Origin of the sequence: Bittarella massiliensis (ex Durand et al. 2017) (assembly GCF_017566145.1) — a bacterium.
GTDB lineage: Bacteria > Bacillota > Clostridia > Oscillospirales > Ruminococcaceae > Bittarella > Bittarella massiliensis_A.
Genome location: NZ_JABFCL010000002.1, coordinates 1 through 112253, shown reverse-complemented (window position 1 = coordinate 112253; position 112253 = coordinate 1). Strand labels below are relative to the sequence as shown.

General features: G+C 62.4%; 107 protein-coding genes, 1 rRNA gene, 2 riboswitches and 1 other annotated feature (1 of these 111 running past the window's edge). Of the genes, 37 read left to right on the top strand and 71 right to left on the bottom strand.

All coding sequences use genetic code 11. From position 1 onward, the window contains the following. From HJY11_RS02805 to HJY11_RS02790, 4 genes are all read left to right on the top strand, one after another. Positions 1 to 7, top strand: partial view of a GNAT family N-acetyltransferase gene (locus tag HJY11_RS02805; protein ID WP_208074568.1) — the final stretch only. The gene continues 485 nt to the left of window position 1, outside the view; only the last 7 of its 492 coding nucleotides appear in the window; the start codon falls outside the window, past its left edge; the stop codon is at positions 5 to 7. A 22-nt stretch (positions 8 to 29) separates the two neighbouring features. Next, entirely contained in the window at positions 30 to 608 is a 579-nt protein-coding gene (locus HJY11_RS02800) for a hypothetical protein (protein WP_208074567.1), read from the top strand. 77 nt (positions 609 to 685) lie between these two features. Further along, a complete protein-coding gene (locus HJY11_RS02795) occupies positions 686 to 1405 on the top strand; it encodes a DUF4004 family protein (protein WP_208074566.1) in 720 nt (239 codons plus the stop codon). 1 nt (position 1406) lies between these two features. After that, entirely contained in the window at positions 1407 to 2018 is a 612-nt protein-coding gene (locus HJY11_RS02790; protein WP_208074565.1) for a polymer-forming cytoskeletal protein, read from the top strand. A 113-nt stretch (positions 2019 to 2131) separates the two neighbouring features. Here HJY11_RS02790 and rpsO read toward each other — a convergent pair whose 3' ends face one another. After that, positions 2132 to 2389, bottom strand: a complete 258-nt coding sequence (gene rpsO, locus HJY11_RS02785) for a 30S ribosomal protein S15 (protein ID WP_044992442.1) — start codon at positions 2387 to 2389, stop codon at positions 2132 to 2134. 389 nt (positions 2390 to 2778) lie between these two features. Between rpsO and HJY11_RS02780 the strand changes: the two genes are divergently transcribed. Together HJY11_RS02780 and HJY11_RS02775 are read left to right on the top strand one after the other, a co-directional pair. Next, a complete protein-coding gene (locus HJY11_RS02780; protein WP_208074564.1) occupies positions 2779 to 3618 on the top strand; it encodes a 5'-3' exonuclease in 840 nt (279 codons plus the stop codon). A 103-nt stretch (positions 3619 to 3721) separates the two neighbouring features. Beyond that, the gene (locus HJY11_RS02775; protein ID WP_208074563.1) at positions 3722 to 4297 is read left to right on the top strand and encodes a cyclase family protein; all 576 of its coding nucleotides are present in this window, start codon (positions 3722 to 3724) and stop codon (positions 4295 to 4297) included. 79 nt (positions 4298 to 4376) lie between these two features. On the opposite strand, the gene ribF is transcribed toward HJY11_RS02775, so the two are convergent. The 15 genes from ribF to HJY11_RS02700 all read right to left on the bottom strand — a co-directional run bounded on the left by ribF (position 4377) and on the right by HJY11_RS02700 (position 18670). Continuing rightward, positions 4377 to 5297 (bottom strand): riboflavin biosynthesis protein RibF, encoded by a 921-nt coding sequence (ribF, locus tag HJY11_RS02770; protein ID WP_208074562.1) that lies wholly within the window; start codon positions 5295 to 5297, stop codon positions 4377 to 4379. Positions 5298 to 5300: 3 nt separating this feature from the next. Then, positions 5301 to 6176, bottom strand: coding sequence for a tRNA pseudouridine(55) synthase TruB (gene truB / locus HJY11_RS02765; protein ID WP_208074561.1), 876 nt, complete (start codon positions 6174 to 6176; stop codon positions 5301 to 5303). After that, on the bottom strand, positions 6177 to 7127 hold the full coding sequence (locus HJY11_RS02760) for a DHH family phosphoesterase (protein ID WP_208074560.1): 951 nt from the start codon (positions 7125 to 7127) through the stop codon (positions 6177 to 6179). A 113-nt stretch (positions 7128 to 7240) separates the two neighbouring features. Continuing rightward, a complete protein-coding gene (rbfA, locus tag HJY11_RS02755) occupies positions 7241 to 7627 on the bottom strand; it encodes a 30S ribosome-binding factor RbfA (RefSeq protein ID WP_208074559.1) in 387 nt (128 codons plus the stop codon). A gap of 72 nt (positions 7628 to 7699) precedes the next feature. Next, the gene (gene infB, locus HJY11_RS02750; RefSeq protein WP_208074558.1) at positions 7700 to 10018 is read right to left on the bottom strand and encodes a translation initiation factor IF-2; all 2319 of its coding nucleotides are present in this window, start codon (positions 10016 to 10018) and stop codon (positions 7700 to 7702) included. Beyond that, positions 10011 to 10346, bottom strand: a complete 336-nt coding sequence (locus HJY11_RS02745) for a L7Ae/L30e/S12e/Gadd45 family ribosomal protein (protein ID WP_208074557.1) — start codon at positions 10344 to 10346, stop codon at positions 10011 to 10013. Before HJY11_RS02745 ends, infB begins: the two co-directional genes overlap by 8 nt. Further along, positions 10336 to 10608 carry an RNase P modulator RnpM gene (gene rnpM, locus HJY11_RS02740; RefSeq protein ID WP_208074556.1) on the bottom strand — a complete coding sequence of 91 codons (273 nt, stop codon included), beginning with the start codon at positions 10606 to 10608 and terminating at the stop codon, positions 10336 to 10338. The genes HJY11_RS02745 and rnpM overlap by 11 nt, the downstream gene beginning before the upstream one ends. A 75-nt stretch (positions 10609 to 10683) precedes the next feature. Next, on the bottom strand, positions 10684 to 11781 hold the full coding sequence (gene nusA, locus HJY11_RS02735) for a transcription termination factor NusA (protein ID WP_208074555.1): 1098 nt from the start codon (positions 11779 to 11781) through the stop codon (positions 10684 to 10686). Then, the gene (gene rimP, locus HJY11_RS02730; RefSeq protein ID WP_208074554.1) at positions 11778 to 12302 is read right to left on the bottom strand and encodes a ribosome maturation factor RimP; all 525 of its coding nucleotides are present in this window, start codon (positions 12300 to 12302) and stop codon (positions 11778 to 11780) included. The genes nusA and rimP overlap by 4 nt, the downstream gene beginning before the upstream one ends. A 225-nt stretch (positions 12303 to 12527) precedes the next feature. Beyond that, complete coding sequence (locus tag HJY11_RS02725; protein ID WP_208074553.1) at positions 12528 to 13067, bottom strand: stage V sporulation T C-terminal domain-containing protein; 540 nt, start codon at positions 13065 to 13067, stop codon at positions 12528 to 12530. 180 nt (positions 13068 to 13247) lie between these two features. Further along, positions 13248 to 14432, bottom strand: a complete 1185-nt coding sequence (locus HJY11_RS02720) for a hypothetical protein (RefSeq protein WP_208074552.1) — start codon at positions 14430 to 14432, stop codon at positions 13248 to 13250. Between the two features lie 216 nt (positions 14433 to 14648). Further along, positions 14649 to 14894, bottom strand: a binding site (T-box leader). A 224-nt stretch (positions 14895 to 15118) separates the two neighbouring features. Beyond that, positions 15119 to 16243, bottom strand: coding sequence for a putative glycoside hydrolase (locus tag HJY11_RS02715; RefSeq protein WP_208074551.1), 1125 nt, complete (start codon positions 16241 to 16243; stop codon positions 15119 to 15121). 152 nt (positions 16244 to 16395) lie between these two features. Further along, positions 16396 to 17004, bottom strand: coding sequence for an Rnf-Nqr domain containing protein (locus HJY11_RS02710; RefSeq protein WP_208074550.1), 609 nt, complete (start codon positions 17002 to 17004; stop codon positions 16396 to 16398). A gap of 3 nt (positions 17005 to 17007) precedes the next feature. Next, complete coding sequence (locus tag HJY11_RS02705; RefSeq protein WP_208074549.1) at positions 17008 to 17688, bottom strand: Rnf-Nqr domain containing protein; 681 nt, start codon at positions 17686 to 17688, stop codon at positions 17008 to 17010. Positions 17689 to 17713: 25 nt separating this feature from the next. Further along, positions 17714 to 18670: an RnfABCDGE type electron transport complex subunit D gene (locus HJY11_RS02700; protein ID WP_208074548.1), complete on the bottom strand. Its 957-nt coding sequence runs from the start codon at positions 18668 to 18670 to the stop codon at positions 17714 to 17716. A gap of 45 nt (positions 18671 to 18715) precedes the next feature. Between HJY11_RS02700 and HJY11_RS02695 the strand changes: the two genes are divergently transcribed. Beyond that, positions 18716 to 19252, top strand: a complete 537-nt coding sequence (locus tag HJY11_RS02695; protein WP_208074547.1) for a hypothetical protein — start codon at positions 18716 to 18718, stop codon at positions 19250 to 19252. A gap of 64 nt (positions 19253 to 19316) precedes the next feature. Here the strand turns inward: HJY11_RS02695 and rpe are convergent, their stop codons facing one another. Then, positions 19317 to 19979 carry a ribulose-phosphate 3-epimerase gene (gene rpe / locus HJY11_RS02690; protein ID WP_208074546.1) on the bottom strand — a complete coding sequence of 221 codons (663 nt, stop codon included), beginning with the start codon at positions 19977 to 19979 and terminating at the stop codon, positions 19317 to 19319. 174 nt (positions 19980 to 20153) lie between these two features. Between rpe and HJY11_RS02685 the strand changes: the two genes are divergently transcribed. After that, on the top strand, positions 20154 to 21284 hold the full coding sequence (locus tag HJY11_RS02685; protein WP_208074545.1) for an aldo/keto reductase: 1131 nt from the start codon (positions 20154 to 20156) through the stop codon (positions 21282 to 21284). 229 nt (positions 21285 to 21513) lie between these two features. On the opposite strand, the gene HJY11_RS02680 is transcribed toward HJY11_RS02685, so the two are convergent. The 3 genes from HJY11_RS02680 to HJY11_RS02670 all read right to left on the bottom strand — a co-directional run bounded on the left by HJY11_RS02680 (position 21514) and on the right by HJY11_RS02670 (position 25377). Then, on the bottom strand, positions 21514 to 22983 hold the full coding sequence (locus HJY11_RS02680; protein WP_208074544.1) for a S1C family serine protease: 1470 nt from the start codon (positions 22981 to 22983) through the stop codon (positions 21514 to 21516). A gap of 73 nt (positions 22984 to 23056) precedes the next feature. Continuing rightward, positions 23057 to 24619, bottom strand: a complete 1563-nt coding sequence (locus tag HJY11_RS15065; RefSeq protein ID WP_208074543.1) for a HAMP domain-containing sensor histidine kinase — start codon at positions 24617 to 24619, stop codon at positions 23057 to 23059. Positions 24620 to 24690: 71 nt separating this feature from the next. After that, the gene (locus tag HJY11_RS02670) at positions 24691 to 25377 is read right to left on the bottom strand and encodes a response regulator transcription factor (RefSeq protein ID WP_021659545.1); all 687 of its coding nucleotides are present in this window, start codon (positions 25375 to 25377) and stop codon (positions 24691 to 24693) included. A 598-nt stretch (positions 25378 to 25975) separates the two neighbouring features. Here HJY11_RS02670 and ychF point away from each other — a divergent pair. Both ychF and HJY11_RS02660 read left to right on the top strand, forming a co-directional pair. Further along, the gene (ychF, locus tag HJY11_RS02665; RefSeq protein ID WP_208074541.1) at positions 25976 to 27070 is read left to right on the top strand and encodes a redox-regulated ATPase YchF; all 1095 of its coding nucleotides are present in this window, start codon (positions 25976 to 25978) and stop codon (positions 27068 to 27070) included. 413 nt (positions 27071 to 27483) lie between these two features. Further along, positions 27484 to 28830, top strand: coding sequence for a sodium-dependent transporter (locus tag HJY11_RS02660; RefSeq protein WP_208074540.1), 1347 nt, complete (start codon positions 27484 to 27486; stop codon positions 28828 to 28830). Between the two features lie 364 nt (positions 28831 to 29194). On the opposite strand, the gene HJY11_RS02655 is transcribed toward HJY11_RS02660, so the two are convergent. Further along, positions 29195 to 29782, bottom strand: coding sequence for a hypothetical protein (locus HJY11_RS02655; RefSeq protein WP_243764144.1), 588 nt, complete (start codon positions 29780 to 29782; stop codon positions 29195 to 29197). After that, positions 29779 to 30387: a TetR/AcrR family transcriptional regulator gene (locus HJY11_RS02650; protein ID WP_208074539.1), complete on the bottom strand. Its 609-nt coding sequence runs from the start codon at positions 30385 to 30387 to the stop codon at positions 29779 to 29781. Before HJY11_RS02650 ends, HJY11_RS02655 begins: the two co-directional genes overlap by 4 nt. A gap of 329 nt (positions 30388 to 30716) precedes the next feature. Between HJY11_RS02650 and HJY11_RS02645 the strand changes: the two genes are divergently transcribed. Continuing rightward, a complete protein-coding gene (locus HJY11_RS02645; protein WP_208074538.1) occupies positions 30717 to 30884 on the top strand; it encodes a hypothetical protein in 168 nt (55 codons plus the stop codon). 14 nt (positions 30885 to 30898) lie between these two features. Beyond that, positions 30899 to 32293, top strand: a complete 1395-nt coding sequence (locus tag HJY11_RS02640) for an MATE family efflux transporter (RefSeq protein WP_208074537.1) — start codon at positions 30899 to 30901, stop codon at positions 32291 to 32293. Between the two features lie 34 nt (positions 32294 to 32327). Here HJY11_RS02640 and HJY11_RS02635 read toward each other — a convergent pair whose 3' ends face one another. From HJY11_RS02635 to HJY11_RS02625, 3 genes are all read right to left on the bottom strand, one after another. After that, entirely contained in the window at positions 32328 to 33092 is a 765-nt protein-coding gene (locus HJY11_RS02635) for a hypothetical protein (protein ID WP_208074536.1), read from the bottom strand. A 45-nt stretch (positions 33093 to 33137) separates the two neighbouring features. Further along, positions 33138 to 33629, bottom strand: a complete 492-nt coding sequence (gene ybaK, locus HJY11_RS02630) for a Cys-tRNA(Pro) deacylase (protein WP_208074535.1) — start codon at positions 33627 to 33629, stop codon at positions 33138 to 33140. A 124-nt stretch (positions 33630 to 33753) separates the two neighbouring features. After that, positions 33754 to 34293, bottom strand: a complete 540-nt coding sequence (locus HJY11_RS02625) for a rubrerythrin family protein (protein WP_208074534.1) — start codon at positions 34291 to 34293, stop codon at positions 33754 to 33756. A 161-nt stretch (positions 34294 to 34454) separates the two neighbouring features. On the opposite strand from HJY11_RS02625, the gene HJY11_RS02620 reads away from it, so the two are divergent. Next, on the top strand, positions 34455 to 35138 hold the full coding sequence (locus tag HJY11_RS02620; protein WP_208074533.1) for a 5'-methylthioadenosine/adenosylhomocysteine nucleosidase: 684 nt from the start codon (positions 34455 to 34457) through the stop codon (positions 35136 to 35138). Positions 35139 to 35289: 151 nt separating this feature from the next. Here HJY11_RS02620 and HJY11_RS02615 read toward each other — a convergent pair whose 3' ends face one another. The 7 genes from HJY11_RS02615 to HJY11_RS02585 form a co-directional block, all read right to left on the bottom strand. Beyond that, positions 35290 to 37068: an adenine deaminase gene (locus HJY11_RS02615; RefSeq protein WP_208074532.1), complete on the bottom strand. Its 1779-nt coding sequence runs from the start codon at positions 37066 to 37068 to the stop codon at positions 35290 to 35292. A 110-nt stretch (positions 37069 to 37178) separates the two neighbouring features. Continuing rightward, the gene (locus HJY11_RS02610; RefSeq protein WP_208074531.1) at positions 37179 to 38519 is read right to left on the bottom strand and encodes an NCS2 family permease; all 1341 of its coding nucleotides are present in this window, start codon (positions 38517 to 38519) and stop codon (positions 37179 to 37181) included. 124 nt (positions 38520 to 38643) lie between these two features. Next, positions 38644 to 38741: riboswitch (purine riboswitch) on the bottom strand. A gap of 564 nt (positions 38742 to 39305) precedes the next feature. Further along, positions 39306 to 40466 carry a molecular chaperone DnaJ gene (dnaJ, locus tag HJY11_RS02605; RefSeq protein WP_208074530.1) on the bottom strand — a complete coding sequence of 387 codons (1161 nt, stop codon included), beginning with the start codon at positions 40464 to 40466 and terminating at the stop codon, positions 39306 to 39308. A gap of 162 nt (positions 40467 to 40628) precedes the next feature. Beyond that, positions 40629 to 42488: a molecular chaperone DnaK gene (dnaK, locus tag HJY11_RS02600; RefSeq protein ID WP_208074529.1), complete on the bottom strand. Its 1860-nt coding sequence runs from the start codon at positions 42486 to 42488 to the stop codon at positions 40629 to 40631. A gap of 78 nt (positions 42489 to 42566) precedes the next feature. Then, a complete protein-coding gene (grpE, locus tag HJY11_RS02595) occupies positions 42567 to 43208 on the bottom strand; it encodes a nucleotide exchange factor GrpE (protein WP_243764143.1) in 642 nt (213 codons plus the stop codon). Further along, the gene (hrcA, locus tag HJY11_RS02590; protein WP_208074527.1) at positions 43201 to 44223 is read right to left on the bottom strand and encodes a heat-inducible transcriptional repressor HrcA; all 1023 of its coding nucleotides are present in this window, start codon (positions 44221 to 44223) and stop codon (positions 43201 to 43203) included. Before hrcA ends, grpE begins: the two co-directional genes overlap by 8 nt. 274 nt (positions 44224 to 44497) lie before the next feature. Continuing rightward, a complete protein-coding gene (locus tag HJY11_RS02585) occupies positions 44498 to 44821 on the bottom strand; it encodes a hypothetical protein (protein ID WP_208074526.1) in 324 nt (107 codons plus the stop codon). 118 nt (positions 44822 to 44939) lie between these two features. Here HJY11_RS02585 and HJY11_RS02580 point away from each other — a divergent pair, with 118 nt between their 5' ends. The 3 genes from HJY11_RS02580 to HJY11_RS02570 all read left to right on the top strand — a co-directional run bounded on the left by HJY11_RS02580 (position 44940) and on the right by HJY11_RS02570 (position 46345). Next, positions 44940 to 45152 (top strand): helix-turn-helix domain-containing protein, encoded by a 213-nt coding sequence (locus HJY11_RS02580; RefSeq protein ID WP_208074525.1) that lies wholly within the window; start codon positions 44940 to 44942, stop codon positions 45150 to 45152. A gap of 278 nt (positions 45153 to 45430) precedes the next feature. Further along, on the top strand, positions 45431 to 45784 hold the full coding sequence (locus HJY11_RS02575; protein ID WP_208074524.1) for an arsenate reductase family protein: 354 nt from the start codon (positions 45431 to 45433) through the stop codon (positions 45782 to 45784). Positions 45785 to 45799: 15 nt separating this feature from the next. Beyond that, on the top strand, positions 45800 to 46345 hold the full coding sequence (locus HJY11_RS02570; protein WP_208074523.1) for a hypothetical protein: 546 nt from the start codon (positions 45800 to 45802) through the stop codon (positions 46343 to 46345). Between the two features lie 57 nt (positions 46346 to 46402). On the opposite strand, the gene hemW is transcribed toward HJY11_RS02570, so the two are convergent. The 6 genes from hemW to gpr all read right to left on the bottom strand — a co-directional run bounded on the left by hemW (position 46403) and on the right by gpr (position 52419). Next, a complete protein-coding gene (hemW, locus tag HJY11_RS02565; RefSeq protein ID WP_208074522.1) occupies positions 46403 to 47500 on the bottom strand; it encodes a radical SAM family heme chaperone HemW in 1098 nt (365 codons plus the stop codon). Between the two features lie 16 nt (positions 47501 to 47516). Then, the gene (locus tag HJY11_RS02560; RefSeq protein ID WP_208074521.1) at positions 47517 to 47927 is read right to left on the bottom strand and encodes a DUF3795 domain-containing protein; all 411 of its coding nucleotides are present in this window, start codon (positions 47925 to 47927) and stop codon (positions 47517 to 47519) included. 73 nt (positions 47928 to 48000) lie between these two features. After that, entirely contained in the window at positions 48001 to 49812 is a 1812-nt protein-coding gene (gene lepA, locus HJY11_RS02555) for a translation elongation factor 4 (RefSeq protein ID WP_208074520.1), read from the bottom strand. Positions 49813 to 50111: 299 nt separating this feature from the next. Further along, positions 50112 to 50339: a hypothetical protein gene (locus HJY11_RS02550; protein ID WP_208074519.1), complete on the bottom strand. Its 228-nt coding sequence runs from the start codon at positions 50337 to 50339 to the stop codon at positions 50112 to 50114. A 38-nt stretch (positions 50340 to 50377) separates the two neighbouring features. Further along, positions 50378 to 51481: a stage II sporulation protein P gene (spoIIP, locus tag HJY11_RS02545; RefSeq protein WP_208074518.1), complete on the bottom strand. Its 1104-nt coding sequence runs from the start codon at positions 51479 to 51481 to the stop codon at positions 50378 to 50380. Positions 51482 to 51564: 83 nt separating this feature from the next. Beyond that, positions 51565 to 52419, bottom strand: coding sequence for a GPR endopeptidase (gene gpr, locus HJY11_RS02540; protein ID WP_208074517.1), 855 nt, complete (start codon positions 52417 to 52419; stop codon positions 51565 to 51567). 134 nt (positions 52420 to 52553) lie between these two features. On the opposite strand from gpr, the gene rpsT reads away from it, so the two are divergent. Then, on the top strand, positions 52554 to 52814 hold the full coding sequence (gene rpsT / locus HJY11_RS02535) for a 30S ribosomal protein S20 (RefSeq protein ID WP_021659505.1): 261 nt from the start codon (positions 52554 to 52556) through the stop codon (positions 52812 to 52814). Positions 52815 to 52980: 166 nt separating this feature from the next. Here rpsT and spoVAE read toward each other — a convergent pair whose 3' ends face one another. Genes spoVAE through spoVAC form a run of 3 tightly spaced genes read right to left on the bottom strand, consistent with a single transcriptional unit; the run spans position 52981 to position 54866 of the window. Then, positions 52981 to 53337 carry a stage V sporulation protein AE gene (gene spoVAE / locus HJY11_RS02530; RefSeq protein ID WP_208074516.1) on the bottom strand — a complete coding sequence of 119 codons (357 nt, stop codon included), beginning with the start codon at positions 53335 to 53337 and terminating at the stop codon, positions 52981 to 52983. Position 53338: 1 nt separating this feature from the next. Next, a complete protein-coding gene (spoVAD, locus tag HJY11_RS02525; protein ID WP_208074515.1) occupies positions 53339 to 54400 on the bottom strand; it encodes a stage V sporulation protein AD in 1062 nt (353 codons plus the stop codon). A gap of 19 nt (positions 54401 to 54419) precedes the next feature. Next, the gene (gene spoVAC, locus HJY11_RS02520; RefSeq protein WP_208074514.1) at positions 54420 to 54866 is read right to left on the bottom strand and encodes a stage V sporulation protein AC; all 447 of its coding nucleotides are present in this window, start codon (positions 54864 to 54866) and stop codon (positions 54420 to 54422) included. A gap of 165 nt (positions 54867 to 55031) precedes the next feature. Between spoVAC and HJY11_RS02515 the strand changes: the two genes are divergently transcribed. Both HJY11_RS02515 and HJY11_RS02510 read left to right on the top strand, forming a co-directional pair. After that, positions 55032 to 55622, top strand: a complete 591-nt coding sequence (locus HJY11_RS02515; RefSeq protein WP_208074513.1) for a hypothetical protein — start codon at positions 55032 to 55034, stop codon at positions 55620 to 55622. A gap of 146 nt (positions 55623 to 55768) precedes the next feature. Continuing rightward, positions 55769 to 56524, top strand: coding sequence for a M23 family metallopeptidase (locus HJY11_RS02510; protein WP_208074512.1), 756 nt, complete (start codon positions 55769 to 55771; stop codon positions 56522 to 56524). 120 nt (positions 56525 to 56644) lie between these two features. Here the strand turns inward: HJY11_RS02510 and spoIIID are convergent, their stop codons facing one another. Next, positions 56645 to 56905 carry a sporulation transcriptional regulator SpoIIID gene (spoIIID, locus tag HJY11_RS02505; protein ID WP_208074511.1) on the bottom strand — a complete coding sequence of 87 codons (261 nt, stop codon included), beginning with the start codon at positions 56903 to 56905 and terminating at the stop codon, positions 56645 to 56647. A 370-nt stretch (positions 56906 to 57275) separates the two neighbouring features. On the opposite strand from spoIIID, the gene HJY11_RS02500 reads away from it, so the two are divergent. The 5 genes from HJY11_RS02500 to HJY11_RS02480 all read left to right on the top strand — a co-directional run bounded on the left by HJY11_RS02500 (position 57276) and on the right by HJY11_RS02480 (position 62441). Next, positions 57276 to 57962, top strand: coding sequence for a sugar transferase (locus HJY11_RS02500; RefSeq protein WP_368041529.1), 687 nt, complete (start codon positions 57276 to 57278; stop codon positions 57960 to 57962). Between the two features lie 159 nt (positions 57963 to 58121). Further along, entirely contained in the window at positions 58122 to 59129 is a 1008-nt protein-coding gene (locus tag HJY11_RS02495) for an extracellular solute-binding protein (protein ID WP_208074510.1), read from the top strand. A 27-nt stretch (positions 59130 to 59156) separates the two neighbouring features. Then, positions 59157 to 59915 (top strand): ABC transporter ATP-binding protein, encoded by a 759-nt coding sequence (locus HJY11_RS02490; RefSeq protein WP_208074509.1) that lies wholly within the window; start codon positions 59157 to 59159, stop codon positions 59913 to 59915. Between the two features lie 4 nt (positions 59916 to 59919). Beyond that, on the top strand, positions 59920 to 61512 hold the full coding sequence (locus tag HJY11_RS02485; protein WP_208074508.1) for an ABC transporter permease subunit: 1593 nt from the start codon (positions 59920 to 59922) through the stop codon (positions 61510 to 61512). 20 nt (positions 61513 to 61532) lie between these two features. After that, positions 61533 to 62441 (top strand): NTP transferase domain-containing protein, encoded by a 909-nt coding sequence (locus tag HJY11_RS02480; RefSeq protein WP_208074507.1) that lies wholly within the window; start codon positions 61533 to 61535, stop codon positions 62439 to 62441. A 56-nt stretch (positions 62442 to 62497) separates the two neighbouring features. Here HJY11_RS02480 and HJY11_RS02475 read toward each other — a convergent pair whose 3' ends face one another. The 6 genes from HJY11_RS02475 to HJY11_RS02450 form a co-directional block, all read right to left on the bottom strand. Continuing rightward, a complete protein-coding gene (locus tag HJY11_RS02475; RefSeq protein WP_208074506.1) occupies positions 62498 to 64000 on the bottom strand; it encodes a DUF1846 domain-containing protein in 1503 nt (500 codons plus the stop codon). Positions 64001 to 64102: 102 nt separating this feature from the next. Beyond that, complete coding sequence (locus tag HJY11_RS02470; protein ID WP_208074505.1) at positions 64103 to 65059, bottom strand: ROK family protein; 957 nt, start codon at positions 65057 to 65059, stop codon at positions 64103 to 64105. An 89-nt stretch (positions 65060 to 65148) separates the two neighbouring features. Next, on the bottom strand, positions 65149 to 65784 hold the full coding sequence (locus HJY11_RS02465; RefSeq protein WP_208074504.1) for a hypothetical protein: 636 nt from the start codon (positions 65782 to 65784) through the stop codon (positions 65149 to 65151). A 15-nt stretch (positions 65785 to 65799) separates the two neighbouring features. Next, entirely contained in the window at positions 65800 to 66642 is an 843-nt protein-coding gene (locus HJY11_RS02460) for an ATP-binding cassette domain-containing protein (RefSeq protein WP_208074503.1), read from the bottom strand. Between the two features lie 36 nt (positions 66643 to 66678). Further along, complete coding sequence (locus HJY11_RS02455) at positions 66679 to 68673, bottom strand: hypothetical protein (protein ID WP_208074502.1); 1995 nt, start codon at positions 68671 to 68673, stop codon at positions 66679 to 66681. 76 nt (positions 68674 to 68749) lie between these two features. Then, the gene (locus tag HJY11_RS02450) at positions 68750 to 69106 is read right to left on the bottom strand and encodes a hypothetical protein (protein ID WP_208074501.1); all 357 of its coding nucleotides are present in this window, start codon (positions 69104 to 69106) and stop codon (positions 68750 to 68752) included. Between the two features lie 358 nt (positions 69107 to 69464). Here HJY11_RS02450 and HJY11_RS02445 point away from each other — a divergent pair, with 358 nt between their 5' ends. Beyond that, positions 69465 to 70076 carry a hypothetical protein gene (locus HJY11_RS02445; RefSeq protein WP_208074500.1) on the top strand — a complete coding sequence of 204 codons (612 nt, stop codon included), beginning with the start codon at positions 69465 to 69467 and terminating at the stop codon, positions 70074 to 70076. A 400-nt stretch (positions 70077 to 70476) separates the two neighbouring features. Here the strand turns inward: HJY11_RS02445 and HJY11_RS02440 are convergent, their stop codons facing one another. Beyond that, the gene (locus HJY11_RS02440) at positions 70477 to 70941 is read right to left on the bottom strand and encodes a MarR family winged helix-turn-helix transcriptional regulator (RefSeq protein WP_208074499.1); all 465 of its coding nucleotides are present in this window, start codon (positions 70939 to 70941) and stop codon (positions 70477 to 70479) included. A 35-nt stretch (positions 70942 to 70976) separates the two neighbouring features. Continuing rightward, entirely contained in the window at positions 70977 to 71903 is a 927-nt protein-coding gene (gene fabD / locus HJY11_RS02435) for an ACP S-malonyltransferase (protein WP_208074498.1), read from the bottom strand. Positions 71904 to 72277: 374 nt separating this feature from the next. On the opposite strand from fabD, the gene fabG reads away from it, so the two are divergent. From fabG to HJY11_RS02395, 8 genes are all read left to right on the top strand, one after another. Beyond that, positions 72278 to 73039, top strand: coding sequence for a 3-oxoacyl-[acyl-carrier-protein] reductase (gene fabG / locus HJY11_RS02430; RefSeq protein ID WP_208074497.1), 762 nt, complete (start codon positions 72278 to 72280; stop codon positions 73037 to 73039). A gap of 33 nt (positions 73040 to 73072) precedes the next feature. Next, complete coding sequence (fabF, locus tag HJY11_RS02425; protein ID WP_208074496.1) at positions 73073 to 74305, top strand: beta-ketoacyl-ACP synthase II; 1233 nt, start codon at positions 73073 to 73075, stop codon at positions 74303 to 74305. Positions 74306 to 74407: 102 nt separating this feature from the next. After that, positions 74408 to 74860: an acetyl-CoA carboxylase biotin carboxyl carrier protein gene (gene accB, locus HJY11_RS02420; RefSeq protein ID WP_208074495.1), complete on the top strand. Its 453-nt coding sequence runs from the start codon at positions 74408 to 74410 to the stop codon at positions 74858 to 74860. A 62-nt stretch (positions 74861 to 74922) separates the two neighbouring features. Further along, complete coding sequence (gene fabZ / locus HJY11_RS02415) at positions 74923 to 75357, top strand: 3-hydroxyacyl-ACP dehydratase FabZ (RefSeq protein WP_021658226.1); 435 nt, start codon at positions 74923 to 74925, stop codon at positions 75355 to 75357. Between the two features lie 56 nt (positions 75358 to 75413). After that, on the top strand, positions 75414 to 76787 hold the full coding sequence (gene accC, locus HJY11_RS02410) for an acetyl-CoA carboxylase biotin carboxylase subunit (protein ID WP_208074494.1): 1374 nt from the start codon (positions 75414 to 75416) through the stop codon (positions 76785 to 76787). 3 nt (positions 76788 to 76790) lie between these two features. Beyond that, entirely contained in the window at positions 76791 to 77633 is an 843-nt protein-coding gene (accD, locus tag HJY11_RS02405; RefSeq protein WP_368041528.1) for an acetyl-CoA carboxylase, carboxyltransferase subunit beta, read from the top strand. A 12-nt stretch (positions 77634 to 77645) separates the two neighbouring features. After that, positions 77646 to 78449: an acetyl-CoA carboxylase carboxyltransferase subunit alpha gene (locus tag HJY11_RS02400; protein WP_208074493.1), complete on the top strand. Its 804-nt coding sequence runs from the start codon at positions 77646 to 77648 to the stop codon at positions 78447 to 78449. A 148-nt stretch (positions 78450 to 78597) separates the two neighbouring features. Beyond that, positions 78598 to 78687, top strand: a riboswitch (cyclic di-GMP riboswitch). A gap of 62 nt (positions 78688 to 78749) precedes the next feature. Continuing rightward, complete coding sequence (locus HJY11_RS02395; protein ID WP_208074492.1) at positions 78750 to 81239, top strand: GGDEF domain-containing protein; 2490 nt, start codon at positions 78750 to 78752, stop codon at positions 81237 to 81239. Between the two features lie 73 nt (positions 81240 to 81312). Here HJY11_RS02395 and HJY11_RS15590 read toward each other — a convergent pair whose 3' ends face one another. The 6 genes from HJY11_RS15590 to HJY11_RS02365 all read right to left on the bottom strand — a co-directional run bounded on the left by HJY11_RS15590 (position 81313) and on the right by HJY11_RS02365 (position 86156). Further along, positions 81313 to 82044 carry a GntR family transcriptional regulator gene (locus tag HJY11_RS15590; RefSeq protein ID WP_208074491.1) on the bottom strand — a complete coding sequence of 244 codons (732 nt, stop codon included), beginning with the start codon at positions 82042 to 82044 and terminating at the stop codon, positions 81313 to 81315. Between the two features lie 212 nt (positions 82045 to 82256). Next, positions 82257 to 82667 (bottom strand): CD225/dispanin family protein, encoded by a 411-nt coding sequence (locus HJY11_RS02385; RefSeq protein ID WP_208074490.1) that lies wholly within the window; start codon positions 82665 to 82667, stop codon positions 82257 to 82259. A 170-nt stretch (positions 82668 to 82837) separates the two neighbouring features. After that, the gene (locus HJY11_RS02380) at positions 82838 to 83572 is read right to left on the bottom strand and encodes an amino acid ABC transporter ATP-binding protein (RefSeq protein ID WP_208074489.1); all 735 of its coding nucleotides are present in this window, start codon (positions 83570 to 83572) and stop codon (positions 82838 to 82840) included. Continuing rightward, entirely contained in the window at positions 83565 to 84236 is a 672-nt protein-coding gene (locus HJY11_RS02375) for an amino acid ABC transporter permease (RefSeq protein WP_208074488.1), read from the bottom strand. The genes HJY11_RS02380 and HJY11_RS02375 overlap by 8 nt, the downstream gene beginning before the upstream one ends. A 149-nt stretch (positions 84237 to 84385) precedes the next feature. Then, on the bottom strand, positions 84386 to 85186 hold the full coding sequence (locus tag HJY11_RS02370; RefSeq protein ID WP_208074487.1) for a transporter substrate-binding domain-containing protein: 801 nt from the start codon (positions 85184 to 85186) through the stop codon (positions 84386 to 84388). Positions 85187 to 85262: 76 nt separating this feature from the next. After that, positions 85263 to 86156 (bottom strand): MBL fold metallo-hydrolase, encoded by an 894-nt coding sequence (locus HJY11_RS02365; protein ID WP_208074486.1) that lies wholly within the window; start codon positions 86154 to 86156, stop codon positions 85263 to 85265. Positions 86157 to 86467: 311 nt separating this feature from the next. Between HJY11_RS02365 and HJY11_RS02360 the strand changes: the two genes are divergently transcribed. Continuing rightward, a complete protein-coding gene (locus HJY11_RS02360; RefSeq protein ID WP_208074485.1) occupies positions 86468 to 87682 on the top strand; it encodes a patatin-like phospholipase family protein in 1215 nt (404 codons plus the stop codon). A 58-nt stretch (positions 87683 to 87740) separates the two neighbouring features. Here the strand turns inward: HJY11_RS02360 and HJY11_RS02355 are convergent, their stop codons facing one another. The 5 genes from HJY11_RS02355 to rrf form a co-directional block, all read right to left on the bottom strand. Next, the gene (locus HJY11_RS02355) at positions 87741 to 88631 is read right to left on the bottom strand and encodes a hypothetical protein (RefSeq protein ID WP_208074484.1); all 891 of its coding nucleotides are present in this window, start codon (positions 88629 to 88631) and stop codon (positions 87741 to 87743) included. After that, positions 88618 to 89184 (bottom strand): hypothetical protein, encoded by a 567-nt coding sequence (locus tag HJY11_RS02350; RefSeq protein WP_208074483.1) that lies wholly within the window; start codon positions 89182 to 89184, stop codon positions 88618 to 88620. Before HJY11_RS02350 ends, HJY11_RS02355 begins: the two co-directional genes overlap by 14 nt. Beyond that, the gene (locus HJY11_RS02345) at positions 89171 to 89620 is read right to left on the bottom strand and encodes a zf-HC2 domain-containing protein (RefSeq protein WP_208074482.1); all 450 of its coding nucleotides are present in this window, start codon (positions 89618 to 89620) and stop codon (positions 89171 to 89173) included. Before HJY11_RS02345 ends, HJY11_RS02350 begins: the two co-directional genes overlap by 14 nt. After that, positions 89607 to 90128 (bottom strand): RNA polymerase sigma factor, encoded by a 522-nt coding sequence (locus HJY11_RS02340; protein WP_208074481.1) that lies wholly within the window; start codon positions 90126 to 90128, stop codon positions 89607 to 89609. Before HJY11_RS02340 ends, HJY11_RS02345 begins: the two co-directional genes overlap by 14 nt. A 524-nt stretch (positions 90129 to 90652) precedes the next feature. Then, positions 90653 to 90769, bottom strand: a 5S ribosomal RNA gene (gene rrf / locus HJY11_RS02335). Between the two features lie 284 nt (positions 90770 to 91053). Between rrf and malQ the strand changes: the two genes are divergently transcribed. From malQ to HJY11_RS15400, 3 genes are all read left to right on the top strand, one after another. Beyond that, complete coding sequence (gene malQ, locus HJY11_RS02330) at positions 91054 to 92550, top strand: 4-alpha-glucanotransferase (RefSeq protein ID WP_208074480.1); 1497 nt, start codon at positions 91054 to 91056, stop codon at positions 92548 to 92550. A 48-nt stretch (positions 92551 to 92598) separates the two neighbouring features. Next, positions 92599 to 94320 (top strand): phospho-sugar mutase, encoded by a 1722-nt coding sequence (locus HJY11_RS02325; RefSeq protein ID WP_208074479.1) that lies wholly within the window; start codon positions 92599 to 92601, stop codon positions 94318 to 94320. A 246-nt stretch (positions 94321 to 94566) separates the two neighbouring features. Beyond that, positions 94567 to 97788, top strand: coding sequence for a hypothetical protein (locus HJY11_RS15400; protein WP_208074478.1), 3222 nt, complete (start codon positions 94567 to 94569; stop codon positions 97786 to 97788). Positions 97789 to 97978: 190 nt separating this feature from the next. Here HJY11_RS15400 and HJY11_RS02315 read toward each other — a convergent pair whose 3' ends face one another. From HJY11_RS02315 to HJY11_RS02270, 10 genes are all read right to left on the bottom strand, one after another. Continuing rightward, positions 97979 to 99997: a glycoside hydrolase family 13 protein gene (locus HJY11_RS02315; protein ID WP_208074477.1), complete on the bottom strand. Its 2019-nt coding sequence runs from the start codon at positions 99995 to 99997 to the stop codon at positions 97979 to 97981. A 13-nt stretch (positions 99998 to 100010) separates the two neighbouring features. After that, entirely contained in the window at positions 100011 to 102452 is a 2442-nt protein-coding gene (locus HJY11_RS02310) for a glycogen/starch/alpha-glucan phosphorylase (RefSeq protein ID WP_208074476.1), read from the bottom strand. Between the two features lie 156 nt (positions 102453 to 102608). Beyond that, complete coding sequence (gene glgA, locus HJY11_RS02305) at positions 102609 to 104054, bottom strand: glycogen synthase GlgA (protein ID WP_208074475.1); 1446 nt, start codon at positions 104052 to 104054, stop codon at positions 102609 to 102611. Continuing rightward, positions 104055 to 105182 carry a glucose-1-phosphate adenylyltransferase subunit GlgD gene (gene glgD, locus HJY11_RS02300; RefSeq protein ID WP_208074474.1) on the bottom strand — a complete coding sequence of 376 codons (1128 nt, stop codon included), beginning with the start codon at positions 105180 to 105182 and terminating at the stop codon, positions 104055 to 104057. A 14-nt stretch (positions 105183 to 105196) separates the two neighbouring features. Then, positions 105197 to 106387: a glucose-1-phosphate adenylyltransferase gene (locus tag HJY11_RS02295; protein ID WP_208074473.1), complete on the bottom strand. Its 1191-nt coding sequence runs from the start codon at positions 106385 to 106387 to the stop codon at positions 105197 to 105199. A gap of 13 nt (positions 106388 to 106400) precedes the next feature. Continuing rightward, a complete protein-coding gene (gene glgB / locus HJY11_RS02290; RefSeq protein WP_208074472.1) occupies positions 106401 to 108320 on the bottom strand; it encodes a 1,4-alpha-glucan branching protein GlgB in 1920 nt (639 codons plus the stop codon). 664 nt (positions 108321 to 108984) lie between these two features. Beyond that, entirely contained in the window at positions 108985 to 109905 is a 921-nt protein-coding gene (locus tag HJY11_RS02285; protein ID WP_208074471.1) for a polysaccharide deacetylase family protein, read from the bottom strand. Between the two features lie 21 nt (positions 109906 to 109926). Continuing rightward, positions 109927 to 110547: a bactofilin family protein gene (locus HJY11_RS02280; protein WP_208074470.1), complete on the bottom strand. Its 621-nt coding sequence runs from the start codon at positions 110545 to 110547 to the stop codon at positions 109927 to 109929. 39 nt (positions 110548 to 110586) lie between these two features. Continuing rightward, entirely contained in the window at positions 110587 to 111165 is a 579-nt protein-coding gene (locus tag HJY11_RS02275; RefSeq protein ID WP_208074469.1) for a bactofilin family protein, read from the bottom strand. An 875-nt stretch (positions 111166 to 112040) separates the two neighbouring features. Then, positions 112041 to 112253 (bottom strand): hypothetical protein (locus tag HJY11_RS02270; RefSeq protein WP_208074468.1); only part of this gene is annotated, 213 nt, incomplete at its 5' end.

Sequence of the window (112253 nt, the reverse complement as noted above, 5' to 3'; positions counted from 1 at the left end):
CCTATAACCGCCAGAAAGGAGCCGTTTTTTTGAACTGCCGACCCCTCACTGCCAAAGAGGTGCGCGCCCTCTACGCCCGCCACCTCGCCCGCGACTTTCCCCCCGCCGAGCGCAAGCCGCTGGCGGCCATCCTCTCCCTGCTGCGGCGGGGGCGCTATCTCTGCCTGGGCGGTTTTGCGGAGGGGGAACTGGGCGCCTATGCCTTTTTCACCCGGGTGCCGGAGAGCCCCTGCTGGCTGCTGGACTACTACGCCGTCTGCCAGGGGGGCAGGGGGCAGGGGGTGGGCAGCGCCTTTTGGCGACAGCTGCCCGGCCAGCTCGACGGCTGCCAGGGGCTGCTCATCGAGGTGGAGGACCCCGACACCGCCCCCACCGCCCAGGAGCGGGTGACCCGCTGCCGGCGCATCCGCTTCTACCTGAAAAACGGGGCCCGGGAGACCGGTTGCCGCTGCCGCCTTTTCGGGGTGGAGTACTGCATCCTCTTCTTCCCGGTGGGGCGGGACTTCCCCGACCGAGAGATCTCTGCCCTGCTGGACACCGTCTACCGCGCCACCATTCCCGGCCCCGTCTACCGGCGGCAGGTGGCCTTTCTACCCGCGGAAAAATAGCGCCTTTCTACCCACCCATCGAGAGGGGGCCCTGCGGCCCTCTCTTTTTTATGTCCATTTCAGTTGACAACAAAACAATGTTATGTTACGATGACTTTATCGACAAAACATTGTTACGAAAGGGGGCGATTTCCCTGGAACTCATCTCCAAAAAGCAGCTCTTGGCCGAGACCGGCATCTCCTACGGCCAGCTCTACCGCTGGAAGCGGGAACGGCTGATCCCGGAGGGGTGGTTTATCAAGCAGTCCTCCCACACCGGGCAGGAGACCTTTTTCCCCAAAGAGCAGATGCTCGCCCGGGTGCGGGCCATTCTGGAGGCAAAAGACCGCTACTCCCTGGAGGAGCTGGCCAAAATCCTCTCCCCCGAGGCGGTGGACGTCCCCCTTGCCCCGCGGGAACTCTGGGAGTGGGGCGAGATCGGGCCCGACCTGCTGGCCGCGGCCGAAGCCGCCGCCCCGCCCACCGGCCTCTCCTTTGACCAGGCGGTGCTGTTGGCCGCCCTGTGGGAGGGGGCGCAGCGGCTCTCCCTTCCCCCCGAGAGCGCCAAGGACCTGGTCTATCAAGCCCTTGCCCTTGCCAGCCCCCTGCCGCTGCGCTGTGCCGAGGGGAGCTGCACCCTCTTTCGCTGCGGGGGGGAACTGACCCTGGCGGTCACCGGAGGGGAGCGGCCACCCCTGTTCGGCCCGGCCGTCTCGGTGCTGGACAGCCGCCCCATGAGCGAGCTGGCCAGCCGCATTAAGATGAAGTACACCGCCCGCTTTGAGAGCGGCCCGACAGCTGAAAACAGGAGGAAATGAGATGCAGGATACGCGAATTGACGGGGTGGGCACCATTGCCGAAGGGGCGTACGGCAGTGTCAAGGTCTCGGGGATGGGCAAGTGCACCGGCGACCTGACGGCCCAGAGCCTCTCGGTCTCGGGCAAGTTCACCTGCCAGGGGAAGCTGCAGGTGGGCAAATTCACCTGCAGCGGCACCGCCGACTTTGGGGGCGACATCAGCGCCGACACCCTCTCCGCCTCGGGACGGCTGGTTTTGGGGGACGGCTACAACCTGGAGGCGCAGGAGATCCGCTGTTCCGGCTACATCCGGGTGGGGGGGCAGATCTCCGCCGATTTTCTCAAGGCCGAGGGCGCCATCAACGCCCAGGAGGTGGTGGGCGACCGGATTCAAATCATCTCCCACAGCCGGGGGCTGGGGGCTTTTCTCTTTCCCACCCTCTCCAGCGTGGGGATGGTGGAGGCCACCACCGTCTCCCTCTCGGGGGTCCGGGCTGACACGGTGAGCGGGCAGAACGTGACCATCGGCCCCCGCTGCGAGATCGGGCAGGTGGACTGCAGCGGCACCCTCTCGGTCCACCGCTCGGCCAAGATCGGCCGGGTCACCGGCGACTGCGTCCGACAGGGGATGTAAGCGGTTTTACGCGCCAAAGGATCGCCGCCCCCAACTGACAGTGGGGGCGGCGATCCTGCAAAAAAGGGCCCTGGCCGCATTGGCCAGGGCCCTTTTGGGTATCTCGTTGCCGCTTACTTGCGGATGCCCAGCTCTTTGATGATGGCGCGGTACCGCTCCACGTCGACCTTGGTCAGGTACTTGAGCAGGTTGCGGCGCTTGCCGACCATTTTCAGCAGACCCCGGCGGGAGTGGTGGTCGTGGGGATGCTCTTTCAGGTGCTCGCTCAAGTGGTTGATGCGGGCGGTCAGAAGGGCGATCTGCACCTCCGGCGAGCCGGTGTCCTTCTCGTTGACGCGGTATTTGGCGATGAGTTCCTGTTTGTTTTCCATGTCTTTCACCTCATTGTAAGATTTGCGCCGCAAAACTTCGCAGTGGGCAGGTGAACTCCCCGTTTCGGGGCATGCCCCCAGAGCCAAGTGATGGGTCACACAGTTGTTAGGATACCATAAACCGAAGCTGTTGTAAAGCAAAAAGCCAATCTTTTCCCGGCGGGAAGCAGCCCTTCCCCCTCCCCCAAACGCGGGATGTGCGGGGGCGTTGCCAAGGGCCCGCCCCTCTGCTATAATGGGGGCAGAGAGAGTTTCTTCCGGCCGGTTGGCCGGACCCTAGAGATAGGTATGATCGCGGTCATACCTGTCTTTTTTTATTCCCCCGGCAGGCGGGGGCAACGACAGGGCCGGCTGGCCGGCCCACACCTTTGATCGAGGAGGTCGAAAAGATGGAGAAGATCGTCGTCGTGGACGGACACAACCTGCTATTTCGGATGTACTATGGGATTCCCGCCTCTATTTTAAACGGGAAGGGGCGGGAGATCAAGGGGCTGGTGGGCTTTTTGGGGAGCCTGAAGAAGCTGGCTGGGCAGTTTGACCCCTGCGCCCTGGCCGTCGTTTTTGACAGCGAGACCAGCTGGGCGGGCAACCTGGCCATCGACAGCCGCTACAAGGCCAACCGGCGGGACTACGCCGAGGTGCCGGAGGGGGAGAATCCCTTTGCCCAGCTGCCCCTCATCAAAAAGGCGCTGGACTACCTGGGCATCCCCCACCGGGAGGCGGAAGGGGTGGAGGCGGACGACTTCATCGCCTCCCTTGTGGCGCGAGAGGGGGCTGCCGGGCGGGGGTGCACCGTCGTCTCCACCGATTCCGACTTCATTCAACTGGTGGACGAGCGCACCGCCCTCTACCTTCCCCGGGGGAAAAACAGCATCCTCTTCGACCGCCGGCGGGTGCGGGAGCGGTTTCAGATCGAACCCGAGGAGTACGTCCTCTACAAGGCCCTGGTGGGGGACAGGAGCGACAACATCGAGGGGGTGCGGGGGATCGGCCCCAAGACCGCGGCGGCCATCCTGCACAGCGGGGGGATCGCCCCCTACATCGCCGCCCACCCCGCCTCCAAAACGGCGGGCACCCTGCGGGAAAACCGGGCCAGGATCGACCAAAATCAGCGGCTGATCGCCCTTGACCGGACACTGGACACCGGGGCGCTGGCGCCGCGGCGGCCCAGCGCCGCCCTACACGAGTGCAAGACCTACGAGATCATTGCCGCCATCGGCGAGCGGTAAACCCTGTTTGGGCACTTTTTCCCCAAAACGCGCCGCCGCCCCTGTACAGAGGGGGAACTCTCTGCTATGCTGGAGAAAAGAAAACGGAAAGGCGGCGCTTGCCATGCGACTCATTGACATCTCTCACGAACTGCTCTCGGCCCCCCTCTACCCGGGCGACCCGCCAGCCGAGACCCGCCAGACCCTCAGCCGGGCGCGGGGGGACGACTGCAACTGCACCCAGATCACCACTTCGGTGCACAAGGGCACCCACACCGACGCCCCCTGCCACTTCACCGACTCGCCGGTCTCCATTGCCGACATGCCCCTGGAGCACTACATCGGCGAGTGCCTGGTGGTCAGTTACCCCGGCCGGACCGTCGGCGACGCCTGGCTGCGGGAGCTGGACACCCAGGGCTGCTCCATCCTCCTGGTCAAGGGGTTTGCCTTCTTCAGCGAAAACGCCGGCCCCATCCTCCGGGAGAAGGGGATCGTCACCCTGGGCACCGACGCCCTTTCGGTGGGCCCGGTGGGCGGGGAGAAACCGCCCCACCAGAGCATCCTCGGCGAGGGGATCGCCATCATTGAGACCCTCAAGCTGGAGGGGGTCGAGCCGGGGCGCTATTTCCTATCAGCCGCCCCCGTCAAGATCGCCGGCAGCGACGGCGCACCGGTGCGGGCCGTCCTGATCGCCCCCTGACCCAGCAAGAAATACAATCTGTTGTTTTTGTAAAAATAATACAGGCAGGCATTTTATTGCCTGCCTGTATCTCTGTTTTTCAGTGGGTTTGGGCAAAGTAGTCCCGGGCACACTGCACGTCCCGGGCAATCTGTTCCCGCAGGGCCTCCACCGAGGCGAACTTTTGCTCCCCCCGCAGAAAGTGGAGCAGCTCCACCCGTATCTCGGCCCCGTAGAGGTCGCCGGAAAAGCCCAGCAGGTTGGTCTCGGCCACCGGCCACTCGCTCCCCACTGTGGGTTTGACCCCCACATTGGTCACCGAGGGCCACCAGCGCCCGGCCGCCCAGGTGCGGGAGACGTAGACCCCGAAGCGGGGCTGCACCATCCCCTCCTGCAGCCGCTGGTTGACAGTGGGGAACTGGAGGGTGCGCCCCAAGCGGTTGCCCTGGCCCACGCTCCCCTCCACGGCAAAGGGGTAGCCCAGAAGCCGCCCCGCCTCCTCCACCTCGCCCTGGGCGATGAGGGTGCGGATGCGGGTGGAGGAGACTTCCCGCCCCGCCAGCCGGAACTCGGGCACCACCTCCACGGCGATGCCCAGGGGGGCGCAGAGGCGCTTGAGGGCATTGGCGTCCCCTGCCCCTGCCCGGCCAAAGCGGAAGTCGTAGCCGCAGGTCACCACCTGGGCCCGCAGCCGCAGGTGGAGCACCTCGGCCACAAACTGCTCCGGCTCCATCTGGCGAAAGCTCGCGAAGCGGGGGGTGAGCACCAGTTCCACCCCGGCGCTTTCCAGCAGCCGCTCCTTGGCCGCCTCGGTGAGCAGTAGCCCTCCCAGGGCCCGCTCCCCCTTGTGACCCCCTTGGGCCACAAAGGTGAAGACCGCCGGGCGCAGCCCCTTCTCCCGGGCGGCGGCCACCGCCCGGGAGATCACCTCCATGTGACCCCGGTGCACCCCGTCAAAGTACCCCAGCGCCACCGAGGTCTGCTGCAAGCTGCAAAAGTCCAGTGTTGCCGCCACTTCCATCGGCTATCTCCCCCCCAAAAACAGGCGTTTGATCCGCAGCTGGCCCCCATCTAGCAGGGCGACCCCCAAAAACCCCTCCGGCCCCAAAACCCGGTACTCGCCGGGCTGCGGACTGCCCACCTGTTCGGCCCGCAGCCGCACCCCGTTGGCGAAAAGGCGGGCAAAATGGGCCGAGAGGGAGAGGGGCGGCAGGTGGGCAAAGGCCGTCTCCACCGGCAGCAAAAGGGAGGCCAGTTCCTCCCTCTTGGCCTGGGCCTCCTCCAGGGTGATGCAGTCTTTTAGGGTGTAGGGGCCGGAGCGGGTGCGCACCAAGTCGGTGAGCACCGCGCCGCAGCCCAGGGCCTCGCCCAGATCGCTCACCAGCGAGCGCACATAGGTTCCCTTGCTGCAGAGGATGCGCAGGGTGTAGCTGTCCCCCTCGCCATCCAACAGTTCCAACTCCTCTACGGTGATCCGGCGGGGTTTGCGCTCCACCTCGATGCCCTGGCGGGCCAGGTCGTAGAGACGCCGCCCCCCCACCGACACCGCCGAGTACATGGGGGGCAGCTGCTCCTGCTCTCCCGTAAAGCGGGGCAACAGGGCCAGCACCTCTGCCCGCCCCACCTGTACCGGCCGGGTCTTCAGCAGGGCGCCGGTGCGGTCCAGGGTATCGGTGGTTTGGCCCAGCAAAAAGGTGGCCCGGTACTCCTTTTTCTGGCCGGGCACCATGTCCACTGCCCGGGTGGCCGCGCCGAAGTAGAGGGGCAGCACCCCGGTGGCCATGGGGTCCAGCGTTCCCCCGTGGCCGATCTTCTTGCAGCGGGCGATCCCCCGCATCTTGGCGATCACGTCAAAGGAGGTGAACCCCTCCGGCTTGTCGACGCACAAAATCCCGTCCATCTAGTGCAAAAACTCCTTTGCCAGTTGGTGGATGACCTCCACCGCCTCGTCCGCCGTACCGCGGACGGTGCAGCCCGCGGCGCGGATGTGGCCGCCCCCTCCCAGACGGGCCGCCAGGGCCGAGGCGTCCACATAGCTGGAGGTGCGCACGCTCACCTTGAAAAAGCCGGGCTCCCGCTCCCGCAGGGTGATCCCGATCTCCACCCCTTCCACCTGGCGGGGCAGGGCGGTGAGCCCGTCGAAGTCGGCCGGCCCGGCCCCTGTCTCGGCGATGGTCGCCAGGTCCATCACCGCCACGGCCAGGCGGCCGCCGCAGAAATAGCGGATCGAGCGGATCAGGGCGCTCTCGGCCGCCAGCCGGCCCTGGGATTTGGTGTCGAAGATCGCCCGGTTGATCTCGGCCGCGGCGGCCCCCCACTCCATCAGCTCGGCGGCGATGCGGTGGGTGCGGGGGGTGGTGTTTTGGTATTTAAAACAGCCGCTGTCGGTGGCGATGCCGGTGTAGAGGCAGTCGGCCAGGTGGGGGTCGGGGGTCAGGCCCCACTCCTTTGCCAGGGCGAAGATCACCTCGGCGGTGCCGGCGGCCTCCCGGTCCAAAAGCAGCCGGCGGGCGTACCCGGTGTTGGAGATGTGGTGGTCGATGCAGAGGTCCACCGAATCGCCGTACTGTTGGCAGAGGCGGCCCATCAACTTGGCGTCGGCAATGTCCACCGCCACCACCAGGGCGGGGTCAAACGTCTCCTCCCTGTATCCCCGCAGGAGAAATTTGAACAGCTCCGGTATCTCGTCGGGGCAGAGCACCCGGGCCCGCACCCCCAGCTTTTTCAGGCAGAAATACAGCCCGTACCCACTGCCCAGGGTGTCCCCATCCGGGCTTTGGTGGCAGAGGATCAACACGTCCTTTGCCCCTTTGAGCAGGTCTGCCACCCCTTTTACCGTCATCTCCATCATCCGCGTCTCCCCTTTTTACAGGCCCCGCCCCGGGGCCGTCTTCCGGCGCGCCGACGAGAGAGGGCCGCCCCGCCTGCGCGGGGCGGCCCCTAGGTCTCGCCGGAACACCTCTGTCAATCGGACTCGGCCGGGTCCTTCTGCCGGTTTTGCCGGTCCTTTTCCCGAATGTCGTCCAGCTTTTTGAAAATCTCGCTGCTGTAAGCGATGGAATCGTCGGCCACGAACCGAAACTCCGGGGTCCGGCGCAGCCGCAGGCGGTTGCCGATCTCCCGGCGGATATAGCCGGCCGCGCTCTCAAAGCCCTTGACGGCCTCTTTGGCGTCCTCGAGCCCGTCGAGGGACGAGACGTACACCGTGGCGTAGGACAGATCGCTGGTCACCTCTGCCTTGACGATGGAGATGACCCCGTGCTTGATGCGCGGGTCTTTGAGAACCCGAATGATGTCCACCAGCTCCTTCTTCACATCTTCAGAGATGCGGTTTACCCGAAAGGATGACATGGTTTCCCCTCCCTATCCCCAGCTGCCCGATCGGGACGGCCGAGGCAGATTGCGGCGCGGGTCGCGCCTCTATTAGTCTTCTCTGTACTCCTCCATCATATAAGCCTCAAAGAAGTCGCCTTCCTTGATGTCGTTGAACTTCTGCAGGCTCATGCCGCACTCGTAGCCCTGGGCCACCTCTTTCACGTCGTCTTTAAAGCGCTTGAGGCTGGCCAGTTCGTCGTCGGCGATGATGATGCCGTCCCGGACCACCCGGATTTTGGCGCCCCGGAGAATTTTGCCCTCGGTCACATAGCAGCCGGCCACCGCGCCCACGTTGGAGATGCGGTAGACCTGGCGGATCTCGGCCCGGCCCAGATCCACCTCGCGGATCTTGGGGGCCAACATCCCCTTCATGGCCGACTCCACGTCCTCGATGGCGTCGTAGATGACCCGGTAGAGCCGCAGGTCGACCCCGGCCTCTTCTGCCCGGCTCTTGGCCAGGGGGTCGGGACGGACGTTGAAGCCGACGATGATGGCAGAGGAGGCCTCGGCCAACATCACGTCCGACTCGGTGATGGCGCCCACTGCGCCGTGGATGACCCGCACCTTGACCTCTTCATTGGAGAGTTTCTCCAGCGACTGGCGCACGGCCTCCACCGAGCCCTGCACGTCGGCCTTGACGATGATGGAGAGCTCTTTGGACTCGCCCTGCTCGATCTGGCTGAAGAGATTTTCCAGGGTGACCTTCTGGTAGGAGTTAAACTGCTCCTGCTTCTGCTGGTAGCGGCGCTTCTCCACCAGTTCGCGGGCCAGCTTCTCGTTCTCGACGGCGTTGAAGTCGTCGCCCGCGGCGGGCACCTCGGCCAGGCCGGTGATCTCCACCGGGGTGGCGGGACCGGCCTCTTCCAGGCGGCGGCCATTCTCGTCGGTCATGGCCCGCACACGGCCCACGGCGGTGCCGGCAATCACCACGTCGCCCCGGTGCAGGGTGCCGTTTTGCACCAGCACGGTGGCCACCGGGCCGCGGCCCTTGTCCAGCTTGGCCTCGATGACGGCGCCCTTGGCCATCCGGTTGGGGTTGGCCTTGAGCTCCTTGACGTCGGCGGTCAGCTGCACCATCTCCAGCAGGGTGTCGATGCCCTGCTGGGTGGTGGCCGAGACCGGCACGCAGATCACGTCGCCGCCCCACTCCTCGGGCACCAGCTCGTACTCGGTGAGTTCCTGCATCACCCGGTCGGGGTTGGCCTCGGGTTTATCCATCTTGTTGATGGCGACGATGATCGAGACCCCGGCGGCCTTGGCGTGGTTGATAGCCTCCACCGTCTGGGGCATGATGCCGTCGTCGGCGGCCACCACCAGGATGGCGATGTCGGTCATCAGGGCGCCGCGGGCGCGCATGGCGGTAAACGCCTCGTGCCCGGGGGTGTCGAGGAAGGTGATCTCCCCGTCGCCCACCTTCACCTTGTAGGCGCCGATGTGCTGGGTGATGCCGCCGGCCTCGGTGGAGGTGACGCTGGCGTGGCGGATGGCGTCGAGGAGGCTGGTCTTGCCGTGGTCGACGTGGCCCATGACCACCACGATGGGGCTGCGGGTGACCAGGTCTTCGTCCTTGTCCTCCTCCTCTTCAAAGAGGCGCTCCTCGATGGTGACCACCACTTCCTTCTCAGGGGCGCAGCCCAGCTCGCTGGCCACCAGGAAGGCGGTGTCGTAGTCGATGGTGTCGCTGATGGAGGCCATGACCCCCAGCCCCATCAGTTTTTTGATGATGTTGGCGGCGGTCATCTTCATCCGCGCGGCCAACTCACCCACGGTGATCTCGTCGGGGATGAGCACCTTCAGCGGGGTCTTTTTGATGTTCTCCATCCGCAGCCGCTGCAGCCGCTGGGCCTCGGTCTCCACCTTTTTGCCGCCGCGGAAGCCGCCCCGCCGTCCCCGGCTGGTGAACTTCTGCTTGGTGACGGCGTTCTTGGTCTTGGGGGTCTGGGGGGCGATCCGGTCGTATTTCTCGTTGAATTTGTCCAGGTTGACGTCCACCGTCCGGGTGTCTACGTGGCGCAGGGTCTTGGCCTGTTTGGCGATCTCCTCGGCGGCCTTCTCGGCCTCGGGGTCCTGCACCACCGGCAGCTTGACCGTCTGCAGTTTCTCCTTGGGCTTTTTGGGTTTGGCCGCCTTCTGGGGCCGGGCCTTGGCCGCCTCTTTCACGACGGGCTTTTTCTCCAGATAACTGTCCAGGTTGGGCAGCTGGTTGCGCTCGGTCAGCTTTTCAAAGAGGTAGCTGAGCTGCTCGTCATCCAGGGCGCTCATGTGCTTTTTGGTCAGGTCGGCCTTTCCCTCCATAATCTCCATCAAGTCCTTGCTGGGCAGGCCCATATCCTTGGCCAATTCGTGGATGCGATGCTGTTTAATCATATACACAGTCCTCCTCGTTCGTACAGGTCAACAGGTTTTGTATGCTGGCGGCAAAGGAGTCGTCGTTCACACTGAAGACGGTGTACTCCTTGCCCATTCTCTTCGAAAGGTCCCCGCGGCGAAAGGGCAGGTCTTTGCAGGAGACCTCTTCCCTGCCGCAAAAAAACCGAACTTCCTTGGCGGTTTTGGGGGAGCAGTCGGCAGCCAGCAGACAAAGCCGGCTCGCTTTGCGCACCAGCGCCTCCTTGGCGCTGTCAAAACCCATGGACAGTTTTCCCGCCTTTCGGCAGAGGGACAACATATTCAGCAGCTTCTCTCTACTCTCCATGGGCTTCTATCTCCGAGAGCAGGGTCTCATAGACGTCCTCCGGGATGGGGGCGCTCAGGGCCCGCTCCAGCCGCTTGGCCTTCTGGGCCTTTTTTAGACAGCCGGCGCTGGGACAGAGGTAGACCCCCCGCCCGGGCTTTTTGCCCGTGGTGTCCAGGGAGACTTCCCCCTCTTTATTGCGCACCACCCGGATCAGTTCCCGCTTGGGCTTCTGTTCGCCGCAACCGGCGCACATCCGCATGGGGATCTTTTTTTGAACCATCTCTCTTCACCCTATCTCTTTGCTCAAAACACGCGTTTGCCCGCCTGCGCGGGCCCTTGCCGGCAAACGGGGGGATCAGCCCTCTTCGCCGCTGTCCTTAGCGGGGGCCGGGGATTCGTCCTCGTCCTCGCCGTAAAATCCGCTCTCGGGGCGGATGTCGATCTTCCAGCCGGTCAGCTTGGCCGACAGGCGGGCGTTCTGCCCCTTGTTGCCGATGGCCAGGGAGAGCTGTCCGTCGGGCACCGAGACCCGGCAGGTCCGCTGCTCCTCGTCCAAAATCTCCACCCCGACCACCTGGGCTGGGCTCAGGGCCTCGCTGATGAAGGCCACCGGGTCCTCGCTCCAGCGGACGATGTCGATCTTCTCGCCCCCCAGCTCGGCGACGATGGCCGCCACCCGGGAGCCTTTGGGGCCGATGCAGGCGCCCACCGGGTCCACGTCGGGGTTCTTGCTCCAGACGGCCATCTTGGTGCGGTTGCCCGCCTCGCGGGAGACCGCCTTGATCTCCACCGTGCCGTCGTAAATCTCGGGCACCTCCATCTCAAACAGGCGCTTGACCAGGCCGGGATGGGTGCGGGAGATCATGATCTTGGGCCCGCGGTCGGTGGCCAACACGTCCACCACGTAGACCTTGACCCGCTCGCCCTCGCGGAGGACCTCCCCCTCCACCTGCTCGGAGCGCACCAGCACCGCCTCGTTCTTGCCCAGGTCGACGGTGACAAAGCCCTTGAGGGGGTCCACCCGCAGCACGGTGGCGGTGATGACCTCGTGCTCCTTCTCCTGCATGTCGCGGACCATCAGCCCCCGCTCCGCCTCGCGGATGCCCTGGCGGATGACGTGCTTGGCCGTCTGGGCGGCGATGCGGCCGAACTCCTTGGTCTTGAGTTTGATCTGGATGGTGTCGCCGATCTTGGCGCTCTTTTTATAGGACTGGGCCTGTTCCAGGGTGAGTTCAGCGGTCTCGTCCTCCACCTCTTCCACCACGGTCTTGACCAGGTAAACGTCGAATTTGCACTTTTCGGCGTCGATGTCCACCAGCACGTTGTCACCGCAGTTGTAGTCCTTCTTCACGGCGATCACCACGGCGGCCTCGATCTTCTCCAGCAGGTAGTCGGCGGGAATGCCCCGCTCCTTCTCCAGCAGGGTCAGCGCTTCAAAAAATTCGGTGTTCATCTTTTCTCCATTCCTCCATCCTCGTCTTCACTGTCGGCAAACGCCTCCTCGGTGTCCACGGCGTTGACCTTGGCCGTCTGGGTCAGGTCGATCTCCACCGTGCCGCCGCCTTCCAGCGCCAGGGTCAGCAGGGCCCCTTCCTTCTTCACCAGTTCCCCCGTCAGCTCCTTGCAGCCGTCCAGCGGGCGGATCATGGTCACCCGGACGGGCTCGCCCAGGTAGCGGGCAAAGTGCTCATCCCGGGTGAGGGCGCGCTCGATGCCCGGGGAGGAGACCTCCAAAAAGTAGCTCTCGGGGATGGGGTCGGCCTCGTCCAGCAGGTCGCTGACCCGGCGGCTCACCGCCTCACAGGTGTTGAGGTCGATTCCCCCGGGTCGGTCGATGACCACCCGCAAAAACCAGTCGGACCCCTCTTTGAGATAGAGGACGTCCCAGAGTTCTACCCCCAGCTCCTGGCAGATGGGGCTGACTAGCTCCCGCACCAGGTTGGCGGTCTTGCCGCCGGAAGTTCGTTTTGCCACAGCAGTGCCTCCCTTATTTTCTGTGGAGGGGGGCCCGGCTGGGCCCCATAAAAATGAAAGAGCGGGAAACCCCACTCTTTCAACCTCACTTATAAAACCTTACTGTGTTTTCACTATAGCACATCCCCCGCCCCATTGCAAGGGGATTTGGGGCAAAAAGTGGGGCAAACATCCCTTTCTCGGGGCGTTTTTTCCCCGCCGCCGCCCTTTTTTCTCCCGCCGGGGTCAACCCTCGATCTGCCGGCCCAAAAAGGCGGCTCCGGCCACCGTCAGCTTGCACTCGGCCTCGGTGGCCGAGGCGGTGCCGTCGCCCTGGAGCAGTACCGCATAGCCCACCACATCCCCGTTGCTGAGGATGGGGGAGGCCGTCTGGGCCTGGCGCTCCAGCCCCTCTACCGGGCGCAGCGTCTCGCCGCCCTTCTCCCAGAGGTAGTTTTTGCGGCCCTCTCCCAGCTGTTCCAGGGCTGGGGCCACCCGGCGGTCAAGCACCTCTTTCTTGGAGATACCGCCGGCGGCGATCACCCCGTCGGTGTCGCAGATCAGGGCTGGCAGTCCGGTGGTTTTGGCCAACACCTCGGCGCAGACGGCGGAGAAGGTGGACATCTCCCCCATGGGGGAATACTTTTTAAAGATGACCTCCCCCCCGTTGTCGGTGTATATTTCCAGGGGGTCGCCCTCCCGGATGCGCAGGGTCCGGCGGATCTCCTTCGGGATCACCACCCGCCCCAAATCGTCAATTCTCCTCACAATTCCCGTTGCCTTCATCTGGCCTTTCCTCCCATGTCAAAACTGGCGTTATCCGCGGCGACTCTTGGCGCCCGCGGGAAATTTCACATTGCTAGTATTTGCACGGCAGGTTATTTTATGCCAAAATCCCTTCCTCGCACAGAGGAGAGCAGGCTGTTTTTTCCGGCGAAAAAACGACCTGCTCTCCCGGTGGAACGGTTAGGCGAAGATCATGGGCGCCACCACCCCGGCCAGCACCACCGAGGCCACGCTCACGGTGGTCACCCCGGCGATGAGCATTTTGGGCAGCACGTAGTCGGTGAGGCGCTGCACCTCCTGTTCGGTGTAGTCGCCGCCGTCGGTGACCCCCTGCACCACCTCCATGGCCACTGTGTAGGTGATGGGGTAGCCGAACATGCAGGAGAAGCCCGCCGCAATGGAGAGGGCGGGGCTCCATTTGAAGATTTTTCCCACCACCACCGAAAAGACGGCGATGCCCAGCGCCGAGATCAGCAGCATTCCAAAGACCGGCACCAGGATGGTGGCGAACTGGGAGAAGGACATGGTCAAAAAGCTGACCGAGCAGTAGGCGTAGGTGGCCAGCAGGATCACCCCGTCGCCCCCGGCTTTGGCAAGGGCGTTTTTGTCCACCACGCCGGTGGCCGAGGCCAGCACCCCGAAGAGGAGGTAGACGATGGTGGCGTTGAGGCCGGTGGCAGAGGCGGCCAGCTCGGCCAGCCCCGCCACCAGGGCCAGACGGGCAAAGTGGGCAAAGGGGCTATCCAGGCCCTTGGGGGTCTTGGGGAGGAAGTGGAGGTTGATGCGGCGGCCGCCCTCCTCGGCATCCCGCTTCAGATTCCCTTCAGAGACGTACTTGGTGGCCGCCTTCTTCAGGCAGAAGGAGGCGATGGGCAGGCCGATGATCACCTGCAGGGCGTTGACCGCCGCCACATAGGAGGCCACGTCGGGCCGGCCGGCGGCGTTGGCCGCGTCGCTGGTGATGATGGTGGCCACCACCCCGCCGGAGACCGGGGGCAGCGCCGAGAGGGCCAGTTCCCGCCCGAAGATCAGCTGGCCCAGGGTGAAGCCCAGCACCAGAATGCCGATCACCGCTGCCAGGGCCACCAGGATGGTCCTCCACTCCTTTTTCAGCTCGTTGAGGTCCAGGGTGGAGCCCAGGTTGGTGAGGATCAGCCCCATGCCGAAGGTGGGGATGATGGCGTTGAGGCCAGAGGTGTCCATCAAGTTGGCAGGCAGCACCTTGAGCACGCCGCCAAAGAGCACGAAGAGCACGATGGCGACGATGAAGGCGGAGATGATGCCCTTGGTTTTGCGGGCCACCAGGTCGCCCAGGGCAAAGACAATGGCGACCACGGCAAAGGCCAGAATAGGGGTAAAGGTCATGGTGTTCAGTCCTCCTCAAAAAAACAGGTTCGGGTGTTTGCGGGCGGGCGGTCTCCCCGCCATCGAAACACCGGCAAAACCCCGGCAGTGCGGCTGTTCATCTCTCTCTCCCCCTTCTTGCGGGCCCTGTGCGGCCCGGCTTGGCAGACGCGGTGGCGGCGGTCCCCCCATTGCTCCGGCAATAAAAAATCCCCTGTCCCAGCAACTTTTGCTGGGACAGGGGAAGAAACTCTCCTGCGGTACCACCCAAATTGGCGCCTAGACGCCCACTCGCTCCGCACACCACCATGTGCGCTCCCTTGGTAACGGGTGGAGTTCCCGTCGGGCACTACTCGGCCATCTGCCTTTCGTCCCGCCCTCATGAGTCCATTCAGTTCGGCGCCTTGCCCGCTGCGATCTCACCGCCCGCAGCTCTCTGGAAGGGAGCACTCCGCACCTACTCTTCTCAATCAACGGTTTTCTGGAATATGGTGTCATTCTACTCCGCCCCAGCCGTCTTGTCAAGGGGAAAAATCGTCCTTTTTGAGGCTTGGCACCCACCGCGGCGCGGCCCACCGATCCAGGCAAACCCCGCTGCGGCGAGGGGGGAGGGGATCACCGCCTTTTCCCTGGCCCGATACAGCCGGGATGTGCCTACACAAAAGCGCGCCGGGGAGGATTTCCCCGGCGCGCGGTTTGATGTGCAATTAAGAGAGGGGCGGGACCGTCTCCTCCTGCCCGGAAGCGCGCACCCCGTCGGGTGTGCAATAGAGGGGGGATGTGGCTGTCTTGCCCTCCAGGGCAGCCCGCACCGCATCGGCCACCTCCTGCCGGGAGGTACTGGCCGCCACGGTGAGTTCCCCCACCTTGGCACCGGCGGGCACCCCGGTCTCCCCCACGTCCACATAGAGCCGATCGGCCTTTAGGGTCCGGTAGTCCACCCCGTTTACCTGTTCGCTCAACATCCAGGGGCTGGCCGGGTAGTAGAGGCTCAGCTCGGCCCCCGACTCCTTGGCGCTCTGGGCAATTCCATCGAGGGCGGCCTGGAGCGCCTGCTGGGCGGTGGCGCCGCCGGAGAGGCCATAGCCCGCGTCCTTCAGGTAGGTGGCCACCGGATAGGTGGCGTCGGCGAGGATGATCTCCTTCACCCCTTTCTGCCCCAGTTCGGCGCAGAGGGCTTTCAGGTAAGTCTGGGCGCTGGGGGCGTTGGGGTTGAGCCAGGGTTTGCCCCCGGCCTGGGCGGTGTTGTCCAGCCAGAGGACCCCCGCCTGGTTTTGGTAGAGGACCGCCGCGGTCTTGTCGTAGCGGGAGACCAGGGGATCTTTAAAGGCCGACAGCTGGGCTGCCACCTCAATCCCCCTTTCCGAGAAGGCGCTGACCACCCGATCCAGGTCGATGCCGTCGGCCGCCACGGCCCCGGCGGCCTGGGCGGTGGCCACCCCGGTGTTGTAGTGCACCATTCCCCCGCTGTCCTTGAGGGGGAGCACCGCCCGGGTGACCCCGGCGGCCTCCAGCCGCTGGGCGGTCTCGGCGATCTTGGCCTCGTCGGCGAGATCGCCCAAGGAGACCCTGGCGTAGACGGGGGCCTTCTCCTCCTGGGGCGGCGGCTCCTCCCCGCCGGTCTGGCCCGGGTCCTGCGCCGGTCGGGAGGTGCTTGGCTTCTCCCCGGTGTAGACGCCGTTTAGGAAGTTGACCAGGGGGCGATAGGCGGCAAAGCCCACAAAGGCGAGCAGCACCAGCACCGCGCCCCAGATGGCGATGTTGCGGACCAGGTTCCGGTTGCTGCTGCGGTAAATCTTGTTGTAGCGCTTGATCTTATATCGCTTCGCCATCCGCCCGACTCCCTCCTTTTTGCCCGCTGTTCGGGCGCTGTAATCAGCCGTGATAAGTATACACCATTTTTTTGACGAGGTGTGCAAAATACAGAAGGGTTTAAAAAAATTTCATAAATTGGCCCCATATCGGCCCCATTTTGCCCTTTTTCCTAGAAGCTCAGCTGGTAGCCGGTAAAGCCGTAGATGCAGAGGCTGAGGATGCCGATGTAGAGCAGCGTCACCGGCAGCCCTTGAAAGGAAGCGGGGACACTGCGGTTTTTCAGCTTTCTCTGCCCCTCGGCCACAATGAGGGTGGCCAGGGTATAGCCCGCGCCGCTGCCCAGGCAGAAGCCGACGGTCTGGGGCAGGGAGAACACCTGTCCGGAGCAGAGCATCAGGGTGCCCAACACGGCGCTGTTGAAGGTGGCCAGGTGATAGTGGGGGCGCACCTTGGCCTGCCACTTGACAAAGCGGGGGAAGCGGATGCGGCGGGCAATCCCCGACAGGGCAAAATAGACCGCCACCATGCATAGGATGAACAGAAGCGGCTTGTAGATGTAGGCGTTGACATCCTGCCGCAGGGGGAAGCTCACCAGATAGGTGAGCAGCGAGGTGAGGGTGACCGAGAGGGTGGTCAGGCAGCCAAAGGTGACCATGGCCCCCATGTCGTCCACCAGCAGCAGCGTCCGCTCCACCCCCAGGCTGCGGGAGAAGAGGGCGTTCTCTGCAAAGATGGCCAGAATGACCGAAACCAGCATGTTTGCTGCGACCTGTGCCATGGTTTACTTGCCCTCCTTTTTGTTGATCCAGTGGCGGAAGCTGTTGTTGAGAAAGCGAAAGCCCGCCGCCAGCACGGCGATGAGGAAGAAGCCGAAAAAGGGGAGGGCGATGGAGCGGGAGACCGGCACCGCCCCTTTGAGGGTGATCCCCCAGAGCCGCCCATAGGCCAGCACCTCCCGCAGGGCGCCCACCACGCAGACCACCAGGGAAAAGCCCAGCCAGGTGCAAAAGAGGTCCAAAAAGGTGTAGCGGTCCACCCCGAAGTGGGTGTAGGAGCTGCACTTGGTCACCACGATCGAGTCCACGATCAGGATGGGCAGATAGATGCCCACGCTGGTGGAGACAAAGGGAAACAGCTGCGACAGCCCATAGGCCACCGGCACAAAGAGCAGGGCGCCCAGCAGCGCCGTGAGGATGGTGCGGTAGACCGCGTCCACCTTTTTGAAGAGCAGGCTGCCCAGGAGGATGGTGGGCACCACCACCCCCAGAAAGCCCAGGGAGAGGATGACCCCCGCCTTGAGCGACTGGGTGGCCACGATGGCCGGCGCCAGGGCCAGCCCCTGCATCAAAATCGGGTTTTGGGAGAAGACCCCATCCACCCGGCCCAGGTCCTCCTGGTGGCGGCCGAAAAAGAGGCGGGCCCGCTCCTTCCAGGCGCGAAAGCGCCGCTTGTACTTGCTCACAGTTGCTCCACTCCTTTCCGTCCCCTCACTGGGAGATCATCCGCAGGCCGCTGTTTCGGTTTTGGAACCAGGCCACCTTGCGGTCGATGAAGGCGGCCATGGCGTTGGAGGCGATGGCGGCAAAGCAGACCCCCATCTCAAAGGCGCCGTAGTAGCGAAAGAGCATGGTGATCACCCCGAAGAGGGCCCCGTAGATCAGCCGGGACAGGGGCTGTTTGGGGGCGGTGATGGGGTCGGTCACCACGAAGAAGGCCGCGAAGACCAGGGTGCCCGAGAGCAGTTCCAGACAGGCCGCGTTCAGCCGGGTGGTGTGCAGCCGGGGAAAGAGATAGGAGAAGAGGGCGCAGGCCCCCAGGAAGGAGGCCGGCAGCCGCCAGTCGACCGCCTTTTTCACAAAGAGGTAGACTGCCCCCGAGAGGACCACCAGCGTCCCCACCGCCCCCAGGGGGCCGGGGTAGTTGCCGATGAAAAATTCCATCTTCTCCACAAAGGGAACCCCGCCGATCTTCATGGTCTTGAGGGGGGAGTCCACCAGCACCGAGGTCTTTTGCAGGATCAGCGGCACATTGGTAAAGGGCAGGGGATAGGAAAACATCAGTTCCGGCCAGAAGAGGGCCAGAAAGGCACCGCCCACCGCTGCGGGGTTGAAGATGTTGTTGCCGTAGCCGCCAAAGGCGTTTTTGGCCAGCACAATGGCCACAAAAGCGCCCACCACCGCCAGCCAGTAGGGGGCACTGGCCGGGAGGAACATCACCAAAATGGCGCCGGTGACCATTCCCGAGATGTCGTGGCGGTCAAACCTGTCCTGCCGCATCCGGGCGGTGAGGGCGTCAAAGAGATAGGAAAACGCCATCGACACCGCCAGCAATAGGAGGGGGCGAAGGCCGTAAGTGATCACATTCATGAGGAAGATGGGCAGCATTGCGATGAGCACGTCTTTGGACAGCGCATACCGCCGGTAGAGGGGGGAGGACCGATCCATGGGGAACTCCTTTCCGGTTGTGAGAAGTGGGGGGATGGGACAGCCATGACCATTGAGAGGATCGACGCCGACCGCTGGAAGATCGCCCTGGAGGCCGCCGAGTTGCAGGCCCTGCAGATCGGCGAGGGCTGGCGGCCCGAGGGGGAGCCGGCGCGGCAGGCCATCGCCCGGTTGCTGGCGCGCATTCAGCGGGCCACCGGGCTGGCCCCCCTGCGGCCGGAGGCGCTCTCGGTCGAGCTGCGCCGCCAGGGCGAGGGGGCGGAACTCTACCTCACCGGGCTGGCGTCGGGCGCGCCGCCCCAGCTGTGGGAGTTTGCGAGCCTGTCCCACCTGGCGCAGGGGTGCGCGGCGCTGCTGCGGCAAGCCGGGCCGGGGCGCTTTGAGAGCGCCCTCTTTGCCCGCGAGGGCCGCTACCGGTTGCGGTTGGCCCCCTGCCGGGGGCAGTCGCCCCGCCCCCTCTCCCTGTTGGGGGAGTACGGGCGGCCGCTGCCGCCGGGGGGCGTGAGCGACGCCGCCACCCGGGAGCACTGGCGGCCCTTGGCCGGGCAGCAGGCGGTGGAACAGCTGGCCAGGTTGGCTTGAAAGAGAGCGGGGGCGGGCGGGGGTCACCCCGCCCGCCCCCGCTTTTTGGCGCGCGAGAGGGCGATTAGAGGGCGCTTTCGCCAGCAGTCCGCAGGGCCCGCACCGCGGCGGTGCGGTCGGGTTTGCCGAAGATGGCCGAACCGGCCACCAACACGTTGGCGCCGGCCGCCGTCACCAGCGGCGCGGTGCCCGCGTCGATGCCGCCGTCCACCTCGATGTCCAGCGAAAGCCCCAACTCCCCGGCCTTTTTGCGGATGGCCTCGATCTTGGGGATCATGTCGCCCATGAACGCCTGCCCGCCGAAGCCGGGCTCCACCGTCATCACCAGCACCATGTCCAGGAGGTCCAGGTAGGGGAAGACCGCCTCGGCCGGGGTGCCGGGCTTGACCGACAGGGCCGCCTTGATGCCGTGGGACTTGATCTTGGCGATGGTCTCGCCCACATCGCTCTCGCTCTCCACGTGGAAGGTGATCAGGTCGCTGCCGGCGGCGGCAAAGTCGTCGATGTAGCGCAGCGGCTCGGAGATCATCAGGTGCACGTCAAAAAAGAGGTCGTTTTTCGGCCGCAGGCACTTGACGATGGGAGCCCCCAGAGTCAGGTTGGGGACGAAGTGGCCGTCCATCACATCGATGTGCAGCATCTCAGCCCCGGCCTCTTTCATCTGGGCGCATTCGCTCTCCAAATTGGCAAAATCACAGGACAGGATCGAAGGTGAAATTTTCAGCAAGGTGGGTAACCCCTTTCTGCAAGTCGCATTCATACAGATATATTGTATAACAAAACCGCCCAGCCGTCAATTTTGCCGCTGCGGGGGCGCTTTTCTTTGCAATGGGTCGGGCGATGGTGTATGATAAAGGCGAAATCTGTGGGAATTTCCCACGCCATTAGGGAGGAATAACACGTGCAAAGGAGACAACTGGGCAACCTCGAACTCTCCACCCCGCTGCTGGGGTTCGGCACCATGCGCCTGCCCCTGCAGGAGGACAAGAAGACAGTTGACTTTGAGCAGGTGCAGCAGATGGTGGACTGCGCCATGGAAAACGGGGTCAACTACTTCGACACCGCCTACCCCTACCACGACGGCACCTCTGAGGAAAATGTGGGCCGCGCCCTGGCCAAGTATCCCCGGGACAGCTACATCCTGGTGGACAAGCTGCCCATCTGGGCCTGCAAAGAGAAGGAGGACATGCAGAAGGTCTTTGACACCCAGCTGGCCCGCTGCGGGGTCGATTGCTTCGACATCTACCTGCTGCACGCCGTCAGCCACGAGAACTACGACGACGCCGAGCGGCTGGGCGCTTACGACTTCATGCGCCGGATGCAGGCCGAGGGAAAGGTCCGCTACGTGGGCTTCTCCTTCCACGACTCCCCCGCCTTTTTGCAGCGGGTCCTCGCCTCCCACCAGTGGGACGTGGCCCAGATGCAGCTCAACTACGTGGACTGGTCGCTCCAACACGCCGATGAGCAGTACCGCCTCTTCACCGAGGCCGGCGTCCCCCTCATCGTCATGGAGCCGGTGCGCGGCGGCTTTTTGGCCAAGCTGCCCGAGGCGGCCCAGGCCCCCCTGCGCGCCTGCCAGCCCGGCTGGAGCGACGCCGCCTGGGCCCTGCGCTGGGTGGCGAGCCACCCCAACGTGCGGGTCATCCTCAGCGGAATGTCCGACCTGGCAATGATGGAGGAGAACATCTCCACCCTCAAAGACGCCGCCCCCCTCACCGAAGGGGAAAAGAGCGCCCTGGCCGCCGCCCTGGATGAGCTGAACAAGGTCACCGCCGTCCCCTGCACCGGCTGCCGCTACTGCATGCCCTGCCCCTTTGGGGTGGACATTCCCCGCATCTTCGCCCTCTACAACGACTACAAGCAGCACCAAAACCAGTTTTTGGTCAAGTCCATGTACCAGCGCTTCACCCCCGCCGAAAACCGGGCCGATCAGTGCCGGCGCTGCGGGGCCTGCGTGAAACACTGTCCCCAACACATCGAAATCCCCGACCGGCTGGCCGAGATCCACGCCGAAATCCAGGGGTTGGAATAGGGTTTTCCCCAAAAAAAGCGGGGGCCGGCGAACATTCGCCGGCCCCCGCCATCTATCTCAACGAGGCCCTGCATGCCGGACCTCGACAGTCCCATCCTATGCCCCTGGCGGAGGGGCCGTTCGATAAAAGAGGGGGGCGCGCAACCCCTGCGCGCCCCCCTCTCTCCCTCTCCGGGCAAAAAGGCCCTCCCCGGAGCCCTTTGCGGGGAAAAGCCGGTCAAAAAATCACTCAGCTCGCCTTGGAGCGGGCGGACTGGTTGACGACGGCGTTGGGTACGTCCTCCTTGAGGGTCACCACCACCTCGAAGGTCTTGTCGGTGCCCGACTGCTGGGACCGGTAGATGGTCAGCTTCACCTCGTCGCCCGGTTTGCAGTTTTTCAGCTGGGCCTGCAGCGCCTCGTAACTCTCGGTGCTCTCGCCGTTGAACTTGCGGATGATGTCCCCCGGCTGCACCCCAGTGCCCTCCAGGCTGCTGCCCTGGTCGATGCTCTTGATGTAAAGGCCCTTGGGCAGCCCGTTGAGGCGGGAGGTGGTGTCGTTGATCTCGATGACCGTGACCCCCAACTTCACCCGGTCCTTCACATAGCCGTTTTGAATCAGTCCGTCGATGATGGGCTTGGCCTCGTTGATGGCGATGGCAAAGCCGATGCCCTCGTACTCGGTCTTGGCGATCTTGGAGGAGTTGATCCCCACCACCTGGCCGTACATATTCACCAGCGCCCCGCCGGAGTTGCCGGGGTTGATGGCGGCGTCGGTCTGGATGCAGTGCAGCGAGTAGCCGGTGGAGCCGCCCACCGTCCGGTTGACCGCCGAGACGATCCCCTTGGTGACGCTCCCAGACAGGCTGGGGCCGCCCGGGTTTCCGATGGCCAACACGTCCTCGCCCACCTTCATCTGGTCGGAGTTGCCAAACTCGGCGTAGGTCAGGTTCTGGGCCTCGATCTTCACCACCGCCAGGTCGGTCTTGGTGTCGGTCCCCACCACCTTGCCGGTGTACTCCTCTTCGTTTTCCAGGGTGATGGTCAGGCCGACAGCCCCCTCTACCACGTGGGCGTTGGTGATGATGTAGCCGTCGGCGCTCATGATGATGCCCGAGCCGTAGGAGCTGGCCTCCACCGTGCTCTGCTGGCTGTAAACGGCAATGCCCACCACCGCCGGTTTCACCTTGGCGGCCACCTGCTCGGTGGTCATCTTCTCGCCGCTCTTGGCGTCGCTGCTGTCATCTCCGTCCTCGGGGCGATTCTGGATGGTCACCCCCGCCTGGGAGCTGCCCCCCTGGTTGCCGGCACTCTTCTGAGCGTTTTTGTAGAGGATGTTGGCCCCCACCAAAATGCCCGAGAGGGCCAGCACACAGCAGAGGATGATGGCAAAGGCCACCACCCCTCTGCTCTTTTTGGGCTTTTTGTCCGGCCGCTTGCCATTGCCATTGCCCTCCGGGCCGCCGGAGGACGCATATCGGCTGGGGTCAAAGACAAAGGGCTGCGCACCGCCCGGCCCGGCCGGCCGGTAGGGGGAATAGGGGGGTTGCCCCCCTCCCTGTGCGCCGCCGCCCACGGGCGGGGTCTGGGGGCGGTAGCCGCCCGGTTGCTGCCCATAGGGGCCGGGGCCGGGAATGCTGGAGCCGCCTGGCCCGCCCGCGGGGGAAGCGCCGCCGGTCTCGTCCCGGGGCGTTTCGGGGTTTTGTTGGTTATCAAGCATGGAGAGGCCTCCTAATTTTGAATATTACGCATTTGATTGTACCAATAGGATGTGACAGAACGGTGAAATCCCTTTAAATTTTTCTGTCCCCGTCCCCCGGTCCGGGGGACTGCTGGCCCTCTGCCTCGGCGGGGGCGTCTGCCGGCTGGCCCTCCCGCCGGCCCTCGCCCTTGGCGGCCCGCTTGGCCCGCAGCGGCTTGGCCGCCGGCAGGGAAAAGCGGAACTCGGTGTACTCCCCCTCTTTGCTGCTGACCACGATGTCGCCGCCGTGGCGGTTGACGATGGTCTTGGCGATGTAGAGGCCCAGCCCAACCCCCTTTTTGTCCAGCCCGCGGGAGCGGTCGGTCTTGTAGAAGCGGTCAAACACCTGCTGCAGCTGCTCTTTGGGAATCCCCTCGCCGCTGTTTCGCACCGCGGTGAAGGTGTAGCCCCCCACCGTCTCAAACCCAAAGGAGATGACACCCCCCTCGTTGACAAACTTCACCGCGTTGTCCACCAGGTTGTAGATGACCTGGTGCACCAGGTCCCGGTCGCCCTCCACCATCACCTTGTCCACGTCCAGCCCCTCGATCTCGATGGACTTCTGCTCGATTTGCTGTTCAAAGGAGAGCAGGGCGGTAAAGATCACCTCGCAGATGTTGAAGGGGACGGCGTTGAGGGTCATCTCTCCGGCCTCGATCTTGGACACATTTAGCATGCCACTGACCAGGCGGGATAACCGCTTCACCTCGCTGGAGACCAGGCCCAGATAGTGATTTTGCCGCTCTGGGGGGATGGTCCCGTCCAAAATCCCGTCCACAAAGCCGCCGATGGTGGTCATGGGGGTTTTGAGCTCGTGGGAGACGTTGGCCACAAAGTTGCGCCGGGTCTGCTCCACCACCGCCAGAGAGGAGGACATGTTGTTGAGGGCCATGGCCAGCTGGCCCACCTCGTCGTCGGAGGTCACCGGCACCGTCTGCGAGAAGTCCCCCTGCCCGAAGCGGGCGGCGTAGCCCGCCATCTCCTTGAGGGGGGAAACCAGCCGCTTGGTGGTGTAGTAGATCACCGCAAAGGAGATGGCCAGCACCACCACCGCGGCGATGGCGAACATCCGCAGCACGTCCACCAAAAATTGCGAGAGCTCGTCCGCCGGCGAGGCGGCGAAGACGTAGCCGATGATGTAGCCGTCCTCCCCGGTGATGGGGACGCTGACCACATAGTGGGGGCGCTTGTAGATCTCCCCCAGGGTCCCCATTCCCCGGTAGCCCTTGGCCGCGCTCGCCTGGGAGGATTTCTCCAGCACCTCGGCGGGCACCCGGTAGGTGGTGTGGGCGCAGCGGGTCCCCTCGGTGCAGAGGACGGTGGCGCCGTTGACGTCGGTCATGAAGAGGTCGGCGTCCTCCTGGGTGGAGATCAGCAGCCGGTAGCCCTGGCGCAGGGTGTCAAAGTCCAGCAGATAGGAGTTGCCGTCGCTGGTGGTGAGCCCCGAATTGGTGCGCTCGGCCGCCCGCTGGGCGATGATCAGCAGCTGGTCTTGGCGCTCGTCCTTAAAGTACTGGGCCGACAGGCCCAAAAACACCGCCCCCAGCACCACAATGCTGACCAGCACCACCGACACACAGGTGAAAAAATATCGCTTGACTATCCCGTTTCGCACCTCGGCGCCCCCTTTTCTGTTCAGTCGCAAAACGGGGGCCTTCCGCCCCCGTCTGCACCGCTTTTTGCGCGCTAGTCCTTTACTTCAAACTTGTAGCCGACGCCCCACACCGTCTTGACCGACCACTGGGCGGAGACGCCCTCCAACTTTTCCCGCAGCCGCTTGATGTGCACGTCCACCGTGCGGGAGTCGCCGTAGTACTCAAACCCCCACACCTCGTCCAGCAGCTGGTCGCGGGTGTACACCCGGTTGGGGTTGGAGGCCAGGTGGTAGAGCAGTTCCAGCTCTTTTGGCGGGGTGTCCACAATCTTGCCGTCCACCTTCAACTCGTACCGGGTCAGGTTGACCACCAACTTGTCGTAGCGCACCTCTTTCACGTCGGAGGCCTGGGCGCGGGTGCCGGTGCGCCGCAGCACCGCCTTGATGCGGGCCACGATCTCCTTGGACTCAAAGGGTTTGACCACGTAGTCGTCGGCCCCCAGTTCCAGCCCCAGCACCTTGTCAAAGGTTTCGCCCTTGGCGGTGAGCATGATGATGGGCACGTCGGAGGACTTGCGGATCTCCCGGCAGACCTGCCAGCCGTCGAGCTCGGGCATCATCACGTCCAGCACGATCAGGCAGGGGGCCTCCTCCTCAAAGAGTTTCAGGGCCTGTTTGCCGTCGTAGGCCACAACGGTCTGGTAGCCCTCTTTGTCGATATACAGTCGCAGCAGTTCACAGATGTTTTTGTCGTCGTCCACGACGAGAATCTTTTCCACGCGTAAATCCCCTCCGGTTTCTTTGCCGCCGGGCAGGCCGCCGCCCGGCGCCTCACCTTCTATTTTCCCATTATAGCGACTGCTCGGCGCGAAAGGTGAACAGTTTCTAAATGTTTGCCGCACGGCGCGGTGAGGGCGTCTATTTACCATTTATTATAGTACGGATCGGCAAAAGAAACCATAGAATTTCCCCTGTTTTTTCCCCGCCGCAGCACTTTTTTGCGGTCCCTCCCCGCACGGCGGCAAAAAACGGGCGACCCGCCGCACGGCAGACCGCCCGTTTGGGGCCAAAGGCCCTATCTCTTCTCCCTCTCGGCGCGCACCGGCAGCATCGGCCGGCGCAGTTCGCCGGCCAATAAAGGGGAGCCCCCTCTCCGCCACAGCACCACTCCTGGCTGCCCTCGGCGGTGAAGGCCGGGTGCTCGCAGGAGAAGGCCAAGCTCCCCCCTTTCTGCCAACTGCAAAAAGGGGCGGCAAATTCACAGGGGGGCATTTCCACCAAGCGGGCATTTGTGCTATACTGTTAAAAGCGCCAGGCGGCGGGTCCCCCTGTCCCGCCCAGAGCCGCCCAATTGGAATAAGAGTGAGGGATTTGCACGTGAAACTGGGAATCGTGGGTCTGCCCAACGTGGGCAAAAGCACCCTTTTCAACGCCATTACAAACGCCGGGGCCGAGTCGGCCAACTACCCCTTTTGCACCATTGAGCCCAACGTGGGGATGGTGGCTGTCCCCGACAAACGGCTGGACAAGCTCGCCGAGATGTACCAGCCCGACAAGTTCACCCCCGCCACCATCGAGTTTGTCGACATTGCCGGACTGGTGAAGGGCGCCTCCAAGGGCGAGGGGCTGGGCAACAAGTTTCTCTCCCACATCCGCGAGGTGGACGCCGTTGTCCACGTGGTGCGCTGCTTTGAGAGCGGCGACATCGTCCACGTCGACGGCAGCGTCGACCCCCTGCGGGACGTGGAGACCATCAACCTAGAACTGATCTTCTCCGATCTCGACATCGTCGAGCGCCGCATCCAAAAGGCCCAAAAGCTGGCCAAGGGCGACAAGTCCTACGCCGCCGAGGCCCAGCTGCTGGAGCGGCTGAAAGCCCACCTGGAAGAGGGGAAGCGGGCCTCGGTCTTCCCCTGTGAGCCGGAGGAGAAGGCCCTCATCGACGCCATGGGCCTGCTCTCGGACAAGCCGGTCATCTACGTGGGCAACATGAGCGAAGACGACTTCATCGGCGACATCTCAAAAAACGAAAACTACCAAAAGCTCTGCGCCCTGGCCCAGGGGGAGGGGGCCCTCTCCCTGCCCATCTGCGCCAAGATCGAGGAGGACATCGCCGACATGTCGGCCGAGGACAAGGCCCTCTTTCTGGGGGAATTGGGGCTGGAGGAGTCGGGCCTCGACCGGCTCATCAAGGTCTGCTACGAGCTGCTGGGCCTGATCTCCTACCTGACCGCCGGCAAGCCCGAAGTTCGCGCCTGGACCATCCAAAAGGGCACCAAGGCCCCCCAGGCCGCCGGCAAGATCCACACCGACTTTGAGCGGGGCTTCATCCGCGCCGAGGTGGTGGCCTTTGACGATCTCGTCGCCCAGGGCAGCATGGCCGCCTGTAAGGAAAAGGGGTTGGTTCGTTCCGAGGGGAAGGAGTACGTGATGCAGGACGGGGACGTGGTCCTCTTCCGCTTCAACGTCTGATCCCGAATCCTGTTTGACAAACCGGCAGGGCGCCGCTATAATAAACCCATTCCGCCGGCGCTTGGGTGCCGGCGGCCAGACCAGACCGCTGGTGTCAAATCGCCGACGGGGAAAAAGCCCATCCAAGCGCCTTCAGAGAGCCGTGGCAGGTGTGAGCACGGCGGCGAGCGGGGTGGGGCCAGTCGCCCCTGAGAGGGCGGGTGAACGGGGCGAGTTCCCCAGTAGTCCGCCACGGCAGGCCCCGTTATCGGCCGGGGATGTGTTTGCATCCCGCAGAGTTGGGCGCTCTTTGCGCCAAGTTGGGTGGTACCGCAGGAAACATTTGTCCTGTCCCTTCGCGTCACTGTGAAGGGGCGGGGCTTTTTTTGCGTTCCCCGGGGGGGAACCGGATCAATAAAGGAGTGTGAAACAACATGGACAAGAAAAAAGCGGGCCGCGGCCATTTCAGCGGCTCCCTGGGCTTTATCATGGCCGCTGCGGGGTCGGCCATCGGCCTGGGCAACCTCTGGAAATTCCCCTATGTGGCGGGCATCTCCGGGGGCGGGCTCTTCATCGTCTTCTACCTGGTGTTCGCCCTGGTGCTGGGCATTCCCATCATGCTCTCCGAGATGGCAGTGGGCCGCAAGACCCAGCTCAACGCCATCGGCGCCTTCCGCAGCATTGACAAGAAATGGTCCTTTGTCGGGGTGCTGGAAATCGCCTGTGCCTTCATCATCCTCTCCTATTACAGCGTGGTGGGGGGCTGGGTGATGAAGTACATCGGCAGCTACCTCACCGGCGCCAACATCTCCGACGGGGCGGCGTTCGACGCCTTTGTCTCCTCCCCGGTGCAGCCGGTCGTCTGGCACCTGCTGTTCATGGCGGTGGTCGTGGTCGTGGTCATCGGCGGGGTGCAAAAGGGAATTGAGACCTGCAGCAAATGGCTGCTCCCCCTCCTCTTTGTCCTCCTCATCGGGGTGGTGGTGCGGTCAGTGACCCTCCCCGGCTCGATGGAGGGGATCAAGTTCCTCTTTGTCCCCGACACCGCCCTCCTCCAAGACCCCAAAGCCCTGATAAACTCCATCGTACTGGCCATGGGACAGGTGTTTTTCAGCCTCAGTTTGGGGCTGGGCATCGCCATCACCTACGGCAGCTACCTGAAAAAAGACACCAACATCACCAAGGACACCTGCACTGTGGTGGGGTTGGACACCCTGATGGCCCTGCTGGCGGGGATGGCCATTATGCCCGCCGTCTTCAGCTTTGGGATGGAGCCCACCGGCGGTCCCGGCCTCATCTTCAAAACCCTGCCGGCGGTCTTTGACTCCATGCCACTGGGGCGCTTTTTCGGGCTGGCCTTCTTCTTTCTGGTCTTCATCGCCGCCCTCACCAGCGCCATCGCCCTGCTGGAGGTGGTCGCCTCCTTCTTCATTGACACCTTCCACTGGCGCCGCCGCACCGCCACCCTGGTGATGGGCGGGCTGATGGCCCTCATCGGGGTCTTTGCCAGCCTCTCCATGGGTCCCCTCTCCGGCTTTACCATCGGGGGGATGAACCTGTTTGACGCCATGGGCTTTCTCACCGACAAGATCCTCATGCCCCTGGCCGCCCTGGCCACCTGCCTCTTTGTGGGCCATGTCTGGGGGGTGGACAAGGTGAGCGAGGAGGTGGAGCGCTGCGGCAAGCGCTTTGCCATCCGCCGGATCTACGGTTTCCTCATCCGCTGGGTGGCGCCCATCCTCATCGCCGTCATCTTTGTCATGGGGCTCATCGGGGGTTGACCCCCTTTTCCCCCCAAAAAGCCCCTGCACCCTTTTGGGCGCAGGGGCTTTTTTCCCTATCTGCCTTCAAAACAGCATCCTATTGCGCCGAGGCGGGCAACCCCTCGAACGGTCATCATCGCCGAGGGGGCTGCCGCCGCTACAATCTCCAAAACCAACTCTACCCCGCCCCCGCTCAGCCCCCCTCCCAAGACGAGTTGACGGCAGGCGGATTTGGCGAAATGCCGCTTTTTAACCAGGTGGACGGCAGCCCCTCACCGACCGCGCCGGCCCCCTTTGTGCCGTGGCCATCTCCCGGCGAGGGCCGTTTTGCAAAAAACAGGGGGCGGCAGCTGCGCGTTGCCGCCCCTGTTTTTTTGACGGCCTAACACCGCCTGCCGAAATACCGCCAGCAAAGCACCCCCACCGGCGCAAAGTAGAGGCACCAGCCCTCCAACAGAGCGGTGCCAATCCACGCACCGCCCTCCATCTCCGGCCCAAATGCCCCGAGGATGGGGAGGACAAAGCAGCCCAGGGCAAAGGCGCCGTGCCCCAACAGCAGCCCCTTGAGCCACCGCTCCTCCCCGCACCGGGGGGCAATGGTGAGCCCGGCAAAGAAGGTGGCCAGGGCCATCAGCCCGTAGCCGAACAGGTCCAAGTCAAAAAAGAGGCCAAAGCGCTGAAAGTCCAGGAGGGCGGCGGCCCCTTCGCTTAATCCCCGACGCACCGCCCCCAGTTGGGCAAAGTAGACCACCCCGTTACAGAGGGCGTACATCCCGCCAAAACCCAGGGCGCAGGACCCGGCCACACCCCCCTTTTGGGCAAAGACGGCCATCATCGCTAGAAAGCTCAAAGCGATGAAAATGCTGCTCAAATAGCTGACAAACAGGCAGCCCGATAGCACCGAGAGGGCGAAGACGACCACCGACAGCAGGTTGACCGCCGCGGCCACCCGGCCGATCGCCCGGTTCACCTCCCCTGCCCTCCTTCCTGCAGGCCGTCCGTCAGCAGGGCCACCAGGTCTTTAACAAAGCGCGCCCGCCCGGCGGAAGTGTCGAGGGGGTAGCCCAGCATCTTCTCAAACTCCTCCCCGGCCAGAAAGGCCGCCTGCAGAGAGGCGGTGAGGGCAAAGGCCAGCAGGTTTTTCCGCCCCTCGTCCCCGCCGGCCCCCAGGATGCCGGCAAACCCCCGGCGGGTGTTGTCGCTGTTGTTCCCTGCGGCGGGGCGCTGCATCTCCCCCAGAATCGAGATGCGGGAGACCTGGGGGTGGGCGGCCAGGAATTCAAACACCTGCACGGCCGAGACGGACAGCCGCTCCCCTGCTGGGCCGTCCTGCGCCGGCTGAAAGCTGCCCACCACCCGGCAGATGACCCGCTGCACACAGAGCTCAATGAGTCTGTCTTTGGACTGAAAGTGGTAGTTGATCAGCCCCACCCCCACCCCGGCCCGGGCGGCAATGGCCCGGGTGGTGACGGCCCGCACCTCGCCCCCGTTCTCCTCGATGAGGGCGCAGGTGGCCTCCACAATCCGCTCGCGCACCGGGCAGTCCCGCCCGGCCGACAAATTTTTCTCTTCCATCCCAATCCTCCCCAAACACGCCCTGTTTGAACGCCGTTCAGTTTTGTCTTTATTGTGCTGAACAGCGTTCAATCCGTCAAGAGCTTTTTTGCCGCCTCCTCACCGCGGCAGTGCAGCCCCCGCCGTTTTCCCCGTCCACCCCCATTTCTGTCCGATGAGACGGCCCTTCCGCCCTCTTTTGACAACATTTTTTAGCCATCTCGCTGCGCACTACCGTCCAACATTGGTCAAACTGACAGTCTTTTGCTTCTCTATTGACTTTCCCATCCAAAGCTGTCTATACTGGGACTGGACATCGGCGCAACTGCCGAGGACCGGTGGTAGGAGGTTTGACGCGCGAGCTGTCTCTTCTGCCTATTTTTTCTGCCCTTTTCGCCATTCGCAAGATCAGCAGCAACGCGTTGCAGCCGCTTCGCCTTGCTGTTTTTTTGTCTTTTTTCGGGCTTTTCTCCCCGCCCCTGCCCGGGGTGATTGCGGCGCAGGATACACTTTTTTAGAAAGGATGATCGATATGACAAAAGACATGACCCGCGGCAATCCGGGAAAGATCCTCTTTCTCTTTGCCCTTCCCATTTTATTCGGAAACATCTTTCAGCAGCTGTACAGCATGGTGGACTCCATCGTGGTGGGCAACTTCGTCGGCTCCGACGCCCTGGCGGCGGTGGGCGGTTCCTACGCCATCACCTTCGCCATCACCGGCATCGCCTTCGGCCTCTCCAACGGCGCCTCCATCCTCATCGGCCAGTACTTCGGCGCCGGCCGCAAGCGGGAGGTGCGCCACTCCATCGTCACCTGCGTGGCCTTCTCCGTCGCCCTCTCCCTGGTGCTGGCGGCGGTGAGCATCCTCGCTACCCCCGCCCTGCTGCGCCTGCTCAACACCCCCCAGTCCCTGATGGACATGTCCAAACAGTACATCTACATCTACTTTTTGGGGCTGGTGTTCACCTTTACCTACAACATCCTCTCCTCGGTCTTTCGGGCGCTGGGGGATTCCAAGACCCCGCTTCTCTTCCTCATCATCTCCTCCATCACCAACATTGTGTTGGATTTGTGGTTTGTCATCAGCTTTGGCTGGGGGGTGGCGGGGGTGGCCATTGCCACCGTCATCTCCCAGGCAGTCTCCTCGGTGCTGGCCCTCTTTGCCCTGCGAAAACGGCTGGCGGCCATCGCCGCGGCCGATGAGGAAAAGCTGGATGCCGAGCCCCTGCGCCGGCAGTTCTCCCCCACCCTGCTCAAACAGATGATCAAGCTGGCCATCCCCACCACCGCGCAGGAGATCGCCATCTCCGCCGGGATGATGATCATGCAGGCCCTGGTCAACGGCTTCGGCCCCGTCATCATGGCCGCCTACACCGCCGCCATGAAGATCGAGAGCCTGGCCATGATGCCCATGGTCAACATCAGCACCGCCGTCACCGGATACACCGCCCAGAACATCGGCGCCGGGAAGGTGGGCCGGGTCAAGACCGGCTACCGCTACTCCCTGCTCATCTCCCTGGGCTTTGCCCTGCTGATGGCCGGGGTGGTGGTTCTCTTCGGCGGGCCCCTCTGCTCCATCTTCGTCAGTGGGGAGGGGGCCGAAGCGGTGATCGCCGCCGGGGCCAACTACCTGCTCTACTCGGCTGCCTCCTACTTCCTGATGGCCCTGCTCTTCCCCGCTGAAGGGGTGATGAAGGGCGCGGGGGACGTCAACCTCTTCATGGTCTTCGCCCTTTCCGGCATTGCCTCCAAGACCATTGCCGCCCTGGCCCTCTCCCCCATTATCGGGTACACCGGAATCTGGATCGCGGTGGTCATCGGCTGGCTGGCCGAGTGCATCGGCACCACCATCCGCTACCTGACCGGCCGCTGGAAGGACAAGGCAATTGTCCGTCCCGCCCCCTCTGAGGAGGTCGCTGCCCAGTAGCCCCGCGCAAAAAACGGCTGAGAGCAAATCGCTCTCAGCCGTTTTCCATCTCTGCGGGCAGCTGGTAGAGGTAGGCCCGACCCGCCTTCCCCGCCCGCTCCACCAACCCCAGGGAGGCCAGCACATTCAGCGCCCGGCGGGCCATCTCCAGCCGCTGGCGGGCGGCCTTCGCGTAGTCCTTGGCGGTGAACAGCCGCGGCAGGTCGGGGGGGATCAGCTCCCCCCACTCCTGCCAGCTGGAGACCCACACCTGGCCAAACAGCCGGGTGGGCACCCGGTCGCTGCGGGTGGCCCGCCGCTTTTTGGCGCGGTCCCATCCGTCGAGGAGGCGGTAGTCCTCCACCTCCAACAGGGGGATGCAGAACCGCAGCCCCTCAGTTTGTAAAAAATCCTTTATTTTATACAACTCGTAAAACACGTCTGCCGCCTGTCCCCGGCGGGGGGAGCGGTTGCGGGCCACCACCTCGCCGCTGAAGGGGTCCACCCAGTTGACCCACTTGAGCTGGGCCACCGGGTAGACCACCGTCACCGGGCAGACCGGCAAAAAGGCCGCCAGCTTTTTGCGCAGCTTGTCAAAGCCCTTTGTCTGAATTTCAAAAATCCCCTCACTGCCCACAATGTCGGCCACAAAGCCGCCGACCCGGGTCTCCTGGTTCTCGCCCACAGGCTCAAAGTAGTTTTTTAAAATCGCGTGCAGGCTCTTCTCCCCCAGGGTGCCGATCCCCGCCCGCAACTGATCGCCCCCCTGCACCAGCAGGCGGGCCTCCTCAAAGCGCTGGGGGTTGCCCGGCTCCACCATTGTCCCGCCTCCAATCAATACAAATCGTATATTATCGTCTTATAACTACAGTACAGCAATCTCTGCGGTGACACCGTCCACCAGCTTCAGCAGGTCGCCGGGGGCGCACTCCACCTGAAAACCAATTTTACCGGCGCTGAAGAGGATGGTGTCAAAGAGGAGACAGCTCTCGTCCACCACCGTCTTGTAGGGCTTCTTCATCCCCACGGGGGAACAGCCGCCCCGCACGTAGCCGGTGACCCGGTTCAACTCCCGGACGGGAAGCATCTCCACGCTCTTCTCCCCCGCCGCCCGGGCCGCCGCCTTCAGGTCAAGCTCGGCGGCCACCGGGATGCAAAAGACCAGGTAGCTGCCGCTGTGGCCCCGGCAGACCAGGGTCTTAAAGACCTGCGCCGGGTCCTGCCCCAGTTTGGCCGCCACCCCCTGGCCGTCGATCACCCCGTCCCGGTGGTCGTAGGCGTGGGTCTGGTGGGGGACCCCCTCCCGCTCCAAAATGCGCATCACGTTGGTTTTTTCCGTTTTTTTCTCCCTGCCCATGGGCGCGCCCCTCCCCTTTCTCTGTCACGGGCTTTAGTATACCACGTTCCCCGGTGGGCGGCCAGTGCACAGCATCAAAAAAAGGAGGGGCCCGGCAGGCCCCTCCCCTGTTGACAGGTATCGGTTACAGCTTGCCACCCTCCAGCTCAAAATAGCTCTGGGGGTAGTGGCAGACCGGACACTTCTCCGGCGCCTTCATCCCGGTGCAGATATAGCCGCAGTTTCTGCAAATCCAGGTCTCGGCCTGGGGCTTTTGAAACACCTCGCCGCCGTCCAGGTTCTGTTTCATCTGGTTGTAGCGCTCCTCGTGGCTCCTCTCGATCTCCCCCACCAGGCGAAAGCGCTCGGCAATGGCGACAAACCCCTCTTCCCTGGCGGTCTTTTCAAATTCCCTGTACATCTCGCTCCACTCAAAGTGCTCCTTTTCGGCGGCGTCCACCAGGCTGTCGGCGACGCCGGGGACCTCGCCCCCTTTGAGGTATTCAAACCACATCTCGCCGTGGGCGCGCTCGTTGGCGGCGGTGAGGTTGAAGAGGTCGGCAAACTGCTCGTACCCCTGCTCTTTTGCCTTTTTGCCGTAGAGCAGGTATTTGAGGTGGGCCTGTGCCTCCCCGGCAAAGGCGGCCAACAGGTTGTCGTGGGTCTGGCTGTTTTGCAGTTCCATAGTAAATTCCTCCCATTTTGGGGGCGCAGAGACACGCCCTGCCGCCCGGTGTTTTTCACCCTTGAATATGGGCGGTTCGGGGTACCAATATGCAGCCGGATATGGTACAATTTTCAAACGAGACAGACGCCCACCGGGCGCAAAACAGGAGGAGACAAGAGATGCAGACCATCGGGATCATCGGCGCAATGGAAAAGGAGATCGCCCTCATTCGGGCCAACTTAAAAAACCTGCAGGAGGAGGTGGTGGCCGGCGGCACCTACTTCTCGGGCCAGCTGGGGAACCGGCAGGTGGTGCTGACTTGCAGCGGCATCGGCAAGGTCAATGCCGCCATCAGCGCCCAGATCCTCTGCGGGCGCTATCGGGTGGACGCCCTGCTCAACACCGGCATTGCCGGCAACCTGGCCGACGACCTGGGATTGGGGGACGTGGTGGTGGCCGAGCAGGTGCTCTACCACGACTTTGACCCCTCCATCTTCGCCCAGTGCCATCCCTACACCCCGGTGCTCAAGGCCGACGGGGCGCTGGTGGCGCAGATCTGCCGCTGCCTCGACCAGATCGGCGGGGTGCGCTACAAGCGGGGCGTCGTCGCCACAGGGGACCAGTTTGTCAGCGACAGTGCCGTCAAGGCCGACATCATCGCCCGCACCGGCGCCGACTGCGCCGAGATGGAGGGGGCGGCCGTGGGCCACACCGCCGTCAAAAACGGGGTGCCCTTCGGGGTGATCCGGTTGCTGTCGGACACCGCCGACGACGAGGCCGAGAGCATCTACGAGGACTTTGCCGACCGCGCCGCCGAACTGAGCGCCGAACTGCTGGTGCGGGTCATTCAAGGGCTGGCGTAACTGGAGGGGGGGGGAGTTCCCCTCCTGTTTGATTTGCGGAGGGTGGCTTTTGCGGAAGGCCGGCGGCGGGGAGGGTCAGCGGGCGCCTTTCCTCTCTGCGCCGCAAAAAAGAGGACTGGCAAAGCCAGTCCTCTTTTTTCTATCGAAGCCTCTACGCCTGGGGGAAGAGGGGCATCAACTCTTTTTTGAGCACGTCCACCAGTCCCAAATCGCTGATTTTTACCTTGGGGATCACCGGCAGGGCCAGGGTGGCAATGCGCAGCAGGGGGTTTTTCTGCTGCAGCCCCACCTGGCGCAGGGCCTTTTTCATGGCCACCGACTGGGCCGCCACCTGCTCCCAGGAGAGGTTTGACATCAGCCCGCCCACCGGCAGGGGGAAGGCGCAGAGGACCTCTCCCCCGGCGGCGCAGGCGATGCCGCCGCCGCACTCCCGCAGCTTTTTGTAGACGGCGTAGCCGTCCTCCGGGGTCTTGTAGACAATGGTCAGGTTGTGGCAGTCGTGGGAGACGGTGGAGCCGTCGGCCCCCCGCTCCAGGCCGAAGCCGCGCACCACCCCTTTGGCCAGGGTGCCGTTCCCGTAGCGGTTGATGACGATGGCGTAACAGAGATCGCTGTCGCCGGAGATGTCCACCCGGCCGTCTCTGACCGGCAGCGTCTCCACCACGGCGTCGGCGGTGGAGACCTCCATATCGCCGTAGGTCATCACGTTGACCGCCACCTGTTCCCCACAGCCGGCGGGGGCCGCCAGGAAAAAGTCGTCGGCGGTCAGATCGGGTACGTCCATGGAGTTGACCGCCTCGAATGGGTGGGGCTGTTGGGGGATCTCCACCAGCAGGGCCCCGTCCTCCGCCACCTTCTGTCCGGCGGTAAAGACCTCCTTGACCTGGAGGTTTTGCAGGTCGTCCAGCAGCAGGAAGTCGGCCACATAGCCGGGAGCCACCGCCCCCAGGTTGTCCAGCCGGGCGGCCTGGGCGGGCAGCAGGGTGGCGCTGCGGATGGCCAGGACCGGGTCCATCCCCAGACTGACGGCATGGCGGACCACATCGTCGATGTGTCCCACGTAGAGGATGTCGTCGGCCTCTCTGTCGTCGGTGCAGAAGGTCAGCCGGTCCAGGCAGGGGAAATTTTTGACCCCCTCCCAAACGGCGGTGACGTTGCGGGAGATGGAGGAGTCCCGGGCGTCGACATAGATGCCGGCGCGCATCTTGTCCACCGATTCCTCGCTGGTGGTGGACTCGTGGCAGGTCCAGGGACCACCCACCCGGTAGGCGGAGACCATCCGCCCGGTCTGGCGGGGGAGGTGGCCCTGCAGGTAGAGTCCCTCCTCCTCGGCGGCGGCAATGATCTCCATCATCCGCTCCTCGCCCTCGACCACTCCGACAAAGTCCATCACCTCGGCCAGGCCGTGTACGTTTTCCAGCTTGGCCAGCCGATGGATGGTGCCGGCGTCAAAGGTGGCCCCGGCGTTTTCCAGCCCGGGGACCGAGGGGACGCAGGAGGGGATGTTGACGAGCTGGCGCATGGGCAGACCCAGAGCCGCGTCGTGCATGTAGTGAACCGCCTCCTCCCCGGCGACGTTGGCGATCTCGTGGGGGTCGGTGACGGCAGTGGTGGTGCCGTGGGGCAGGACGGCGGCGGCGAAGTTGCGGGGGGTCAGCATCGAGCTCTCCACGTGGACGTGGGCGTCGATGAAGCCGGGCACCAGGGTGCGGCCTTGGCCGTCGTAGACTGCTTTGGCCAGGTGCAGGTCCGCCTGGGGGTCCCCTGCCTCCACGTGGGCCACAAAGCCCTGGTGGACAAAGACGGTGGCGGGGTAAACCTCGCCGGTAAAGACGTTGACGTACTGGACATTGGCGATGGCCAGGTCGCAGGGGATGCGGCCCAGGGCCGCCTGCAACAGGGCACGCTTATCTTTGGGCTGGTATTTCATCTTTTCAGGTCTCCTTTTCTCATTTCCCCGGCCCCGGCCGCCGCCCGCTGCAAGGGGCGCCCGGGTGCCGGTCTCTCTCCGCAGGGTGTTCGGATGAGCTCTACGCCGCCTTACAGCGGGGTGTTGTAGAGGAAGTAGAGGACAAGGGGCACACAGAGGACATACATCCCGGGATGGACCTCTTTCAAGCGGCCGGTGATGCACTTGATGAAGACGTGGGCCAGGATGCCGGCGGCGATGCCGCTGGCGATGGAGCCGGTGAAGATGACAAAGAGGATCATCACGAAGGGACCGAATGCCTCGGAGAAGTTGGAGAAGTCGATCTTGCCGATGTCGGCCATCATCAAAAAGCCCACGAAGATGAGCGCCGGGCCGGTGGCGGCGTCGGGGATCATCAAAAACAGGGGGGCGGCGAAGACCGAGAGGAGGAAGAGGGCGGCGGTGGTGACGGCGGTGAGACCGGTGCGGCCGCCCGCCTCGACCCCAGAGGAGGACTCCACATAGGTGGTGATGGTGGTACAGCCGGTGAGGGCGCCCACGCAGGTGCCGATGGCGTCCACCAAGAAGGGCTTTTGGATGCCCGGCAGGTTGCCGTCCTCGTCCAGCATCCCCGCCTTGCCCGCCACCCCCAGCACGGTGCCCAGGGTGGAGAAGAAGTCGCCGAAGAAGGCGATGAAGATCAGCACGATGAAGGCCGGGGTGAAGAGGCCGGTGAAGTCAAACTGGAAGCAGAGGTTGCCCACCTGGCTGAAGTCGGGCAGCTTGAAGAGCTGGGTGGGAAGGGTGGTGACCCCGAAGGGGATGCCCAACAGGGTGGTGGCGACGATGCCGATGAGGATGGCCCCCTTGACCTTGAAGGCGGTGAGGGCGGCGATGACCAGCAGCCCCACCACCGCCAGGATGACCGGAGGAGAGCGAAAATCGCCCAGCCCGATGCCCCCTTCAAACACCCCGATGCCGGTGTTTTTGAAGCCCAGGTAGGCGATGAAGAAGCCGATGGCCGAACCGATGGCCAGCTTGATGTTTTTGGGAATCATCCGCACGATCAGATCGCGGATGCCGAAGACCGACAACCCCAGGAAGATGAGGCCCGAGACCAGGATGACCGCCATGATCTGCCCAAAGGAGATGCTGCCCGACTGGAGCAGCGCCCCCAGCATGAAGTTGCTGCCCATGCCGGTGGAGAGGGCGAAGGGCATGTTGGCGTAAAGCCCCATCAGCAAAGTAATGAGGCCGCTGATCACCGCACAGGTGACCACGACGGCCTCTTTGGATACAGAAATTCCGTTGATGTCGACGATGGCCGGCACCGCGCCAAATCCCACAATGGCGCTGGGCTGCACCACCAGCACATACGCCATGGTCATAAAGGTGGTGAGTCCGGCGATCACCTCGGTCTTGACCGAGGTCTTTCGCTCGCGCAGGCCGAAAAATTTCGACAGCTGTCCCATAGTTTTCCTCCTCTTTTCGCGTTTCGGGTTGTTGTTTTGGTTTCTGCAGCTTTCGTCGGCAGTCACTAAATGGACAACTCACAACACGCACGCGGCCGGCGGAGGCGGAGAGACAGCTCCGCCCGGCCGGTGAGAAGTTAGCCATAGTACTTCATTTACGGTGAAGTGTAGAAACTACCCGCCATATTCGGGTATTATATAGCAACCAGCGACACCACGAGTATACCCCAGCCCCTCCCCCAAAAGCAAGGGGAGGGCGCGCCGAAAGTGGGCGGCAAAAATGGGGCGAAATTTGTTCCTTTGTACAAATTTTTGTATTCTGTATTTTGCATCTCTCCAAAAATTCATGCAGGATGTTGAAAAACCGGCCAACCCTTTACCTCCCTTTTGTGGGGTCATCTACATTGCATGGGTCTTCCCGTTCTTGACAAAAGGAGGACTCATTTTAGGTAAAAACGATTTGCCAAGCTGCTGGGCAAACTCCCTTCTGCGGGGAGAGGGGGCCTTCTTCGCCGGAGACCCCCTCTTCCCCCTCTCTCCGGCCAGCCCCCCTTCCCGAAAACTCCACCGCCCTCCCTGCCTGGTCCCTTTCCCCTCTCTACCGCCGGACGCCCCATATTGCGAGGCCGTGCAAAACAGGAGTGGGCAGACCCCCCTGTGAATGGCCGCGCCGCCGGTTTGCTGTCACCGCTGGGCAGCCCCCTTTGCCCACGCCCTCCGCCCAGAGGAGACGCGGGCGAAAAAACAGGGTCCCGGCCAAATGGCCGGGACCCTGTGCGGAGGCCTCTACTTCCAGAGGTCTTTGATGCGCTCGAGAAAGCTCTTTTGCTTTTCGTAGTTTTGCTCGATGGAGAGGGACTGCTCGAACTCCTCCAGCTCCCGCTTCTGCTCGCGGTTGAGGCGCTTGGGCACCTCGATGGTGACCTTGACGTACTGGTCGCCCTTCCCGCGGCCGTTGAGGTACTGGATGCCCTTGCCCTTGAGGCGGAAGGTGGCGCCGGGCTGGGTCCCTTCGGGGATCTGGTACTTGACCTTGCCGTGCACCGTGGGGACCACCACCTCGCCGCCCATGACGGCGGTGTAGTAGCTGATGGGCACGTCGCACCAGACGTCGAAGCCCCGCCGCTCAAACAGGGGGTCGGGGCGGACCGAGACCACCACGATCACGTCGCCGCTGGGGCCGCCGTTGTACCCGGCGTCCCCATAGCCCCGCATGGCAATGGTCTGGTCGTCGTCGATGCCGGCGGGGATCTTTACCTCCACCTTGCGGGTGACGGTCTTGCGGCCGCTCCCGCGGCACTTGGAGCAGGGTTTCTCAATGATCTGGCCGGTGCCGCCGCAGCGGGAGCAGGGCCGGGTGGACTGGATCACCCCAAAGGGGGTGCGCTGGCCCACCGTCACCTGGCCGGTGCCGCCGCAGTCGGGGCAGGTCTTGGGGGTGGTGCCCTTGGCCGCACCGGTGCCGCCGCACTCGTCACAGGCTTCCTGTTTCTGCACCTCTACGGTCTTGGTGCAGCCGTGGGCGGCCTCGAAGAAGTCCAGCACCACGTTGATGTGGCTGTCCCCGCCCCGGCGGGGGGCGTTGGGGTTCTGGCGGCGGCCGCGGCCGCCGCCGCCAAAGCCTCCCCCGAAAAAGCTCTCGAAGATGTCGCCCAGGTCGTCAAACCCGCCGAAGCCGCCGGTATAGGCCCCACCAGCGCCGCCGGCGCCATAGTTGGGGTCCACCCCGGCATGGCCGAACTGGTCGTACCGCTGCCGCTTGGCAGAGTCGCTGAGCACCTCGTATGCCTCGTTGACCTCTTTGAAGTGGGCCTCGGCCTCTTTGTCGCCGGGGTTGAGGTCGGGGTGATATTTTTTCGCCAGTTTGCGGTAGGCCTTTTTTAGCTCGTCGTCGCTGGCGCTTTTGGAGACGCCCAAAACCTCGTAGTAATCGCGTTTATCTGCCAATGGATACCACCTGTTTCCTTTTTAAAGTAGCGGGGGAAGGGGGGTCTTTTGCCGTACCAGTATAGCACAGGCCCGGCGCAGCGTCCACCGCAGCCCCTGCCGCCAAACAGGCCGACTGCTCTGCTCGTCGGCCTGTGGCGCACTGCTTTTGGGCGCAGCAACTTATTTCTTGTCGTCGTCCACCTCGGTGAAGTCGGCGTCCACCACCCCGTCGTCATTGGGTGCGGACTGGGCGCCGGCAGCGCCGGCATCTGCACCGGGAGCCCCGCCGGCGGCCTGCTGCTGGGCGGCGGCCTCTTTGTAGACCCGCTCGGACACCTCGTAGAACTTCTTCTGCAGCTCCTCGGTCTTCTGCTTCATTTCGTCCACATTGCCGCCGGAGATGGCACTCTTGAGGGCGGTGAGCTTCTCTTCCAGGGCGGATTTTTCTTCGCCCTGCAGCTTGTCGCCCAGGTCGGCCATGCTCTTCTCGGTCTGGTAGACCATCTGGTCGGCGCTGTTTTTCACGTCGATCTCCTCGCGGCGCTTCTTGTCCTGCTCGGCAAAGGCCTCGGCGTCCTTCACGGCCTTGTCGATGTCGTCTTTGGACATGTTGGTGGAGGAGGTGATGGTGATGTTCTGCTCCTTGCCGGTGCCCAGGTCCTTGGCGTAGACGTGGACGATGCCGTTGGCGTCGATGTCAAAGGTGACCTCGATCTGGGGCACCCCTCTGGGGGCGGGGGCGATGCCGTCCAGGTGGAAGCGGCCCAGGGTCTTGTTGTCGGCCGCCATCTCCCGCTCGCCCTGCAGCACGTGGACCTCGACCGAGGTCTGGTTGTCGGCTGCGGTGGAGAAAATCTGGGATTTCTTGGTGGGGATGGTGGTGTTTCTCTCGATGATCTTGGTGGAGACGCCGCCCATGGTCTCGATGCCCAGGGAGAGGGGGGTGACGTCCAGCAGGAGGATGCCCTCCACGTCGCCGCCGAGCACACCGCCCTGAATGGCGGCGCCGATGGCCACGCACTCATCGGGGTTGATGCCCTTGAAGGGGTCTTTGCCGATGAAGTTCTTGACCGCTTCCTGCACGGCGGGAATCCGGGAGGAGCCGCCCACCATCAGCACCTTGTGCAGATCGCTGGCGGAGAGGCCGGAGTCCTTGAGGGCCTGGCGCACCGGGACCATGGTGGCCTCCACCAAATCGGCGGTGAGCTCGTTGAACTTGGCGCGGGTGAGGGTCATATCCAGGTGTTTGGGGCCGGTGGCATCGGCGGTGATAAAGGGCAGGTTGATGCTGGCCTGGGCCATCCCCGACAGCTCGATCTTGGCTTTCTCGGCGGCCTCTTTGAGCCGCTGCATGGCCATTTTGTCCGAAGAGAGGTCGATGCCGCTGTCCTTTTTGAATTCGCTCACCAGGTAATTGATGATCCGGTCGTCAAAGTCGTCGCCGCCCAGCTTGTTGTTGCCGGCGGTGGCCAACACTTCCTGCACCCCGTCGCCCATCTCGATGATGGAGACGTCAAAGGTGCCGCCGCCCAGGTCGTAGACCATGACCTTCTGGTCGTCCTCCTTGTCCACCCCGTAAGAGAGGGCGGCTGCGGTGGGCTCGTTGATGATCCGCTTCACGTCCAGCCCGGCGATGCGGCCGGCGTCCTTGGTGGCCTGGCGCTGGGCGTCGGTGAAGTAGGCGGGCACGGTGATGACCGCCTCGGTGACGGTGGTGCCCAGGTAGGCCTCTGCATCGGCTTTCAGCTTCTGCAGGATCATGGCTGAAATCTCCTGGGGGGTGTAGTTCTTGCCGTCGATGGCCACGTGGTAGTCGCTGCCCATGTGGCGCTTGATGCTCATTACAGTGCGCTCGGGGTTGGTGATGGCCTGGCGTTTGGCCACCTGGCCCACCATCCGCTCGCCGTCTTTGGTGAAGGCCACCACCGAGGGGGTGGTGCGGGCGCCTTCGGCGTTGGCGATGACGACCGGCTCGCCGCCCTCCATGACCGCCACGCAAGAGTTGGTTGTACCCAAGTCAATGCCGATGATTTTTCCCATTGTCGTTTCCTCCTATTTCAAATCCGTCAATCTGTTCTGTATGGTTGTGGGGGGCGGACACCGCCCCGGGATCGCTTTTCAGTTGGCTACCTTGACCATGGCGTAGCGGATGACCCGCTCTCCCAGCAGATAGCCCTTTTGGAAGACCTCCACCACCTGGCTCTCGCCCAGGGTCTCGTCCTCCACGTGCATCACCGCGTTGTGCAGCTGGGCGTCAAAGGGTTCGCCCACCGGGTTGATCTCCGAGACGCCCATCTTCTCCAGCACCTCGCGGAACTGTTTGAGGGTCATCTCCACCCCGGTCTTCAGGTCGCTGTCTTCCTGGCAGGCGTCCACCGCCCGCTCCAGATTGTCCAGCACCACCACCATCTGGGAGAGGGCGGAAGCCACCCCGTCGGTGAACATCCCCTCCTTCTCCTTGGTGGAGCGCTTGCGGAAGTTGTCGTACTCAGCGCTTAGGCGCAGCAGCCGGTCGTTTAAGTCGCTGTTTTCCTGGCGGCAGCCGGCCAGCTGTTCTTCCAGGGCCTCTACTTCCTTGTTCTTCTTGGGCTTTTTGGGCTTTTTCTCGACCGCCTTCTCCTCTTTTTCGGGGGTGACGGGAGGGGTCTCCTCCGCCGGGGCGGTCTGTTCAGCTTCGGTCTGGGCCGTCTTCTTTTCCGGTTCCACCTGCAAGCTCCTCTCTATTGTTATTGGGTCGGAAGGGGAAGATCCCTCATCCATCCCCGTCGGTTCCATTTAAAATTCTGCCCAGCAGATCGGTAAAATAGGCCAGGTGGGGGATAATCCTGGTGTAGTCCAGATGCCGGGGGCCGATGATCCCCAGCACACCGGTGTGCTCGTCCCCAAAGAGGTAGCCGGTGCTCACCAACGTGGTGCCCGCCAACTCTTGGTCCAGGTCGTCTCCCAGCAGCACCGCCACGTTCCCCCCCTCCTTGGGGGCGGCCCGCAGCAGGGTGTCGGTCTCTTTGAGCAGTTCGAGGAAGGCGTTGTAGCCGTGTTCCGGCGCCGCGTAGCGCAGGAGGTTGGACTGCCCCTCCAGATGCACCTTGGCCCGGCAGAGCTCGGCGCACATTCGGCAGACCAGCTGCACTGCAGGGGCCAAACAGAGGTAGTCGCCCTCCAACTCCCGCTGCAGGAAGTCATCCCGCAGCAGCGTCACCTCGTGCAGCGGCCGGTGAAGGAGGTTTTTGCGGCAGAAGCCCGAGAGCTTCTCCAGCTGCCGCTCCCCCGCCGGCAGACCCAGCCGGCAGACCTGGTTGAGCACCAACCCGCTGTTGGTGAGGGCCACCAGCGCCAGCGTCTGGGGGGTGAGGGCCACCACCTCCAGCTTCTCTATCGACAGGTCGGAGAGCTGGGGGGAGGTGGCGAGAACGGCGTAGTTTGTCATGTAGGCCAAAAGGGAACTGGCCCGGGTCAAGAGGATGTCCGGATCCCTGACCCCCTGGCGGAGAAAGCGGGCGATCTCCCGCTGTTTCTCCACCGGCAACTCCCGCCGCGGCATCAGGTGATTGATGTAGTAGCGGTACCCCTGGGCGGTGGGGATGCGCCCGGCAGAGGTGTGGGGCTGTTTGACGCAGCCGAGGGCCTCTAGCCGGGCCATCTCACTGCGGATGGTGGCGCTGGAAAAGGCGTCCCCCGCCAGCTTGGCAATGGCCCCGCTGGAGACCGGCTCCCCGGTCTCGGAGTAGAGGTCGCAGATGGACTGAAGTACAAATCCCTGTCTCGGCGTCAACATCTCCCCACCCCCGTTCTGGCGGCTGCGGCACCCATTTAGGGGAGACAAATGCCGAAGCAGCGCCGTTTTTGCGTTTAGCAGTCGATCCTCTCGACTGCCAACACATACAGTCTACCCCCAAAGTCAATAAAAGTCAAGAACCGAAATAAATATTTACATATTGGCAATAGTTTTCCCGCCCGTCTTTTGAACGGGGACATTTTTGCACAAAAAAAGAGGGGCCACTAGGGCCCCCTTTTCAAGGGGTGCGGGCCGCCTTGCACGGCGAGGGAATTCAGAGGGGGTGGGAGGCGTCCCCTCTGCCCGGGCCGTCCCCACCGGGGCGGCTTTCAGGGGAGATGGGGTGCTGGGCGCGGCGGATGTCGTGCAGAATCTGCACCCCCTCGGCCACTGCATAGAGGAGAAAGACCCCTACCAGGGCGTCGCAGAAACTGTTCAAAAAGACGGCAAAGCGGGCGGTGAAGGGAACCGGTGGGCCGCCTGCCGAGAGGCTGGCCCCGTCTGCGATGGCCAGGAGAAAACTCCAGACCGCATCGAGATAGGCAAAGTTGCGCACAATTTTGGCCGCCAAGTTCTCGTCCCTTCTCTCCTCTTCCACGAATATCACCGCCTTTTCTACTCATTCTAGTAAATATATGTACTAAAGTCAATAGTAAATATTTTTACTATGCTAAAATGCTGCCAGTTCAACACCAAACGAGAGGGGACGACTCATCATGGCGCCCTACCAGCAGCGGTTGCGGGATCTGCGGGAGGATCACGACAAGACCCAGGCGGAGATCGCCGCCGTACTGGGCACCTCGCAGACCATGTACGCCCGCTACGAGCGGGGGGCCAACGAGATGCCGGTGCGCCATGTCATCACCCTCTGCCGCTACTATGGCGTCAGCGCCGACTATCTGTTGGGACTGACAGGGGAGAAGCGGTGACCCTCCTCCCGCCCCCCGCTGTGGTATAATAGCTGTGCGACGGCTACTATACCCGGGGACGGCCAGGCAGATGCCACTGCGCGCTCAGCACTTGTGTGAGCCGCGCCGCCGGGTGGAGATTGCGCCGAGACGGCAGGGGCATCCGCCTGCACTCCAGCTGCTATCACGCGCCCCCGCGGCGCGCCGAGGGGGAAGCGAAGGCCCATGTTCTCGCCCCTCTTTTACAATATGAACAGCGCCCCGGCCTGCAGCCGGGGCGGACGGGAGGCAATTTGTCAATGAACGCACTGCTGATTTGGTACCCCAAATGTTCCACCTGCCAAAAGGCCAAGGCCTGGCTCGATGAGCACGGCGTGGCCTGCGAGACCCGCCACATTGTGGAGGAGACCCCCACCGCGGCCGAACTGGCCCAGTGGCACGCCCGCAGCGGCCTGCCTCTAAAGCGGTTTTTCAACACCAGCGGCCTCGTCTACAAAAAGGAGCAGATCAAGGACCGGCTGCCCGGGATGAGCGAGGAGGAGCAGTATGCCCTGTTGGCCACAAACGGCATGCTCATCAAGCGCCCCATTCTGCTTTTGGGGGAGCGGGTGCTGGTGGGCTTTCGCCCCGCCGAATGGGAGGCCGCCCTCTAGAAAGGAGCATCTGCAATGCCTGACTTTTCCGCTCTGACCGCCCTCTGGCCGACGCTCTTGACCGTTTTGCTGGCTCTGGCCGACTGCTTTTTGGGGTTTCAACTGAGCAAATTCTGGATCTCTCTGGCGGGCTTTGTCCTGGGCGCGGCCCTGGGGGGATGGATCGCCGCCCTTCTCTCCATTGAGGGGTGGCTCTTTCTCCTCTGCCTTCTGCTGTTGGGGGCGGCGGGAGCCCTGTTGGCCTACCGCATCTACCGGGGCGGGGTCTTTCTGCTCTGCTTTCTGGCCGCCTTCGGCGGGATCTACGCCCTGATCCCCACCCCCTGGGTCGGGGCCCTGGCCGGTTGTGCCGCCGGGCTGCTGGCGGGGGTTCTCTCCCTCAAACTGCTGCGGCCCGCCCTCATCCTCTCCACCGGCATCGGCGGCGGGCTCTGCGCGGGGGCGGGCCTCCTCCCCCTGTTGGGGCTGGAAAATCCCCTCTGGGGGCTGTTGGCGGGGATCGCCCTGGCCATCGCCGGGGTGGCCGTTCAATTTCACACCACCAGCGAGGAAGAGGGGTGACCTCCTCCCTTTGTTGCGACGCGAAAGCGGCCCGGCCAACTGGCCGGGTCGCTTTTTTCAGCCGTACAAAATTTCGGCGATGAGGGGGGTGGAGACCAGAAATCCCTTGGGGGTCAGCCGGATCACCGGGCCGTCAATGTGCAGCAGCCCCGGCTTTTCAAAGGGCCGGGCCCGCTCCAACAGCCCGGCGGGCAGCCCCGCACGGCCGGTGTCCAGCCCGGCGGCGGTGCGCAGCCGCAGCATGGCGTACTCCTCCCAGTCGGGCGTCCCCTCCCGCTGGAGCTGTTCCAGCCCCCTGCCCACAAAGGCCGCCCGGTCGGCCGGGTAGAAAAGGCGGGCGTTCCCCAGCAGGGAGTGGGCCGCCGGGCCAATGCCCAGGTACTCCTCCAGGTTCCAGTACTTCTCGTTGTGGCGGCAGGCAAAGCCGGGCCGGGCAAAATTCGACACCTCGTACTGGCCGTAGCCCAGGGCGGAGAGGCGGGCAACGCAGCTCTCGTACAAGTCGGCGGCGGTGTCGTCGTCGGGCAGCCGCAGCGCCTCCCCCATCTCCCCGAAGGGGGTGCCGGCTTCCACCTTTAAGATGTAGGCCGAGAGGTGCTGGGGCGCCGCCCGGCGGACAAAGGCCTCCATCTGCGCCAGACTCCCCTCGCTCTGGTCGGGCAGCCCCAACATAAAGTCCAGCGAGAGGTTGGCAAACCCCGCTTCACGCGCCGCCTCCACACAGGTCATGGCCTCGGCGGCGGTGTGCAGCCGCCCCAAAGCCTGCAACTCCCCCTCTACTGCCGACTGCACCCCCAGAGAGAGGCGGTTGAACCCCGCCCGGCGCAGAGCCCGCAGCTCCTCCCGCCCCACCGTGCCGGGGTTTGCCTCCAGGGATATCTCCGCCCCAGCCTCCAGCTGGAAAGAGCGCCCCAGCTGTGCCAGCACCCGGGGCAGCTGCCGCCAGAGCAGGCTGGGGGTGCCGCCGCCGAAATAGACGGTGTCCACTGCCCGCCGCCCCAGGTTCTCTCCCCAGAGGGCGATGTGCCGGCAGAGGGCGTCGGTGTACTCCTCCCAGGCGGCCTCCCCGGCGGGGGCCGAATAGAAGGCGCAGTAGTTGCACTTTCGCCTGCAAAAGGGGATGTGCAGATACACCCCCAGCGGCCGGTCCCCCATCCTCACGCCTCCTCTCTCATCTCTTCTCCGCCCCGCAGTCGCTGCACACCCCGTCGTGCAGGGAGACCACCCCGCTGCAGACGGGACACCGCCAGCGGCGCGCCTCTCTTTGCAGCAGAGCGGCTGGTCCCTCCTCTGCCGCCACCCGGCCATTTTCAAGCAAGCTGACTCCGTAGCGGGTGCGGTAGTTCCTGTCCAGCCGCTTTACCGGCTGGCAGGGAAACTGGGGACAGGCCGCGCAGAGGCGCAGCCCCTGCCCTTTGGCACAGGCCCGGATGGCGCAGCGGCGGCAGTGGGTGGGCATCTGCCCCCCTCCCTCCCGGCAGCCCCCGCAGGGCCTGGGGGAGAGGCAGTGCTTGTAGCAGACCAGGCAGTTCATTCCACAGGGCGCCAGCATCCCTTCGGGGATGGCGGACGGCATCTTCATCTCTCTTCTCCCTTTTACAGCCGGAGCCCCGCACAGCAGATCGTGCGGGGCTCCGGGCAGACCAGACGGCGTTTTAGGCGTCACTGTCGAGCTTGAGCACCGCCATAAAGGCCTCCTGGGGGACCTCCACGCTGCCCAATTGGCGCATCCTCTTCTTGCCCTCTTTCTGTTTTTCCAGCAGCTTTTTCTTGCGGGTGATGTCGCCGCCGTAGCACTTGGCCAGCACGTCCTTGCGCAGGGCCCGCACCGTCTCCCGGGCGATGATCTTCCCCCCCACCGCCGCCTGAATGGGCACCTCGAACATCTGGCGGGGGATGTGCTCCTTTAGTTTCTCGGTCATCCGCCGGGCGCGGGCATAGGCCTTGTCGGTGTGGACGATAAAGGAGAGGGCGTCCACTACCTCGCCGTTTAAGAGGATGTCCAGCTTGACCAGCTTGGAAGGCTGGTAGCCCGACAGCTCGTAGTCCAGCGACGCGTAGCCCCGGGTGCGGGACTTGAGGGTGTCAAAAAAGTCGTAGATGATCTCGTTGAGGGGGAGCTCGTAGCGGATGTCCACCCGGTTTTCGTCCACGTACTCCATATTTTTAAAGACGCCCCGCTTCTCCTGGCACAGCTCCATGATGTTGCCCACATACTCCGACGGGGAGAAGATGCTGGCGTTGACAAAAGGCTCGTAGGCCTGGGCGATGGTGGCCGGGTCGGGGTAGTCCATGGGGTTGTCGATGACTTTGGTGGTGCCGTCGGTCAACTCCACCTTGTAGACCACGCTGGGGGCGGTGGTGACTAGGTCCATGCCAAACTCCCGCTCCAGCCGCTCCTGGATGACCTCCATGTGCAAAAGACCCAAAAAGCCGCAGCGAAAGCCAAAGCCCAGGGCAGCCGAAGTCTCCGCCTCAAAGGAGAGGGAGGCGTCGTTGAGCTTGAGTTTTTCCAGCGCGTCGCGCAGGTCGTTGTACTTGGCTCCGTCGGCCGGGTAGAGGCCGGAAAAGACCATCGGCTGCACCTGGCGGTAGCCGTGCAGGGGTTCAGCCGCCCCGTTCTCAGCGGTGGTGACGGTGTCGCCCACCTGGGTGTCCTGCACATTTTTGATGCTGGCGGTGAGATAGCCCACCTCCCCGGCGCGCAGCCGGTCGCACTTCTCCATCTGGGTGGCCCGCAGGTAGCCCACCTCCACCACGTCGAACTCGGCGCCGGTGGCCATCATCCGGATGCGCTGGCCGGGGCGCACCTCCCCCTCCTTGACCCGGATGTAGACAATGACCCCCTTGTAGCTGTCGTAAAAGGAATCGAAGATCAGCGCCTGCAGAGGGGCGCCTTCGTCTCCCTGGGGCGGGGGGATCAGCCTGACGATCTGGCGGAGCACCGCCTCGATGTTGGTCCCCATCTTGGCCGAGACCGCCGGCGCCTCGCCGGCGTCGATGCCGATGAAGTTCTCGATCTCCTTTCCCACCCGCTCCACATCGGCGGAGGGCAGGTCGATCTTGTTGATGACCGGGAGGATTTCCAAATCGTGTTCCAGGGCCAGGTAGGTGTTGGCCAGGGTCTGGGCCTCGATGCCCTGGGTGGCGTCCACCACCAAAATGGCCCCCTCGCAGGCGGCCAGAGAGCGGGAGACCTCGTAGCTAAAATCCACATGCCCCGGAGTGTCGATGAGGTTGAGGGTATAAACCTGTCCATCCTCGGCCCGGTAGTCCAGCTTGACCGCCCGGGCCTTGATGGTGATCCCCCTCTCCCGCTCCAAATCCATGTTGTCCAGCAGCTGCTGGCTCATCTCCCGCTGGGCCACCGACGCGGTGGCTTCCAGCAGCCGGTCGGCAAGGGTGGACTTGCCGTGGTCGATGTGGGCGATGATGGAGAAGTTGCGGATGTTGTCGCGATAGCTCATGGATGTCCCCCTGTCCGTCGGCCGACCCCGGCCGACGCGTCAATGTCAATCGGTGAGCACCGCCCCTGCCCTTTGGGCGAACAGCGGGGCGGCGCTCACAATGCGGCTACAATGCCGCCAGCGCGGCGTGCGCGGCGGCATTTGGCCACGGGGCAGGGAGCAAACGGAGTTTGCGCATCTGCCTGGCCATCATCATAGCCGTTTTGCGGCTATTATACCACGGCCGGGGGAGCCCAGGCAACGCCACCGGTGTCTTTTTTGCCAAAAAGACACCCCCCGGCAGGCCGAGGGGCGGGCGTTCACAATTGAAAAAGGGCAGCAATGAGCAGCCGCAGCCCCGAAGGGGCGACCTTCCAGAGGAGGGCAGCTCCTTCCTTTATATAGGGGGTCGCGTCAATTTGGGGGATGGACACCGCCCCGTGCACCATGCGGTAGGTGTTGAGATAGGCCACCCCCATGGCCAGGGCCACCATCAGCGCCGCCAGGGTGAAGACAAAGGCGGCCGCATACTTTCTGGTTGCGCGCACAGCAAATTCTCCTTTTTCTTTTCCGTCCGCCCTGGCGCTCAAGCCAGGGTCTTGAGGTATTCGGCCATCCCTTTGCCGATGAGCTGGCCCGAGTAGACCGCCTCCCCCAGGCTGTTGCCGTGCCCCCCCACCTCGATGAGGATGCAGGCCGGAGCCAGGTCCTGGTTGTAAAAGCGGTAGTCAAAGAGGATGGGGCGCATGAAGCCGTCGTAGCGCTGGGCGAGGCTAGACTGCAAGTTGGCGGCAAAGCGAAGGTTTTTTTCGTATCCGGGGATGGGGGTCTTGTCGCTGTTGCAGCCCACGATGAACATCACCTGGGCGGCCTTCTTCCCGTCGATGACGGCGGTGGGTTTGGCCCGGGTGCCGTCGGAATACTGAATGGCATCCCGGTGCACGTCCAGCACCACCTGGATGCTGGGGTACTTTTCGAGGTAGCTCTGTATGGTCTCCCGAGAGCGGTCGTAGGCCCCGGTGTACTGGGGATAGTCGTGCTGGGTTTTGTCCTGCACCGTCTTGATGCCGACGGCGTTGAGCTGGCGGGCGATCTCCTCCCCCACCCGGGTGACGTTCTGGGCGTTGTCGGTGTTGCGGGAGCTGGCCTCTGGGTCGTAGTAGCCCAGGTCGTAGGGCTCGTAGCTCTCGGTGGCGTGGGTGTGGACGATCAGCACCTGGGGCTGGTCGCTGCCCAGCTCGATCTTGGCCCCCGGCCCGGTGCCCAGCAGTTCGGCGATCTGTCCGTCCGAGAGGCTGGTCTTGTTTTTGATGTAGGCCGATTGGTAGTTGACGCCGCTTTGCACCGCCAGGTCCACCGCCTCGGTGGGCATGGCCCCTTCGGGTTTTTGGGTTCCCTCTGGCGGGGTGTCCGCGGGGGCGGTGGTCTGGGGCAGCAGGGCGGAAAAATCGGTCCAGCTCTCCCCCTTTTCCAGCACCGCGCCCCCCTCGCCGCTCTCCTCCGAGGGGACGCCCCCCTCCAGCGACTGGACGATGGCCCGGTTTTGGGCGGTCAGCTCCTGCCAGAGGGTGAGGATTTTGCCCAAATTGGCATAGCAGACGGCCAGCACCACCGTGCAGGCCGCCAACCCCATCTTCCACCGTTTCGGCCCCCGCCTTTTGGGAGGAGTTCTTGTCCTACTGCGCGCCATGCTGCACCTCCTACACGTCTGTTGGTACAGTATATGGCGCCCCCTTCACCAGTATGACCGGCCAAGCCTCCACCCATTCGCCCCTAGTCGGTGAGCAGGGCGATGTCCTCGGCCGAGAGGTGGGGCTGCAGGGCCCGATTGACCGCCAGGGCCAGCACCTTGGAGGTGCGGGCGATGATCTGGTCGATCTCCTTGCTGGTGACCATCATCCGGGAGCGCTCCTCCTCGATGTTCTCCTGGGTGTACTCCCGCACCAGGGTACCTACGTCCACCACCGTCGGCACCCCCATGGCGATGACCGGGATGCCCAGGGTGTTTTGGGAGAGCTCGCTGCGGGCGTTGCCCACCCCCGAGCCGGGCACGATCCCCGCGTCTGAGAGCTGCACGGTCCGTCCCAGTCGCTGGGTGGCCTTGGCCGCCAGGGCGTCGATCACCACCAGGGCTGCCGGGGCGGTGTCCCGCACCAGGGCGCGGGCGATCTCCTGCACCTCCACCCCCGTCTGCCCCAACACCCCCGGCGCCAGGGCGGACACCGGCCGGAAGGAGATGCCCATGGCCTTTTCCAAGGCCGGGCCGATGTGCCGCGTCGCCATCACCCCCTCCACTGTGCGGGGGCCCACCGCGTCGGGGGTGATGGACGGGTTTCCCAGACCCAAAACCAGCACGCCTCCCTTTTCGGGCAGAAGGCGCTTCAGCCGATCCCCCAGCAGCTCTGCCAGGGCGGCGTTCTGCCCGGCGTCGTGGAGGAGATTTGAAAAACTGGCGGTGAGGTACTGCCCCACCGGCTTGCCGATGCGCTCGGCCGCCGCCCGGGTGCGGATGCGGGTGGTGGAGAGGGTGATCCCCCCCTCGACGGTCTCCTCCTGCTGCCAGTCGTCGGGGCCGAGACCGGCGGCCATGTCCAGCCACTCGATGGCCAGATCGGTGCGAATATCCATCTGCTGATCACTCCTTTTGGACGGGGACTTGCCCCAGACGGCGCGAAATCGAGATTTTTTCAAAAAAATCCTTGCAATCCCGCGACAAAAATGCTAAGATAACTTGTACGATTCCATGCGAAGGAGGTGCGATTATGCCTAACATCAAGTCAGCTAAGAAGAGAGTCAAAGTCAACGAGGCCAAAAACCTGCGCAACAAGATGATCAAGTCCGCTCTGCGTTCCAGCATCAAGTCTGCCGAGATTGCCTTGGAGAAGAACAGCGAGAACAAAGCGGAGGTCGTTGGCAACGCCATCAAGAAGATTGATATGGCCGTGACCAAGGGCATTCTTCACAAGAACTGCGCTGCCAGGAAAAAATCCAGCCTCGCTCGCAAACTGAACGCCAGCGCCTAATAAGTCTCTTTTTAGTGTGTGACGCAAAAGCAGTCCTCTCGGGGGGTCTGCTTTTTTTATTGCCTCTTTCACAACTCTTCTGCTCCCGCTTCTCCAAAGAGCGCCGGTTCCCCTCTCCCCCCTTTGCAAGGGCGGGGAGAGGGGGGCCGGCGCTCTCGGTGCAAAATCAGGCCTTGTCCTTGGGTTTGAAGATGAGGGCCACCAGCAGGCCGAAGAACATGGCGGCGGTGATCCCCGCTGCGCCGGCTGTCAGGGGGCCGGTGAGGGCTCCCAACAGGCCCTGGCTGTCCACAGCCTCTTTGGTGCCCTTGGCCAGCAGGTTGCCAAAACCCGACAGGGGGACGGTGGCCCCGGCCCCGGCAAAATCGGCCAGGGGCTGGTAGAGACCCAGGGCCCCCAGCGCCACGCCGACCACCACAAACCCCACCAGGATGCGGGCGGGGGTCAATTTGGTCTTGTCCACCAGGATCTGGCCGATGACGCAGAGCAGGCCGCCGACCACAAAGGATTTCAGGTATTCCATCTTATTTCCCCCCTTTCCGAGCAGCGGGTTTGCCGGTGGGCTGATCCCTGTCCGCCGAGATGTGCACCAGGTGGGCGATGCCGGGAACACTCTCCCCCTGGGCGGAACTGGTGGTGGAGAGGAGGGCGCCGGTGGCGATGAAGAGGATGTTGTCCAGCTCTCCCCGGGCAAACTTGCCCAGGATGAGGGAGCAGAGGACCGCCGCCGAACAGCCGCAGCCCGAGCCGCCGGCCTTGACGTCCTGGCTCTGCCGGTCGTAGAGCAGCAGCCCGCAGTCGTTGTGCACCGGGGCGATGTCGATCTGGTCCAGCGCCAGCAGATCGTAGAGGATGGAGCTGCCCACCTGTCCCAGGTCGCCGGTCAAAATCAGCTGGTAGTCGGTGGGGGCGGTGCCGGTGTCCTCCAGATAGGCCTTGATGGTGTCGGCCGCCGCAGGGGCCATGGCGGCGCCCATGTTGTTGGCGTCGGTGACCCCCAAATCGACGATCTTGCCGATGGTCACGTGCCGGACCCGGGGCCCATTCCCCTGCCCTGGGGCCGCCACCACCACACAGCCGCCGGCGGTGGCGGTCCACTGGGCGGTGGGGGTGCGCTGGCCGCCGTACTCCAGCGGCAGGCGAAACTGCCGCTCGGCGGTGCAAAAATGGGATGAGGCCACCGCTGCACAGCGGTCGGCACAGCCGCTGGCAGCGAAGATGCTGGCCAGGGACAGGCTCTCGGCCATGGTGGAACAGGCCCCGTAGAGGCCGATGAGGGGGATGCCGAATTCCCGCAGACCAAAGCTGGAGGCAATGCACTGGTTGAGCAGGTCCCCAGCAAAGACGTAGTCGATGTCGCTGTTTTGCAGCCCCGCCTTTTCCAGCGCCAGGGCGACCGCCTTTTTCTGAATGGCGCTCTCGGCCTTCTCCCAGGTCTTTTCGCCGAAGCTGGTGTCCCCGGTCACAAAGTCGAACTCCTGCGAGAGGGGGCCCTCCATCTCCCGCTTGCCCGCCACCGACGCCCATTGAATGAGGGTCGGGGCGGATTCCATGGCCAGGGTCCTCTGGCCGATTTTCTTGATCATCTTCTCTCCTCCCAACGCATCAGGCAACCAGGCCCATCAGGTAGTAGATCACCCCGTAGATCACCGCCGCCGAGACCCCGTAGACGATGACCGGCCCCGAGATGACAAAGAGCTTGGCCCCCAGTCCCAGCACCATCCCCTCGCTTTTAAACTCCAGGGCGGGGCTGACCACGGCGTTGGCAAAGCCGGTGATAGGCACCAGGGTGCCGGCACCGGCGCGGTTGGCAATCTTGTCGTAGAGACTCAGGCCGGTGAGCAGGGCGCTCAAAAAGACCAGGCTCACCGAGGTGAGGGTGGCGGCGGTGAGCTTGTCCGCCCCCCAGTAGCCGTAAAGGCCGATGAGCGCCTGGCCCAGGGTGCAGATGGCCCCGCCCACCACAAACGCCCAGACACAGTCCTTGAAGAGACTGCTGCCCGGCGAATACTTTTTGACCATTTTGTCGTATTCCATATTGGACAGTTGCATTTGGCATTCCTCCCTTTGCGATAGTGTTTCTTGCCGCTTGGGGATTTATGCCGCTTGTTTTTGTGGCAAAATATGCTACAATGTAACAATAGCGCGGGCAAGCGCGCCCGCCGGGCCGCCGGAAAGGCGGTTCTCTGGATGTCTTACAAGGGGGAAACAGGTTCCATGAAAAAACACCTTCGCACCCGCCTGGGCCGGTTTGCCGCCATCGCGGCGGTCACACTCTGCGCCCTGGGGCTGCTCACCGGCTGCGGCGACACCTATTTTGACTACGACGGCAGCGGCTACTTCACCAGCGCCGACGGCTATATGCGCGTCGCCTATCAGGAGCACTTTCAGCAGCTCTCCAGCGTGGAGAAAAACACCATCGGCCTCGACTGGATCGACGAGCAGGTCAATCTGCAGATCGTCCGCTACCGCAAGGACGACGAGATGTTCACCGAGCGCAGCGTCAAGACGCTGGACCAGTTTATCGAACTGTACTACGCCAACGGGCTGGAATACCTGCACAAGTACTCCACCTTCGGCGACCTGCAGGAGTTCACCTTTGAAAATTTTGACGCCGCCAAGGGCTACGACATCGACACCGAAAAGGACGGCAAAAAGGTGGCCAGCCGCATCTATTATTTAGAGGATGAGAAAAACTTCTACGTCCTCTACCTCAACGGCGACCCCGAGCACTACAAGGCGCACTTTGAGGTGCTCGACGCCATCTGCCACACCCTGGAAGTGGTTCCCCGCGACGAGGTGAAATAGCAAACCAACACCCATGCCGCCCCTCTCTTCTGTGAGAGGGGCGGTTTTTTGCGCGCTTTTTTGGCGCGGGGCGGGCGCGAAACAACCCGCCGGCAGGCGCATATCTCGCCGCCCGGCTGTCAAGACTACTGGCGGAGGTGAAAAACATGCAAAACCCACGCTACAACCAGCCCCGCCTGAAAAAATGGCTTCGGGGCAAGGGGTTCTACGTCGCTCTGGCGGTCTGTCTGCTGGGGGCCGGACTGGCCTCCTGGGCGCTGATCCAAAACGCCGTTCAGGGCGGCGACCCCCAAAGTCAAATCAACCAGGAGGTGCCTTCATGGGACTCATCCGATACAGAGGTGGTGGAAAAACCGGTGACCTCTCAACCCAAGTCGTCCTCCGCCGCGTCGAATTCGCAAAGTACCTCGTCCTCGCAGGGACAGGGCTCTTCTTCCTCGCCCGCTTCTGCCGCGCAGCAAAGCGAACCCGCGTCGCAGCAGACTGCGTCCAATGGGGTCTTTGTCTCGCCCATCTCTGGCGAGACCGTTAACCCCTTTTCTGACGGCAAGGTGGTCAAAGACCAGACCCTGGGCGACTGGCGCACCCACAACGGCATCGACATCAAGGCCGAGGCCGGGGCACAGGTCAAGGCCTGCCAAAACGGCAAGGTGACCGCGGTGCGGGACGACGACATCTGGGGCACTGTGGTAGAAATTCAGTTTGAGGGCGGCGCCACCGGCATCTACAAGTCCCTGGCCCAGAAGGTCACCGTCAAAGAGGGGCAGACCCTCAAGAGCGGCGACGTCATCGGCACGGTGGCCCAGTCCATCCCCGGGGAGAGCAAGCTGGGCACCCACCTGCACTTTGAGCTCAAAAAAGACGGCGCTTACGTGGACCCCGCAGCTTATTTCTCCAAATAACTCCGGCTGTCCCCCGCTATTTTTTGTGCACAGAAAACAGCGAATCATTCCATCTTTTCAAAAAAGGAGAGGCCCGTCTACCGACGGGCCTCTCCTTTTTTGCCGCAAGGCGGGGGAGGGTCACTCCTCCTCTTTTAATGCCTGATATTTGTGCCGGGTGGCAAGGCCCCCCCGGATATGCCGCTCCTGCTTGTTTTTCTCCAGCACCTTTTTGACCTCCCGGCAGAGAGCGGGGTTGAGCTTTTTCAGCCGGTCGGACACATCCTTGTGCACCGTGGACTTGCTCACCCCAAAGGCCTTGGCCGCATGCCGCACCGTCGTCTTGTTCTCCACAATAAAATTGCCCAGCGAGATGGCCCGCTCTTCCACATTCCCCTTCACGCACTCACCCTCTCACGGCTCCCGTCGGCCGTCGCGTCGATATTGGTACATCTCTATGCCCGGGCGGATACAATCATTCCCGAAGCCGTCGAATTCTCCCATTTGACGAAAAAAAGCCTTTACGGTATAATGTTGGAGAAGAAGATCGTATGCGTTTTCGTTCTAAAAAAAGCACCCTTTAGCCGGCACAAAAAGAGCCTATTTGGCCAAAAACCGAGTGGCTTTTTGTGCCTTTTTTACAGAATTTTTTGGTGAACGAAAAACCATAATTTGTAAATCAGTTTGGTTTTATTTGGTTGGGGGTTTTCCTATGAACAACACTGAAAATCTCGCGCAGGAATCCGGCTTGCAAGGAATCCCGTCCGCGCCTGTGTTTTCGGCTACACAATCCCTGCGGCTCACCCCCGCTGCGCGCGTGTATGCGGCGATCAAGCGCTTGCTGGACGTCCTTCTCTCGGCTGTGGCCCTGGTTCTCCTCAGTCCGCTGCTACTGCTCACCGCGCTGGCGGTCAAGCTCGATTCCAGGGGACCCGCCATCTTCCGCCAGAAACGGGTGGGAAAGGACGGGAAGGTTTTTTGCGTCTATAAATTCCGCTCTATGAGCACCGAAGCGCCCAAAAATGTGGCCACGGCAGAGCTGAAAAACGCCACCGAGTACATCACTGGGGTGGGCAAGGTGCTGCGCCGCACCAGCCTTGACGAGCTGCCCCAGCTGTGGAATGTGCTGCGGGGTGACATGAGTTTGGTCGGCCCCCGCCCTCTGGTGGTGACCGAGGCCTACACCCACCAGCTGCGCCACCGCTTTGGGGTCTACCAGCTGCGCCCGGGGATTACCGGCCTTGCCCAAACCAACGGCCGCGACCTGGTGGACGACGACAAAAAGGTGGCCATGGACTGCGAGTACCTGCGCCACTTCTCCCTCTGGCAGGACCTAAAAATTCTCTTTATGACCGTCTATGTGGTCTTTACCCGCAAAAACTACGCCGAGGGGGACGAGGTGGCCGCCTCCGACACCCCTGCACAGGAGGAATCTGTTTCCCAAAAGCGGGTCTCCTAATTTCTTTACCGCACTTGCGAAAAATGTCGAATCCCTTCTGTTTGCCCGTCCAAATAGTGGCGCAACTCATAAAATTTTGAACAATTTCACAAACCCCCTTGAATCGTTCATGAACACGTAGTATTATGTAGAAACTGAACGATTTAGGGGGATTTTGTTTTGCGTTTACTCAAGCGAGCAGGGATTTTGTGCTGTGCGCTCTCCCTCTGTCTGCTTCCGTTGACAGGGTGTGGGCGTTCAAATACGTCTGTCAAATCGGGTGTTGTCATCTATTCCTCCATGGAGGATTACCGCAGCATCGAACTGGAAAAACAGCTCAAGGAGAAGTTTCCCGACCTGAAGGTCACTGTGCAGCAGATCGCCACCGGCAACAGCGCCGCCAAGATCAAGGCAGAGGGCACCAATACCGAGGCCGACATTGTACTGGGAATGGAGACCGCCTCGATCGAGCAAATCAGCGACTCCCTGGCAGACCTGAGCGCCATCGACATCTCCACCGACCAGTATCTGCCCGGGGTCAACGACGCCGACCCCCGCTACCTCATCTGGGAGAAATTTGAGGGCGCCTTTATTGTCAACACCGAGGTCTTGGCGGAAAAGGGACTTCCCGAACCCCACAGCTATCAAGACCTCTGCAATCCCATCTACAAAAATCAAATCATCATGCCCAACCCCAAAACTTCCAGCACCGGCTATATGTTCCTAAATCAGTGGTATAACGATATGGGCTCTCAAGAAGCCATGTCCTATGTGGACCGGATGCAGCTCAACATCCGCCAGTTCACCCAGTCGGGGTCGGGCCCCATCAAGGTGCTCAACCAGGGAGAGGCCGCCATCGGCCTGGGCATGGTCTTTCAGGCCGCCGAGCAGATCACCAAGGGAGCCCCCCTCAAGATCATCGCCCCCGCGGAGGGAACGCCCTACAACACCACCAGTTTTGGCATCATCAAGGGGCGCGAGACAAACCCTGACGTACAGGCGGTCTTTCGCTTTCTCAACGAGGAGTTCTCCCCCTATGACAAAGCCTATTTCAGCCCCGGCAAAATTCTCAAAGACCAGGAGCTGAAACTGCCCAACTACCCCGCCGATCTCCCCTCCGGCAACATGGCCACCATCGCCGATTCGGCCCTCAAGATGGAGCTGCTGGACGGGTGGTATTACTCGTAAACAAAGAGAAGAAAAAGAGGAATTGCTATGGGAATCAAACTGTCCATTGAACACCTGTCCAAGTCATTCGGCGGCAAGCCGGTGCTGGAAGACATCAGCTTTGCCGTCAACGACGGCGAGTTTCTCTCCATCTTGGGGGCGTCCGGCTGCGGGAAAACCACCCTGCTGCGCATCCTCATCGGCATTGAGGGGTTTGACGGGGGAACCATTTACAAGGATGGAAAGAACATCTCTTCGGCCCACCCCTCCGACCGGGGGATGGGGATCGTCTTTCAAAACTACGCCCTGTTCCCCAACATGACCGTCCTGCAAAATGTCATGTACGCCCTGAAATTTGACCCGGCCAGGCGGGAACACGCCCGCGATATTGCCCTGGACATCATCGAGAAGGTGGGCCTCGGCGAACAGCTGAACAAAAAGCCGCACAAGCTCTCGGGCGGCCAGCAGCAGCGGGTGGCCATCGCCCGCACCCTGGCTCTCAGCCCCGACATCGTCCTCTTCGACGAGCCCATGTCTGCCCTGGACGCCGCCAACCGCCTCACCCTGCGGCGGGAGATCAAAGACATTCAATCCAAGTTCGGGATCACCATGATCTACGTCACCCACGACCAGGAGGAGGCCTTCTCCATGTCCGAGCGCATCATGGTGATGGAGGGCGGCAAGATCCTGCAGCTGGACACCCCGAAAGAGGTCTACCACCACCCCGCCAACGACTTTGTTCACAACTTTGTGACCGTCCACCTGGAGGAGAAGATCCGCTCCATCCAGGAGAGCACCGGGGTGTAGGGATATGGCAAAGAGTCGCGTGTTTTCCAAATCGGTCAAATTCCTGTTGATCGCCTTTTTCGCCGTCACCGTCTTTCTTCCCCTGGCCGCCATGTTCAGCAAGGTCAAGCTCAGCGCCATCGGCGGCATCCTCAAAAACCCACAGTTTGGGAAGACCGTCCTCAACTCCCTGTCGGTCACCCTGGCGGCCACCGTTGCTTCGGTGTTGATCGCCTATCTACTGGCCCTGGCGGTCAACCGCAGCCGCATCCCCTGCAAACGGCTCATCACCGTACTGGCCACCCTGCCCATGCTCATCCCCTCCATCTCCCACGGGCTGGGGCTCACCAACCTCTTTGGCTACAACGGTCTCTTCACCAAGCTGTTGGGGGTGGAGAGCGGTCTCTACGGGTTCACCGGCATCCTTTTGGGCTCTATCCTCTACTCCTTTCCCGTGGCCTTTTTGATGCTCTCAGACGCCATGCAATACGTAGACGCCACCCCCTATGAGGCGGCGGAGGTGCTGGGGGTTCCCCCGGTCAACCGTTTTTTTACCGTCACCATGTACTACATGAAGCGCCCCCTCGTCTCCGCCGTCTTTGCGGTCTTCACCATGGTCTTTACCGACTACGGCGTCCCCCTGGCGGTGGGCGGCCGCTTTATGACCCTGCCGGTCTACCTCTACACCGAGGTCATCGGCCTGCTCAACTTCTCCAAGGGGGCCTTTATCGGCTTTATCCTCCTTCTGCCGGCGGTCATCACCTTTTTGCTGGACCTGCGAAAAAAGGAGAGCGAGGGCCTGGGCTTTGCCACCAAGCGGCTGCACATCAAGAAAAACCGGCTGCGGGATACCCTTTTGGGGGTCTTCTGCGCCCTGGTCATCGGCTTTGTGCTGCTGGTCATCGGCTCGTTTGCCGTCATGACCTTCCTCACCAAGTACCCCTACGACCTGACCTTCACCTGGTCGCACATTCAGACGGTCTTTTCCCGGGGAATGGGGGGCTACTTCCGCAATTCCCTCATCATCTCCCTGCCGGTGGCGGCCATCGGCACCGCGGTGGGCTACATCACCGCCTACACCACCGCCCGCACCAAAAACGCCCTTGTCGCCAAGGTGCTCCACCTGACCGCCATCGCCTCCCTGGCCATTCCCGGCATTGTTTTGGGCCTGGGGTATGTCATCTGCTTTAGCGACAGCTTTTTAAAGGGCACCCTGCTCATCTTGGTGTTTGTCAACATCATCCACTTCTTCTCCTCCCCCTACATGATGGCCCACAACGCCATGAAAAAGCTCAACCCCAACTTTGAGGACGTGGGCAAAACCCTGGGGATCGGCCGGGTGCGACTGCTCTGGGACGTCTTTGTCCCCTGCACCCTGGACACCATTGCCGAGATGTTCGGCTACTTCTTTGTCAACTCGATGATCACCATCTCCGCCGTGGCCTTTCTGTACAGCTCCCAGACCATGCCCCTCTCCCTGATGATCAACCAGATGGAGAGCAGCATGATGTTTGAGGCCGCTGCCTTCACCTCCCTGGTCATTCTCTTGTCGAATGTTGTTGCAAAAGGGATCATCTCTCTGGTAAAATCGTACTGCAAGCGCCAATACGCCAAGTAAAAAATAAAGGAACGCTGTTCATGAACATCAAAAAAAACGAGTTTGAAATCCTCTCCTACATCGAGCGGGAGGGGGGGCAAAAGCTGCCCCAGCGAAAGATCGCAGACGACACCTCCCTCTCCTTGGGGATGGTCAACAAATCCCTGGCCGAGTTGGGGGAGATGGGGCTGGTTCGCCAGACCGACAAAAAGGAGCTGCAGATCACCAAGTTGGGGATGGAGGCGCTGGAGCCCTACCGGGTCAAGCGCGCCGTCATCATCGCCGCCGGGTTCGGTTCGCGGATGGTCCCCATCACCCTCAACACCCCCAAACCCCTGGTTCGCGTCCACGGGAAGATGATCATCGAAACCCTGCTGGACGCCATCGTCGAGGCGGGCATCCCCGAGATCGTGGTGGTGCGGGGCTACCTGTGGGAACAGTTTGACAGCCTGCTGCACAAATACCCCCAGATTCGCTTTGTCTACAACCCCCTCTTCAACGAGTCCAACAACATCTCCTCGGCCTACCTGGCCAAAGACCTGCTGCAAAATGCCTATGTCTGCGAGGCCGACCTGCTGTTGAGCAACCCCCGGCTGATTCGCAAGTACGAGTACTCCTCCAACTATTTGGGGATGTTTAAAGAGTATACCGACGACTGGTGCTTTGAGGTCAAGCGGGGCAAAATACGCCAGCTGATGGTGGGAGGGCGCGACTGCTACCACATGTACGGCATCTCCTACTGGGACCAAAAGGACGGCGCCCAGCTCTGCCACGACCTGGAAGAGACTTTTCAGATGCCCGGCGGCAAGGAGAAATACTGGGACGAGGTCGCCCTGCGGGTCTTCTCCAAAAACTACGCCGTCGATGTCCGCCCCTGCTTTGAGGGGGACATCGTCGAGATCGACACCTTCAACGAACTCAAACAGATCGACCCGGTCTACAACATGTAGCCGCGCAAAAAGAGCCCCAGACAGACACTGTCTGCCGGGGCTCTTTCTCTTTTGCCTCACATGTAATAGAGGTTTTCGGAGGGGAACTCGGGGTCGCTGGTCACGTCCATCCCCAGTTTTTTGTAGACCTGCTCGTCGCTCTGGCTCAGGATGGCGGTGGTGTGGGCCTGGCACCCCCGCAGGAGGGAGAGCTTGTCCAGCGCGGCCTGGGCCACCGGGTTGGTGGCGGCGCAGACGCTTAGGGCCATGAGAATCTCCTCGCAGCTGAGGGTGGTGCGCCGGCTGTGGAGGGTCCCCCTCTTGAGGTTGATGATGGGCTGCAAGATCATGGGGGAGAGGAGGTGAATCTCGTCGGCCAGGTGGGCCAGGTACTTGATGGCGTTGAGGACGGCCGCCGCCGACCCGCTCATCATCTCGCTGGACTTGCCGGTGATGATCTTGCCGTCGGCCAGCTCGATGGCGGCCACCGAACAGCTCTCCCCCTCGGGCAGACCGTCATTTTTCAGGGCCCCGTACTTGCGGGCCCCCACCACCACTGTGCGGTCCTCCGGCTTGAGGTTGGCCGCCTTCATGATGGCGTCCATCCGGTGGAAGGTCTCCTGGTCGAGGGTCCCCTTTTTGTACTCACAGGCGGTCTTGAAGTAGCGGCGGATGATCTCCTGACGGGAGGCCTCCTTCACCACCTCGTCGTTGGTGATGCCAAAGCCCACCCGGTTGACCCCCATATCGGTGGGGGAGCGGTAGAGCTGGCTGCCGGTGATCTTTTCGATGATCCGGCTGATGACCGGGAACATCTCCATGTCCCGGTTGTAGTTGACCGCCAACACGCCATAGGCGTCGTAGTGGAAGGAGTCGATCATGTTCACGTCCTTCAGGTCCACGGTGGCGGCCTCGTAGGCCACGTTGAGGGGGTGTTTTAAGGGGACGTTCCAGACGGGGAAGGTCTCGAACTTGGAATAGCTGGCGGGCTGTCCCCGGCGGTAGTCGTGGTAGAGCTGGGAGAGACAGGTGGCCAACTTGCCGCTGCCCGGCCCGGGGCCGGTGACCACCACAATGGGCTTTTGGGTCTCGATATAGGGGTTGGCGCCGTACCCCTCGTCGCTGACGATGGTGTCCACATCGGTGGGATAGCCCTTGGTGGCCCGGTGGATGTAGGTCTTGATCCCCCGGCGGTTGAGCTTGTTCATGAACTGGGTGGCCGCCGGCTGCTGCTCGTAGCGGGTGATGACCACGCTGTTGATGTCCAGCTGGTAGGAGCGCAGATCGTCGATGAGGCGGAACACCTCCATGTCGTAGGTGATGTTGAAATCCGCCCGCACCTTGTTGCGCTCAATGTCGCCGGCGTAGACACAGATGACCACCTCCACCTGGTCCTTCATCTTCTCCAGCAGCTTCAGCTTGGCGTTGGGGTCATACCCCGGCAGCACCCGCTTGGCGTGCATGTCCTCCATCAACTTGCCGCCAAACTCCAAATAGAGTTTCTCGCAGCTGTTGACCCGCTCCAAAATAAATTCCGACTGTTCCCGCAGGTATTTCTCGTGGTCAAACCCCTGTTTCATGGCCCGTCTCCCCTCCGTCATTTTTGCACTCACGCTGTCTATTCTATCATCGGCCCACACAAAAGTAAAGGCGGTATCGCACCGTCGAAACCGCCTTTTTTCCTATTGCCCCTCCCTGCCCAGGAAGGCCGCGCCGATGATCCCGGCGTCGTTTCCCAACGCCGCGGGGAGGATGCGGGTGTTCTGCGGGGAGTGGCGGGACATCACCACTTTCAGCGCCCGCTCCCGGATGGGGCCCACCAGCCGCTCCCCCTCCCGAGAGATGCCGCCGCCGATGGCGATCACCTCGGGCTGAAGGAGGTTGATGACATTGGCCACCCCGCAGGCGAAGTCGTCAATATAGCGCTCGAGCACCGCCTGGGCCGCCGCGTCGCCCTGATCGGCCGCCCGAAAGGCCGTGCGCCCCGACACCCCGTCCAGCCCGCCGCTGACCTGCCAGAGGAGGGAATCGGGCGATTTCTCCATGGTCTCACGGGTGGTCTGGATGAGGCCGGTGGCAGAACAGTAGGCCTCCATGCAGCCCACCCGGCCACAGGTGCACGGTCTCCCCCCAGAGCGGATGACCATGTGCCCCAGCTCGGCCCCGCCATAGCGAAAGCCCGACCAGATCTTCCCGTCCAGGATGATCCCCCCGCCGATGCCGGTGCCGATGGTGATCATCACCAGGCTGGCGGCGTCCCGGCCCACCCCGGCCAGAAACTCGCCGTAGGCGGCGGCGTTGGCGTCGTTGTCCAGGTAGACCGGCTTGCCGGTGAGCGCCTGCAGCAGCTGGCGCACCGGCGCGCCCTGAAAGCCCAGATTTGCCGCCAGTTCCACCCGGCCGGCCGCCTTGTCGATCACCCCGGGGGAGCCCACCCCGATCCAGGCGATCTCCCCCTCTGCGAGGCCGGCCGCCGCCAGCGCCTGGCGGTAGACCGCCGCCATGTCGGCGCAGACCTCCTCTGCCGGGCGGGGCGCCCTCGTCTTGGTCTCTGCCTTGGCGAGAATTTGGCAGCCCTCATCCACCACCCCCGCCACAATGTTGGTTCCCCCCAGGTCGATCCCCACGTAGTAGGCCATGTCGTCTCCGCCCTTTCCCTTGTCTTTTCCTCTATTATAGAGAAAAAAGAGCTTCTTCACAACCCAATGTGAAAAAGCTCATCTCTCATCTATTTGACAGGGCGTCTCATAAGGGCGAGGGCCAGGGCAGAGAAAACCAGTCCGATGCAGAGAAGCGCCGTTGTCTTTTGCTGCACCAGCTGCCAGGTGACCTGAAACGCCGGCTCAAAAATCGTCAGCTTCCCCCGCAGGTCGGCCTCTATCAAGTGCCCGCCCAAAAAGTAGCCCACAGACAACATCAGGGGGATGGCGGTGGATCGCAGCAGGCCGATCAGAAGATAGCAGACGCTCCACACAAACACGATCTGCCCCGTTGTGCGAAGGAGAAACATCCCGTAGCGCCCATCTATCAGTAAAAGCGCCGCGCCGACCAGCCAAAAATGGAGCAGATACCAGCCGATATTGGCCAAATCACAGACCGGCCTGCGCCCCTTTTTGCCCATGTACAGAAACAGCAGCTCGTTGCCGTCGCCCTCCATGTCCTCTTTCAATGCCGCACAGGGCCACCAGACGCAGAGCAGTGTTCCCAGCTGCTCCAGGTAGTCTCCCACATCTAAATAGGCCGAATTTCCGGGCTGCTGGTAGGCCAGCCAGCAGAGGGCCGGCAGCAGGATAAACAGCCCGGCAGGCACGACAAAATACAGCTTTCCCATGGCGCGAAACCGAAGGTAGACTAGGCGGATCACACAATCCCCTCCCCGTCAAATTCGCTTGATCATCGACATGTACCCGTCCTCGACCGTGGGCGCCGCCTCTCGCGCCCCAGCAAGAGGGACAGGGGACAGGATGCGCAGGAGAACGCCCTCCTCCCCCTCAAGGCGCTTTTCAATATAGCTGCCGTCGGGCAGCTTTTCCCGCTCCGGTATCAGGTAGACCTTGCCCTGCGCCGCCGCCCGCACCTGGCTGTCGGTGCCGGCGCCAATGATCTGGCCGTTGTCCATCACCAAGATGTGGTCGCAGACCGCCTCGACATCCTCTACGATATGGGTGGAAATCAAGATGGTGCGCCCCTTTTTGATGGCGGCGATGATGTTTTTAAAGCGCATTCGCTCCTCCGGGTCCAGCCCCGCTGTCGGCTCGTCGAAGAGGATCACCTCCGGCTCCCCCAGCACCGCCTGGGCAATGCCCAGCCGGCGGATCATCCCGCCGGACAGGGCGCCCACCCGGTCCCCCATCCGCTCGCTGAGATTGACGATCTCCAGGCTCTTCTCAATCGCGGGGCGCTGCTCTTCTTTGGGGATGTTTTTGAGGGTGGCGAAGTACTCCATCATGTGGTAGACCTTCAACTCTTTAAAAAGGCCGAACTTCTGGGGCAGGTAGCCGATGTGGGCCAGCAGGTCGCCATTTTTCGCCACGTCCTTTCCATCGAAGAGGATCTGCCCCCCCTGCAGGCTGTACAGGCCGACGACACAGCGCATCAGCGTGGTCTTCCCCGCGCCGTTGGGGCCCAGGAGGCCGTATACCCCCTCGCCGATCTCACAGTCGATCCCCTTGAGGACCATTTTCTTCTTAAAGCTCTTCTGCACGGCCTTCATTTCCAACATGGCAAAAACCCTCCCCCATCTGTCTGCTGTGCGCCGCTACTCCATCAAACTGTTGACAAAGGTGTAGCGGTCGCGCGTGTCGCCGTCATCTGTCAAATAGGCTCCCACCTGCTTCAAGACGGCGTCCTCGCCATTTTTTGCAATGGCGTCCATGAATGTCTGGTACATCTCCTTGTACCCGGCGGGCCCCAGGTCGCCGGCAAATTCGTTGGGGACGGAACCGTCCCACTTCCCCGTGAAATAGGCAATAAAGTCGTCCCGCTTGCCCACGTCCAGGTAGAGGTGGGCGAGGTAGGCCACGTGCTGCTTTTCCAGGTTGCTCCCCGCCAACATCTTGATCACGTTGGTGATGGGCCGCGGCGCCAACATCCCCAGGACAACATAGCAGTCCTCCATTTCAATATAGCAGCTTTTTCCGTCGCTTGTAAAGCTCTGGGGGGAGAAAAAGAGGGGTTTGTCCCTGAACTTTTGGGAGAGGTCGACGCCCAGTTGGCCGCCCAGGCGCTCCAGCGCCTCTTCAAACCCGTCCACATAGAGGGGGTAGTCCGACATCTGGGGCATGACCACGTCGTAGCCCCCCAGGGACCCGCGCACGTACTGGCCGCCAAAGATGGTCGCCCCTGTGGACAGCCCCGCATAGCTGCCGTCGGGCTGCTGCGGCAGCGAGACAAAGACCGGCAGCCGGGTCTGCAGGCGAAGGGTGATGGGGCGGCTTTCGGTCAGGTGCGGCTCCCGGGCGCCCGGCGCGAACTCGCCCGACAGCCCCCCGTCCAGACGGTGATACCCCTCCATCGGGAAGTAGGGGAAGTAGCCGGGCAGGTGGATCCCCTGCGCGTTGGAATAGAACTCCCCCGACATGCCGCCGTAGGAGAAGGTCAGCTGGGAGAGGGGCTCCCCGGCATTCTGGGGGATATACAGGTAGTCGCCCTCCCGCTCAAAGGGGAGGGGGTTGCCCGCCCCGTCCGTCACCGCCTGCAGCCGGTAGCCGTGGTAGAGGGTAAATTTCAGCCCTGCCAGCCCCTCTGTCTCCTCCAGGTCCAACACGACGCGGGCCTTTAACCCATCGCCAACCCGCAGGTCCATCTCACAGGCGGAAACGGCAAAGTCCGCCGCCGCCTCCCTGGGCTGCACGTCGGTGTGCCAATAGTAGGAGTCGACCATCCGCCCCTCTATCCGCGAGTCCATGGGGCGATACCCCTGTTTGCAGAGGTAGGCCGTCAGGCAAAAAAGGGAGAGGGCCGCCATCCCCCCCGCGGCCCAGCGCCTGCCTTTGGGGGGAGAGGGGCGGGTGAAGAGGAGGGCGACGGCCCCCAGCGCCAACACCCAGAAAAACGCCAGGGCAAAGCGGTACCACTCCACCGGGAGCCCGTAGGCCGGGTCCACAAACCCCTCCCCCGCAAAGCAGACGCCCAGCAGGTCCCGCAGCCAGTAGGCCGCGGGGCCGACCTTCTCCTGCAGGCTGGTCAAAATCGTATAGGGGAGATCGGAGGCCAGGTAGCTCCAGAGGACCATCACCCCGTAGGCCGCCATCCGCCCGGCGCAGAGGGCCAGCACACACCCCAACAGCAGCGCCACCGTCCCCGAGAGGAGGAAGTAGAGGACGAGGGAGAGCAGCAGGTTGGCGACGACCGGCCCCTGGGTGCTGCCGGTAAAGGCGACGCCGAAGACGGAGTAGGTACTTATATTGACGACGGCGGCGAGGAGCAGCAACTCCAGGGCCAGAAACTGGGCGCCCAAAAGCCGCAGGTGGCCGTTGGGGCAGGTTTTGACCGTCTCCAGCAAAAAGGCCCTTTTCGCCCGGGAGAAAAACTCGTAGCCGATAAAGGCGAAGAGCAGAAAGAAGAGCCCCGCCTGCTGCAGGAGCAAGCTCGCAAAGCGATAGCTGGCTACTTGGTCAGGCCCCAGGGAGACCAACGAATCCATGCGGGGAAGCATCAACAGGTGGGGCGCGGCCAGCACCGCGGCAAAGGCCAGCACCAGCGCGGCATTGCGAAAAAACAGGCGCAGGCTGTTTTTGGTCATCTGCAGCATAGAAAGGCCCTCCTTTAACCACATCTCCCAAACGCGCAAAATCCAGGGATCCCCCTGGATTTTGCAAGACATCTGGTTAGGTCGCTACGTACCCGGAGCCCGTACCCGCGCCCCACAGGGCGGCCCGGTACTGGTCGGTGGCCATGCCACCTTGCCAACTCCGCATACTCGACATGCTGAGCTGAGGGGTGCTATTACCGTACTCTCTGCCTACCCCTCTCAGATAGAGGGTCCCCGAGTCGGAGCCGGCCTGTTCCACGTGTACAGCCACGTACGAAGCCGTGTTCGACCAAGCGGAGTACGTCGTGTAGTTCCCCGTCGCCGTCTTTACCGCCCACCATTTTCCCGCCAGGGCGGTGCCGGCAAAGACTAAAAGGAGCATTGCCGCAGCCGTCGCCGCAACAAACCACTTTTTGAGACCTGCCTTTTTCATCTTCCTACTCCTTTCTAAGAGTTGTCTGTGAATAAGCCTTCCCGTACCAAACAGCGCTGTTTCTGTTTTCAGTATATTCCTTTAGCAGATAAAGTCAATATGGCTATTTTTTTACCACTTTTTATTATTTTATGTATATTATATATAATTTTTAAAGAGAACTATTGCTATTGGCCAGTTTTTTAGTTCAATTGTTGGAGAAAAGAGTCAGTTTTTGTCGAATTTTTCTTTTTCCTTAAAAGTACAACATTTTGATTTATATTTGTGCAAATCGCCCATATTCACCCATTCCCCCCTTGTGGTATGTTAGGGGTACAGGGGGATGTGTCGTTCCCCACCGAAAAGGAGGTCAATCGCCATGAAAAAGGGGCTCAAGTTCGGCCTGCAACTTCTGTTTTTGGGCGCTGTTGTCGCAGTGGTCGGGGTGACGATCTTCTCCAACCGGGATCAGCTGTTTGAAAAGCAGCGAAAAAACGCCTATACGGAGGAGGGCAACTCCCAGGAAAACTCCTACGCCGACACCCAGAAGTACTGGCAGCAACTGCTGGAGGAAAACAGCGACCAGCCCCGCCAGACGGACACCGCCACCATCTCGGTCCCCAATGTCGGGCAGATGTACCTGGTGGAGGTGGCGCTGCGGGACGGCGCGGAGGCAGCCGGAAAACTGCCCCCCGAAGAGAAGGTTTTTCTCTACGATTGCCGGCTCGACATCCCCGGCAAGGAGGGGGAGAGTTTTGTCCGCTACCAGCTGTATGACAACGACCGCTTTCACTTTGTGCTGGAGCGGCAGGACGAATACGGCCCCCTGGAGTGCGAGTGGATCACCGGCAAAGACGGGAAAAACTACATTGTGGACTTTCACAGCGAGGAGGCCGACGAACTCTACCGCGCCTTTTGGAGAGAGGAAAACGAGGGGACGGGGGCCGTTCCCGCAGTGGACGAGCTGGGAATGAACCTGACCGCCAAATAGGTTTTGCCCACACAAGAGAGAGCGCCTGGGGCATTTCTGCCCCAGGCGCTCTCTCTTGCAGTCTTATACCGGACCGGCACGCCTCTACTGAAAACGCGACCGGTCTGGAATTCCAGTATAGCCTTACCCGTTCATTTCTGTCAATGATTTTTCGGAAAAATAAAGAAAAAATGAAAAAATTAACCACAAACGGTTAGAAAGCCACATGTTTTGACCCTTTTTAAGCGCCTTTTTGCCCCCGGAAGCGCCATTTTAATAAAACAGTGCTTCTGGGGGCACACCCTCCCCTTTCCGGCAGCGGCCGCCCAATTGGGTCAAAAAGGGGCCTTTTACCGCTCCCTCCGCTGGCCGTCGGGGGGGAAGGCCGAGCCGAACAAACAGGGCGGGGCGCCGAAAAGTGTCAGTGCAAGAGGGCGTCCCCCTCGGCGGACAGCTCCTCAAAAAAGCCGTTGACCTGCTCCAGCAGCCGGGTAAATGCCGGCAGGTCAGCGGGCTCCAGCCCCTGGGTGACCCGCGCCACCAGCCGCTGGTGAAACTCGCTGTGCAGCCGGCAGACCTCTTTCCCGGCGTCGGTGAGGGAGATGTTGACCACCCGCCGGTCGACGCCGTCGCGCGCCTTGAGGGCCAGCCCCTTGCGGCAGAGCCGCTCCGCCGAGGCGGTGAGGGTGGGGAGGGTGACCCCCAGGCTCTCGGCCACGTCCCCCATCCGCCGCGCCCCCTCGGGCCCGATCTGGTCGAGGATGTGAATCTCGGTGATGGTCACCCGCCGGTCCTTGAGGGCGCGGTGGACAAACCCCTCCTCCACCGAGAGGATGTTTTGAAAGATGGCGGTCAAAAAGTGGTTGATCTGCTGGGAACAGGGCACCCGCTCCCCTCCTCTCTCTGTTGGGTGTGGCCGCTCTAGGCCTGCTCGTCGAGAAACTTCTGCACGTCGGCCGCGGTCTGCAGGTTTTTCACCTTCATCTCCCGGCTGATGCGGCGGCCGTTGCCGGTGAGCACCTTGCCGGGGCCGCACTCGGCCCCCAGCAGGTGGCCGTCGCGCACCAGGTTCTCCACCGTCTTGACCCACTGCACCGGCCCCTTCATCTGCTGGGCCAGATGGGCGCGCAGGTCGGCGCCCGCGGGGATGGGCTCCCCGGTGCCGTTGGCGTAGACCGGCAGGGCAGGGTCGGCAAAGGCAACCCCCTCCAGCTCGGCGTAGAGGGCGTCGGAGGCGGGCTCCATGTACCGGGTGTGGAAGGCCCCGCTGACCTTGAGGGGCACCGTGCGGGAGGCCCCTGCCCCGGCGCAGCGGGCGCAGGCCGCCGCCACCGCCGCCGGGTCGCCGGCGATCACCGTCTGCGCCGGGGAGTTGAAGTTCACCGGCAGCACATACCCCTCGACCTGCCGGCAGCAATCGGCGATCTGCTCGGGGGTCAGCCCCATGACGGCAGCCATGGCGCCGCCCTGGGCGGCAGCCGCCTCCCCCATCAGGCGGCCGCGGGCGGCCACCAGGGCAAAGCCCTGTTCCAGGGTGCAGGCCCCGGCGGCGCAGAGGGCGCTGCACTCGCCCAGGGAGAAGCCGGCCGCCGCCTCAAAGGCGACCCCTCTCGCCCGCAGCACCTCGGTCACCGCCATCGAGTGGGCAAAGATGGCGAGCTGGGCGTTCTCGGTCTTGGCCAGGGTGGCCTCGTCCCCCTCAAAACAGAGGGCGGCCAGGTCGCGGCCGGTGGTCTGGCTGCCCAGGTCAAAGACCGCCTTGGCCTCGGGATAGGCCTGGCAGAGGTCCTGCCCCATGCCGGTGAATTGGGCGCCCTGACCGGGGAACAGCAGGGTGATTTGGCTCATCGTTCATTCCTCCTATTGATAAAAGGGGGGCCGCGCCGCAAACGGCCGGCCGCCCTTCCCAAGGCCCCCCAGAGAGGGCAACCGGACCCCGCTGGCAGCGGGGATTGGGAAAAAGTTGACAAACACTGTGGCCCCCATTATAATGAAAAACAATTAGTTTGTCAATCGAAGCATTTTTCGCGCCGCTGCGGTTGCCGGGAAATGTAAATTTTTTTTGCATCTTTTCGCGCAACCAGTACTGCCTCTGTCAATTTTATGGTAAAATGAAAAGAGGTTTTGCCGCCGGGAATCGCCCGGGGCAGCCCCGTTTCCCACCGCCAGTCGGCGGGACGGGTGGACAAACCGATCATCCAGAAGAAACGAGGGTTTTGAGAATGGAACACGAGAACAAGCGCCCCTTGGCGCTGGTCACCGGCGGCTCCCGCGGAATTGGCGCCGCCATCTGCAAACGGCTGGCAAAAGAGGGATTTGACCTCATTATCAACAGCATCTCGCAGGAGGAGTTGGACCTGCCGGTCTCCCGTGAGACCATCGAGGCCTGCGAGGCGGCCGGCGCAAAGGTCGTCGCCAAGCCCTGGGACGTCTCCGACTACGGCGCCTGCGAACAGGCGGTGGAGGAGATCACCGCCGAGCACGGGCCGGTGGCGGTGCTGGTCAACAACGCCGGCATCACCAAGGACGGACTGCTGCTGCGGATGAAGCCGGAGCAGTTCTCGGCCGTCCTCAACGTCAATCTCTACTCGGCCTTTTACATGAGCAAACTCTGCGCCAAAGGGATGACCCGGGCCCGCCGGGGGAAGATCGTCAACATCTCCTCGGTGGCCGGAGTGTACGGCAACGCCGGCCAGGCCAACTACGCCTCCTCCAAGGCGGGGCTCATCGGCCTGACCAAGACCATCTCCAAAGAGCTGGGCAGCCGGGGTATCACCTGCAACGCGGTGGCACCCGGCTTCATTGAGACCGCCATGACCCAGACCCTGCCCGAAAAGGTGGTGGAGGGGGCCAAGGCCTCCATCTCCCTGGGGCGCTTTGGCACCGTGGAGGACATTGCCGGGGCGGTGGCCTTTCTCTGCTCCCCCTCGGCCGACTACATCACCGGCCAGGTTCTCATTGTAGACGGCGGGCTGGCCATGTAGCCCCCATCCAGACAGAAAAGACGGAGGATTTGTATGAACCGCGTAGTGATCACCGGGATGGGGGCCATCACCCCCATCGGCAACGACATCGAGACCTTTTGGAACAACCTGATTGCCGGGAAAAACGGCATCGGCAAGATCACCCACTTTGACACCGAGGGGTTCAAGGCCACCCTGGCCGCCGAGGTCAAGGATTTTGAGCCCACCGACTACATCGAGAAAAAAGAGGCCCGGAAGATGGACCGGTTCTGCCAGTTCGCCCTGGCCGCCGCCTGCCAGGCCATGGAGCAGAGCGGCATCACCGCCGAAAACACCGACCCCTACCGCTTCGGCACCATTGTGGGTTCGGGCATCGGCGGGATGGAGACTTTCTGCGACGAGTTCGAGAAGTACTTCACCAAGGGGCCCGGCCGGGTCTCCCCCTTCTTTATCCCCACCATGATCTCCAATATGGCGGCAGCCCGCATCTCCATGCGCTTTGGGGCCAAGGGCGACAGCTACTGCCCGGTGACCGCCTGTTCCAGCGGGGCCCACGCCATCGGCGAGGCCTTCCGCCTGATCCGCCACGGTTACGCCGACTGCATGGTGGCCGGCGGGGCCGAGGCCTGCATCGTCCCCCTGGCCATTGCCGGGTTCTCCAACATGCACGCCCTCAACACCTCCGAGGACCCCGACGCCGCCTCCGTCCCCTTTGACGCCCGCCGCGCCGGGTTTGTCATGGGTGAGGGCGCCGGCATTCTGGTGCTGGAGAGCGAGGAGCACGCCAAGGCCCGGGGCGCCGAAATCCTCGGGGAGCTGGCCGGCTACGGCGCCTCTTCCGACGCCTACCACATCACCAGCCCCGACCCCTCGGGCGAGGCGGCCTGCCGCGCCATGCAGCTGGCCATGGCGGACGCCGGGGTCACCCCCGAGCAGGTGGACTACCTCAACGCCCACGGCACCGCCACCCCCATCAACGACGCCTTTGAGACAAACGCCGTCAAGTTGGCCTTTGGCGAGGCGGCAAAGGGGCTGCACATCTCCTCGACCAAATCGATGACCGGCCACCTGTTGGGGGCTGCCGGCGGGGTGGAGGCCCTCGTCTGCGCCCTGGCGGTGCGCGACGGGATCATCCCCCCCACCATCAACTACCGGGAACCCGACCCCGCATGCGACCTGGACTACACCCCCAACGAGGCCCTACACACCCCGGTGGAGGTGGCCATGACCAACTCACTGGGCTTTGGCGGCCACAACGCCACCATCGTCGTCCGGGCCTACCGGTAAGATCACACCCCTAAAAAAGAGCGGGGCCGCCCCGCAGAGTTCGGCGCGGGGAAGCGTCTGGCCTCCCCCTCGCGCGCCCCTTTTGGAAAGGTTGGAAACACCATGGATATTCGCGAAGCGCAAAGCGCAGCCAGCGAGCTGCTGCAACAGGCCAAAGCCCAGGGGGCCACGGCCGTAGAACTGCACCTGGGAGAGTTCTCCTTCAAGGCGGAGTTTGCCCCGCCGGTCTTTGCCGTCCCCGCGGCGGACGCCGCCCCCGTCCCCCTGGCGGCCCCGCAGCCCGCCCCCGCGGCCGAGGAACCCGCCGCCCCCACCATTGAGGGGACACCGGTCCCCTCCCCCATCGTGGGCACCTATTACAGCTCCCCCTCCCCCGAAGACGAGCCCTTCGTCGCCGTGGGGCAGGAGGTGAAAAAGGGCGACGTCCTCTGCATCGTCGAGGCCATGAAGATGCTCAATGAGATCCAGAGCCCCTGCGATGGCAAGGTGGCCCGCATCTACCTGCAAAACGGCGAACTGGTGGAGTTCGGCCAGACGGTAATGGTCATTCAATAGGACCTGGCAAATTTTTGCGGGGCCCCTTTTGGGGCCCTGCCCTGAGAGAGGAAACAGACGATATGAGCGATGTGTTGCTGACAAAAGAGCAGATTCAGGAGATCATCCCCCACCGAAACACCATGCTGCTGATCGACGAGATCACCGAACTCGAGCCCGGGGTGCGGGCCGTCGGGCGGATGCACCTCAGCGGCGACGAGGTGTTTTTTGACGGGCACTTCCCCGGCTACCCCATCCTGCCCGGGGTCTTCACCATGGAGGCGCTGGCCCAGACCGGGGCGGTGGCCATCCTCTCCCTGCCCGAGTACAAGGGGAAAATCGGTCTCTTCGGCGGGCTGGACAAGGTGCGCTTTAAGGAGCCGGTCCGCCCCGGGGACACCCTGGAGCTGTCGGTGGAGATCATCAAGCGCCGGGGGCCCATCGGCATCGGCAAAGGGGTGGCCTACGTCAACGGCAAAAAGGCTGCCTCGGGCGAATTGACCTTTGCCATCCAGTAGGTATTCCCCTGCCCCAGCCAAGCCATTTGATTCGAGCGCAACGGAGGTCTCTCGCTATGTTTTCTAAAATTCTCATCGCCAACCGGGGCGAAATTGCGGTGCGGATCATCCGCGCCTGCCGGGACATGGGCATCACCAGTGTGGCGGTCTACTCCACTGCCGACCGGGAGGCCCTGCACACCCAGCTGGCCGACGAGGCCATCTGCATCGGCGGGCCGCTGGCCAAGGACAGCTATCTCAACATCCGCAACCTGCTGGGGGCGGCCGAGGCCAGCGGGGCCGAGGCCATCCACCCCGGGTTCGGCTTTCTCTCGGAAAACCCCGACTTTGCCAAGGCCTGCGAGGACTGCGGCATCGCCTTCATCGGCCCTTCCAGCAAGACCATCTCCCTGCTGGGGGACAAGGTGGCCGCCCGCCAGACCGCCCGGGAGGCCGGGGTCCCGGTGACTCCCGGCTCCGACGGGGCGGTGGGCGAGTACTGTGAGGTGGAGCGGATCGCCCGGGAAATCGGCTTCCCGGTGATGCTCAAGGCCGCCTCCGGCGGGGGCGGAAAGGGCATTCGCAAGGTGGACGGGCCGGAGGAGCTGAAAAACGCCTTTATGGAGGCCGCCGCCGAGGCTGCCGCCAGCTTTGGCGACGGCCGGGTCTACATTGAAAAATTCGTGGCCGATCCCCGGCACATCGAATTTCAGATTCTGGCCGATGCGTTTGGCAACACGGTGCACCTCTTTGAGCGGGAGTGCTCGATCCAGCGCCGTCACCAGAAACTGGTGGAGGAGGCCCCCTCCTCCCTGCTGACCCCTGCAAAGCGCGCCGAGATGGGCGCCGCCGCCGTGGCGGTAGCCAAACAGGCGGGGTACCGGGGGGCCGGCACGGTGGAATTTTTGGTGGACGGGCAGGGGGATTACTACTTCTGCGAGATGAACGCCCGCATCCAGGTGGAGCACCCGGTCACCGAGTTGGTCTGCAGCCTCGACCTCGTCGAGCAGCAAATTCGCATCGCCGCCGGGGAGGCGCTGGGCTTTGCGCAGAAGGACCTCTCCCTCCACGGCCACGCCATCGAGTGCCGGATCAACGCCGAGGACCCCTACCACAACTTCGCCCCCCGCCCCGGCACGGTGGAGGGGCTGCACGTTCCCGGCGGACCGGGGGTGCGGGTGGACTCGGCCATCTACCAGGGCTACACCATCCCCCCCTACTACGACAGCATGCTCTCCAAGCTGATTGTCTGGGGGGAGAGCCGGGAACAGGCCCTGGCGCGGATGAAGCGAGCCCTGGCCGAATACCTCTTTGACGGGGTCATCACCAACATCGACCTCTCCATGGCCATCATCAGCTCCAAGGCCTTTGCCACCGGCAACTTTGACACCAACTTTTTGGAAAAGAGCGATCTCCTGGCCCAGTTTTCGTGCCAGGGAGAGGGGGAATAGACCGTGATTCTGGACATGTTCAAAAAGACCCGCACCGTCTCGCAGTTTCTCAAACCGCAAAGGGACGAGGGCGACCCCAAAGAGGTGGTGGTCTGCAAGCGCTGCAAAAAAGAGGTGCTGCGGCAAAATTACGCCAAAAACCTGTTTGTCTGCCCTCTCTGTGGCCACTGTAGCCGGGTTTCGGCCTATGACCGCATCGCCATGACCTGCGACGAGGGCAGCTTTCGCGAACTCGACCGCAAGCTGCGCAGCGGCAATCCCCTCAAGTTCAAGGGCTACCCCGAAAAGCTGGAAAACCTGCGCAACACCACCGGCCTGCAGGAGGCGGTGGTCACCGGGGTGGGAAAGATCGGCGGCTGCCCCGCTGCCGTCGGGGTGATGGACAGCCACTTCCTCATGGCCTCTATGGGCAGTGTGGTGGGAGAGAAACTGGCCCGCCTCTTTGAGTATGCAGCCAAGAAAAAACTGCCGGTCGTCCTCTTCACCGCCTCCGGCGGGGCGCGGATGCACGAGGGCATCTACTCCCTGATGCAGATGGCCAAGGTCAGCGCTGCCGTGGGCCGCCACTCCCAGGAGGGGCTGCTCTACCTGACCGTTCTCACCGACCCCACCACCGGCGGGGTCACCGCCAGTTTTGCCATGCAGGGGGACATCATCCTCGCCGAACCCCGGGCCACCATCGGCTTTGCCGGGCGGCGGGTCATCGAGGGGACCATCGGCGAGAAGCTGCCCAACGGCTTTCAGTCGGCGGAATTCCTCTGCGAGCACGGATTTGTGGACCGGATCGTCCCCCGCCCCGAGATGCGGGAGACCCTGCAAAAAATTCTGGCCATTCACAGCAAGTAAGGAGGGCGCGCCATGGCACCGAAAACCGCCTATGAGCGGATGCAGCTCATCAAAAACATCCACCGCCCCAGCGTGGAGCAGTATGTCTCCGCCCTGGTGGAGGACTTTATCGAGTTTCACGGCGACCGCGCCTTCGGCGACGACGCGGCCATCTACGGCGGCATCGGCCTGCTGGACGGCCGGGCCGTGACGGTGGTGGGCCACCGCAAGGGCCACTCCACCGAGGAGAACATCCGCTACAACTTCGGGATGGCCCACCCCGAGGGGTACCGCAAGGCCATGCGGCTGTTTGACCAGGCCGAGAAATTCGGGCGGCCGGTCCTCCTCTTCGTCGACACCCCCGGCGCCTTCTGCGGGGTCGGAGCCGAGGAGCGGGGCCAGGGCGAGGCCATCGCCCGCTCGATCCAAAAGCTGATGTTCCTCAAGGTGCCGGTCCTCACCGTGATCACCGGCGAGGGGGGCAGCGGCGGGGCTTTGGGCCTGGCAGTGGCCGACCGGGTCTACATGCTGGAAAACGCTGTCTACTCGGTGATCTCCCCCCGGGGGTTTGCCTCCATCCTCTGGAAAGACCCCTCCAAGGAGGAGCAGGCCGCCGAACTGCTAAAGATGACGGCTCCCGACCTACTGGGCTTTGGCATCATCGACGGCATCATCCCCGAGCCCAAGGGCGGGGCCCACACCGATCCCGCCAAGACCTGTATTGCCGTCAAGGAGGTACTGGTGCGGGAGCTGGAAGCCCTCTGCACCCAGAACACCCGCACCCTGCTGGACAACCGGTACCAAAAATACCGCAGTATGGGAGCCTACGGCGGCTGACGCGCCAAAATCGGTCCCTTTTGAGGGCGGCGGAAAACACATTCCGCCGCCTTTTTGCATATTTTGAAAAAAGCAGACCGCTTCCAGACAATATTCGTTGTTTCCCAGCGCCAAACTTGCTATAATACGAATAAATCAACTTTTCAAGTGAACAGATGGGCAAACCGGGCGAAAGGCCGGGACGCAAAGCCATGGGCCTACCTCCCCCCTCCGGGGGACAGGGCAGCCGGCTGCACATCCCCCCTTTCCGTTTCGCACTGCGCCATCCGGCAGATCGGTCAAAACGGGAGGGGACTTTTGATGTTTCGACACGGCAAACGGGGGGTCGCCCTTCTCTGCTCCCTCCTCTGCACACTGCTCTGCCTGGGAGGGCCTACGGCGACTCTGGCGGCACAGCCCCGGGCCACCGCCACTGTGCGGGTGGGCTTTCCCATTTTGCCTGGTTTTTCTGAAAAGACCGCAGAGGGGGAGTACACCGGCTACACCTACGAGTACCTGCAGGAGATCGCCAAGTACACCGGCTGGGAATACGAGTTTGTCGAGGTCGAGGGGGACACAAACGCCTCCCTCACCGCGCTGCTGGACATGCTGGAGGCAGGGGAGATCGACCTGATGGGGGGAATGGTCCGCAACGAGCAGACCGAGGCGCTCTACGACTTTCCCGAGTACAGCGCCGGCACCTCCTTTGCGGTGCTGACGGTGCGCGCCGACGACACCCGCTTCAGCGAGAGCGACTACTCGGCCCTTTCCAACATTCGGGTGGGGGCCCAGGCCACCGCCAAGCGGCGCATCCAGCACTTTGAGAGCTTTTGTGCGGCCAACAACATCGACGCCCAGGTGGAGACCTACCAGGGGGAGGCCCTCTGGCTGGAGGCGCTGGACAGCGGCGAGGTGGACGCCCTGTTGGAGGGGGACACGTCGGTGGATTCGGATCGGCGGATCATCGCCCGCTTTGCCGAAAGTCCCCATTACTTTGCCACCACCAAGGGGAACACCGCCGTCATCAGCGGTCTCAACACCGGCCTCGCCAAGATTCGCGAGGTGGATTTTCACTATGACACCCAGCTCTACGAGAAGTACTTTGGAGGGAAGGAAGACCCAACCCTCTTTTTGAGCCAGGAGGAGCGGGATTACATCTCCTCCAGCGGCACCCTGCGGGCGGTCTACCCCGCCGGGTGGAACCCCTTGCACCACCAGGAAAAAGGGGCGTTTGCCGGGGTGAGCGCCACCCTGCTGGAACAGATCTGCCGCGAGACCGGCCTCTCCCTTGACTACCGCGAGGTGGGCAGCTATCAAGAGGGGGTGGAGATGGTCCAGGCGGGTGAGGCGGACATCCTCATCGGAGCGCCCCCCAGCGCGGAGGCAGCCATTGATTCCGGTCTCACCCTCACCCAGTCCTACCTGCCCTTACAGTGCATTCTCGTGCGCAGCAGCGCCACCGATCCCGGCAGGGAAAACAGGGCCGCCTGCCTGCGGGGCTACCCGGTCAGCGACGAACTGGCAGAGCAGGAAATCGTCTGGTACGACACCCCCGAGGCCTGCCTGCAGGCGGTGGAGCAGGGGGACGTCGGCTCCTTTGTCACCAACTCCTACCTGTTGCAGCAGTACCTGCAAAACCGCTCCTATCGAAACTTGGTCTATTCCCCGCTGGACGACTCCACCGCCGGGCTCTGTCTGGCCCTTGGGCGCCCGGCGGATACCACCCTGCTCACCGTGCTCAGCAAGGCCATCGGCAGCATCTCCGAGCGGGAGCGGCAGGACGCCGTCTTTCAAAACACCCTCACCACCCAGCCGAAAATCAGCCTGATGGGACTGCTCTACGCCTATCCCCTGCAGTCGGTGCTGGCGGTTGTCGCCCTCTTTGCCGTCGTGCTGGGGCTGGTGATCTTCTTTGTGCGCACCAAAATTCGCCACCAGCAGCGGCTGGTGCTGGACGGACAGCGATACCGCACCATCGCCGAACTCAGCGACGAGCTCCTCTATGAATACGACGTGCAGGCTGACACCCTCACCGTCTCCGACAAGTTTGCCAAGGCCTTTGGCTGCGACCTCATCATCCCCCACTATCAGGCGCGGGCAAAGGAGCTCTTTCCCAGTTTGTCTGGATGGAATGGACAGGTGGCCAGACAGGTATTTGACCTCAATCAGAAATCGGTTCAAGCAGAGATACGCTGTTCCCTGGCCGACGGTTCCTCTGCCTGGTTCTCGATGCTGCGCGTCTGTCTCTACGACGATGAAGGGCGCCCCCTCTACTGCATCGGCAAGCTGCGCAACATCGAAAAGGAGCGGGCCGAACGGGCTTCCCTCCTCCACCGCTCCCAGACCGACGGGCTCACCGGGCTCTACAACCGCCGCACCTGTGAAAAGGAGGTTTTGCAGTTGCTGGACGCCCTGCAGCCCAGCGAGACAGCGGCCTTTTTCCTGCTGGACCTGGACCGCTTCAAGTCGGTCAACGACCGGTTCGGCCACCAGATGGGGGACGACATCCTCATCGAACTGGCCCGCTGTATGGAGACGGCTTTTCCCGGCGGGGTGCTGGGGCGGCTGGGGGGCGATGAGTTTATCGCCTGCCTGCCCAGGTGTAGCGCCACCCAGGCCGCCCAGGTGGCCAAAAATTTCTGCCGCCAGCTGGTGGAGCGCTGCGCCGATCGCCGCGCAGGTATCAGCGCCAGTGTGGGCATCGCCATTGCCCGGTCGGACGACACCTTTGAAGCGCTGTATCGCCGCTCGGACAAGGCCCTCTACCAGGCCAAGGCAGAGGGGGGCAACACCTTTTCGCTGGGCAACTGACCGCCCCCCTCCTTTAAAAAACGCAGGAAGAGCGCCTCTCCCGTATCGGGGAAGGGCGCCCTTTTTATAAGCTCTATTGGCTGGCGTCGTCCTGGTCAAGGACCACTGAAAACTGAAAGAGGTCGGCCCGGTAGAGGGACTTGACCACCTCCAGCGGCTGGCCGGTATTGTCGGAGGTGACCGACTTCACCAAAAAGGCGGGAGCCCCCACCTTCTGTTCCAGAAGAACCGCCTCCTCCGGCCCCAGAAGGGCGATCTCCAGCACCTCTTCCGAGTGGACGGGGTAGATGTTTTTCAGCTTTTTTAAGTAGCCGTAGGAAAAGACGGTGGCGGGGTCGCACTCCATCTGGTTCTCAAACCGGCGAAAGCTGCGGAAAGTCTCATTGAGGACGGCGGGGATGTCGTCGGCATAGCGCACCCGGTAGAGGCGGATGGCCTTCTCCCCTTCCCCCAGTTGCAGGTTTTCCCGCACCCGGGTCGGCGGCTCATCCACCACCTCGTAGGCGAGCACCTTGGTGGAGGGGTTTTTGTTGTTGCGCTCAAACATATCGGTAAAACTCTGGATCCCCTGCAGCCGGTTGTCGATCTTCTGGTTGTAGACAAAGGTGCCCTTGCCCTGGCGGCGGCGGGCGTACCCCTCCTCCACCAGGTCGTTGAGGACACGGCTGGCCGTGTTTCGGCTGACGCCGTACGCCTCTACCAGCTGGGCCTCGCTGGGAAGCTTATCGCCATTTTTGTAGAGATCTGCATCGATCTTGTGGATGATGTCCTGTTTGATCTGGTTGTATAAAAAGCTCTTGGCCACCCGCTCTGCTCCTCTCCTGTCATCAGCGCCGCAGCGCACCACTCTGTACTGTTTATTATACCCTATTCCTGCAACCGGTTGCCAGTCGTGTTTTCCCCATAGTTCACATCAAAAGTTTGGCGCAATTGCCAGGGCCTTTTGCAAGGGGGCAAAAAGGCGGGCCGCCCCCCAAAAAGGGAAGCGGCCCGCCCTCTGGGCGCACACACATCGCTCTACCAGAACAGCCAGCCAAAAATACTGCCAAAACCCACCAAAAGGCCGAACAGCACCGCGATCAGCGGCGATGCGGCGGCGAGGACGGTGAAGATCAGCGACCGGTTGGCCGCTGTGCGGGCCCCGGCCAGGTCGCCCCGGCCCAGAGCGCCCTCGATTTGGGAAGCATAGACGATCCCCCCAACGCCGATGAGGCCAAAGGGAAAACAGAAAAAGCAGCCCAGCAGGGTGGCGAGGATGGCAAACACCAGATAGGCAGTGCCCGACGGCGCACCGGGGTAAACCGGCCGCGGAGGCGGCACCGGAGCGGCGCCATAGGGCGGCGGAGGCGGCGACAAAGGAGCGCCGCACCGCTGGCAAAAGCAGCAGTCGTCCTCCCAGTGGGCGCCGCAGCGGGGGCAAATCTTCATTGCAAATTCCTCCCATTTCACAGGGGCAATCCGCCCCTTTTACACCCTTAGAATACCGCAAATCCGGCCAGGGCGCAACCGGCAAACAGGCGCAAAAATGCGCACAAATTTCTTACAATTGCAAAAGAGGGCTGCCGGGACGGCTTGTCTCGGCAGCCCTCTTTTTGTTCCTAGAGGACCTTGCTCAAAAACTCCTTGGTGCGGGGGTGTTGAGGCGCCGTGAAAATCTCTTCCGGGGTCGCCTCTTCGAGGATCTGCCCCTCGTCCAGGAAGATGACCCGGATGGCCACCTCTCTGGCAAAGCCCATCTCGTGGGTGACCACCATCATGGTCATCCCCGATTTGGCCAGTTCCTTCATGACGTCCAGCACCTCGCCCACCATCTCGGGGTCAAGGGCGGAGGTGGGCTCGTCAAAGAGCATGATCTGCGGCTCCATGGCCAGGCTGCGGGCGATGGCCACCCGCTGTTTCTGCCCGCCGGAGAGGGAGTTGGGGTAGCTGTCGGCCTTGTCGGCCAGCCCGACGCGCTCCAGCAGCTCTCGCCCCTTGGCCTCGGCCTCCTCCTGGGTGCGGCCCAGCACCTGCACCGGGGCCAGGGTGAGGTTTTTGAGGACGGTCATATGGGGGAAGAGGTTGAAGTGCTGAAAGACAAACCCCATCTTGGCGCGCTGTCTCTGCAGCTCTTTGGCGCCCTTTTTGTCGCCGGTGTTCAGCACCTGGCCATCGATGGTGACGGTGCCGCTCTCGGGCACTTCCAGCCCGTTGATGCACCGCAGCAGGGTCGATTTGCCCGACCCCGAAGGGCCGATCAGACAGATGATCTCCCCCTTCTCCACATTCAGGTTGGCGTCTTTCACCGCGTGCAGAGAGCCGAAACTCTTGTTGATGTGTTCGAGTTTAATCACTTTCAGCCAACTTCCTTTCAATCTTCTTGCCAAAGTGGGAGATGGTCAGGGTCAAAGTCAGGTAGACCACACAGGCCAGGGCCAGGGGGGGGATAAAGTTGTAGTACCGGGCCCCCAGCACCTTGGCGCTCTGGGTCAGTTCCACCGCGCCGATGGTGGAAATCAGGGAGGAGTCCTTGATCAGGGTGACAAACTCGCTCACCAGGGGGGGGACAATTCGCTTAAAGGCCTGGGGGAGGATGATGTGGCGCATCATCCCGGTGTAGCTCAGCCCTAGGGACTGGGCGGCCTCCCACTGGCCCCGGTCGACGGCCATGATGGCCGAGCGGATGAGCTCGCAGGAGTAGGCGCCGCTGTTGATGCCCATGGCGATGATGCCGATGGCGTAGGGGTCGATGTTGACAGCCGAGCCGGTGATCGCCTTGCAGACCACCGGGAATCCCAAAAACCAGAAGAGAATCTGCACCAGCATAGGGGTGCCGCGGATAAACTCCACATAGACAGTGGAGATGGCCCGCAAAATTTTGCTCTTGGAGATGCGGGCCGCCGCCGCCAGAATGCCCAACACCGTGCCGGCCAGCAGGGCGCAGACGGCGATGATGATGGACCAGCCGGCGGAGCGGGCCATAAACAGCAGATTGTCTGCCGCAAAAATTTTTCCCATAATCCGAACAATCCTTTACTCAATTAGTCGACAGCGGACACCCCGAGACGGCGAGAGGACAGGCCCGGGGGCCTGCCTCCTCTGTTCGCCGGGGGACACGGGGCCCTCCCGCTGAAACGGTTGCTTCCCGCAGGGCAGTGACAGAGCGCTTAGCCCTCAATCCCCCACTTGTCTTTGAGCTGCTGGGGCGCATCGGAAGCCAGGAACTGCTTGATGGCGCTGTTGATCTCTTTGAGCAGTTCGTCGTTGCCGTTTTTGACGATGATCTGGTTTTCCTCTTTCACCAGGGGGTCGCCGAGGATTTCCAGGCTGCTGTTGGCGGCGACATAGTTCTTGGCCACCTGGCCGTCGCAGACCACCGCGTCCAGAGCGCCGGTTTTCAGGGCCTCAAACATGACGGTGTAGTCGCCAGGGCTGGAGATTTTGGCGTCTTTGATGTTCTCTTCGGCGGCCTTGGCGCCGGTGGTCTCGGTGCCAGCGCCGATCTTCTTGCCGGTCAGGTCGTTCAGGTTTTTGTAGCCGGACTCCTTGCTGACCACCACCAGCTGCTCGCTGGTCAGGTAGGTGTCGCTAAAGAGGCAGTCGCGCTCGGGATCGTAGGTGAAGGCGGAGATGCCCACGTCGATCTGCCCGGCCTGCAGGGCGGTGATGATGCTGTGGAAGTCCATGTTCTTGAACTCCACCTCGATGGCCTTGCCGTCTTTGCCCATGTACTTGGCCAGCTCGTTTGCCATGTCCACGTCAAAGCCCTCGACCTTGCCGTCGGTCCCCAGGGACTCGTAGGGCGGGTAGTCGGCGGAGATGCCCACCACCAGCTTGCCGGGGGTCATGACCTCTTTGTCGTAGGCCTTGCCGGTGCCCTCGGTCTTTTTGCCACCGCAGCCGGCCAGGGACAGGGCGCCGATGCTCAGCGCCAGGGTGGTTGCCAAAATTTTCTTAAATGCGTTCATCTTTTGTTTCTCCTCTCAATATCCGCCGGGCGTCTCTTTCCATTGCCCAGGCTCTTTATAAAAACAGAAATGCATCTTACAGGGTGACGATACAGAAGCCGCCAAAAGTGTACTTTTTCAGGTGATTTTCATCCTCTTGGTAGGGCAGGTTGCCGGTCTCGATGGCGGCAAAGGCGTCGGCCACCTGGCCGAGGGTCTTGCCCTCTCTCATGGGCTCGTTGTGGGAGCAGATGAGGGTGTAATCGCTGTATTTGGCGGCCACCTCTTCCATGGTCTTTTTATAGGTGTCAATGACCGATTTGAGCCCGTCGTGGGAGTCCAGGTGGGCATAGAGGGTGGCGGGGTAGAAGGTGTCGCCGGTGAAGAGCAGCTTGTTGCCGTCGTCGGCGAGCATGATGCTGTCGGGCGAGTGCCCGGGGGTGTTGAAGGCGGTGAGCACCCGGCCGCCCAGGTCAAACTGGTGCCCGCTCTCGATGGGTTGGTAGTTGCAGGGCTTGATGGCGTACTCTTCGGGGACAAAGTCCTCGGGATAGGGAATCCAGTTGGAACCGGGTTTTAAGTTGGCCTCCACCTCCTGGTGGGTAAGCCCCTCTTTCATCCGTCTGATGGCGCCGGGGTGGTTGTAGATGTGCACCTTCTCAAACATCCAGTTGCAGCCGATGTGGTCGAAGTGGCTGTGGGTGTTGACCACCACCAGCGGCTTGTCGGTGAGAACGTCCACCACCTTTTTGATGTTGCCCATCCCCATGCCGGTATCGATGAGGAGGGCTTTCTCGCCGCCCAGAACCAGGTAGGAGATGACCTCCTGGAAGTGGCCCGGCTCGTAGATGGCGTAGACGTCGCAGGGCAATCTGTAAACCGAGAACCAGGGGTCGGGCTGCTCGACCGCTTCCAGGGTCGCGTACTGGGGTCTGGGCAGCGCCTCGTACCAGGCATCTGGCTGAACGGCGTCGGCAATCTTTTCGGGCATGAGAAATTCCTCCTTGTGTGTTTTGGGGTGCTGTCCTCTCGTTCGAGGGAGTGCATGTATAATTATACGCACGTGCCGCCCATTTGTCCACCCCTTTTCTCCTCTATTCCCGCCTATTATTCGCATTTAATTTTATCCTATTTTGTGTGAAACGTCAAAAATATAAATTTATGCGGTATATTATTCATTTTTAATGCATTCTCTGTATATTTGAAGCCCCGCAAAAAGAGAGGTCGAGCGGGGCAGACTTGTGGTAGAATAAAATCAAATCACCCGCTTTGCAAGCAGAGGCGGGAAGGGGAGGTGACGGCATGCGGGGACTGGTGTTGTCTGGCGGCGGGGCTAGGGGAGCCTATGAGATCGGGGTTTACCGGGCCCTGGCCGAGGAGGGGGGGCTCTCCTTCGGAGTGGTGACCGGCACTTCGGTGGGGGCGCTCAACGCCGCCCTCATTGCCCAGGGCGACCTGGACCTGGCGGAGGGCCTCTGGAGGCAGATCACCACCGAGACGGTGTTGCAGTTGGATGCGGCGGCTCTGGGAACCCTCTCCCCCGGCGAGGCAGTGACCACCGCGGTGGGATTTGTCAGCCGGTACCTGCAAAACGGCGGCGTCGACACCTCTCCTCTCAAATCCCTGCTCGAGGACTGCATCGATGAGGGGCGGGTGCGCCGCTCCCCCACCGAACTGGGGCTGGTGACGGTGGAGTACCCCACCCTCAAGCCCTGCACCCTACTCCGCAGCGACATTCCCGAGGGCAGGCTCATCGACTATCTGATGGCCTCCAGCTCCCTCTTCCCCGCCCTGCAGCGGTGGGAGATCGACGGCAAGCTCTATATGGACGGGGGCTACTACGACAACCTGCCGGTGGAGCTGGCCAGCCGCTGCGGGGCCGACGAAATTTGGGCGGTGGACCTGCACGCCCCCGGTCTCAAGCGGCCGGGCAGCCTCAAACGCGCCCGAGTCATCGACTGCTACTGGGATCTGGGGCCGGTGCTGGACTTTTCCCCCCGGCAGGCCCGCCACAACCTGGCGGTAGGGGGGCAGGACGGGCGAAAAGCCCTGGGACTGTGCGATGGGTTTGCCTACACCTTTGTCCGAGGGGAAGGGGAGGCGCTCCTCCCCCTGCTGCGGGTCACCCGGGCCGAGCTGGAGGCGCTGCTGGGCGGCCTTTCCCCCCTGACTCGCATCGGGCTGCAGCGCGCGGTGCGCACCCTCTTTCGCCCCTACGGCTACCGGCTGCGCAGCTACGAGGACATGGCCCTGCGCTGCGCCGAGGTGGCGGGGGAGCTCTTCTCCGTCCCCCACACCCCCACCTACACCGCCGCCGGCTTTTTGGACTCCCTGCGGGGGCGGCGGGCGGTCTGGGCCAGGCGGAAAAAGCGCTCCCTCTCCCAGGAAGCGGCGCTGCGGATGGCGGGAGAACTGCAAAACCCCTTAGACATCGCCAAGTTGGGGACGGTGATCCCCAAAGAGGCCATTGCCGCCGCCTTTCTCTACGTCCTCGACCGGGCAGACCGGCGGGGATGAGCCGCAAAAAGCCCCTCTGCCAATTGGCAGAAGGGCTTTTGCCTTCTATATATAGGACCTACTCCATCTCGTCGACAGAATCGCCGTGGACGACGACCGGTTTTTCCAGCAAGTCGGTGCGCATGTGCAGTTGAAACTGATCCTGCACCCGCAAGCTGTAGGTGGTCCGCTCCCCCTCGGCTGTGAAGGAAATGCGGTCCATCCGCACTCCCAGCGCGTCCAGCCGATCCAGCACCTCCCGCGCGGCGGTGGCAAAGGCCAGTTTGTCGGCAAACTCGCCCTGCAACTCCACGTCTAGGCGCACGCTATCCATCTCCCCCAAATCACCGGCGGAGAACGCCTCCCCCACCTGTGGGTCGCGGATGTCCACCCAGACGCTCATCCCGGCGATCTGCGCGTCGTCCTTCAACTGCTCGTACAGCTGGTCTTCCAGCTGGCGCTCCACCCGCCGCTCGGCCATCGCCCGCTGGGGGGTGTAGTAGTCCAGCAGGGGGGTGGCGGCCGCTGCCCCCACCCCCGCCAAAGTCAGCATGAAGCAGAGAAAGCCGCTGAGAAAATCGTACTTGAACCGCTCTCCCCGCAAGATCACATGGGAGGCAATGATCTCCAGCCCCAAGGCCACCAACAGCAGCGGGGCCCAGCGCAGGGCGCTCAACAGCGGAAAATTGGGGATCACCAGGTTGAGGATGGCCAGGGCGCCGGCATAGATGAGGGCCAACCCCAGGCTGAAGGTGCCAACACGGCGCCGCCTGTCGCGGGGTGGAGCCGGGTAGACCGGCGCCTGTCCCACCGGCGCGCCGGGGCCCTGCCAGGGGCCGCCGCTGGGGGGCGGGGTCTGGCCGCCGGGTGTGGGACCCGGCTGGGGGTTGCCGGCTCCCTCCTGCCGGGGAGCGCCCGCGGCAAAGGGCTCTTCTCTGCACTCGTCGCGAGGGGTGTTACTCTCCGTCATGCTCGCTCTCCTCCTCTCCGTGGTAGGGGACAAAGGGGGCCTCTTTCTCCCGCCTGTTGCGGCCGATCACCAGATAGAACCCCAAGGCAACGACCGCCAACGCCACCACCAGGGTGGGCAGACTGTCGATCACCTCCCAAAACGGGCTCGAGTAAACCAGGACCTGCCGCAGATAGGGCATCAGTAGATTGTCCAGCAGCACATAGATCCCCAGGGCGATACAGCCCAGGCCGGCCCAAATCTGGGTCTTGCCACCCAACCGCTTTTTGAGCCCCTCCATGTCGCTGGGCTTCCAGAGAAAGTCGTCGCAGGCGCGGCGGTACTGCAGAGCGTCATAGGGAAGGCCGCCCAGGTTCATGGAGTCGAAGAAGGCGTAAAACCAGATCACCGGGATGGCGAAGAGGAAGAGCCCGATGTTCAGCCACCCCGAGACGGCGATGGCCCCAAAGAAGAGGGCCATCAGCGAGACGCCGCGGCGCATCAACCCCAGATACATCTGCCCCGCGCCGGGGAGAAGGGACCAGAAGAAGGTCAAGAATTTACTCTTTCTCATTTTGAAATACCTCTCTCAAATCAAATCGGTTCATCAGGTCGCCGGTCTTCTGGCTCACCTGATCTACAAAGGCCGCGGTCTGCCGCACCAGAGAGGGGGCCTCCTCCCCCTCGGTGCGGGACCAAAAGCTGCCGGTAAAAACCCCTGACACCCAAAAGACAATGGCCAGGCAGGCGGCCACCGCCATGGTTCCCCACTGGCGCAGGCGGAGGCGGCGCTCCCGCCGGCGCAGGGTCTCCATCACCCGGGGGGCGACCGGCTCCCGCGGGGTCAGCAGCACTTCGGGGGAGAGCTGTGCGCTGTAAGCGGCCACACAGCGGTCACAGCTGGCCAGGTGCTCGGCCACTTCGAGGCGGCTCTCTCCCGTCAGGCCGCCGGCCTGCAAAGCCGCAAGGGCCTGGCCGGTCAGGTGCCCATCTCGGTCAAACAGCGTCATCTTCTCTCTCCCCTTCCAGTTGTTTTTTCAGCCGTTCCCGCCCTCTGGCCAGCTGGGTCTGCACCGTTTTCAGGGGGCGGCCCAGGGTGACGGCGATCTCGGCGGCAGTCCTCTCCTCCAATAGGGAGAGGGCCAGCACACTGCGGTAGGGCTCTTTCAGCCCCTTGATGGCGGCGGCCACCCGCTCCCGCGACTCCCTCTGTATGTACTGCTGCTCCGGCGGTGGCGAGGGATCGGCCACCGCCGCGGCCAGCGCCCCCTCGCCGTCCAGCTGGGTGCGGCGGCGGTAGCTGCTCTTTAAATAGTCCTTGGCCTTGTTGGCCGCCACCCGGCAGAGCCAGGGGCGGATGTGTTTGCCCTCGCAGTTGTCGACAAAGCGGTAGGCCGCCAAAAAGGTTTCCTGGGTCAGGTTCTGCGCTTCCTGGTAGTCCTCCACCAACTGGTAGCAGACGGTGAACACCAGGTTTTGGTACTGCTTCATCAGCTCTTCAAATTCGCTCTCCCGCATCCCTGGCATTCCCTCCCTTCAGGCGGCTCTATCTATAAGACGATCGAGGGCCGCCTCTGTCTTCAACTTTTGCAAATTTTTTATTTACAGCGCCCTAAAAAGAGGGGCTGCCCAACGGCAGCGCTCCACCACAGCTCCAGCAAACGGCAGAGCCCAGGGCGGGAAAACGCCCTTCCCCCGCCCCGAAGAGTTTCTTCGCCCCCAATTTTCAGCGCAGCCGTTGGGGGCTCGCTGGGTAGGGGCGCCCAGTCGGAAAAGATGGGGTGCATCGAAAAAGGCAAATTCCGGCCATAAACAGGGAGGCCCCAGTCCACAATTCTGCCCGCTGAACAAACGCGGCGGCGCAGGCGAGGGCCGACCGGCAGCCGGTGCGGCTACGGCACTTCCATAGCCAAGCCCACCTCCATTCGCAGCCCAAACGCCGCCTGCCCTTTTGTCCGCCATGGCAGGGCCGCAGAGATGGCCACGGGGCAGATGAGAGGGGCACAAAAAGAGCGGCCTGTTTTCACAGGCCGCTCTTTTTGTGCCGGCATCGCCCTATTTTCCCAGGCAGCTTCCCGCCAAGTATCTTCAGCGCTGCGTAGCTTAACTTCCGTGTTCGGGATGGGAACGGGTGGATCCTACGCGCCATCAACACCGACTGTCTTTGACGGTGTTTACTATACCACACCTCCCCCCGCCTTGTCAACCGTTTCGCCTTTTTTTGACCGCCCTTTTTCCCCCGTGACACATCCGAAAATGCCCCCCAGATATTGACTTGCAGGAAGAAAAGCCGTAGAATAAAATAAACAAATTAACGGTTCTCGCCTTTTGTGTTTTCGTGTAACACGTACAAATATATTCCAATCTTTTTGGCATATTCCTATATGAGCGGGTTTTTCTCTGCTCTTTTTACAATTGGCGGCGCCTTTTGAGGAGCGTTTTCATGGAACGAAGCAGCGGCATTTTGTGCCCTGTCACCAGCCTTCCCTCGCCCCACGGCATTGGCACCCTGGGACGGGCGGCCCGGGATTGGGTCGACTTTCTGCACTGCAGCGGGCAGCGGTGGTGGCAGGTTCTGCCCATTGGCCCCACCAGCTACGGGGACTCCCCCTACCAGCCCTTCTCGGCCTTCGCCGGCAACCCCTACTTCATCGACCTGGACACCCTGGCGGAGGAGGGCCTCCTACGCCCAGAAGAGGCGGAGGCCCCCGACTGGGGAGACGATCCCCAGCGGGTGGACTACGGTCGCATCTACCAGCACCGGGAGGGGGTGCTGCGCGCCGCCTACCAGCGGGCCAAAAAGCAGACGGACCAGTCGGGCTTTCTCGCCTTCTGCCGCAAGCACGTCCATTGGCTGGGGGACTACGCCCTCTTCATGGCCCTCAAGGGCCACTTCGGCGGCCGTCCCTGGCAGGAGTGGGAGGAAGACATCCGCCTGCGGGAACCCGCCGCCCTGCGCCGCTACCGCACCCTGTTAAAGGATGACATCGCCTATCACAAATACCTGCAATACCTCTTTTTCAAACAGTGGACCGCCCTCAAGGAATACGCCGCCGCCCAGGGGGTGGGCATCATCGGCGACATTCCCCTCTACGTGTCCATGGACTCGGCCGACGTCTGGGCCAACCCCCAGCTCTTCTGGCTCGATGAGGAGCGGCAGCCCCGCTTTGTGGCCGGCTGTCCGCCCGACTACTTCTCCCCCACCGGCCAGCTCTGGGGCAACCCCCTCTACGACTGGGAGCGGATGAGGCGCTCGGGCTACCGCTGGTGGATCCAGCGGCTGGGGCTGCAGCTGCAGTGCTGCGACCTGGTGCGCATCGACCACTTCCGGGGCTTTTCCAGCTTCTGGGCCATCCCCTTTGGGGATGAGACCGCCCAGGGCGGCCACTGGGAGACCGGGCCCGGCCTCCCCTTCTTTCAGGCGCTGAAAAAGGCACTGGGCGACGGCCTGCCCCTGATCGCCGAGGACCTGGGCTACCTGACCGACGACGTCCACGAGCTGCTGGAAGCGTCCGGCTTCCCGGGGATGAAGGTGTTGCAGTTCGCCTTTGACGGGGGGAGTGACAACGCCTATCTCCCCCACAACCACCGGCCAAACAGCACAGTCTACATCGGTACCCACGACAACGACACCCTGGCCGGCTGGTTTGAAAAGGCTGGGGAACACACCCGCCAATACGCCGCCGACTACCTGGGCTTTCTGCCGGAAGAGGGGTGCTGCGCCCCCTTTTTGCGGGCCGCCCTCGCCAGTGTCTGCGATCTCTGCGTCTTTCAGGTGCAGGACCTGCTGGAACTGGGAAGCGAGGCGCGGATGAACACCCCCTCCACCACCGGCGGCAACTGGTGCTGGCGGCTGACCCCCGGGGCCCTGGGGCCCGAACTGGCGCAGACACTTCGTCAAAAGACAGCGGCGTATGGGCGGTTGCCCGCCGGCCGCTGAGGGATACACCCCTCTTTTGAGATCAAACGGGAAAGGAAGGAAATGACCATGAGCTACAAGGACACCTATGCGGCCTGGAGCGCCGCCCTGAAGGGCACCGAATACGAGGGGGAGCTGGCCCAGATCGGCGCTGACGACGCCCTCTGTGAGGACAGCTTCTACAAGCCGCTGGAATTTGGCACCGCCGGCATGCGGGGCACCATCGGCCTGGGCACCAACCGGATGAACATCTTCACCGTCCGCCAGGCCACCAAGGGGTTGGCCGACTACATCAACGAGATCGGCGGGGCCGAGCGGGGGGTGGCCATCGCCTACGACTCCCGGCTGTACAGCGACCGCTTTGCCCTGGAGACCGCCCTGGTCCTCTGTCAAAACGGCGTCAAGGTCTACCTCTACGAGTGCCTGCACTCGGTTCCCCAGCTCTCCTACGCGGTACTGAAGCTGGGCTGTATCGCCGGGGTGGTCATCACCGCCAGCCACAACCCGCCCCAGTACAACGGCTACAAGGTCTACGGGGAGGACGGCGGCCAGCTGGCCGTGGAGGACGCCGCCACCGTCACCGGCTACATTGAAAAGATCACCGACATCTTCTCGGTGGCTCCCATGGAGCAGAAGACCGCCCAGGAGGCGGGGCTTCTGCACTTCATCGGCAAGGAAATCGACGAGCAGTACTACCGGGACGTGCTCTCGGTCTGCATCAACCGCTCGGCCATCGACGCCCAGAAGGATTCCCTCAACATCGTCTACACCCCGCTGCACGGCACCGGCAATATCCCGGTGCGCACCGTGCTGGGGCGGCTGGGCTTTCAGCACCTCTACGTGGTGAAGGAACAGGAACTGCCCGACCCCAAATTCCCCACCGTGAGCGCCCCCAACCCCGAGGACCCTGCCGCCTTTGTGCTGGCCACCGAACTGGCCAACCAGGTGGGGGCCGACATGTTGCTGGCCACCGACCCCGACTGCGACCGGCTGGGGGTGGCCGTGCGGAAAAAGGACGGCTCCTTCCAGGTGCTCACCGGCAACCAGATCGGGGTGCTGCTGCTGGACTACATTCTCTCCCAGAAAATTGGCGAGCGCAAGGGGGACGAGTTCGTGGTCAAGTCCATCGTCTCCACCGAGATGGCCGACGTCATCGCCGCCCACTACGGGGTAGAGCTGCGCCGGGTGCTCACCGGCTTCAAGTTCATCGCCGAGCAGATCAAACTCAGCGAGCGCACCGGCAAGGGGACCTTCCTCTTTGGCTTTGAGGAGAGTTTCGGCTATCTCAGCGGCACCTTTGTGCGGGACAAGGACGCCTGCATCGCCGCCACCCTCACCACCGAGATGGCCTGCTACTACGCCGAAAAGGGGATGAACCTCTACGACGCCCTCTGCGCCCTCTACGAGAAGTATGGCTATTTCGACGAGAAGGTCCTCTCCAAGACCCTGGCCGGCAAAGAGGGGATCGCCAAAATCCAGGGGGCGGTCAAGGCGGTGCGGGCAGACGCTCCCAAGGAGATTGCCGGCTACCCCATCACCGCCTACGCCGATTACCTGCTGCAAAAGCAGGTGAACTGCGCCACCGGCGAGGAGAGCGCCATCACCCTGCCCCAATCGGACGTGCTCAGCTACCAGATCGACGGGGGGAGCTTCATCCTTCGCCCCTCGGGCACCGAGCCCAAGCTGAAAGCCTATCTCTCGGCCAGTGGCAAGACCCAGGCCGAGGCGGACGAGAAGTTTGAGAAGTTGGTCACGGCTGTCAGCGCACTGATGGACGAGCTGACCAAATAGCGGTTCCCTGTTGACCGCCTTTTCGGGGAGGGCGCGCGGCTTTTTGGCCGTGCGCCCTCCCTTTTTGCGCCATATTGGGAAAAACCTTTCCCGCTGATCTATTTCAGTTCCAACTTAGCGATTAAGCATTTTTTGATCTTTTTCAAAAATTCTCTGTTTCGTGACCGCATTTGTGACCGTGAGCTGATAGGATGACAATAGAGAGAAGAAAAGCATGCCGCATTTGCACCCCCACAGGAGAAAGGAATGAGCAGAATGAAACAGCGTTCGCCCAGAACAGGGAAGCGCCGGCCCGGCCAGCGGGCAGCCCAGCGCATTTTGGCGGCGGCCCTGTCCGCTGCCCTGGTGTTGGGAACGTCCACCGCCGTGCTGGCAGCCCCGGCCCAGCGCGAGGGGGGAGTCTGGTATCTCGACGACGGCGACATCGCCGTCACCGCCAAAGCCGATGGCCACCAGTACCTGGTGCAGGCCGGCGGGGCCGAGGTCCTCGACGACCACCCGGTCATCTCCCAGCTGGGGGGCAGCACCGCCCACACCGTGACCCTGGCGGGCGAGGCGGGCCAGGTGGCCGATGTCACCCTGCACGGGGTGAGTGTCGCCGCCCCGGCCAACAAGGCCCCCGTCTCGGTGACCAGCGGCAGCGCCCGCATCTCCCTGGCGCAGTCCAGCGACCTCACCGGCGGCAGTGGCCGGCCCGGCATCCAGGTGGCTGGCGACAGCGCCCTCACCCTCGCCGGCAGCGGCGCCCTCACCGCCCGGGGCGGCAGTGCGGCGGCGGGCATCGGCTCCGGCGACCGCACCCCCTCGGGCAACGTCACCATCACTTCGGGGGACATCACCGCCATCGGCGGCAGCCGTGCGGCGGGCATTGGCGGCGGCGACGGCAGCTTTGGCGGCGTCATCGCCATCCAGGGCGGCCAGATTCACGCCACCGGCAACGGCGGCGGCGCGGGGATCGGCGGCGGCTCCAACGGCTGCAACTCCTCTGGGGAGGGCAGCATCGCGGCCTACGTCACCATCACTGCCGGGCGAGTCACTGCTGTAGGCGGCAGCCAGGGCGCCGGCATCGGCGGCGGCTTTCAGCGCATTGCCCACGTGAACATCTCCGGCGGCGTCGTTGAGGCCACCGGCGGGTCGGGCGCAGCGGGGATCGGCTCGGGCGAATACCCCTTCTCCGCCAAGGGGAGAAACCAGGTCACCATCACCGCCGGCGACATCATCGCTGTCGGCGGCGGGATGGCCGAAAGCTCCCTCGGCGGGGCCGGCATCGGCTGCGGCATGCGCTCCAGCTCCACCTTTAGCGCCGGGGACATCACCCTGGGCACCGAGGGGGGCAGCGACAGCGCCCTCGCCATCCGCGCCACCGGCGGCCCCAACTCGGCTGGCATTGGCGGCGGCAATGGCAACAACAGCGGCAACATCGCCATTTTGAGCGGCACCATCACCGCCAGGGGCGGCAACTCCGGGGCCGGGATCGGCGGCGGCAACTCCCAGGGTTCCGACAACAAAATTGAGCGCATCGCCATCTCTGGCGGCAAGGTCGAGGCCTTTGGCGGCTCCTCCAGCGCTGGGATCGGCGGCGGCCGGGCCGTGGGCGGCGGTGTCATCACCCTTCAAAACAGCGCCCGTATCAAGGCGGTGGGCGGCCCCTCGGCAGCTGCCATCGGCGGGGGCGGGTACGCTGACGGCAGCGTTATCGCCATCGACTCCTCGGTCGTCCTCGAGGCCTACGCCTCCGGCGAGAAGTGGGCCATCGACCGCAAAAACAGCGACCTCTCCGGCGTCAACGGCGTTCTAAACGGCCGGTTTGACGGCTTCTCGGAGAGCGGCAGCTTTGTGAAAACAGACAACGAGCTGACCCTGGACGCCGAGACGGCAATGCAGCTCCTCGACGACAGCGGCGGAGTGATCGCCAGTTTAAACCTGCCCATCAACCCCCTTGTGAACAAGTTCACCCTTGAGAGAAGAGTTTATCACTCCTTTGCCCTCTCGACAGGCGATGGCACCGCCTATCTGCGAAACAGCGACAGCCAGTACGGCGACCGCTACACCGACTACCCCTGCGCGGACGGCCGCGCCGCGACCTATCCCCTCAGCGGCAGCCAGCTGGTCAACATTGACAACATCCGCTTTACCGAGCGCGCGCCGAGCCACTCCGTCTTCTACACCGTTGAGCACTGGGTGGAGGGCGAGCAGTCCCCCCGAGCCACCGAGACGGTCAACGCCCAGGTTCCCCTGCACCAAAACACCCTGGCAGTTCAGCCCGTCTCACCCCAGAACATTGAAAACTACCAGTTCCGCGGCACCGACCCCGAGACCCTGCCCGAGACGGTGGAGAGCGGCAGCGTGATTCGCGCCCTCTACGGCGCGGACGAGAGCAAGGTCAAGACCCTGTCCTACACCGTTGAGCACTGGGTGGAGGGCGAGCGCGCCCCCCGCGACCTGGACACGGTGACCGCCCAGGTCTGGGCCGGCGCTGCCGACACCCTGGCGGTGGCCCCCCTCTCCCCCCGCACCTACACCGGCTACACCCTGGACCACACCAGCCCGGCTGAACTGCCCGCCACAATTGAAAACGGCGGGGTGATTGCCCTTTACTACCGGCAGGACGACAGCCAGACCAAGACTCTGTCTTACACCGTCGAGCACTGGCTTGACGGAGAGGACGCCCCCCGCGACACCCAGCGCGTTGAGCGCCAGGTCTGGGCGGGCGCCGACGACACCTTGGCGGTGGAGGCGATTGCCCCCAACCAGTACGCGGGATACGCCTTCCGCGGGTACGCCCCGGAGCAGCTGCCAGAGACCGTTCGCAGCGGTGCTGTGATTCGAGTTCTCTACTCGGCAGTAGAAGTCCCCGTCATCCCCCCGGTCAATCCCCCGACGCCTGACACGCCGGCCACCCCTCCCACCCCCGTTTCACCGGTGACCCCGGTGGTGATCCCGCCCGACGCGACGCCGGCCGGTCCGGCCAACCCCGTCGCCCCGGAACCCCCTGAGGTGGAGATTCCCGAACAGGAGACCCCTGAGTCCCAGGCCCCCGCCGTCGATGTGGAAATTCCCGACCTGGAAACCCCGCAGTCGGTCTTTCCCTCCTGGGCGCTGCTCAACCTGATTCTGGCCATCGCCACCACCGCCGCCTCTCTCCTGCTGCTGATCTTCTACTTTGTCGGCAAGAAAAAGCGGGAAGAGGAGAGGGAAGAGGGCGCATCGGCCCGCGAGGAGGAAGAGGAGAAGGAGCAGCTCAAGCGCAAGGGCTTCTGGCGGGTGTTCAGCCTGCTGCCGGCCATCGGCTCGATTGTGGCCTTCCTCCTCACCGAAAATATCCACAACCCCATGATCTTTACCGACCGCTGGACCCTGCTCATGGCCCTGATTGCCGCAGTTCAGCTGGTTGTCACCGTTCTCTCCATCAAACGGCGGGAGGACAGCGACGAGAGAGAAGACCCCGACGCCGCCACCGCCCAATAACCTTCTGGCAGTCCTATATCCCCCAACCTGACTTCTGTCGGTGCGGGAAATAAAGAGAACCCGGCGCAGCAATTGCGCCGGGTTCTCCCCTTTTGGGGGGAACTCCATCCCCCCTGACCGGAAAAGAGCGGAAACCGCCCAGACAGACGGTCCCCGCTCTTTTTCTGCCAATTTCTCGTTCACGCCCTTTTTAGCGAACTCGATAGACAGCAAAGTCCTCCGCCGGCAGGGTCAGGGTGACTTTCCCTTCCTCCACTGGGGCGACGGCGGCGCTGAATACATTTTCCGCCACCGCATAGGGCTCGGCGCGCAACCGCGCCAAAACCGGCTCGTCCAGCCCGGGGAAGGGCTGGCGCAGGTCGACAGTCAGCTCCTGGTCCACCTCGTCCCGGTTGCAGAGCACCAGATAGGTGCCGTCCTCCGCCGCCTCGCCAAAGGCATCCTGCCCATCCAGGCAGAAGCGCAGCACCCCAATGACCTCGTGAGCGGGGGCAAAAAAGGCCGCATACCCGGTTTGCAGGGCGGGGGTGGCGGCCCGCAGGGAGCCCAGCCGCTGCACCACCTGGTGCAGTTCTTCCTCCCCTTCGGGACGGAAGGGAGCCCGGTTGAAGGGGTCCTTGAGACCCTGCATCCCCCACTCGTCGCCGTAATAGGTGCTGGGGATGCCGGGGACGGCGAACTGCAGCGCCATGGCCAGGCGGGTGCGCCCTTTTCCCTGTGCGGCCTCATAGTCGCCAATGCCCTGCAGGAACGCGGCCTGGTCGGGCCGCTCCATCCCCTCCCCGTCGATCTCGGTCCCCAACACCGTGCGGATGCGGGCCACGTCGTGGGAGGAGAGCAGGTTCATCAGGCTGTAATACATGGGCTTGGGGTAGTTGGCCTGTTGGGCGCAGAGGAAGTCCCGCAGTTCCAGCGCGGTAGACTTTTCCAACAGGTAGTCGATGACCGCCCCCCGGAAGGGGTAATTCATCACGCTGTCGAGTCCCCGGCCCAGGGCGTACTGGCGCTTGTGGCCGTAGCTCTCCTTGATGGTGGCGTCCTCCCAGACTTCTCCCAGCAGCAGGTTGTTCTCACTGCGGGACTTGACCTTTTTGCGCATCAGGGCGATGACCTCGTCGGGCAGCTCGTCTGCCACGTCCAGCCGGAAGCCGGAAGCCCCCAACCGCAACCAGCAGTCAAAGACGCTGCCCCTGCCGGTGATCACGTACTCCTGCCAGCTGGGCTCGCCCTCGTTGACCTCGGGCAGGGTGTCAAAGCCCCACCAGCTGCGGTAGTGTTCCCGGTCGCCAAAGAAGTCAAACCACCGGTAGTAGGGGGACTGCTCCCCCTGGTAAGCGCCCAGGTTATTGTAGTTTTGCAGCTTGTTGAAGTAGATGCTGTCGCTGCCGGTGTGGGAGAACACCCCGTCGCAGAGAATGCGGATACCGCACTCCCCCGCCTTGAGACAGAGGCTGGCAAAGGCGGCGTTGCTCCCCAGCAGGGGGTCCACCTTCTTGTAGTCGCCGGTGTTGTAGCGGTGGTTGGAGTCGGCCTCCACAATGGGGTTTAAGTAGAGGACGGTGACCCCCATCTCTTTGAGGTAGGGAAGGGAGTCCTCGATCCCTTTCAGATCGCCCCCGAAGTAATCACAGGGGGTATAGAAGTCCTCCCCCTCGGCAGGCAGGTAGTCGGGCAGTTCATCCCAGCTCTCGTGCAGCCGCACCGTCCGCCCCATCTTTTCGTGGTAGCGGCGGCCCTTGCTGGCGTTGCGGGGGTCCCCCTGCTTGAAACGGTCGGGGAAAATTTGGTACATGACCCCCTTCTTCACCCAGTCGGGGGTCTGGAAATCCCGGTCGTAGACGGTCAGCTGAAAGCTGGCTGGCGGCTCGGTGTAGACAGAGCCAGTCCCCGCCATCTGCCCAAAGGGCAGCCCGCAGTAGAGGTGACGTCCACCCGGCAGGGTGAGCACAAACTGGTACCAGAGCACGCAGGGCTTCTCCCCCACCGCCAGATCGGCGGCATAGCGGCCGTCCTTTTCCCGCGCCATGGGGATGTCCTCGGATCGATCGCCCCGGTAGACCCGAAGGGCGACCCCTTCCACCTGGCCCTCGGTAATCTCCAGCCAAAGGCGCACCTTTTCCCCGGTGGGCATGGCCCCCAGAGGGCTGCGGTAGCGGCTGTCCAGGCTCAGGTGCCGGGCAGACACCCCCGGCTTCAAAGGGATACTCATATTTGTCCCGCCTTTACTTCAGTTTTTCCAGCTTCCAAATCTTGTCGTTGTACTCGGTGATGGTGCGATCGCTGCTGAACACCCCCGACTTGGCGGTGTTGATGGCGGCCATCTTCTGCCAGCCCTTGGGATCGGCGCAGTACTTTTTGTAGGCCCGTGTAAACTTGCCGATGTAGGAGGGCAGGTCGTGGAGGACAAAGTACTTGTCGGCCCCGTCGTAGTCGCCAAAGAGCAGCGACTGGTAGAGGTCGGAGAAGCGGTGGGCCGAGACCCCCGGCAGGGTGCCGTCAATAAGGCGGTCCAGAGCGGCTCGCACGTCGAGATTTTTCTCAAAGTATTCGCCGGGCCGGTAGGTCTTGTAGGTCTGCATGGTCTTGATCTCTTTGACGTTGGCCCCGAAGATGTAGATGTTCTCCGGCCCCACCTGGTCGTAAATCTCCACATTGGCCCCGTCCATGGTGCCGATGGTCACGGCCCCATTCATCATGAACTTCATGTTGCCGGTGCCCGACGCCTCCAGCCCGGCGGTGGAGAGCTGTTCGCTGATGTCGGTGGCGGGGATCAGCACCTCGGCCGAAGAGACCTCGTAATTTTCGATAAACACCACCTGCAGCTTGCCCTTGGTGGCCGGGTCGTTATTCACCAGTTCGCCGATGGTGTTGATCAGGCGGATGATGCTCTTGGCCCGGGCGTACCCGGGGGCGGCCTTGGCGGCAAAGAAGAAGGTGATGGGGGTGGTCACCGCGTCGGGGTCTTGTTGCAGAGAGTTGTAGAGGTAGAGGATGTGCAGGCACTTGAGCAACTGCCGCTTGTACTCGTGCAGCCGTTTGGCCTGCACGTCGAAGATCGAGTTGACGTTGACTTCGATCCCCTGCTTTTTCAGGAGGTAGTCAGCCAACCGCTGCTTGTTCTGCTGCTTGACGGCGGCAAACTTCTCCAAAAAGGCCTCGTCCTCCACATACTCCATCAGCTTGTCGAACTGGCGGTAGTCCTTGATGAAGCCGTCGCCGATGGTCTCGGTCATCAGTTTGGTCAAGGATGGGTTTGCCACTGCCAACCAGCGCCGGTGGGTGATGCCGTTGGTGATGGCCAGGTACTTTTGGGGGTAAATTTTGTAGGAGTCGGCGAAGAGGTCGTTTTTGAGGATAGCTCCGTGCAACTGGGACACCCCGTTGACCCGGCGGGCAACGGCCACGCAGAGATTGGCCATTCGAATCTGGCCGTAAGCCACAATGGCCATATTGCTGATGCGGTCCATGTCCCCGGGGTAGTAGCGATTCAGCTTTTCGCAGTAGCGCTGGTTGAGCTCCTGCACGATGGAGTAGATGCGGGGCAACAGGTTCTTGAACATCCCCTCCTCCCAGCACTCCAGGGCCTCTGCCATGATGGTGTGGTTGGTGTAGTTGAACATCCGGGAGACGATGTTGTAAGCCTCTTCCCAGGTGTAGTTTTCCTCGTCCATCAGGATGCGCATCAACTCGGGCATGGCCAGGGTGGGATGGGTGTCGTTGATCTGCACCGCCACGTAGTTGGGCAGACTGTGCAGGTCGCCATGGCGCTCCTTGTGGGTGCGCACCAGGTTCTGCATGGTGGCGGATGTCATGAAGTAAAACTGCTTGAGGCGCAGCTGTTTGCCCTGCTCGTGGCTGTCGTCGGGGTAGAGCACCTTGCTGATGACCTCGGCCGCCTCTCGTTCCTGCATGGCCTGCATGTAGTCGCCCGAATTGAAGCTCTTGAGATCAAACCGGTCTTTGGCCCGGGCGCTCCAGAGCCGCAGGGTGGCCGGGCACTTGCTGTTGTAGCCCACCACCGGCATGTCGTAGGGCACCGCCATCACGGTGTAGTAGTTTTTGTGTTCGGCCTTCATCTTGTGGTCGGTCCAGGTCTCGACGATCTCGCCGCCAAAGTGGACCTCCACCTCTTCATCGGGGCGCTCGATCTCCCAGACACAGCCGTCCTCCAGCCAGTTGTCCTCCATCTCCACCTGCTCGCCGTCGATGATGCGCTGTTTGAACAGCCCGTATTCGTAGCGGATGCCGCAACCCATGGCCGGCAGGTCAAGGGTGGCCAGCGATTCCAGGAAGCAGGCGGCCAAGCGGCCCAGGCCGCCGTTGCCGAGGCCGGCGTCCCGCTCCTGCGAGGCGACCTCCTCGATGTCCAATCCCAGGTTTGCAAAGGCGGTTTTATACCGCTCCAACAGCCCCAGATTGACCAGATTATTGATGTAGGCCCGGCCCATCAAGAACTCGGCGGACATGTAGTAGACCTTTTTCAGTCCCTTTTTCTCCACCGCGGCGTTGGCCGCGGTCCACTTGTCCACCACCTCGTCGCGGATGCACATGGCGCTGGCCTTGTACAGCTCCTCCCTTGTGGCGTTCTCCAGGGTCTTGCCGAAATGCCGTTTGAGCTTGCCCACGATGGCCTTCACCTCGGGCGTCTGTTTGGTCGATTTCATCTCGTACCTCCCGCAAAAATTACTGCGTTTCAGGCATCGCCCCGATAAGCAGGGCAAGCTGCGCGGGCGAGGCAGGGGAGCCTCACCCGCGCAGCCTTCTATGATAGATGGTAGTATAATTCAGTGTTGTGTCTCGTTTTCCACATGTATGCGATCTTACCTTAAAACGTCCATAAACATAGTATAGTATTTTTCCGCCGAAACTGCAAAGGAATTGTCGCAATTCAGCGCGTGATCCACCAATTCCCGGCGCGCCCCCTCGTCGGCGATCACCGACAGGGCGTAGCGGATGACGTAGAGCATATCGTGGGCGTTAAAATTGGCAAAGGAGAAACCGTTGCCCTGGCCGTTTTGCTCGTCGTAGGGGAAGACGGTGTCCCGCAGGCCGCCGGTCTCCCGCACCACCGGCAGGGTGCCGTAACGCATGGCGATCATCTGCGAGATGCCACAGGGCTCGAACTTGGAGGGCATGAGAAACAGGTCGCTTGCGGCGTAGACCCGGTGGGCCACCGCGTTGCTGTAAGCCAGGTAGGAGCAGACCCTGCCCTTGTACTTGCGCTCCATCTCCCAGAAGAAGTGCTCGTACTTGTAGTCGCCGGTCCCCACCAGGACAACGGCCACATCCTCCTCCATGATCTCGTCAAAGACCCGCATCACCAGATCGAAGCCCTTTTGCTCGGTCATCCGCGACACCATCCCGATGAGGGGGGTGTCCACCGGCACGGTGAGCCCCAGCTCGCGGTAGAGGGCCTCTTTGTTCTGGCGCTTGCCGGTGAGATCGCTCCCGTCAAAGTGATAGGGGGTGTGGGGATCGGTGGCGGGATTCCACTCGTTGATGTCGATGCCGTTGACAATCCCCACCAAATCGCCCGCGCGCTTGTTGAGCATCCCCTCCAGGTTGCAGGCGTAGTAGGGGGTCTTGATCTCCTCGGCGTAGGAGGGGGAGACGGTGGAGAGCTTGTCGGCAAACACCAGGGCCGACTTGACGAAGTTGGCGCAGCCGTTGAGTTCCATGTAGTCGGGGTGGTAGTAACGGCTGTCGATGTTCAGCCAATCCTGCACCGTGCCAAAGCTGAAGACGCCCTGGTACATCAGGTTGTGCATGGTGTAAACGGTCTTGATGCTCCCCTGGGGGCGGCCCTCGTACTGGGTTTTGATGAGCATGGGGATGACGGCGGTGTGCCAGTCGTTGCACTGCAGCAAGTCGGGCATAAAGCCGATTTTATCCAGACACTCCAGCACCGCCCGGCTGAAGAAGGCATACTGTTCCCCCTCCTCCATGCCGCCCTTGTAGACCGGGCCGGAGAAGTAGTCGTTGGAGTCGATGAAGTAGTAGGTCACCTTGTCCTTGACCAGCTTTTCGACACCCACGTACTTGTCCTTGCGCCAGCCCAGGTCAATGTGAAAATCCGCCACGTGCTCGGTCTTCTCGGCGTACTTGGCCTTGATTTGGCTGTGGAAGGGCAGGATCACCCGCGCGTCCATCCCCAGCCGGATGAGTTCCTGCGGCAGGGTGCCCAACACATCGGCCAGTCCGCCGATCTTGGCGAAGGGGGCGCATTCCGCCCCGGCCAGCAATACCTTGACCCGCTTTTCCGCCATTTAGACCACTGCTCCTTTCGGGATGATGAGGGGGTACTCCTGGCTGCCCACCAAGTTGGAGTACGGCCGCACGTTGACCCGCTTATCCACGATTACCTGATCCAGCGAGGTGTTCTCGTAGACCCGGCTGTCCTGCATGACAATGCTGTTTTTGATCTTTGCGCCCTTGCCCACATAGACCCCGCGGAAGAGGACCGAGTTCTCCACCTCGCCCTCGATGACACAGCCCGAACCGATGAGACTGTTTTTCACCAGGGCCTCGCTGCCGTACTTGGCCGGCGCCCCGTCTTTGACCTTGGTGTAGATCGGCCGCTCTTTGCAGAAGAGATCGTCCTGCACCTCGGGCTTGAGAAAGTCCATGTTCAACTGCTGGTAGGAGGCAGCCGAGCTCAAGCGGGAGACATAGCCGCCGTGCTTGTACCCGTAGATCTTCAGGTGCTTTAGATTTTTGATGAGCACATCGGTGACAAAGTTGTATTTGCCGTGGGCCATGGCGTCGTCCACCAGGTATTCCAGCAGGTCCTTGCGGACCAGGTAGACGTCCATCCCCACCTTTTTCTGGCTGGATTTCTCCGAGCGGTACTGCATATCGGTGATCCGGCCGTCGTCGTTCATGGTCAGCCGCAGATCCTTGAAGTGGGCCCCCTTCTCGGCGCAGGTGGGCTCTTCGTTGTAGAGCATGGTGATGTCGGCCCCGGTGTCCATGTGGCGCTCAAACATCCCGTAGTAGTCGCAGTTGAAAAGGGTGAAGGAACCGGTGAGCAGACAGTATTTCTGGGGGGCCCGGCGGATATAGGCCGATGCGCCCTTGAGGGTGTCCACCAGCCCGTTGTAGCTGCCGGTGTTTTCAAAGGTGTCGTAGGGGGGCAGGATAAACAGCCCGTCGGTCTTGCGGTCCAGGTTCCAGTCCTTGCCCGAACCCACGTGGTCGATGAGGGACTGGTAGTTTTTCTTGGGGATGATACCGATGTTGCGGATGCCCGAATTGACCATGTTCGAGAGGGTGAAGTCGATGACCCGGTACCGCCCGCCCACCGGCAGGGCCGAGACCGAGCGCAGATTGACCAGCTCTCTCAAGTTGATGTTTTCCTCGCCTGCATAGACCAGGCCGAATACGTCTTTGCGCATTGTTCTGTCCTCCCCTAATCCTGTTTGAGAACCCGGTTGGGCTCGATCATGTCGCCCTCCGAAATGATGGCGCCCTTGGTGGCGTACACCCCGGTACCCACCACCGTGATCTTCTGCTCGCCGCCAATGTAGACGTTGTCCTCCAGGGTCACTTCCTCGTCGAGAATCGACCGGTTGACCGTGCAGCTCTTGCCGATCTCGGTCTCCTTCATGATGATGCTGTCTTTGACTACGCTGCCCCGGCCGATGACCACGCCCGGGGAGATGACCGAATTGACCACCTCGCCGTAAATTTTACAGCCGTCGCCGATGATGGAGTTGACCACCTTGCCGCTCTCGCCCACGTAGTGGGGGGGCAGGGCGTAGTTGCGGCTGAAAATTTTGAACCAGTCGGCGTGCAGGTCCAGCTGGGGGCTGTCGTCGAGCAGTTCCATGTTCGACTCCCAGAGGCTGTCGATGGTCCCCACGTCCTTCCAGTAGCCCTTGAAGACGTAGGCGTAGAGGTTCTCCCCCGCAGCCAGCATGGCGGGGATGATGTTCTTGCCAAAGTCGTTGTCCGAGTGGGGGTCGTCGTTGTCCTGCATCAGGTAGCTGCGGATGGTCTTCCAGTTGAAGATGTAGATGCCCATGGAGGCGGTGTTGGACTTGGGCACCGGGGGCTTCTCCTCAAATTCGACGATCTTGCCCTCCTCGTCGGTGTTCATAATGCCGAAGCGGGAGGCCTCCTCCATCGGCACCTCGATGACGGCGATGGTGGCATCGGCGCCCTTTTTGCGGTGGAAGTCCAGCATCTCCGAATAGTCCATCTTGTAGATGTGGTCGCCCGAGAGCACCAATATGTAGTCGGGATCGTAGCGCTCGATAAAGGGGATGTTCTGGTAGATGGCATTGGCGGTTCCGGAGTACCATTCCCCCTTCTGGCCGGACACGTAGGGTGGCAGCACCAAGGCACCGCCGGTGGTCACATCCAGATCCCAGGGGGATCCGGTGCCGATGTACTCGTTGAGTTCCAGCGGCTCGTACTGTGTCAACACCCCCACCGTATCAATGCCGGAATTGACACAGTTGGAAAGGGGGAAGTCAATAATTTTATACTTGCCCCCATAGGGGACGGCAGGTTTGGCCCGCCTTTTGGTCAGGGCGCCCAGACGGCTCCCCTGCCCGCCGGCCAACAACATTGCCACACACTGTTTTTTCACAACCATCTCTCAATGCCTCCTAAATATTGTTGTTTTCCTCATCCGGTATAAACTCAAAATATGTGGCGCCCAGGGGCGGCAAGGTGATCTCCGCCGAGGCCGCGAAATCCCCGCAGGGAATAAACATGGTGTGAATCTCCTCCCGGTTTCGCACGTCACTGCCGCCGTACCGCCGGTCGTCACTGGAGAGAATCTCCCGCAAAATGCCCTGGCAGGGCATTCCCAGCCGGTACTCGGTGCGCACCACCGGGGTAAAATTGAAGGCGCACAGGACCTGCTGCACCCTCCCCCTCCAGGGCTTTGACCGCCGCAGAAAAGCCAGACAGCTTCGCTGGTTGTCGTTCACGCAGAGCCACTGAAATCCCTCCCAGCTGTCGTCGATCTCGTAGAGGGCGCGGTATTTCTGGTAGACCCGGCCCAGCCGGGAGACAAAGCGGGCCATCCCGCTGTGGGAGTCGTACTCGTGTAAAAACCAGTCCAGTTCTTTGCCGCAATCCCACTCGATGAACTGGGCGAACTCGTCGCCCATGAAGAGCAGTTTCTTGCCCGGGTGGGCGTACTGAAAGGCATAGAGGGCGCGCAGGGTGGCAAATTTCTGCCAGTAGTCGCCAAAGCACTTGTCGATCATTGAGCGCTTGCCGTGCACCACCTCGTCATGGGAGTACGGGAGCAGGTAGTTTTCCGAAAAGGCGTAGGTCATGGAGAAGGTCATCTCCCCGTGGTGGTCCCGGCGAAAGAGGGGATCCATCTCCACATAGTCCAGGGTGTCGTGCATAAAGCCCATATTCCACTTAAAGGTAAAGCCCAGTCCCCCGTCCTCCGGCGACCCGGTGACCTTGGGAAAGGCGGTGGACTCCTCGGCGATGGTCACCGCGTCCGGGTGCAGGGAGAGAAGGGTGCGGTTGAGGGCCTGCAAAAAGGCCACCGCCTCGTAGTTGACATTCCCCCCGTCCCTGTTGGGGACGAACTGGCCCGGCTGTTTGCCGAAGTCCAGGTAGAGCATTGAACTGACCGCATCGATGCGCAGGCCGTCGATGTGGTATTCCTCCAAAAAGAAGTTCGCCGAGGAGATGAGAAAGCTCCGCACTTCCGGCCGGCCGTAGTTATAGAGGAGGGTTCCCCACTGGGGCTGCTCGCCCTGCAGGGGATTTTGGTGCTCGTAGAGGCAGGTGCCGTCAAACCGGGCCAAGCCGTGGGCGTCCTTGGGGAAGTGGGCGGGCACCCAGTCGAGGATCACCCCGATTCCCTCCTGGTGCATTCGATCCACCAGATACATCAGGTCCTGAGGGGTGCCATAGCGGGAGGTAGGGCTGAAATATCCTGTCACCTGGTAGCCCCACGACTCGTCCAGAGGGTACTCGGTGATGGGCATCAGTTCCAGGTGGGTAAAGCCCATTGCTTTCAGGTAAGGGGCCAGCTGATCGGCCACCTCCCGATAGTTGGGGAAACCGCCATCTTCCCCCCGCCGCCAGGAACCCAGGTGCGCCTCGTACACAGCCATGGGCTGGCGGAGCGGATCTCTGCGGCGGCGCTTTTTCAGGTAGATGCCATCGCGCCAGCTGTACCCCTCTAAACTCCAGACCTTGGAGGCGTTGCCCGGCCGCAGCTCGCTGTAAAAGGCGAAGGGATCGGCCTTATACCGCTTGACCCCGTCGCATCCCTCTACCAGATACTTGTAGTTGTCTCCGTTCTTGGCGCCCTGTACAAAGGCGGTGTAGACGCCGCCCTCTCCCCGCTGCATGGGGTGGCTGGTCTCATCCCAGCCGTTGAAGTCCCCCACCACCGAAACGCTGGCAGCGCCAGGGGCCCACACGCAGAAGCGGTGACAGCCCTTTTCTGGAAGATGATGGCAACCAAAGGACAAATAGGCCTTTTGCGCCTTCCCCGTGTTGAAGAGATAGAGGTCGTCCACCGGGACCAATCCACCCTTTTCCTCCATGGCTGTTAACCCCCTTTCAGCCGCCCGCCCCTCTCGGCGCGGACGGCGCCCATCTCACTATACGACAACCAGCCCGCTAAAAATCAGGCAGTTTGTCAACTTTTTAAAAAAGCAAAACAGCGCGGCCTGACCACACCCGAAACGCGCCGGGTGGGAAGGCACACGCCATGGTCCGCTCTGTCTCTGACTGCGCTTTCTCCATTCGATGTCTGTAAAAGCCATTGTTGCCGCGTTTTTTTGCTCTCATGGTGGCACGCCCTTATTCTCATATCTTTCTGTCAATAATAACTATAATTTGTATTTTGAGTATACCATATTTTATTTACCCCTTACAGTGTTTATTTGATTTATCTTCCATTTTCTATGTTTTAGTGCAAATGCTTTCCAAATTTCGTGCGCTTTGCCATTTCGCCTGTAAAGGACGCTATTTTTTCCTAGCCAATTTTGTAAAAACCGCCCTCATTTTCTCCTGGTTCAAAGCGAGGGCCACACCATCTTCTCTTTCCCCCCAAAGAAAAGAGGACCTAGCAGCGGTTTTGCCGGCCCCCTGCCTTCTCACTCCTGCTGGCCGCCGTACAAGAGCACCCTTTCTCGCCGTTCCCAGTATGGCAAAAGGCAAAAAAGCGCCGCCCAACTGGGCGACGCCGGGGAGACTGTCCCCTCCCTATTCTGATTGGTAGCCAAAGGTGCAAGGGCGCACCATTCTGTCCAGAGGAGCAAAGCTGTATCCCTGGGCCTGCAATCGCTTTATGATCTGGGGCAGGGCCTGTACTGTCTGATCCTTGTTTGCGCTGTCGTGGAGAAGGACAATGCCCCTCTTGGCGGGCATTCCCGCCACCACCCGATCGGCAATGGCGGTGGCAGTGGCCCCCCTCATGGTGTCCCCGCTGCCCACGTTCCAGTCGTAGTAAACAAAGCCCCGGCGCAACATCTCCGCAATGATCTCCTGGTAGAGGTCCATGTTGTAGGCATTGACGCTCCCCCCGGGGAAGCGAAAGAGGTCCGGCCGCACCCCGGTGACCTCGTAGATCTGCTGGTATATCTGCTCGAAGTCGGCGAGGTAGCTGTCCACCGACTGGTAGATCTTCCCGTAATCGTGGCTGGCGGAGTGAACGCCAATGGTGTGCCCTCGAGCCACAATCTCTCGGTACAGCTCTTTGGACGCCTCGTCATCGCGATAGATCACAAAAAAGGTCGCCTTCACCCCGTACTGGTCCAGGATGTCCAAAATCTCGCCGGTGCGCTGGGTAGGTCCGTCGTCAAAGGTGAGGTAGACCGTCTTCTCGCGGTCGGGGGCAAAAGAAAAATCTCGCTCCCCGGCGTAGAGGGTGGAGTGGGCGTTTTGGTAGGCGATCTCCGACTCCTCTGCAGCCACTCCGTCCGGAAGCACCATCTCCACCGGGGCAAGGGCATCTTCCCGTTCCACCGAGACCGTGGCCGCACCCTTCAGCTGGTGGTTTTCCACCCCAAAAAATACCGCCAAACCGGTGGAGAGGAACAAGCTCCCCAATACTGCCCCGACAATCAAGTGCCGGTAAAAGCGCACACTTCCCAGGTACTTTGGGGTTCGTTTTTCTCTCTTCATCGCCGCTTTCCTGTCAGGCCCTTAAAGCGCTGCGTCTTGCAGGCCGCCGGTGACCTCTACACTGCCCTGCAGCACCGCGCCTTCGGCAATGGAGAGCCGGTGCGCCCGCAGATCGCCGATCAGCACAGCCGAACTGCCCAGCACGGCTGTCCCCTCAATTTGCAGGTCGCCCTTGATCTTGCCTGTCAACTCCAACTCCCCGGCAGACACATCGCCGCTCACCACCGCCTGGGCATCCACCCGCACCGCGCCGCCGGCCTGAATATTGCCCAACACCTTGGCGCCCTTCAGCTGCAATTCGCCGCACTGCACATCGCCCTCGACCCCACCGCAGATGAGCAGGCTGCCCCGCCCGGCGATACTGCCCTTGATGCGGCCCCGCACCTGCAGGGGCGAATCGGTATAAACCTTTCCCTCGACAGTCATTTCCTCGGCAATCACCGAATCGCCTTGTCCTGTCCAGGCAGGGATTTCCACCTGTACGCTCTGGGGGTGCTCCACCAGCTCTTTCTCCCTCTCCGACTCCACCGCAACAGAAGGCAACTGCTCCGTGCTGTCCTCCCCCTCCTGTGCGGGGTCGGCGTTTCGGCCGTTGAGCAGTTCTGCCATAGCCTGCTTAAAATTGTTCTGCTGTTTACCCATCGTCTGTCCCTCCACCTATCCTCGTTCGCGCGGCACTGCCTATTCCCCGCGCCCGTCCGTCCCGGGCGCTGCCTCTTCTGGCAGCTCCTCGCTCCCCACAATTTCTGTTTGTTGGGAGGGTGCCGGCTCATCGGCCAGACCGCGAACCTCAAGGCGGCCCTTCAAGGCGGCCCCTTCGGCAATTGAAACAGCCCCCGCCGAAATATCTCCCTGCACAGAGGCCGTTCTCCCCATAAGCAGGGTCTTTTCCACCAGCAAACTCCCCTCAACGCTGCCGGACATTTCAATGCGCTGTGCAGAGAGATCACCGGTGACCTCGGTCTCTCGGTCCATCCGTATCATCCCGGCGGTTCTGACATCGCCGCGGATGGAAGCGCCAGCGAGCAGGACTTCCCGGCCACTCACATTCCCCTCAACGCTACCGCCGATGACAACTTGGCTCTCCGTCAACAGATCGCCTTTGATACAACCCATCAGCCGCACCGGCGAAGAGGTGTGCACCGTGCCCTCGATCAGCACGTCCGCCACCAGAACAGAACCCTCTCCTGTGCCGACCAACCCGCTTCTCCCCAGCTGCTCGCCAGGTGTGGAACCTCCGCCCTTGTGATCCACTGCCATCTCTTTCCCTCCATCCACTATCCCAAATGCCGTCGACATCCTGCAGACGGGGAACCCCGACCCGGAACTGCCGATCTGCTCGACGTTGGCCCCGCCAGACCCAAAACAATTGCGGACAGGGCGCTCTGCCTGCTGATCGTTCGACACCCTTGTAGAGTCGTCGACACCTGTTAGAGTTCGATCTTAAAGCCCTTATTTCTTCTAATTATTTAACTTCGATATATACAAGAATACCTTTTTGAATGATTTTTGTAAAGCGATTTTCAGTCAAAACACCCAATATTTTTCAATATTGAAATAACTTGTGATTCCATTTCTGACAAGTATTCTCTTTTTTCTGAAAGCGATTTTGAGAGGACCCAGCTCGCGTTTTTGCAGGGAGTAGGAAGCAAATATTCCTTTTCATCGCCCTTCACCGCTTTCCTTTATCCTCTGTTTCTCGGTCATCTCCGACAACCAACTGAACGCAGTACATCTGGCGACGCCTTCTCCTCTAAAAGCAACCAACCTATGCTCTAAAAATACACAAAAGGCAACTCCACCTTTGCGCCCTCCTTTCCCCCACCTTAAAAAGCTCTCCCCTCCCTCTGTCAGCCAACTTTTTTGCAGGGGCAACATGTGGGGAAAGTTCCCACTCAACTGCCTGCCAACGAATGCACAAAGAACGGACAGAACCTAGAGGACAGGATAAAGATACTCAAAATATCTGGCACCTTTTCACCATTCTATCGTGTAGAGACACGCTTACACGCGGCTTATCCGAAACCTCAAAAAGCCCCCGTACCATTCATCGGCACGAGGGCAAAGGGCAAAAAAATAAAAGGGGCAATTCTCCCACAAAGCATCAGGAATGCGGGGGGCTCTCGGCAGCATTGTCAGTGCGATTTCGTGAATCCACCAACTTTGGACAGCCCTTTTTCCTTGATGTACAGAACACCGTTTTCCGGGCCTCTGAGAACAAAACCAATTACCTTCCAAGCAAGCTGATAGCAACACAAAAAAGACCATCCTTTCGGATGGTCTTTTTTGTGTTGGCATCGCCCTATTTTCCCAGGCAGCTTCCCGCCAAGTATCTTCAGCGCTGCGTA

What these genes read in the sequence shown, in the direction of transcription:
- HJY11_RS02375 (WP_208074488.1), bottom strand. Translation starts at nt 84,236, where the DNA reads ATGGGAAAAATTTTTGCGGCAGACAATCTGCTGTTTATGGCCCGCTCC.
- HJY11_RS02560 (WP_208074521.1), bottom strand. Translation starts at nt 47,927, where the DNA reads ATGAAGATGCCGTCCGCCATCCCCGAAGGGATGCTGGCGCCCTGTGGA.
- HJY11_RS02450 (WP_208074501.1), bottom strand. Translation starts at nt 69,106, where the DNA reads ATGAAAAAGGCAGGTCTCAAAAAGTGGTTTGTTGCGGCGACGGCTGCG.
- rpsO (WP_044992442.1), bottom strand. Translation starts at nt 2,389, where the DNA reads ATGGAAAACAAACAGGAACTCATCGCCAAATACCGCGTCAACGAGAAG.
- accC (WP_208074494.1), top strand. Translation starts at nt 75,414, where the DNA reads ATGTTTTCTAAAATTCTCATCGCCAACCGGGGCGAAATTGCGGTGCGG.
- HJY11_RS02400 (WP_208074493.1), top strand. Translation starts at nt 77,646, where the DNA reads ATGGCACCGAAAACCGCCTATGAGCGGATGCAGCTCATCAAAAACATC.
- HJY11_RS02310 (WP_208074476.1), bottom strand. Translation starts at nt 102,452, where the DNA reads ATGAAATCGACCAAACAGACGCCCGAGGTGAAGGCCATCGTGGGCAAG.
- HJY11_RS02340 (WP_208074481.1), bottom strand. Translation starts at nt 90,128, where the DNA reads ATGCGGGAGAGCGAATTTGAAGAGCTGATGAAGCAGTACCAAAACCTG.
- HJY11_RS02635 (WP_208074536.1), bottom strand. Translation starts at nt 33,092, where the DNA reads ATGGTGGAGCCGGGCAACCCCCAGCGCTTTGAGGAGGCCCGCCTGCTG.
- HJY11_RS02795 (WP_208074566.1), top strand. Translation starts at nt 686, where the DNA reads ATGTTATGTTACGATGACTTTATCGACAAAACATTGTTACGAAAGGGG.
- malQ (WP_208074480.1), top strand. Translation starts at nt 91,054, where the DNA reads ATGGAACGAAGCAGCGGCATTTTGTGCCCTGTCACCAGCCTTCCCTCG.
- spoVAE (WP_208074516.1), bottom strand. Translation starts at nt 53,337, where the DNA reads ATGGAATACCTGAAATCCTTTGTGGTCGGCGGCCTGCTCTGCGTCATC.
- rbfA (WP_208074559.1), bottom strand. Translation starts at nt 7,627, where the DNA reads ATGTCATCCTTTCGGGTAAACCGCATCTCTGAAGATGTGAAGAAGGAG.
- rpsT (WP_021659505.1), top strand. Translation starts at nt 52,554, where the DNA reads ATGCCTAACATCAAGTCAGCTAAGAAGAGAGTCAAAGTCAACGAGGCC.
- HJY11_RS02275 (WP_208074469.1), bottom strand. Translation starts at nt 111,165, where the DNA reads ATGGCAGTGGATCACAAGGGCGGAGGTTCCACACCTGGCGAGCAGCTG.
- gpr (WP_208074517.1), bottom strand. Translation starts at nt 52,419, where the DNA reads ATGGATATTCGCACCGATCTGGCCATCGAGTGGCTGGACATGGCCGCC.
- HJY11_RS02480 (WP_208074507.1), top strand. Translation starts at nt 61,533, where the DNA reads ATGAACATCAAAAAAAACGAGTTTGAAATCCTCTCCTACATCGAGCGG.
- HJY11_RS02610 (WP_208074531.1), bottom strand. Translation starts at nt 38,519, where the DNA reads ATGGGACAGCTGTCGAAATTTTTCGGCCTGCGCGAGCGAAAGACCTCG.
- ribF (WP_208074562.1), bottom strand. Translation starts at nt 5,297, where the DNA reads ATGGAAGTGGCGGCAACACTGGACTTTTGCAGCTTGCAGCAGACCTCG.
- fabD (WP_208074498.1), bottom strand. Translation starts at nt 71,903, where the DNA reads ATGAGCCAAATCACCCTGCTGTTCCCCGGTCAGGGCGCCCAATTCACC.
- HJY11_RS02325 (WP_208074479.1), top strand. Translation starts at nt 92,599, where the DNA reads ATGAGCTACAAGGACACCTATGCGGCCTGGAGCGCCGCCCTGAAGGGC.
- spoVAC (WP_208074514.1), bottom strand. Translation starts at nt 54,866, where the DNA reads ATGCAACTGTCCAATATGGAATACGACAAAATGGTCAAAAAGTATTCG.
- HJY11_RS02720 (WP_208074552.1), bottom strand. Translation starts at nt 14,432, where the DNA reads ATGACCTTTACCCCTATTCTGGCCTTTGCCGTGGTCGCCATTGTCTTT.
- HJY11_RS02370 (WP_208074487.1), bottom strand. Translation starts at nt 85,186, where the DNA reads ATGAACGCATTTAAGAAAATTTTGGCAACCACCCTGGCGCTGAGCATC.
- HJY11_RS02640 (WP_208074537.1), top strand. Translation starts at nt 30,899, where the DNA reads ATGACAAAAGACATGACCCGCGGCAATCCGGGAAAGATCCTCTTTCTC.
- HJY11_RS02475 (WP_208074506.1), bottom strand. Translation starts at nt 64,000, where the DNA reads ATGAAACAGGGGTTTGACCACGAGAAATACCTGCGGGAACAGTCGGAA.
- dnaK (WP_208074529.1), bottom strand. Translation starts at nt 42,488, where the DNA reads ATGGGAAAAATCATCGGCATTGACTTGGGTACAACCAACTCTTGCGTG.
- rnpM (WP_208074556.1), bottom strand. Translation starts at nt 10,608, where the DNA reads ATGGTTCAAAAAAAGATCCCCATGCGGATGTGCGCCGGTTGCGGCGAA.
- fabG (WP_208074497.1), top strand. Translation starts at nt 72,278, where the DNA reads ATGGAACACGAGAACAAGCGCCCCTTGGCGCTGGTCACCGGCGGCTCC.
- grpE (WP_243764143.1), bottom strand. Translation starts at nt 43,208, where the DNA reads ATGGATGAGGGATCTTCCCCTTCCGACCCAATAACAATAGAGAGGAGC.
- spoIIP (WP_208074518.1), bottom strand. Translation starts at nt 51,481, where the DNA reads ATGGCGCGCAGTAGGACAAGAACTCCTCCCAAAAGGCGGGGGCCGAAA.
- HJY11_RS02575 (WP_208074524.1), top strand. Translation starts at nt 45,431, where the DNA reads ATGAACGCACTGCTGATTTGGTACCCCAAATGTTCCACCTGCCAAAAG.
- HJY11_RS02650 (WP_208074539.1), bottom strand. Translation starts at nt 30,387, where the DNA reads ATGGAAGAGAAAAATTTGTCGGCCGGGCGGGACTGCCCGGTGCGCGAG.
- HJY11_RS02510 (WP_208074512.1), top strand. Translation starts at nt 55,769, where the DNA reads ATGCAAAACCCACGCTACAACCAGCCCCGCCTGAAAAAATGGCTTCGG.
- truB (WP_208074561.1), bottom strand. Translation starts at nt 6,176, where the DNA reads ATGGACGGGATTTTGTGCGTCGACAAGCCGGAGGGGTTCACCTCCTTT.
- HJY11_RS02580 (WP_208074525.1), top strand. Translation starts at nt 44,940, where the DNA reads ATGGCGCCCTACCAGCAGCGGTTGCGGGATCTGCGGGAGGATCACGAC.
- HJY11_RS02715 (WP_208074551.1), bottom strand. Translation starts at nt 16,243, where the DNA reads ATGGCGAAGCGATATAAGATCAAGCGCTACAACAAGATTTACCGCAGC.
- fabF (WP_208074496.1), top strand. Translation starts at nt 73,073, where the DNA reads ATGAACCGCGTAGTGATCACCGGGATGGGGGCCATCACCCCCATCGGC.
- HJY11_RS02515 (WP_208074513.1), top strand. Translation starts at nt 55,032, where the DNA reads ATGAAAAAACACCTTCGCACCCGCCTGGGCCGGTTTGCCGCCATCGCG.
- HJY11_RS02725 (WP_208074553.1), bottom strand. Translation starts at nt 13,067, where the DNA reads ATGAAGGCAACGGGAATTGTGAGGAGAATTGACGATTTGGGGCGGGTG.
- HJY11_RS02695 (WP_208074547.1), top strand. Translation starts at nt 18,716, where the DNA reads ATGACCATTGAGAGGATCGACGCCGACCGCTGGAAGATCGCCCTGGAG.
- HJY11_RS02775 (WP_208074563.1), top strand. Translation starts at nt 3,722, where the DNA reads ATGCGACTCATTGACATCTCTCACGAACTGCTCTCGGCCCCCCTCTAC.
- HJY11_RS02470 (WP_208074505.1), bottom strand. Translation starts at nt 65,059, where the DNA reads ATGGCCTACTACGTGGGGATCGACCTGGGGGGAACCAACATTGTGGCG.
- HJY11_RS02710 (WP_208074550.1), bottom strand. Translation starts at nt 17,004, where the DNA reads ATGGCACAGGTCGCAGCAAACATGCTGGTTTCGGTCATTCTGGCCATC.
- infB (WP_208074558.1), bottom strand. Translation starts at nt 10,018, where the DNA reads ATGATTAAACAGCATCGCATCCACGAATTGGCCAAGGATATGGGCCTG.
- HJY11_RS02280 (WP_208074470.1), bottom strand. Translation starts at nt 110,547, where the DNA reads ATGGGTAAACAGCAGAACAATTTTAAGCAGGCTATGGCAGAACTGCTC.
- fabZ (WP_021658226.1), top strand. Translation starts at nt 74,923, where the DNA reads ATGAGCGATGTGTTGCTGACAAAAGAGCAGATTCAGGAGATCATCCCC.
- HJY11_RS02615 (WP_208074532.1), bottom strand. Translation starts at nt 37,068, where the DNA reads ATGAAATACCAGCCCAAAGATAAGCGTGCCCTGTTGCAGGCGGCCCTG.
- HJY11_RS02485 (WP_208074508.1), top strand. Translation starts at nt 59,920, where the DNA reads ATGGCAAAGAGTCGCGTGTTTTCCAAATCGGTCAAATTCCTGTTGATC.
- HJY11_RS02385 (WP_208074490.1), bottom strand. Translation starts at nt 82,667, where the DNA reads ATGAAGATTTGCCCCCGCTGCGGCGCCCACTGGGAGGACGACTGCTGC.
- HJY11_RS02345 (WP_208074482.1), bottom strand. Translation starts at nt 89,620, where the DNA reads ATGACGCTGTTTGACCGAGATGGGCACCTGACCGGCCAGGCCCTTGCG.
- hemW (WP_208074522.1), bottom strand. Translation starts at nt 47,500, where the DNA reads ATGGGGGACCGGCCGCTGGGGGTGTATCTGCACATCCCCTTTTGCAGG.
- glgB (WP_208074472.1), bottom strand. Translation starts at nt 108,320, where the DNA reads ATGGAGGAAAAGGGTGGATTGGTCCCGGTGGACGACCTCTATCTCTTC.
- HJY11_RS02660 (WP_208074540.1), top strand. Translation starts at nt 27,484, where the DNA reads ATGGACAAGAAAAAAGCGGGCCGCGGCCATTTCAGCGGCTCCCTGGGC.
- glgA (WP_208074475.1), bottom strand. Translation starts at nt 104,054, where the DNA reads ATGGCGGAAAAGCGGGTCAAGGTATTGCTGGCCGGGGCGGAATGCGCC.
- HJY11_RS02760 (WP_208074560.1), bottom strand. Translation starts at nt 7,127, where the DNA reads ATGATGGAGATGACGGTAAAAGGGGTGGCAGACCTGCTCAAAGGGGCA.
- HJY11_RS02295 (WP_208074473.1), bottom strand. Translation starts at nt 106,387, where the DNA reads ATGGTTGTGAAAAAACAGTGTGTGGCAATGTTGTTGGCCGGCGGGCAG.
- glgD (WP_208074474.1), bottom strand. Translation starts at nt 105,182, where the DNA reads ATGCGCAAAGACGTATTCGGCCTGGTCTATGCAGGCGAGGAAAACATC.
- hrcA (WP_208074527.1), bottom strand. Translation starts at nt 44,223, where the DNA reads ATGTTGACGCCGAGACAGGGATTTGTACTTCAGTCCATCTGCGACCTC.
- HJY11_RS02780 (WP_208074564.1), top strand. Translation starts at nt 2,779, where the DNA reads ATGGAGAAGATCGTCGTCGTGGACGGACACAACCTGCTATTTCGGATG.
- HJY11_RS02620 (WP_208074533.1), top strand. Translation starts at nt 34,455, where the DNA reads ATGCAGACCATCGGGATCATCGGCGCAATGGAAAAGGAGATCGCCCTC.
- HJY11_RS02625 (WP_208074534.1), bottom strand. Translation starts at nt 34,293, where the DNA reads ATGGAACTGCAAAACAGCCAGACCCACGACAACCTGTTGGCCGCCTTT.
- HJY11_RS02350 (WP_208074483.1), bottom strand. Translation starts at nt 89,184, where the DNA reads ATGAGAAAGAGTAAATTCTTGACCTTCTTCTGGTCCCTTCTCCCCGGC.
- nusA (WP_208074555.1), bottom strand. Translation starts at nt 11,781, where the DNA reads ATGAACACCGAATTTTTTGAAGCGCTGACCCTGCTGGAGAAGGAGCGG.
- HJY11_RS02790 (WP_208074565.1), top strand. Translation starts at nt 1,407, where the DNA reads ATGCAGGATACGCGAATTGACGGGGTGGGCACCATTGCCGAAGGGGCG.
- HJY11_RS15400 (WP_208074478.1), top strand. Translation starts at nt 94,567, where the DNA reads ATGAGCAGAATGAAACAGCGTTCGCCCAGAACAGGGAAGCGCCGGCCC.
- HJY11_RS02360 (WP_208074485.1), top strand. Translation starts at nt 86,468, where the DNA reads ATGCGGGGACTGGTGTTGTCTGGCGGCGGGGCTAGGGGAGCCTATGAG.
- HJY11_RS02460 (WP_208074503.1), bottom strand. Translation starts at nt 66,642, where the DNA reads ATGTTGGAAATGAAGGCCGTGCAGAAGAGCTTTAAGAAGAAAATGGTC.
- HJY11_RS02365 (WP_208074486.1), bottom strand. Translation starts at nt 86,156, where the DNA reads ATGCCCGAAAAGATTGCCGACGCCGTTCAGCCAGATGCCTGGTACGAG.
- HJY11_RS02570 (WP_208074523.1), top strand. Translation starts at nt 45,800, where the DNA reads ATGCCTGACTTTTCCGCTCTGACCGCCCTCTGGCCGACGCTCTTGACC.
- HJY11_RS02395 (WP_208074492.1), top strand. Translation starts at nt 78,750, where the DNA reads ATGTTTCGACACGGCAAACGGGGGGTCGCCCTTCTCTGCTCCCTCCTC.
- HJY11_RS02700 (WP_208074548.1), bottom strand. Translation starts at nt 18,670, where the DNA reads ATGGATCGGTCCTCCCCCCTCTACCGGCGGTATGCGCTGTCCAAAGAC.
- HJY11_RS02445 (WP_208074500.1), top strand. Translation starts at nt 69,465, where the DNA reads ATGAAAAAGGGGCTCAAGTTCGGCCTGCAACTTCTGTTTTTGGGCGCT.
- lepA (WP_208074520.1), bottom strand. Translation starts at nt 49,812, where the DNA reads ATGAGCTATCGCGACAACATCCGCAACTTCTCCATCATCGCCCACATC.
- accB (WP_208074495.1), top strand. Translation starts at nt 74,408, where the DNA reads ATGGATATTCGCGAAGCGCAAAGCGCAGCCAGCGAGCTGCTGCAACAG.
- HJY11_RS02285 (WP_208074471.1), bottom strand. Translation starts at nt 109,905, where the DNA reads ATGAAGAGAGAAAAACGAACCCCAAAGTACCTGGGAAGTGTGCGCTTT.
- HJY11_RS02680 (WP_208074544.1), bottom strand. Translation starts at nt 22,983, where the DNA reads ATGCTTGATAACCAACAAAACCCCGAAACGCCCCGGGACGAGACCGGC.
- HJY11_RS02490 (WP_208074509.1), top strand. Translation starts at nt 59,157, where the DNA reads ATGGGAATCAAACTGTCCATTGAACACCTGTCCAAGTCATTCGGCGGC.
- HJY11_RS02745 (WP_208074557.1), bottom strand. Translation starts at nt 10,346, where the DNA reads ATGGAGAGTAGAGAGAAGCTGCTGAATATGTTGTCCCTCTGCCGAAAG.
- ybaK (WP_208074535.1), bottom strand. Translation starts at nt 33,629, where the DNA reads ATGGGCAGGGAGAAAAAAACGGAAAAAACCAACGTGATGCGCATTTTG.
- HJY11_RS02455 (WP_208074502.1), bottom strand. Translation starts at nt 68,673, where the DNA reads ATGCTGCAGATGACCAAAAACAGCCTGCGCCTGTTTTTTCGCAATGCC.
- HJY11_RS02315 (WP_208074477.1), bottom strand. Translation starts at nt 99,997, where the DNA reads ATGAGTATCCCTTTGAAGCCGGGGGTGTCTGCCCGGCACCTGAGCCTG.
- spoVAD (WP_208074515.1), bottom strand. Translation starts at nt 54,400, where the DNA reads ATGATCAAGAAAATCGGCCAGAGGACCCTGGCCATGGAATCCGCCCCG.
- HJY11_RS02355 (WP_208074484.1), bottom strand. Translation starts at nt 88,631, where the DNA reads ATGACGGAGAGTAACACCCCTCGCGACGAGTGCAGAGAAGAGCCCTTT.